This window comes from Halogeometricum limi (assembly GCF_900115785.1).
Taxonomy (GTDB): domain Archaea; phylum Halobacteriota; class Halobacteria; order Halobacteriales; family Haloferacaceae; genus Halogeometricum; species Halogeometricum limi.
The window spans coordinates 113,324-227,698 of record NZ_FOYS01000005.1 but is presented as its reverse complement, the minus strand read 5'-3'; the positions used below and the strand labels follow the sequence as shown (position 1 = coordinate 227,698).

At 64.5% G+C, this 114,375-nt stretch carries 108 protein-coding genes and 1 pseudogene (2 of these 109 only partly in view); 46 read left to right on the top strand and 63 right to left on the bottom strand.

Annotation, left to right across the window (positions count from 1 at the left end; all coding sequences use genetic code 11):
* The 4 genes from BM282_RS15080 to BM282_RS15065 all read right to left on the bottom strand — a co-directional run.
* Window positions 1-629, bottom strand: the 5' portion of a protein-coding gene (locus BM282_RS15080; RefSeq protein WP_089882565.1) for an alpha/beta hydrolase. It extends 43 nt beyond the left edge of the window; only the first 629 of its 672 coding nucleotides appear in the window; it begins with the start codon at window positions 627-629; the stop codon falls past the left edge of the window.
* Complete coding sequence (locus BM282_RS15075; protein WP_089882563.1) at window positions 629-1,567, bottom strand: VOC family protein; 939 nt, start codon at window positions 1,565-1,567, stop codon at window positions 629-631. The genes BM282_RS15080 and BM282_RS15075 overlap by 1 nt, the downstream gene beginning before the upstream one ends.
* Before the next feature lie 259 nt (window positions 1,568-1,826).
* Window positions 1,827-2,657, bottom strand: a complete 831-nt coding sequence (gene tbsP / locus BM282_RS15070; RefSeq protein WP_089882562.1) for a transcriptional regulator TbsP — start codon at window positions 2,655-2,657, stop codon at window positions 1,827-1,829.
* A 262-nt stretch (window positions 2,658-2,919) separates the two neighbouring features.
* Window positions 2,920-3,438 carry a helix-hairpin-helix domain-containing protein gene (locus BM282_RS15065; protein WP_089882560.1) on the bottom strand — a complete coding sequence of 173 codons (519 nt, stop codon included), beginning with the start codon at window positions 3,436-3,438 and terminating at the stop codon, window positions 2,920-2,922.
* Window positions 3,439-3,574: 136 nt separating this feature from the next.
* Between BM282_RS15065 and BM282_RS15060 the strand changes: the two genes are divergently transcribed.
* Together BM282_RS15060 and BM282_RS15055 are read left to right on the top strand one after the other, a co-directional pair.
* Window positions 3,575-3,763: a hypothetical protein gene (locus BM282_RS15060; protein WP_089882558.1), complete on the top strand. Its 189-nt coding sequence runs from the start codon at window positions 3,575-3,577 to the stop codon at window positions 3,761-3,763.
* Complete coding sequence (locus BM282_RS15055; protein ID WP_089882557.1) at window positions 3,760-4,608, top strand: BKACE family enzyme; 849 nt, start codon at window positions 3,760-3,762, stop codon at window positions 4,606-4,608. Before BM282_RS15060 ends, BM282_RS15055 begins: the two co-directional genes overlap by 4 nt.
* 54 nt (window positions 4,609-4,662) lie before the next feature.
* Here BM282_RS15055 and BM282_RS15050 read toward each other — a convergent pair whose 3' ends face one another.
* Window positions 4,663-5,571 carry an AEC family transporter gene (locus BM282_RS15050; protein ID WP_089882555.1) on the bottom strand — a complete coding sequence of 303 codons (909 nt, stop codon included), beginning with the start codon at window positions 5,569-5,571 and terminating at the stop codon, window positions 4,663-4,665.
* A gap of 261 nt (window positions 5,572-5,832) precedes the next feature.
* Here BM282_RS15050 and BM282_RS15045 point away from each other — a divergent pair, with 261 nt between their 5' ends.
* Entirely contained in the window at window positions 5,833-6,351 is a 519-nt protein-coding gene (locus BM282_RS15045) for a metal-dependent hydrolase (protein ID WP_217642714.1), read from the top strand.
* Window positions 6,352-6,419: 68 nt separating this feature from the next.
* Here the strand turns inward: BM282_RS15045 and BM282_RS15040 are convergent, their stop codons facing one another.
* The 4 genes from BM282_RS15040 to BM282_RS15025 form a co-directional block, all read right to left on the bottom strand.
* Entirely contained in the window at window positions 6,420-7,151 is a 732-nt protein-coding gene (locus BM282_RS15040) for a sugar phosphate isomerase/epimerase family protein (protein ID WP_089882551.1), read from the bottom strand.
* Window positions 7,152-7,211: 60 nt separating this feature from the next.
* Window positions 7,212-8,414, bottom strand: coding sequence for an AGE family epimerase/isomerase (locus BM282_RS15035; RefSeq protein ID WP_089882549.1), 1,203 nt, complete (start codon window positions 8,412-8,414; stop codon window positions 7,212-7,214).
* A 168-nt stretch (window positions 8,415-8,582) separates the two neighbouring features.
* Window positions 8,583-9,173: a hypothetical protein gene (locus BM282_RS15030; RefSeq protein WP_089882548.1), complete on the bottom strand. Its 591-nt coding sequence runs from the start codon at window positions 9,171-9,173 to the stop codon at window positions 8,583-8,585.
* Between the two features lies 1 nt (window position 9,174).
* The gene (locus tag BM282_RS15025) at window positions 9,175-9,681 is read right to left on the bottom strand and encodes a hypothetical protein (RefSeq protein WP_089882546.1); all 507 of its coding nucleotides are present in this window, start codon (window positions 9,679-9,681) and stop codon (window positions 9,175-9,177) included.
* 335 nt (window positions 9,682-10,016) lie between these two features.
* On the opposite strand from BM282_RS15025, the gene BM282_RS15020 reads away from it, so the two are divergent.
* Window positions 10,017-12,746 (top strand): PKD domain-containing protein, encoded by a 2,730-nt coding sequence (locus BM282_RS15020; protein WP_089882544.1) that lies wholly within the window; start codon window positions 10,017-10,019, stop codon window positions 12,744-12,746.
* Window positions 12,747-12,829: 83 nt separating this feature from the next.
* A complete protein-coding gene (locus tag BM282_RS15015; RefSeq protein ID WP_089882542.1) occupies window positions 12,830-14,557 on the top strand; it encodes a glycoside hydrolase family 13 protein in 1,728 nt (575 codons plus the stop codon).
* 39 nt (window positions 14,558-14,596) lie between these two features.
* Here the strand turns inward: BM282_RS15015 and BM282_RS15010 are convergent, their stop codons facing one another.
* The 7 genes from BM282_RS15010 to BM282_RS14980 all read right to left on the bottom strand — a co-directional run bounded on the left by BM282_RS15010 (window position 14,597) and on the right by BM282_RS14980 (window position 22,901).
* On the bottom strand, window positions 14,597-15,592 hold the full coding sequence (locus BM282_RS15010) for a ring-cleaving dioxygenase (protein ID WP_089882540.1): 996 nt from the start codon (window positions 15,590-15,592) through the stop codon (window positions 14,597-14,599).
* Between the two features lie 129 nt (window positions 15,593-15,721).
* On the bottom strand, window positions 15,722-16,369 hold the full coding sequence (locus BM282_RS15005; protein ID WP_089882538.1) for a hypothetical protein: 648 nt from the start codon (window positions 16,367-16,369) through the stop codon (window positions 15,722-15,724).
* A gap of 5 nt (window positions 16,370-16,374) precedes the next feature.
* A complete protein-coding gene (locus BM282_RS15000) occupies window positions 16,375-17,244 on the bottom strand; it encodes a carbohydrate ABC transporter permease (RefSeq protein ID WP_089882536.1) in 870 nt (289 codons plus the stop codon).
* A complete protein-coding gene (locus BM282_RS14995) occupies window positions 17,237-18,157 on the bottom strand; it encodes a carbohydrate ABC transporter permease (protein WP_089882534.1) in 921 nt (306 codons plus the stop codon). The genes BM282_RS15000 and BM282_RS14995 overlap by 8 nt, the downstream gene beginning before the upstream one ends.
* Window positions 18,158-18,167: 10 nt before the next feature.
* On the bottom strand, window positions 18,168-19,547 hold the full coding sequence (locus BM282_RS14990) for an extracellular solute-binding protein (protein WP_089882532.1): 1,380 nt from the start codon (window positions 19,545-19,547) through the stop codon (window positions 18,168-18,170).
* 32 nt (window positions 19,548-19,579) lie between these two features.
* On the bottom strand, window positions 19,580-20,731 hold the full coding sequence (locus BM282_RS14985; RefSeq protein WP_089882805.1) for an ABC transporter ATP-binding protein: 1,152 nt from the start codon (window positions 20,729-20,731) through the stop codon (window positions 19,580-19,582).
* 61 nt (window positions 20,732-20,792) lie between these two features.
* Window positions 20,793-22,901 carry a GH32 C-terminal domain-containing protein gene (locus tag BM282_RS14980; protein WP_089882530.1) on the bottom strand — a complete coding sequence of 703 codons (2,109 nt, stop codon included), beginning with the start codon at window positions 22,899-22,901 and terminating at the stop codon, window positions 20,793-20,795.
* A 124-nt stretch (window positions 22,902-23,025) separates the two neighbouring features.
* Here BM282_RS14980 and BM282_RS14975 point away from each other — a divergent pair, with 124 nt between their 5' ends.
* Window positions 23,026-25,245: a TrmB family transcriptional regulator gene (locus BM282_RS14975; RefSeq protein WP_089882528.1), complete on the top strand. Its 2,220-nt coding sequence runs from the start codon at window positions 23,026-23,028 to the stop codon at window positions 25,243-25,245.
* 253 nt (window positions 25,246-25,498) lie between these two features.
* Here BM282_RS14975 and BM282_RS14970 read toward each other — a convergent pair whose 3' ends face one another.
* Complete coding sequence (locus tag BM282_RS14970) at window positions 25,499-26,275, bottom strand: IclR family transcriptional regulator (RefSeq protein WP_089882526.1); 777 nt, start codon at window positions 26,273-26,275, stop codon at window positions 25,499-25,501.
* A gap of 459 nt (window positions 26,276-26,734) precedes the next feature.
* On the opposite strand from BM282_RS14970, the gene BM282_RS14965 reads away from it, so the two are divergent.
* The 3 genes from BM282_RS14965 to BM282_RS14955 all read left to right on the top strand — a co-directional run bounded on the left by BM282_RS14965 (window position 26,735) and on the right by BM282_RS14955 (window position 29,702).
* A complete protein-coding gene (locus BM282_RS14965) occupies window positions 26,735-27,793 on the top strand; it encodes an amidohydrolase family protein (protein ID WP_089882524.1) in 1,059 nt (352 codons plus the stop codon).
* Window positions 27,793-28,563 (top strand): iron-sulfur cluster assembly protein, encoded by a 771-nt coding sequence (locus tag BM282_RS14960; protein ID WP_089882522.1) that lies wholly within the window; start codon window positions 27,793-27,795, stop codon window positions 28,561-28,563. Before BM282_RS14965 ends, BM282_RS14960 begins: the two co-directional genes overlap by 1 nt.
* Window positions 28,564-28,661: 98 nt before the next feature.
* Complete coding sequence (locus tag BM282_RS14955) at window positions 28,662-29,702, top strand: NAD(P)-dependent alcohol dehydrogenase (RefSeq protein ID WP_089882521.1); 1,041 nt, start codon at window positions 28,662-28,664, stop codon at window positions 29,700-29,702.
* 53 nt (window positions 29,703-29,755) lie between these two features.
* Here the strand turns inward: BM282_RS14955 and BM282_RS14950 are convergent, their stop codons facing one another.
* Window positions 29,756-30,085: a hypothetical protein gene (locus BM282_RS14950; RefSeq protein WP_089882519.1), complete on the bottom strand. Its 330-nt coding sequence runs from the start codon at window positions 30,083-30,085 to the stop codon at window positions 29,756-29,758.
* A 468-nt stretch (window positions 30,086-30,553) separates the two neighbouring features.
* On the opposite strand from BM282_RS14950, the gene BM282_RS14945 reads away from it, so the two are divergent.
* Window positions 30,554-32,890: a DUF7827 domain-containing protein gene (locus BM282_RS14945; protein ID WP_089882517.1), complete on the top strand. Its 2,337-nt coding sequence runs from the start codon at window positions 30,554-30,556 to the stop codon at window positions 32,888-32,890.
* Between the two features lie 324 nt (window positions 32,891-33,214).
* On the opposite strand, the pseudogene BM282_RS14940 reads toward BM282_RS14945, so the two are convergent.
* A pseudogene (locus tag BM282_RS14940) lies at window positions 33,215-33,406 on the bottom strand (FAD-dependent oxidoreductase); the annotation flags it as partial.
* A gap of 95 nt (window positions 33,407-33,501) precedes the next feature.
* Between BM282_RS14940 and BM282_RS14935 the strand changes: the two are divergent.
* The gene (locus tag BM282_RS14935; protein ID WP_089882515.1) at window positions 33,502-33,765 is read left to right on the top strand and encodes a hypothetical protein; all 264 of its coding nucleotides are present in this window, start codon (window positions 33,502-33,504) and stop codon (window positions 33,763-33,765) included.
* A 24-nt stretch (window positions 33,766-33,789) separates the two neighbouring features.
* On the opposite strand, the gene BM282_RS14930 is transcribed toward BM282_RS14935, so the two are convergent.
* A complete protein-coding gene (locus tag BM282_RS14930) occupies window positions 33,790-34,260 on the bottom strand; it encodes a nucleoside deaminase (RefSeq protein ID WP_089882513.1) in 471 nt (156 codons plus the stop codon).
* A gap of 243 nt (window positions 34,261-34,503) precedes the next feature.
* Between BM282_RS14930 and BM282_RS18610 the strand changes: the two genes are divergently transcribed.
* Both BM282_RS18610 and BM282_RS14920 read left to right on the top strand, forming a co-directional pair.
* A complete protein-coding gene (locus BM282_RS18610; protein WP_089882511.1) occupies window positions 34,504-35,127 on the top strand; it encodes a hypothetical protein in 624 nt (207 codons plus the stop codon).
* A 143-nt stretch (window positions 35,128-35,270) separates the two neighbouring features.
* Window positions 35,271-35,774, top strand: a complete 504-nt coding sequence (locus BM282_RS14920; RefSeq protein WP_089882509.1) for a hypothetical protein — start codon at window positions 35,271-35,273, stop codon at window positions 35,772-35,774.
* 186 nt (window positions 35,775-35,960) lie between these two features.
* On the opposite strand, the gene BM282_RS14915 is transcribed toward BM282_RS14920, so the two are convergent.
* A complete protein-coding gene (locus BM282_RS14915) occupies window positions 35,961-37,250 on the bottom strand; it encodes a tyrosine-type recombinase/integrase (protein ID WP_089882507.1) in 1,290 nt (429 codons plus the stop codon).
* 344 nt (window positions 37,251-37,594) lie between these two features.
* Between BM282_RS14915 and BM282_RS14910 the strand changes: the two genes are divergently transcribed.
* The 3 genes from BM282_RS14910 to BM282_RS14900 all read left to right on the top strand — a co-directional run bounded on the left by BM282_RS14910 (window position 37,595) and on the right by BM282_RS14900 (window position 41,408).
* Window positions 37,595-38,695: a YihY/virulence factor BrkB family protein gene (locus tag BM282_RS14910; RefSeq protein WP_089882505.1), complete on the top strand. Its 1,101-nt coding sequence runs from the start codon at window positions 37,595-37,597 to the stop codon at window positions 38,693-38,695.
* Window positions 38,696-38,776: 81 nt separating this feature from the next.
* A complete protein-coding gene (locus BM282_RS14905; protein WP_089882503.1) occupies window positions 38,777-40,111 on the top strand; it encodes a cytochrome P450 in 1,335 nt (444 codons plus the stop codon).
* Between the two features lie 175 nt (window positions 40,112-40,286).
* Window positions 40,287-41,408 carry an XdhC family protein gene (locus tag BM282_RS14900; protein ID WP_089882501.1) on the top strand — a complete coding sequence of 374 codons (1,122 nt, stop codon included), beginning with the start codon at window positions 40,287-40,289 and terminating at the stop codon, window positions 41,406-41,408.
* Window positions 41,409-41,929: 521 nt separating this feature from the next.
* Here the strand turns inward: BM282_RS14900 and BM282_RS14895 are convergent.
* From BM282_RS14895 to BM282_RS14865, 7 genes are all read right to left on the bottom strand, one after another.
* Window positions 41,930-43,402, bottom strand: a complete 1,473-nt coding sequence (locus BM282_RS14895) for a CoA-acylating methylmalonate-semialdehyde dehydrogenase (RefSeq protein WP_089882499.1) — start codon at window positions 43,400-43,402, stop codon at window positions 41,930-41,932.
* Between the two features lie 80 nt (window positions 43,403-43,482).
* A complete protein-coding gene (locus BM282_RS14890; RefSeq protein WP_089882497.1) occupies window positions 43,483-44,448 on the bottom strand; it encodes a C-terminal binding protein in 966 nt (321 codons plus the stop codon).
* Between the two features lie 45 nt (window positions 44,449-44,493).
* A complete protein-coding gene (locus BM282_RS14885) occupies window positions 44,494-45,273 on the bottom strand; it encodes an SDR family NAD(P)-dependent oxidoreductase (protein ID WP_089882495.1) in 780 nt (259 codons plus the stop codon).
* A complete protein-coding gene (locus BM282_RS14880; RefSeq protein WP_089882494.1) occupies window positions 45,270-47,717 on the bottom strand; it encodes a xanthine dehydrogenase family protein molybdopterin-binding subunit in 2,448 nt (815 codons plus the stop codon). Before BM282_RS14880 ends, BM282_RS14885 begins: the two co-directional genes overlap by 4 nt.
* The gene (locus tag BM282_RS14875; RefSeq protein WP_089882492.1) at window positions 47,717-48,220 is read right to left on the bottom strand and encodes a (2Fe-2S)-binding protein; all 504 of its coding nucleotides are present in this window, start codon (window positions 48,218-48,220) and stop codon (window positions 47,717-47,719) included. Before BM282_RS14875 ends, BM282_RS14880 begins: the two co-directional genes overlap by 1 nt.
* A gap of 107 nt (window positions 48,221-48,327) precedes the next feature.
* A complete protein-coding gene (gene hisD / locus BM282_RS14870) occupies window positions 48,328-49,620 on the bottom strand; it encodes a histidinol dehydrogenase (protein WP_089882490.1) in 1,293 nt (430 codons plus the stop codon).
* 54 nt (window positions 49,621-49,674) lie between these two features.
* Window positions 49,675-50,376, bottom strand: coding sequence for a cyclase family protein (locus BM282_RS14865; protein WP_089882488.1), 702 nt, complete (start codon window positions 50,374-50,376; stop codon window positions 49,675-49,677).
* Window positions 50,377-50,500: 124 nt separating this feature from the next.
* On the opposite strand from BM282_RS14865, the gene BM282_RS14860 reads away from it, so the two are divergent.
* Window positions 50,501-51,472: an amidohydrolase family protein gene (locus BM282_RS14860; protein ID WP_089882486.1), complete on the top strand. Its 972-nt coding sequence runs from the start codon at window positions 50,501-50,503 to the stop codon at window positions 51,470-51,472.
* 37 nt (window positions 51,473-51,509) lie between these two features.
* On the opposite strand, the gene BM282_RS14855 is transcribed toward BM282_RS14860, so the two are convergent.
* From BM282_RS14855 to BM282_RS14825, 7 genes are all read right to left on the bottom strand, one after another.
* Window positions 51,510-52,007 carry a CoxG family protein gene (locus tag BM282_RS14855; protein WP_245758384.1) on the bottom strand — a complete coding sequence of 166 codons (498 nt, stop codon included), beginning with the start codon at window positions 52,005-52,007 and terminating at the stop codon, window positions 51,510-51,512.
* 22 nt (window positions 52,008-52,029) lie between these two features.
* The gene (locus BM282_RS14850) at window positions 52,030-52,920 is read right to left on the bottom strand and encodes an FAD binding domain-containing protein (RefSeq protein WP_089882482.1); all 891 of its coding nucleotides are present in this window, start codon (window positions 52,918-52,920) and stop codon (window positions 52,030-52,032) included.
* 25 nt (window positions 52,921-52,945) lie between these two features.
* The gene (locus tag BM282_RS14845) at window positions 52,946-53,752 is read right to left on the bottom strand and encodes an ABC transporter permease (RefSeq protein WP_089882480.1); all 807 of its coding nucleotides are present in this window, start codon (window positions 53,750-53,752) and stop codon (window positions 52,946-52,948) included.
* A 2-nt stretch (window positions 53,753-53,754) separates the two neighbouring features.
* Entirely contained in the window at window positions 53,755-54,543 is a 789-nt protein-coding gene (locus BM282_RS14840) for an ABC transporter ATP-binding protein (protein ID WP_089882478.1), read from the bottom strand.
* A 2-nt stretch (window positions 54,544-54,545) separates the two neighbouring features.
* Window positions 54,546-55,349: an ABC transporter permease gene (locus tag BM282_RS14835; protein WP_139229736.1), complete on the bottom strand. Its 804-nt coding sequence runs from the start codon at window positions 55,347-55,349 to the stop codon at window positions 54,546-54,548.
* Between the two features lie 125 nt (window positions 55,350-55,474).
* The gene (locus tag BM282_RS18605; protein WP_175501564.1) at window positions 55,475-56,599 is read right to left on the bottom strand and encodes a hypothetical protein; all 1,125 of its coding nucleotides are present in this window, start codon (window positions 56,597-56,599) and stop codon (window positions 55,475-55,477) included.
* Window positions 56,600-57,357: 758 nt separating this feature from the next.
* Window positions 57,358-58,239, bottom strand: coding sequence for an NAD(P)-dependent oxidoreductase (locus BM282_RS14825; RefSeq protein WP_089882473.1), 882 nt, complete (start codon window positions 58,237-58,239; stop codon window positions 57,358-57,360).
* 388 nt (window positions 58,240-58,627) lie between these two features.
* Between BM282_RS14825 and BM282_RS14820 the strand changes: the two genes are divergently transcribed.
* Complete coding sequence (locus tag BM282_RS14820; protein ID WP_089882472.1) at window positions 58,628-59,392, top strand: IclR family transcriptional regulator; 765 nt, start codon at window positions 58,628-58,630, stop codon at window positions 59,390-59,392.
* Window positions 59,393-59,485: 93 nt separating this feature from the next.
* Here the strand turns inward: BM282_RS14820 and BM282_RS14815 are convergent, their stop codons facing one another.
* From BM282_RS14815 to BM282_RS14805, 3 genes are all read right to left on the bottom strand, one after another.
* Window positions 59,486-59,869: a VOC family protein gene (locus BM282_RS14815; RefSeq protein WP_089882470.1), complete on the bottom strand. Its 384-nt coding sequence runs from the start codon at window positions 59,867-59,869 to the stop codon at window positions 59,486-59,488.
* 64 nt (window positions 59,870-59,933) lie between these two features.
* Window positions 59,934-60,383, bottom strand: a complete 450-nt coding sequence (locus tag BM282_RS14810) for a universal stress protein (RefSeq protein WP_089882468.1) — start codon at window positions 60,381-60,383, stop codon at window positions 59,934-59,936.
* 72 nt (window positions 60,384-60,455) lie between these two features.
* Window positions 60,456-61,445: a hypothetical protein gene (locus BM282_RS14805; protein ID WP_089882466.1), complete on the bottom strand. Its 990-nt coding sequence runs from the start codon at window positions 61,443-61,445 to the stop codon at window positions 60,456-60,458.
* A 438-nt stretch (window positions 61,446-61,883) separates the two neighbouring features.
* Between BM282_RS14805 and BM282_RS14800 the strand changes: the two genes are divergently transcribed.
* From BM282_RS14800 to BM282_RS14785, 4 genes are all read left to right on the top strand, one after another.
* Window positions 61,884-62,615 (top strand): fumarylacetoacetate hydrolase family protein, encoded by a 732-nt coding sequence (locus BM282_RS14800; protein WP_089882464.1) that lies wholly within the window; start codon window positions 61,884-61,886, stop codon window positions 62,613-62,615.
* Between the two features lies 1 nt (window position 62,616).
* A complete protein-coding gene (locus tag BM282_RS14795; protein WP_089882462.1) occupies window positions 62,617-63,396 on the top strand; it encodes an SDR family NAD(P)-dependent oxidoreductase in 780 nt (259 codons plus the stop codon).
* 109 nt (window positions 63,397-63,505) lie between these two features.
* On the top strand, window positions 63,506-64,846 hold the full coding sequence (locus BM282_RS14790) for a M24 family metallopeptidase (RefSeq protein ID WP_089882460.1): 1,341 nt from the start codon (window positions 63,506-63,508) through the stop codon (window positions 64,844-64,846).
* A gap of 118 nt (window positions 64,847-64,964) precedes the next feature.
* A complete protein-coding gene (locus BM282_RS14785) occupies window positions 64,965-65,738 on the top strand; it encodes an SDR family NAD(P)-dependent oxidoreductase (RefSeq protein WP_089882458.1) in 774 nt (257 codons plus the stop codon).
* 36 nt (window positions 65,739-65,774) lie between these two features.
* Here the strand turns inward: BM282_RS14785 and BM282_RS14780 are convergent, their stop codons facing one another.
* Window positions 65,775-66,743, bottom strand: a complete 969-nt coding sequence (locus BM282_RS14780) for an asparaginase (protein ID WP_089882457.1) — start codon at window positions 66,741-66,743, stop codon at window positions 65,775-65,777.
* A gap of 96 nt (window positions 66,744-66,839) precedes the next feature.
* On the opposite strand from BM282_RS14780, the gene BM282_RS14775 reads away from it, so the two are divergent.
* Window positions 66,840-68,186, top strand: a complete 1,347-nt coding sequence (locus BM282_RS14775; protein ID WP_089882455.1) for a dihydroorotase — start codon at window positions 66,840-66,842, stop codon at window positions 68,184-68,186.
* 61 nt (window positions 68,187-68,247) lie between these two features.
* Window positions 68,248-69,522 carry an FAD binding domain-containing protein gene (locus BM282_RS14770; RefSeq protein ID WP_217642713.1) on the top strand — a complete coding sequence of 425 codons (1,275 nt, stop codon included), beginning with the start codon at window positions 68,248-68,250 and terminating at the stop codon, window positions 69,520-69,522.
* Between the two features lie 34 nt (window positions 69,523-69,556).
* Here the strand turns inward: BM282_RS14770 and BM282_RS14765 are convergent, their stop codons facing one another.
* The 3 genes from BM282_RS14765 to BM282_RS14755 form a co-directional block, all read right to left on the bottom strand.
* Window positions 69,557-70,039: a VOC family protein gene (locus BM282_RS14765; protein ID WP_217642712.1), complete on the bottom strand. Its 483-nt coding sequence runs from the start codon at window positions 70,037-70,039 to the stop codon at window positions 69,557-69,559.
* Between the two features lie 61 nt (window positions 70,040-70,100).
* Window positions 70,101-70,766: a nucleotidyltransferase family protein gene (locus tag BM282_RS14760; protein ID WP_089882451.1), complete on the bottom strand. Its 666-nt coding sequence runs from the start codon at window positions 70,764-70,766 to the stop codon at window positions 70,101-70,103.
* On the bottom strand, window positions 70,763-71,125 hold the full coding sequence (locus BM282_RS14755) for a hypothetical protein (RefSeq protein WP_089882449.1): 363 nt from the start codon (window positions 71,123-71,125) through the stop codon (window positions 70,763-70,765). Before BM282_RS14755 ends, BM282_RS14760 begins: the two co-directional genes overlap by 4 nt.
* A gap of 404 nt (window positions 71,126-71,529) precedes the next feature.
* Here BM282_RS14755 and BM282_RS14750 point away from each other — a divergent pair, with 404 nt between their 5' ends.
* Window positions 71,530-72,624 (top strand): DUF4432 family protein, encoded by a 1,095-nt coding sequence (locus tag BM282_RS14750; protein WP_089882447.1) that lies wholly within the window; start codon window positions 71,530-71,532, stop codon window positions 72,622-72,624.
* 93 nt (window positions 72,625-72,717) lie between these two features.
* Window positions 72,718-73,929 carry an aminotransferase class V-fold PLP-dependent enzyme gene (locus tag BM282_RS14745; RefSeq protein ID WP_089882445.1) on the top strand — a complete coding sequence of 404 codons (1,212 nt, stop codon included), beginning with the start codon at window positions 72,718-72,720 and terminating at the stop codon, window positions 73,927-73,929.
* Between the two features lie 71 nt (window positions 73,930-74,000).
* On the opposite strand, the gene BM282_RS14740 is transcribed toward BM282_RS14745, so the two are convergent.
* Complete coding sequence (locus BM282_RS14740; protein ID WP_089882443.1) at window positions 74,001-74,381, bottom strand: Rid family detoxifying hydrolase; 381 nt, start codon at window positions 74,379-74,381, stop codon at window positions 74,001-74,003.
* Window positions 74,382-74,552: 171 nt separating this feature from the next.
* Here BM282_RS14740 and BM282_RS14735 point away from each other — a divergent pair, with 171 nt between their 5' ends.
* From BM282_RS14735 to BM282_RS14725, 3 genes are all read left to right on the top strand, one after another.
* Window positions 74,553-75,308 (top strand): sugar phosphate isomerase/epimerase family protein, encoded by a 756-nt coding sequence (locus BM282_RS14735; RefSeq protein ID WP_089882440.1) that lies wholly within the window; start codon window positions 74,553-74,555, stop codon window positions 75,306-75,308.
* Window positions 75,309-75,398: 90 nt separating this feature from the next.
* Window positions 75,399-76,424 carry a Gfo/Idh/MocA family protein gene (locus BM282_RS14730; protein ID WP_089882438.1) on the top strand — a complete coding sequence of 342 codons (1,026 nt, stop codon included), beginning with the start codon at window positions 75,399-75,401 and terminating at the stop codon, window positions 76,422-76,424.
* Complete coding sequence (locus BM282_RS14725) at window positions 76,421-77,407, top strand: Gfo/Idh/MocA family protein (protein WP_089882437.1); 987 nt, start codon at window positions 76,421-76,423, stop codon at window positions 77,405-77,407. Before BM282_RS14730 ends, BM282_RS14725 begins: the two co-directional genes overlap by 4 nt.
* Window positions 77,408-77,473: 66 nt before the next feature.
* Here BM282_RS14725 and BM282_RS14720 read toward each other — a convergent pair whose 3' ends face one another.
* The 5 genes from BM282_RS14720 to BM282_RS14700 form a co-directional block, all read right to left on the bottom strand.
* Window positions 77,474-78,466 (bottom strand): Gfo/Idh/MocA family protein, encoded by a 993-nt coding sequence (locus BM282_RS14720; protein WP_089882435.1) that lies wholly within the window; start codon window positions 78,464-78,466, stop codon window positions 77,474-77,476.
* Window positions 78,463-79,461, bottom strand: a complete 999-nt coding sequence (locus BM282_RS14715; RefSeq protein ID WP_089882433.1) for a Gfo/Idh/MocA family protein — start codon at window positions 79,459-79,461, stop codon at window positions 78,463-78,465. The genes BM282_RS14720 and BM282_RS14715 overlap by 4 nt, the downstream gene beginning before the upstream one ends.
* 55 nt (window positions 79,462-79,516) lie before the next feature.
* Window positions 79,517-80,797, bottom strand: a complete 1,281-nt coding sequence (locus tag BM282_RS14710; protein ID WP_089882431.1) for a Cdc6/Cdc18 family protein — start codon at window positions 80,795-80,797, stop codon at window positions 79,517-79,519.
* A 239-nt stretch (window positions 80,798-81,036) separates the two neighbouring features.
* Window positions 81,037-81,735: a PIG-L deacetylase family protein gene (locus tag BM282_RS14705; RefSeq protein WP_089882429.1), complete on the bottom strand. Its 699-nt coding sequence runs from the start codon at window positions 81,733-81,735 to the stop codon at window positions 81,037-81,039.
* A gap of 61 nt (window positions 81,736-81,796) precedes the next feature.
* Window positions 81,797-82,600, bottom strand: a complete 804-nt coding sequence (locus BM282_RS14700; protein WP_089882427.1) for a sugar phosphate isomerase/epimerase family protein — start codon at window positions 82,598-82,600, stop codon at window positions 81,797-81,799.
* Window positions 82,601-82,705: 105 nt separating this feature from the next.
* Here BM282_RS14700 and BM282_RS14695 point away from each other — a divergent pair, with 105 nt between their 5' ends.
* The 7 genes from BM282_RS14695 to BM282_RS14665 all read left to right on the top strand — a co-directional run bounded on the left by BM282_RS14695 (window position 82,706) and on the right by BM282_RS14665 (window position 90,065).
* Complete coding sequence (locus BM282_RS14695; RefSeq protein ID WP_089882425.1) at window positions 82,706-83,731, top strand: Gfo/Idh/MocA family protein; 1,026 nt, start codon at window positions 82,706-82,708, stop codon at window positions 83,729-83,731.
* Window positions 83,732-83,829: 98 nt separating this feature from the next.
* Window positions 83,830-84,966 carry an ABC transporter ATP-binding protein gene (locus tag BM282_RS14690; protein ID WP_089882423.1) on the top strand — a complete coding sequence of 379 codons (1,137 nt, stop codon included), beginning with the start codon at window positions 83,830-83,832 and terminating at the stop codon, window positions 84,964-84,966.
* A 181-nt stretch (window positions 84,967-85,147) separates the two neighbouring features.
* Window positions 85,148-86,482, top strand: coding sequence for an extracellular solute-binding protein (locus BM282_RS14685; protein WP_089882421.1), 1,335 nt, complete (start codon window positions 85,148-85,150; stop codon window positions 86,480-86,482).
* A gap of 2 nt (window positions 86,483-86,484) precedes the next feature.
* Window positions 86,485-87,423 (top strand): carbohydrate ABC transporter permease, encoded by a 939-nt coding sequence (locus tag BM282_RS14680; RefSeq protein ID WP_089882419.1) that lies wholly within the window; start codon window positions 86,485-86,487, stop codon window positions 87,421-87,423.
* Entirely contained in the window at window positions 87,404-88,294 is an 891-nt protein-coding gene (locus tag BM282_RS14675; protein WP_089882417.1) for a carbohydrate ABC transporter permease, read from the top strand. Before BM282_RS14680 ends, BM282_RS14675 begins: the two co-directional genes overlap by 20 nt.
* Window positions 88,295-88,522, top strand: coding sequence for a hypothetical protein (locus BM282_RS14670; protein WP_089882415.1), 228 nt, complete (start codon window positions 88,295-88,297; stop codon window positions 88,520-88,522).
* Window positions 88,523-88,634: 112 nt separating this feature from the next.
* A complete protein-coding gene (locus tag BM282_RS14665) occupies window positions 88,635-90,065 on the top strand; it encodes a M81 family metallopeptidase (protein WP_089882413.1) in 1,431 nt (476 codons plus the stop codon).
* A gap of 51 nt (window positions 90,066-90,116) precedes the next feature.
* Here the strand turns inward: BM282_RS14665 and BM282_RS14660 are convergent, their stop codons facing one another.
* The 8 genes from BM282_RS14660 to BM282_RS14625 all read right to left on the bottom strand — a co-directional run bounded on the left by BM282_RS14660 (window position 90,117) and on the right by BM282_RS14625 (window position 99,487).
* On the bottom strand, window positions 90,117-91,259 hold the full coding sequence (locus tag BM282_RS14660; RefSeq protein WP_089882411.1) for a Gfo/Idh/MocA family protein: 1,143 nt from the start codon (window positions 91,257-91,259) through the stop codon (window positions 90,117-90,119).
* A 102-nt stretch (window positions 91,260-91,361) separates the two neighbouring features.
* Window positions 91,362-92,507: an MFS transporter gene (locus BM282_RS14655; protein WP_089882409.1), complete on the bottom strand. Its 1,146-nt coding sequence runs from the start codon at window positions 92,505-92,507 to the stop codon at window positions 91,362-91,364.
* A gap of 106 nt (window positions 92,508-92,613) precedes the next feature.
* Window positions 92,614-93,684 (bottom strand): glucose 1-dehydrogenase, encoded by a 1,071-nt coding sequence (locus BM282_RS14650; RefSeq protein WP_089882407.1) that lies wholly within the window; start codon window positions 93,682-93,684, stop codon window positions 92,614-92,616.
* A gap of 200 nt (window positions 93,685-93,884) precedes the next feature.
* Window positions 93,885-94,451, bottom strand: coding sequence for a YdcF family protein (locus tag BM282_RS14645; protein ID WP_089882404.1), 567 nt, complete (start codon window positions 94,449-94,451; stop codon window positions 93,885-93,887).
* Window positions 94,452-94,964: 513 nt separating this feature from the next.
* Window positions 94,965-95,723, bottom strand: coding sequence for an IclR family transcriptional regulator (locus BM282_RS14640; protein ID WP_089882402.1), 759 nt, complete (start codon window positions 95,721-95,723; stop codon window positions 94,965-94,967).
* A gap of 179 nt (window positions 95,724-95,902) precedes the next feature.
* A complete protein-coding gene (locus BM282_RS14635; protein WP_089882400.1) occupies window positions 95,903-96,871 on the bottom strand; it encodes an alpha-ketoacid dehydrogenase subunit beta in 969 nt (322 codons plus the stop codon).
* Between the two features lie 2 nt (window positions 96,872-96,873).
* A complete protein-coding gene (locus BM282_RS14630; protein ID WP_089882398.1) occupies window positions 96,874-98,031 on the bottom strand; it encodes a thiamine pyrophosphate-dependent dehydrogenase E1 component subunit alpha in 1,158 nt (385 codons plus the stop codon).
* Between the two features lie 76 nt (window positions 98,032-98,107).
* The gene (locus BM282_RS14625; protein ID WP_089882396.1) at window positions 98,108-99,487 is read right to left on the bottom strand and encodes an FAD-binding oxidoreductase; all 1,380 of its coding nucleotides are present in this window, start codon (window positions 99,485-99,487) and stop codon (window positions 98,108-98,110) included.
* Between the two features lie 118 nt (window positions 99,488-99,605).
* Between BM282_RS14625 and BM282_RS14620 the strand changes: the two genes are divergently transcribed.
* The 8 genes from BM282_RS14620 to BM282_RS14585 all read left to right on the top strand — a co-directional run bounded on the left by BM282_RS14620 (window position 99,606) and on the right by BM282_RS14585 (window position 109,599).
* Window positions 99,606-100,919 carry an ABC transporter substrate-binding protein gene (locus BM282_RS14620; protein ID WP_175501562.1) on the top strand — a complete coding sequence of 438 codons (1,314 nt, stop codon included), beginning with the start codon at window positions 99,606-99,608 and terminating at the stop codon, window positions 100,917-100,919.
* A 9-nt stretch (window positions 100,920-100,928) separates the two neighbouring features.
* The gene (locus BM282_RS14615) at window positions 100,929-102,854 is read left to right on the top strand and encodes an ABC transporter permease (protein ID WP_245758383.1); all 1,926 of its coding nucleotides are present in this window, start codon (window positions 100,929-100,931) and stop codon (window positions 102,852-102,854) included.
* Window positions 102,851-103,606, top strand: coding sequence for an ABC transporter ATP-binding protein (locus tag BM282_RS14610; RefSeq protein ID WP_089882801.1), 756 nt, complete (start codon window positions 102,851-102,853; stop codon window positions 103,604-103,606). Before BM282_RS14615 ends, BM282_RS14610 begins: the two co-directional genes overlap by 4 nt.
* Complete coding sequence (locus tag BM282_RS14605; protein WP_089882800.1) at window positions 103,603-104,337, top strand: ABC transporter ATP-binding protein; 735 nt, start codon at window positions 103,603-103,605, stop codon at window positions 104,335-104,337. The genes BM282_RS14610 and BM282_RS14605 overlap by 4 nt, the downstream gene beginning before the upstream one ends.
* Window positions 104,334-104,834, top strand: coding sequence for an LUD domain-containing protein (locus BM282_RS14600; protein WP_089882392.1), 501 nt, complete (start codon window positions 104,334-104,336; stop codon window positions 104,832-104,834). The genes BM282_RS14605 and BM282_RS14600 overlap by 4 nt, the downstream gene beginning before the upstream one ends.
* A 64-nt stretch (window positions 104,835-104,898) precedes the next feature.
* Window positions 104,899-107,148: an LUD domain-containing protein gene (locus tag BM282_RS14595; protein WP_089882390.1), complete on the top strand. Its 2,250-nt coding sequence runs from the start codon at window positions 104,899-104,901 to the stop codon at window positions 107,146-107,148.
* Window positions 107,149-107,835: 687 nt separating this feature from the next.
* Window positions 107,836-108,360, top strand: coding sequence for a gamma carbonic anhydrase family protein (locus tag BM282_RS14590; protein WP_089882387.1), 525 nt, complete (start codon window positions 107,836-107,838; stop codon window positions 108,358-108,360).
* Between the two features lie 84 nt (window positions 108,361-108,444).
* Entirely contained in the window at window positions 108,445-109,599 is a 1,155-nt protein-coding gene (locus BM282_RS14585) for an acyl-CoA dehydrogenase family protein (protein ID WP_089882385.1), read from the top strand.
* Window positions 109,600-109,685: 86 nt separating this feature from the next.
* On the opposite strand, the gene BM282_RS14580 is transcribed toward BM282_RS14585, so the two are convergent.
* The 6 genes from BM282_RS14580 to BM282_RS14560 all read right to left on the bottom strand — a co-directional run bounded on the left by BM282_RS14580 (window position 109,686) and on the right by BM282_RS14560 (window position 113,078).
* Window positions 109,686-110,525 carry an enoyl-CoA hydratase/isomerase family protein gene (locus BM282_RS14580; protein ID WP_089882383.1) on the bottom strand — a complete coding sequence of 280 codons (840 nt, stop codon included), beginning with the start codon at window positions 110,523-110,525 and terminating at the stop codon, window positions 109,686-109,688.
* A gap of 109 nt (window positions 110,526-110,634) precedes the next feature.
* Window positions 110,635-110,799 (bottom strand): PaaD-like zinc ribbon domain-containing protein, encoded by a 165-nt coding sequence (locus BM282_RS18600; RefSeq protein WP_175501560.1) that lies wholly within the window; start codon window positions 110,797-110,799, stop codon window positions 110,635-110,637.
* A 5-nt stretch (window positions 110,800-110,804) separates the two neighbouring features.
* A complete protein-coding gene (locus tag BM282_RS14575) occupies window positions 110,805-111,575 on the bottom strand; it encodes a Phenylacetic acid catabolic protein (protein WP_089882381.1) in 771 nt (256 codons plus the stop codon).
* Complete coding sequence (locus BM282_RS14570) at window positions 111,572-111,784, bottom strand: phenylacetic acid degradation PaaB family protein (protein ID WP_089882380.1); 213 nt, start codon at window positions 111,782-111,784, stop codon at window positions 111,572-111,574. Before BM282_RS14570 ends, BM282_RS14575 begins: the two co-directional genes overlap by 4 nt.
* The gene (locus tag BM282_RS14565; RefSeq protein ID WP_089882378.1) at window positions 111,781-112,158 is read right to left on the bottom strand and encodes a metal-sulfur cluster assembly factor; all 378 of its coding nucleotides are present in this window, start codon (window positions 112,156-112,158) and stop codon (window positions 111,781-111,783) included. Before BM282_RS14565 ends, BM282_RS14570 begins: the two co-directional genes overlap by 4 nt.
* Window positions 112,155-113,078 (bottom strand): Phenylacetic acid catabolic protein, encoded by a 924-nt coding sequence (locus BM282_RS14560; protein ID WP_089882376.1) that lies wholly within the window; start codon window positions 113,076-113,078, stop codon window positions 112,155-112,157. Before BM282_RS14560 ends, BM282_RS14565 begins: the two co-directional genes overlap by 4 nt.
* 123 nt (window positions 113,079-113,201) lie before the next feature.
* Between BM282_RS14560 and BM282_RS14555 the strand changes: the two genes are divergently transcribed.
* Entirely contained in the window at window positions 113,202-113,684 is a 483-nt protein-coding gene (locus BM282_RS14555) for a GNAT family N-acetyltransferase (protein WP_089882374.1), read from the top strand.
* A complete protein-coding gene (locus BM282_RS14550) occupies window positions 113,684-113,968 on the top strand; it encodes a 2Fe-2S iron-sulfur cluster-binding protein (protein ID WP_089882797.1) in 285 nt (94 codons plus the stop codon). The genes BM282_RS14555 and BM282_RS14550 overlap by 1 nt, the downstream gene beginning before the upstream one ends.
* A gap of 313 nt (window positions 113,969-114,281) precedes the next feature.
* On the opposite strand, the gene BM282_RS14545 is transcribed toward BM282_RS14550, so the two are convergent.
* A protein-coding gene (locus BM282_RS14545; protein WP_089882372.1) for an MBL fold metallo-hydrolase crosses the window boundary here: on the bottom strand, window positions 114,282-114,375 show its end. It continues 860 nt past the right edge of the window; 94 of the gene's 954 nt are visible here — the last part of the coding sequence; its start codon lies beyond the right edge, outside the window — the gene reads right to left on this strand; its stop codon occupies window positions 114,282-114,284.

Genomic DNA, 114,375 nt, shown 5'->3' with positions numbered 1-114,375 from the left:
AACTCATCGTCCGTGACTTCGTGACCGGCGCCGTCGGAGACTCGTTCGGTCACGTCGCCACCGAGCGAGCGAAGCACGTCCGCGGTCGCTCTGAGGCGCGCCGGGGGGACTCGCTCGTCGTCCGCGCCACCGCCGACGAACACCGGCGTTCCGTCGAGGCGCCCCGAATACCGCTCGGTGTCTATCGTTGGGCCGAGTAGCGTTCCGCTCAGGACGACGACGGGGCTCGCAGAACCGGTGTGTGCGGCGTACTCGGCGACGACGGAGGCTCCCTGCGAGAACCCGGCGAGGACGACGTGACTTCGACCGACGCCGAACGTCGAGACGACGTGTCTGACCAGACTGTCGAGGACCTCGACGGCCGAAGAGCGGTGCGGTTCGTTTCGGCCGACCGGTTCCGTCGCGGCGTACGGGTACCACCGACTCCGGTCGGCCTGTGGCGCGACGAAGGTGACGCCGTGTCGGTACACCGGGTCGAAGAGATTGACGACGCCCTGTGCCGTCGCGCCGCGTCCGTGGAGACAGACGACGACTGCCGCCGTCGCGCCGCGAGGCGCACCGCTCGTGACCACCGGTCTCCCGGCGTGCGGGCCGGAGGCCGTCGCAGTCGGCGAGTCGCCCGCGACCATCACTCGCTCCGACCGCTCGGAACCTCGACCGGTGGCAGTTGGTCGGTTATCATCTCGCGGTCCTCCTCGGCCCACGGCGGGAGGACGAGCGACGTCCCGAGGCTGTCGGCGTCCTCGTCGACGGCGAGTCCGGGACGCTCCGTCGAGAGTTCGATGAGGATACCGCCGGGTTCGCGGACGTAGATGGCGCGGTAGTAGTGGCGGTCACGGATGCGAGAGACCGTCACGTCGCGTTCGCGGAACAGGTCGTGCCACTCGCGTAGTTCCTCCTCGCTCGCGACGCGGAGAGCGACGTGATGAATCGACCCGACGCCTTCGCGACCGAACCCCTCGCGTCGGTCCAACAGGTCGAAGACGGCGGCGTGGTCGCCCGGCGCACGGTATCTCACGCGGTCACCCTCTTCGTCGACAAGTTCGAGACCCAACGTCTCCAGCACGCTCGCCGTCTGGAACGCGTCCGCCGAGAGCGCGGTGACGCCGTGAACGCCGCGTATCGCGAACTCCGTCGGCACCGGTCCCTCCTGCCACGGTTCGACCGGTGTCGACGCGGCGACGAGTTCGAGCCTCGTCCCCGAGGAGTCCTCGAACCGGAGGAGACGTTCGCCGAACCGTCCGCGGCGTTCGACGTCGACGCCGCGGTCCGTGAGCCGACGTTCCCAGAAGTCGAGGCTGCCTTCGGGGACGGCGAACGCCGCACTCGTCAGTTGCGGCCGCCCCCGACGCCCGGGTGGTTCGTTCGGATACGGAAAGCAGGTGTAGACGGTGCCGAGGTCACCGTCTCTGTTGCCGTAGTAGAAGTGATATCGGAGCACGTCCTCGTGGTTGACGGTCCGCTTCACCAGTTTCAACCCGAGGACGCCGACGTAGAAGTCGAGGTTCTCTTGCGGGTCACCGACCATCGAGGTGACGTGGTGGATTCCCGGCGTATCCGTGAGCATCGTACTCCCTACGTTCGACTCCGAACTGCCTCAAACCCCCTGGTGCAGGTGCACTGTGCCGGTATCTGTACGAGGTCCACTTCTGGAATCAAAACTGAAAAAGACAGTTTTGCTAGCTCGTGAACAGAGGCACCTCACTCGTCGGTAGGCGTCGTGACAGTCGCGAGGCGAGCGAGACGTCGTGCACCTCACCGAACACTCGAACCACCGTCGGCCAGGAAAACAGAACGAACGGAACGGAACGAGTCCGAGACCGGTGTTAGCTACTCGTACTCTGTGCGACACCGGCGAGTTGCTCGACGCTGGCGTCCCGGAGTCGTTCGTCGCCGATGACCAGGCGGAGACGCGGGCGCCCCACGTCGATGGGGACTTTCTCCGTCCCGATGAGGCCCCGCTCTTCGAGTTCGGTCTTCTTCCGCGAGAACGTCGCTTTCGAGGCGAGGCCGATGTCTTCGGCCCATCGGGAGACGTCGTAGAACAGTTCTCGGTTCCGCGCGGCGACGAGGAGACTGATGGTCACCTCGTCCGGGCCGTCGCTGTCGCCGCGTGCGGTCTGAAGGTTCGCCACGAAGTCGACGAAGTCGGTTCGGCAGTCCGGCCCCAGTCGGTCCTCGATACTCGCCTCGATGTGGCTGAACGCGGGCGTGTGAAGTTTGTACGAGTCGCACTCCTCGAAACGGGTCTCGTACGTCGAACGGACGTCCGCCGTGAACTCGTCGTCGTTCGTTCGGAGGCCCGCGAGGAGTCCGTCTGCGCCGACGACTGTCGTGACGGACGATTCGGAGACCATCAGGTTCGGCTTGTGTCCGCTCGCGTCGCCGAGGACGCGCAGCGACAGTGCCCCCTCCTCTAACAGGTCGGCGGTCCGGCTCGCGATGAGGAAGTCCTCCATCACTTCGCGGAGCACGCCTTTCGTCCCGAGTACCCGAAGTTCCGGCTTCTCACCCGAGAACGTACTGAGAGACTCCACTGCCTGCTCGAGAGCGTCGGCAGTGGGATTGACGAGGTAGAGTTCACTTCCTGCCTCTTCGAAGACCCACTGGAAGATTTCCCCTATCTCGTCTGACAGCAGTTCCGCTGGGTTGTGCATGGTTTGTTTCACGTCTGATTTCTACTTAGCTCTGGCGGCTCTACTGCCTGAAATATCTGTTCAACGCTCAGAATACCGCCGTTTAGGAGGTATCTATCGGGTATCGATGCCGTCGCAAACCGGTATATATGTCTCTGAATTGGTACGAAAAACAGACAGTCTCCACCGCGTCTGAGGGTCTGAACGGTTCGAACGCGGCACCCCTGTCCGCTCGGATGACGGCAAGCAAACGAGTCGACTGTCGAAGACGGGCGGGCCGAACTCAGTCCTCCTTCGCTGTCCGCTCTTCGCTCTCACCTTCGTTCTCTCCGTCGTCTTCGTCGCTATCTTCTCCGCTCCCGTCGGCCTTTCCGTCGACTTGTTCACGGGCCCGTTCGACCCACTCTGTCGCCTGCGACTCGTTTGCACCGGTTTCCTCCGCCAGCGTCTCCGCGTCCGCATCGGCCAACTCCGCCACGGACGTGTACCCGCTGGAGCGAAGTCGCTTGGCGTACGTCGTCCCCAGACCGGGGAGTCGCATCAGCGGGTCCTCGAACTCGTCGTTCTCCTCGTCGTCGCCCTCCTCGTCGCTCGCCGCCTCGGCGACGACTCGCTCGGCCGTCTCGGTGGGGAGGACGAACCGCACCTCGTCCTGCGCGACGAAGCCGAACACGCGGTTCTTCGTCAGGTCGTCGGTGAGTAAGAGTCCGCTATCGATGGCTTTGAAGTTCGTACAGCCGATTTCGGTGCCGTCGGTGCAGACGACGGTGAGTCGTGGGGCGGCGCCCTCGGTGTCGGACATGTGGCTCTGTACTACCGGGGGAGCGATGGTGTGTCTTTGGGGCGTCGGGCGGACTGTCCACGCTTCGAGTACGGCGGTATCGTGGCACTGTACCGATGAGAAAGCGGTTAAGGCCGTCGTGTGCGAAGCGTCACCTATGACCTGTCCGCTACTGGTGTACCGGGAACTCCCGAACGTCGATGCTGCCGAACCCCGCGCGTACTGCACCGCGGCCGAAGAGTTCGTCCAGGCGATGCGCGCCGACATCTGCAACGACCGCTACGCGCTCGAACACGGCCGGGACTGCGAGATATACCGCGCACACGCCGACGAGGCGGACGAATGAGCTACGAGGACTTCCTCGCCGACCGGCCGGTGATAGTCACGGCGGCACTGACCGGCGGCGTCCACGGCAAGGAGGCGAACCCGAACGTTCCCGAGACGCCGGACGAGATAGCGAACGCGGCCGCAGAAGCGGAAGCGGCGGGAGCGTCCGTTGTCCACCTCCACGCCCGCGAACCGAACGGCGAGCGCTCGTTCTCGACGGCGCGGTTTCAGGAGATAGCCGACGCAGTCCGCGCGCGAACCGACGACGTGATACTCCAACACTCCACGGGAGGAACGGCCGCCCCGGACGAACTCCGCGCGCAACCGCTTCGGACCGACCCCGCGCCGGAGATGGCGTCGCTCGATATGGGTCCGCTGAACCGGTACGACCGCCTGACGAGCGAGAACACCCGGGGCCTCGTGGACGACCTGTACGATGAGATGGTCGAACGCGGAATCAAACCCGAGTTGGAGGTGTTCAACAACGGCCACCTCAACGAGGTGTACGGCCTCCTCGAACGGCGGGAACTCGACTCGCCGGTCTACACTACGCTCATCTTCGGTCCCGGAACGCTCACCCGCCCGACGCCGCAGAACTTTCTGACCCTCGTCGACGACCTGCCGGAGGACGCGGCGTTCAACACGCTGGGCTTCGGTCGCCACCAACTGCCGTTCGCGACGATGGGGATACTGTTCGGCGGACACGTCCGCGTCGGACTCGAAGACAACGTCTACTACCGGCGCGGACAACTGGCCGAGTCGAACGCGCAGTTGGTCGAGCGAGTCGTCGCCGTGGCGAGGAAACTCGGCAGAGAGGTCGCGAGTCCGTCCCAGGCCCGGGACATGCTCGGCCTCGACGCCTGAGTTCCGAGGGGAGCGCTCCGACGTGCTGTCCAACTAGTTCGGTTCGATTCGATTTCAACCGACGAACTGGAGGACGACGAGTATCGTCCCGACGGATGCGGCCGTCGTCGCGAACACGTTGACCGACGCGAGATTCCCGTCGCCGCCCAGTTCGGTCGCGTAGATGAACGTCGAGACGGCCGTCGGCATCGCCAGCATCAGGACGCCCGCGCGTGTCGTCGAGAGGTCCGCCGAGAGCGCCGAGAACGTCACCAGTGCGACGGCGGGCATCACGAGCATCTTGAGGACGACGACGGACCCGACGGTGGAGACGTCGACGGACGGGCCGCCGAACGAGAGTGACGCGCCGACGGCGAGGAGCGCGACCGGAAGCGCGAGTTGCGCCACCGCGTCGAGTCCCGCAGAGACGCTCGCCGGGACGGTGAGTCCGAGCGCGGAGACGCAGAAGCCGAGGACGAGTGCGGCCATGACGGGGTTGGTGAGAAAGCCGCGGAGTTCTCTCCTGAGGTCCGCGTCGGCGTCGTTGACGAGTGCGAGTATCCCGACGGTCAACGGTATCTGCGTGAGTGCGCCGACGCCGAGGACGAGACTGGCCTTCGCGGTGACGACGCCGCCGAACACCGCGGCCGTGATGGGGAGGCCGAGGAAGCCGAGGTTGCAGTGGTACGACTGCACGACGGCGACGCTCCGAACCGCCGGCGACGACTCGTTTCGGTGGACCGCCCACCCGAGTGCGGCGACGACCAGCAGCACGACCCAGAATCCGACGACCAGACGCGGTTCGAGCACCTCTTCGAGCGACTGCGTGGAGGTAGACCCGAACACGAGTGCTGGGAGGGCGACGTAGAACGCGAACTGCGTCAGATAGTTCGCGCGAGCGTCGTTCAGGACGCCGACGCGGCGCGCACCGAACCCGACGCCCAACACGGCGAGAAGGTAGACGAGGTTCGAGACGACGTTCATACCGTCCCTCGTCTCGCGCCGCATTTCATACTACGTGCTTCGGCAACGAGGCGTCCCGCCGGAGACGGTTCCGTGTCCCGCGAGGGACGTCTCGCGTCCGTTCCGCGCGGCGTTCCTCTCGCATTCGAGACGTCCGTCTCTCGGCCGGTGTGCCTCTCTCTCGCACGATTCAGTGTCGTCTCGTCGTCGCTGCCATCAGCTACATACCGCCGCCGCCTGTGGCCACTGACACAGATGGTAGACGTACTCGGACACCTCGGTATGGCGCTCGTATGGCTCGCTCCGGCGTGGTTCTTCGTCGATTCGAAGAAGGTCGCCGCCACCGCGATTGGAACCGGGTTCTGGTTCGGGATGCTCCCCGACGTGGACCTCGTGCTGCAACGACTGCCGGGAATCCACCACCACGGCGTGTTCCACACCGTCCTCTTCGTCACCCTCCTCGCACTCGTCATCGGACCCATCGTCGGATGGCTCCTGACAAAACTCCTTGGAGACTCGGAGTGGTTCGTCCGCGACAGTAAGCTGGGTGCGAAGATCGGACTCATCGTGGTCTGGGTCGCCGGCATCGCCCACCTGTTCGCGGACATGCTCTCCGCACCGGACGTTTCCACCCGAATCGAACCGCTTTGGCCCCTCGTCGACGGTCCCATCGTCATGATGGACGTGCTCTGGTACAAGTCGTTCTGGGCGACGACGGCGCTCTTCATCCTCGGCGTCGCCGCCAACCTCATCGCGTGGTATCTGGCGGACGGACGGCGCTCGTCGACGGCCACCGCATAACCGCGGCCGTCCGTTCCGTCTCGCTCGGGTCGTTTCGACCGCCCCGTGAGTCGTTCGCCCCCGACGACTCACCAGTACGCGTCGAGCACCGACGCGGCGTGGTCGAGCGTCCCGTACGAGTCGGGCCGTTCTTCCGCCTCGTAGATGAGCCAGTCGAACCCGTGGTCGCGGACGGCGTCGACCGCCGCCTCGATGTCTAAGTCGCCGTCGCCGACTTCGACCACGTCTCCCGACTCGGCGTCGTAGTCTTTGAGGTGGACGAGTCGAACGCGGTCCGCGTGGTCGTGCAGGTACGACAACGGGTCGTAGCCCGCGGCGCCGGCCCATCCGAGGTCGAGTTCCAAGCCGACGTTCTCCGTCTCGGCCAAGAGCGTCGTCAGCGCCGGCCCGTCGTTGAGTTCGACGAACTCCTGGTCGTGGTTGTGGTAGTGAAGCGAGATGTCGTGCTCCGAGAGGTCGTCCGCGACGGCGTCCAGTCGCGCGGCGGCCGCCTCGACCGATTCCACCGATTCGAAGTGCTCGGGGTCCATCCACGGGACGACGACGTCCTCACAACCGAGTCGGCGGTACGCCTCCACGGTCGTCTCGAACTCCTCTTCCAACGCCTCCAACGGGACGTGCGCGCCGGCGATTTCGAGACCCGCCGCGTTCGTCGCGTCGGCGACCGTGTCCGGTTCGACTTCGCCCAGACCCGCCAGTTCGACGCCCTCGAAGTCGGTCTCTCCGACTCGTTCGACGACGGTCGGAAGCGGGTCGTCGACGCCGTGGAGACTGTACAGTTGGAACCCAAACGATGTCATACGTCCGGGTCGGAACTCACCGGCATAAGTGTCGGTGAACGACTAACAGTTGCCCCTTCTCTACAGCGCGTCGAGCGACTCTAACACCTCGTAGCAGGCGTTGACGTGGTGGTAGCCGCTCTTGACTTTCGGCGTCTCGTCGATGGTCGGATGAACCTCGCCGTCCGGCGTGAGTCGTTCGTAGCGAATCCCCAGCGAGTGGTTCGTCGCGTGCGCTTGCAGGTAGCCGTAGATGGTGTCGTACCACTCCCAGTACCGGTCGTCGCCCGTCGTCGTCGCGAGTCGCGCCGCCGCGCCGAGACCCTCTTCGAGCGTCCACGTGTACTTCGCGTCGACGATGGGCGACCCGTCCCGGTCGATGGTGTAGTAGAACCCGCCGCGTTCGTCGTCCCAACCGTCGGTGACGGACGCCTCGAAGAACCGTTCCGCGCGGTCCAGATACCAGTCCGCGCCGTCGTGGTGGTGCAGGCGGACGAGCAGTTTCGCCCACTCCAGCATGTGTCCCGGCTGGTAGCCCCACGGACGGAACAGGTCGGCTTTCCGGTCGCGGTTGTACTCCCAGTCCACCTCCCAGTCGGCGGTGAAGTGCTCGCAGAGCAAGCCGTCCGCCTCGTCGGGTTTGTCGCGGGCGATGGTCTCCGCGACCGTTACCGCTCGGTCGAGATACCGCTCCTCGCCGGTTGCCTCGTAGGCGGCGAGTAACGCCTCCGTCGAGTGCATGTTCGCGTTCTGCCCGCGGTACTCCGGTTCGGCGGGGTCCCACTCGGCGGTCCGGTTGCTCGCGAACGCGCCGTACTCGTCCTCCCAAAAGCGTTCGTCCAAGATGTCGAACGTCTCCTCGATTCGGTGTTCGACGTCGCCGATTCCCGCGCGCGTCGCCGTCGCGTACGCGAGGAGGACGAACGCGTGACCGTACGTCGACCGCGTGTCGTCGGTCACGTCCCGTCCTGCGAACGTCCACGCGTAGCCGTCGCGTTCCTCGTCGTAGGCGACGTTGCGAAGGTACGAGAGGCCGTGTTCGGCGGCGGGTTCGCACCACACGGGACCGTCCATCAGCGACCCGAGACTGAACGCGAAGACGAACCTGGCCGTCGGGACGAGATGCTTCGTCCGCGAGTCGTACACGGCACCGTCTCGGTCGCTTACCTGCGCGATGTAACCGCCGAAGTGCGTGTCTATCGACTGTGCCCGATGGAAGGAGAGCGCACCGAGGGCGTCCTGTCGAAGCCACCCGGGTGACCTGAACGGCGTCTCGTGTGTCATACCGTTGCGTCTCGTGGGCTGTCGAAAAAAGTACCGAGCGAACGCCGTCGACGACGGAGGCGTCTGCCGACTTCGCGACACGGATTCCCGTCCGTCCGGCCCGCTGTTACAGCGTTAGCCGCGTAACGAACGCGTCGGAGAGACGGAATAACGGGCGAACGCCCGTCGTCACGTCCGATATCCCAGTCGACGAAGCACGTCTCTCACCGTCGGGCCGAGCGTCCGGAAGACGACGGACGTGAGGACTGTCTTCGCCGCGCCGACGGCGTGTTCGACGAACAGGCCGACGAGGAAGGCGAACACCGCGACGCCGCGGACGCCGAGTGCGTCCGGTCGGACCGAGAAGAAGGTGGCCGTCGTCAGCAACGAGTAGAGTGCCCACGTCAACGCGAGCGCCAGTGGGACTCTGAGAGCGAGTCTCGCAAGCGCCGCGGTGCGCAGTTCGGGCCGTCCGGTCAGGGTGACGAAGACGTGGGTGAGCGTGCCGACGAGCGTGAACGCGTACACCGGCCACGGAAGCCCCGGCCCCACCGCCGTCACCGACGCGACGCCGCTTCCGACCGGTAGCACATCGGTCACGAACAGCAGCGTGAACACTGCGGACGCCGTGTAGAGCGCGTAGAAACCCACCCGAACCGCGCGAACGCGTTCGAGACCGGCGAGCGGCGAGACTCGCTCGCTCGCCGTGGAGTCCACCGCGGGAGTCGCGACTCGCTCGTCGTCGGACGGTGGCTCGGTTCGACGTACCTCCGTCGGCATATCAGCCTCCGCGGATGCCGTCGTCGTACAGTTGCGACGGGTCACCCGGGTACAGTCTGGCCGAGACGATGCTCAGTGCGGCGAGGGCGTGTTCGACGAACAGGCCGACGAAGAAGGCGACGCCGACGAGCGTCCGCACGCTCGCGGGCGAGTCGGGAACCGGTTGGAGTCCGAGTATCGACGCGGCGAGATAGACGCCGGTGACGAGTAACAACGCCGTCGGGACGCGGAGGCCGAGTCTGACTACTGTCTCGACGTCTACGTCCGTCCGTCGAAGCAACGCCACGAACACGTGTACCAACGCTCCGAGGTAGGCGAACAGGTACAACTGTGCGGGCACGACCAGCGGATGCGCCTCGTAGTACGCCACGTCCCATCCCTCCGTGACGAACGACGGAATCAACAGCCCGGACGCGACGAGTGCGCCGACGAGTGCGCCGACGAGATACAGCGTTACGACTCCGAGTCCGCGGCGCTCACTGTACCACGGCGACGCCTCCGTCGCCATCAGCTTCCCCCTCCGGACGACTGTCGCCGCCTACCCACAGACCCCGAACGATGCGACACGACACGGTCACCGTCACATACTACGACGCGAACAGAAATAATATATGACATACGTCTAACCTCGTGACTGTTTGGTACGATTCGGCCACGAACGCGCCCACAGCGCTCAGTTCGGAGGGCGGGATTCGAAAACTCTCCTGACGTACCGCCAATTGTACCAAATAAGTTATATTTATTCTCCCGGCCGACCTATCGGGAGACGGGGAGAGTGCCGCGTGTCTTCGGACCGGTGGCGAACCGAATCCGTCCGAAGCATTCTGTGACGAAGAGGGACGTATGCAAGAGAGCGAGGGGACACCGACAGAAGGGGGGCGACGGGTTCGGTTCGACGCCGTCGCCGTGACGACAGTGGTTCTGCTACTGGTGGTCTCGACGCTCTCGGTGCCCGTCGGCGCCGACGCGCGGACCGAGATAGATTTCGAGGTGGCGGGGGAGGGACCGGCCGCCGTGTTGAACACGCAGTACGAACGGGTCGGCGTTCGGTTCGGCGACAGCGTCGTCTACCGCGACCGGTTCACCGCCCCCCGAGTCGGAGTCACGCCGTGCCCCTCCGAGGCGTGTGCGACTGCACGGTCGGGAACGCGCGTCGTGCGCCCCCTCGACGAGGACCTGGACGGCACTGCGCGAGTCGTCTTCGAGTTCGCGGAACCACAGGAGGAGGTCGGTCTGTTCGTCGGGTTGCCGCCGGAAGAGACGACGCCGAGAGGCGTCGAACTCCTCGGGTACGACGCGAAGGGCGCTCTGGTCGACCGGGACGTCGTGAGGGTATCTCCACCCACTCGGACCGTCACTCGCGTCGCTCCGTCCGGTGACGCCGCGTCGACGACCACCGAAGACTCGGACGGCCGAACGGCGACGTCGACGGGCGACTCCGCGGTACCGCAGTTCGGCGCTGACGACGTTCGTCTCCGAGACCCGACCACCGTTCCGGTCGTCTTCTCCCCGTCCGAGAGACCGGCCGTGAACGTCTCGGGCGCGGTTGGTCCCCTCCCACCCCTCGCCGACGACGCGGTCACCCCGCGGTTCGAGGTACTCCCGGAACAGGTCGAGGTCACGTACCAGACGGTGTGGACCGACGCGAGTCTCACCGCGCCGGAGAACGCCATCACGCGCGTCGAAATCGCCGTCGTCGAGGAGGGTGCGTACGTCCCGTTCCTCGTCGACGACCTCCGGTTCGGCGCGGACTCGCCGCCCGTCGCGGCCGTCACCGCCGACCCGATTCGAGTCACGGAGGGTGCCCCGGTCACGTTCGACGCGAGAGCGTCGACCGACGACGTGGCCGTCTCGCAGTACCTGTGGGACTTCGAGAACGATGGTTCGTTCGTCGCGGGTTCGAGCGTCGTCTCCCACGTCTTCGACGACCCCGGTCCGCACCGGGTCGCGCTTCGAGTCGTCGACGGGAGCGGGCAGTTCGACGAGGCGGTGGCCGACGTGTCCGTCAACGGCGTGCCGGACGCGTTCGTCGACGCGAATCGAACGGTAGTAACCGCCGGCGATACCGTCGCGTTCGACGGCCGCGAGTCGACGGACGACCGGGGTATCGTTCGCTATCTGTGGACGATTCGGGGCGAGTCGAGTGCCGAGACTGCGGCCGGTCCGCAGACGACCTACACCTTCGACGACCCGGGCCGATACGTCGTCGTCCTCACAGTTTTCGACGCCGACGGCGCCCGTAACGACGCACGACTCGCGTTCGACGTCGCGGAATCTCCGACGGTCCGAGGAGACCAGACCGCTCCGACGTCGGCGGTCGACCCGTCGGACGAGAACGCCGCCCCACCCACCGGCGGACGAGAGACGTCGGAGGAACGCTCAGCCCCCGAGGAACCGGACGAATCGGAGGGACGGCAAGAATCCGAGGAACCGCCGGAACCGGAGGACTCCGAACCGACGACGCCGACGCCGTCTCAGCCTTCGGAGACCGAGCGGTTCGAGGCCGACTTCCGCTGGGAACCGACGACTCCGGTCGTGTCGCGCCTCGTCCAGTTCGACGCGTCCGCGTCCACGATACCGCCGGGTCGGACGCCGACGTACCGATGGACGTTCGAGGACGGGCGGACGGCGAGCGGAGAGGCGGTCGAACGGACGTTCTCCACCGACGACCCCCAGACGGTGACGCTCGAGGTGACACTCGACGGTGAGGAGTCCAGCACCGCGTCGCTCGTCGTCAGACCGACGTTCGGCGAACCGCCCGTCGCCGCGTTCGACCCCTCCGCGGACGAGTCGGTTCCGCTCGGTCGGTCGGTGACGTTCGACGGCGGTGCGTCCCGCGACGCGGACGGAGACGTGGTGTCCTACGTCTGGACGTTCGGTTCGGACGACCGGACGGAAAGCGGTCAGACCGTCTCGCGGACGTTCGAGGAGGGGAGCGAGGCCACCGTGACGCTGACCGTCACCGACGACGTCGGACTGACGAACTCCGTGACGAAGACGTACACCCTCGTCTCGACGCCGGAGACGCTTCCGCCGGTCCCGCCGGAACTACTCGGACTCGCGTTCGTCGGGACGGCGGCGGTTCTCGCGTACGGCGGCGTCGCCGGGGGGTTCTTCTCCCCGCCGGGGTCGCTCTCGTCGCTCGGCGTCGGACGCGGCCGCCGCGTCCCCGAGGGCCGTCACGAGGCGGACGACGACGGTCGCAGACGGGCGTCGCCAACGCTCCGAATCGCCCGTATCGTCCCGTCGGGCGGCGACGTCGCGGGCGAACTCGTCGAACTCCACAACCCGGGTCGGACAGCCGTCTCGTTGGACGGCGTCGTCGTCGAGGGTGCGGACGTCGTCTACGAGTTCGGTGACGACGAACGCATCGAACCCGGGGAACGACTCACGCTCTACACCGGGCCCGGGACCGACGCCGAAGACGGCAGTGTCCGGTACGGGGGACGCCTCGCATCGGCGTTGGACACCGGACTGAGTCGCGTCACGACCCGTCGAGGAGACGAACTTCTCGCCCACCGCACGTATCTCGGGTCGGCGGGTCGGACGCGCCACCTCTTCGGGAGGCGGTAGACGCCCACTCCGCCGGAACTCGCTTTGGGTGTCGATGTGCAACGTTTACCTCGCTCCTGCGTGTCGAACACAGACGACAGCCGATGGCCCGACGAGATTCCGATGTGACGGCGCAGTGTGCGAGTACAGCAATCGACCGCCGGTGGTGGAAGGAGGCGGTCGTCTACCAGGTCTACCCCCGGAGCTTCAACGACTCGAACGGAGACGGGATAGGCGACATCCGCGGGGTCACAGAGAAGGCGGACTACCTCGACGCGTTGGGCGTCGACGTGGTGTGGCTCTGCCCCGTCTACGACTCGCCGAACGACGACAACGGATACGACATCCGCGACTACCGCTCGATTCTGGACGAGTTCGGGACGATGGCCGACTGGGAAGCCCTCCTCTCTACCCTCCACGACAGAGATATCAGACTCATCATGGACCTCGTGGTGAATCACACCTCCGCGGAACACGAGTGGTTCCGGCGTTCGCGCCGACGCGAGGAGGGCTACGAAGATTACTACTACTGGCGCGACGGCAGTCCGGACGAACCGCCGAACAACTGGGACTCCATCTTCGGCGGCCCGGCGTGGACGTACGACGACGAGCGAGAACAGTGGTATCTCCACCTGTTCCACGAGACGCAACCCGACCTGAACTGGCGCACCCCCGCCGTGCGCGAGGACGTCAAAGAGATGGTTCGCTGGTGGTTGGAGAAGGGCATCGACGGCTTCCGCATGGACGCCATCAACTTCCTCTCGAAGACGGAGGGATTGCCCGACGGCGACCCGGAAGCGTTCCTGACCGGAGCGGAACACTACAGTCACGGCCCGCGTATCCACGAGTACCTGCAGGAACTGCACGACGACGTCCTCGCCGACTACGACGCGATGACGGCGGGCGAGATGGGACTGACCACCGTCGAACAGGCCGCGTCGTACCTCGAAGACGGCGGGGGCGGGCTCGACATGGTGTTCCAGTTCAACCACATGGACATCGACGCGGGCGAAGGCGGGTCGTGGACCGGTGAGGGGTGGGGTGAGTGGAGTCTCACCGACCTGAAGGACGTGATGACGCGGTGTCAAAAAGAGCTGGCCGAACCTCACTGGGACGCGGTGTTCCTCGGGAATCACGACAACCCGCGTATCGTCTCGCGGTTCGGTGACGACGAGGACTACCGCGAGGAGAGCGCGAAACTCATCGCGACGTTCCTCCTGACGCTCCGCGGGACGCCGTACATCTACCAAGGCGAGGAGATTGGCATGACGAACGACGTGTTCACCGGCCTCGACGAACTGGACGACCCGATGACTATCGGACACGTCGAAGACGCCCTCGCGAGCGGCGAGATAGATTCGTTCGACGACGTGGCCGACGCGGTCAACTACCGCAGTCGCGACCACGCGCGGACGCCGATGCAGTGGACCGACGGCGAGAACGCGGGATTCACCGACGGCGACCCGTGGTTCCGGACGAACGCGAACGCCGCCGACATCAACGTCGCGGCGGCGCGCGCGGGCGAGGACTCGGTCTGGCACCACTACAGACGCCTCGTCGAACTCCGTCACGATGAAGAGACGCTCGTGTATGGCGACTACGAACTCCTCCTTCCCGAGGACGAACGGGTGTACGCCTACACGCGGACGCTCGGCGACGAGACGATACTGGTCGTCCTCAACTGGTCCGCCGACGAAACGACGTTCGACGCCCAGGGAACGGTCGTAGACACCGCCGACGCGACGATGCTTCTCGGTAACTACGACGACGCACCCGAAGACCCCGCGGGTGCCGAGTTCCGGCCGTACGAAGCGGTCGTCTACCGACTCTGAGCGGAGACGGCCCTCGCAGTGCTTCGGAACCGTCTCGTCTCAGTCGTCCGCGTCGGCGTCGGCCGTCTCCGCTCGCGGAACCGTCACGTCCGTGAGTCCCGCTTCTATCTGCTCTCTCCGCGCTTCGAACTCCCCGGGGAGGACGAGTCGCTCGCCGAGTTCGTCGAGCGGTTCGTCGCTCGTGTACCCGGGGTCGCTCGTGGCGAGTTCGAAGAGGACGCCTCCGAACTCGCGGAAGTAGACGGACCGGAACCAGTGGCGGTCTATCTGTTGGGTCGGGCTCAACCCGGCCTTCCGGACGGCCGTTCGCATCGCTTCTTGGTCCTCGTCGGTCGGCGTCTTGAACGCGACGTGGTGGACCGTACCGTGACCCTGTCGCCCGCCCTCTACGGTCGGAAGCACGTCGACGTACTTACCCACGGGACCGCTGGCGGCGAACCGCGTCCGCTCGTCACCGGGCGTGTCGCCCTGCGCCTGTTCGGTGCCGACTTCTTCGAGGCCCATCGTTCGGAGGAGGTCTTGCGTCGGCGTCGGGTCCGCGAGCCACAAGGTCACAGAATGGAAGCCGCGAATCGCCGCCTCCTCGGGGACGAACTCGGTCCACGGAACCGTGGGGTCGTCCTCGGGAATCTCGACTTCGACTAACTCGACGGGGAGACCGTCGGGGTCCGAGAACGGGAGCACCGTCTCGCCGAACCGCTCGATTCGGTCGTCGTAGTCGACGCCGAACTCGTCGAAGCGGTCCTCCCAGTAGTCGAGGCTCCCCTCCGGGACGCGGAACGCCGTCCGCGACACCTGTCCGGAACCGACTTTCCCCTGCGAGAGGTTCTCCCACGGGAAGAACGTCATACTCGTTCCGGGCGTCCCCTCCGCGTCCGCGAAGAAGAAGTGGTAGGCGCTCGGGTCGTCTTGGTTGATAGAGCGCTTGACGAGGCGAAGTCCGAGCGTCTCGACCCAGAAGTCGAGATTTCGCTGTGGGTCGCCCGCGACGCAGGTCACGTGGTGGATTCCCGGCGTGGGAGTCGGATCGGTCATCGGACTCCCCTACGAACCGGAGTCACTTGAGTTCACGATGACACGAGTGTTACCACCTGTCGACGGCGTCAGTACGGTGGGTGGGGAGTTGGGACCGACCGAGAGTCGGCGTCGTCGTCCCGGCGCGACTCAGTGTGCGACGACCGACGGCGCGGCGGTGCCTCGCTCCCGTCCGTTCACCGCTTCGACGACGCTGATTTGAAGGGAGAACGCGACCCCCGCGAACGTCAGGGCGAAGGCGACGGTCAAGAGCACGGTCACCGCCAGGATGGCGACGGTGAGGAGTCCCATCGCCAGCGCGGCGGTCGGATGGCGGACGAGCCATCGGACGCCGTACCCGAACGCGTCGACGGGGTCGTCCCCGTCCGCCAGTGCGACGTACGTCGGAATCAACGCGAGCGCGACGTACAGCGCGACGTAGCCGGCGACGAGTGCGACGACTTCACCGGCGACGGAGCCCCGTTCGAGCGCGGTGAGACCGTACGCGACGGCGATAGCTCCGAAGACGACGGGAACGCCGCTGAACAGCGCGCTCGCGGCGCCGTTCCGGCGTAGTACCCGACGGACGTGGTCCGCGTCGAGACGGTTTCGGTCGCTCCGCAGGTCCCGTATCGCGACGTAGGCCCCGAGCGTCGCGGGGCCGATGGTCACGAGCGGGAGCGACGCGAGCGCCCAGAGGACGCTCACGAGCGTTAGCCGGAGCCCGTTTCGGTAGACGAATCCCGGCACGGTCGACAGCGCCCGGCGGAACGCCCGTTGGTCCGCTGTGCCGACCATCCGGCTCACCCCGTCCCCGCTTGCATCTGTACGCTGGAGATGAGCTTGTCTTGGAACAGCAGGAAGACGATGAACAGCGGGAGCGACGCGAGCGCCAGCGACGTCATGATGACGTTCGGGGCGAGCGCGTTGACGTCGCGAAGCGTCACGACGCCGATTGGAAGCGTGTACAGCGCGTCGTCGTTCAAGACGATGAGCGGCCACAGGAACTGGTTCCAGCTCCAGATGAACACGAACAGACCGAGCGCGGTCAGGATAGGGGTCGATAGCGGGAGGATGATGCGCGCGTAGATTCGGAGCGACGAGAAGCCGTCGAGTCGCGCGGCCTCCTCTAGCTCCTCCGGGATGTCGCGGAAGAACTGGACGAGCAAGAACACGCCCAGCGGTCCCGCGGCGAACGGGAGGATGATGGCCCAGTAGGAGTTCATCAGACCCAGGTCGTTGATGAGCGTGTACAGCGGGATGATGTTGACGTAGCCGGGAATCATGAAGCTCGCCATGATGACGGCCAAGATGATTCCCTGTCCGGGCCAGTCGAGTCGCGTGATGGAGAACGCGATCATCGAGTCGACCACGAGGACGATGGCGGTGGTGATGCTGGCGACGAGGAACGTGTTGAACGCCCACTGGTAGATGATGGGCTCTTGCAGCAGGTACCGCTGCCACACTGCGAACGTCAACTCCGGCGGAATCCAGTGGAACCCACCCTGCGAGAGCACGCTCATCGGAGTGACCGACAGCTGGAACATCCGCCAGTACGGGACGAAGAACACGATAGCCAGCCCGTACATCACGGCGTAGAGTCCGATACGCCGGAGAACGTCTCTGTCCGTCACGCGATTCAGCACCGACTGGGTGGAGTCTGCGTTACTCATCGTTGGTCCCCACGAGCACGTAGTTCAGCATCGACACGCCAACCAGTATCAATAAGAGCGTGTATCCGACCGCGGCGCCGAATCCGAGTTCACGCGTCTGGAATCCGAGTTCGTAGAGGTAGTACACGAGCGTCTCCGTACTCCCGACCGGTCCGCCCTTCGTCATCAGGTACGGCTGTCCGAACACTTGGAACTGGAAGATAGTCGACGCGATGACGACGAACAACAGCGCGTTCTTCATGTGCGGAAGCGTGACGTCGCGGAACATCCGCCACGGGCCCGCGCCGTCGAGTCGGGCGGCTTCGTACAGTCGCGCCGGGACGTTCTGGCGGGCTGCGAGCAGGACGGCGAAGTAGAACCCCGCCTGCCACCACACCGTCGTGACGACGATGGCGGGCATCGCCCAGAACTTCGAGTTCAACGGCGACCCCTCGAACAACCACCCGAGGTACTGCGTGCCGACCCCGCCCTGTGCGAACATCTGTGCCCAGACGATGCCCACGACGGAGACGGTCAGCACGTACGGACTGAAGTAGACGAACTGGAGGACGCGACTCCCGACCAGTTCCTTGTTCAGTCCGAGCGCGAGGACGAGGCTGATACCGACGATGAGCGGGACGGTCAGCCCCACGAACTCCAGCGTGTTCCAGAGCGCGTTCCAGAACGCCGGGTCCTCCAGTAGTCTCGTGTAGTTCTCCAAGCCGACGAACGTCGACTTCGACGGTTCGAGGAAGTTCCACTCGTGGAGGCTCATGTACAGCCCCTTCAACAGCGGGTACAGCAGGAACACGGAGAACAGCACGAGGTACGGGGCGGCGAACAGCATCCCCACGAGCAGTTCTCGCGTCGACCGGTCGAACAACCGCTCCCAGCGACTCGGCGAACGAGTGCCCGTCGTTTCGACGTTACTCATTTCGTCTCACCTACTGGTTCAGCGCCTGCGAGAGGGCATCGGCGCTGGCGGTCACGCCGGACTGGACGTCGGTGTTCTGGAGGTACATGTCGAGGAACGGCCCCCAGAACCGGTCGCTGTTGATGTGGACCGACGTCTGCGGCTGGTAGCGGACCTGCTTGTTCGTCACCATCTCGTACATCGTCTGTATCGTGCCGTACTTCTGCCAGAGGTCGGTGTTCTTCACCTCGCTCGACGTGGCGACGGACTTCGCGGCCGGGAGGTGGCCACCCGCGGAGGCCCACAGCGTGTTGTTCTGCGTGACGTACTCGGCGAACTCGACGGCCGCCTGCTTCTCCGCGTCCGTGTGGTTGGCGTTCTTCGGGAAGTACAGCGAGTTCGACTCACACCACGCGACGTCTTCGCCGTCGCCGGGGAACATGAACGGCTTCTCGAAGCTGAACGAGAGGTCTTCGGGGAGGTTCCCGTCCTCGTTCTCGAAGTTGTTGACCGACCACGTGCCCGCGATGAACATCCCGAGGTCGCCGCTGATGAAGTCTTGGACCCGCGCGGCGTCGCTCTGGAACTGCGACGTATCCCACCCGTACTCGCCCGTTATCTTGGCCATCATCTCGGCCGTCTGCATCCCGACGTCGTCGTCGTAGGCTACCTCGTAGCTCCCCGGTTCGCCGGTGACGACCTGACCGCCGGCCTGTTCGAGCGCGATGATGTACGCGCGGAACGCGGCCTGTCCCACCTTCCAGTTGATGAACGAGAACGCCCGCGACTCCGTGTCGCTCACGATGGTGTCGCAGGCGCTTGAGAACGCGTCCCAGTCGTCGAAGTTGGGGTCGACACCGGCCGACTCCAAGACGTCGTCGTTGGTGTACAGCGCCTTCCCGTGGATGTCGATGGGGAGCGCGTACGTCGACCCGTCGACCTGCAAGTTGTTCCAGGCGATATCGAAGTACTCGTTTTTCGCCCCGTCGGACAGGTAGTCATCGATGGGGTGCGTGATGGGTTCGAGGTGGCGGCCGTAGGAACCGTAGTAACTGGCGACGTGCGGCGCGTTGCCGGAGTTGACCGCCGTGAACAGTTTGTTGAGGAACTCGGGGAACGGCACGCTCTGTTTGTTCACGTGGATGCCGTTGTCCTGAGAGTTGAACTCCTCGACCAACTGGGTCATCTCCTTGTTCTCCTGCGCCCCGAAGTACATCCAGTAGTCTATCTCGACGTCGCCGCTCGACCCGCCGCCGTCGGTGCCGCTGTCGGTGCTTTGGCCGCCACCGCCGCCGGTGAGTCCGGAACATCCGGCCAGTCCCGCCGCGAGTGCTGTTCCGGTCGCGCTCAGGACGCGGCGACGGTCGACGACGCGATTCGCTCTCTCCGCTGTGTTGTCAGTCTGTGACATGGATTGTAGATTAATCACTATCGTTATTAAACTTACTCTCGAACGGACGCGGTCACCGACGACCCGTCCGTCGTCGCCGTCGCTCCTTCGTCTGCGACGAGGTTCTCGCCCGTCTCGCCGTCGAAGACGTGGAGGTGTTCGGCCGGGAGCGTGAACTCCACGGATTCGCCCCACTCGAAACGCGTGCTCCCGTCGACGCGGACCGTCCACTCGGTGTCGCCGTTCGAGAGGTACAGGTAGTTGTCGCTGCCCTCGTGTTCGAGGACGTCGAGCGTCGCCGTGACGGTTTCTTCGCCTTCGGTGTCGACGCTGACGTGTTCGGGACGGATTCCGAGGACGAGGTTTTCGGCGGTGCGGTTCGCTTCGACGGTGCTGGCCAGTCCGGACGGAATCTCGTAGTCGAAGTCCGCACCCTGCAGTACGCCGTTCTCCAGGCGGACGTCGAAGAAGTTCATCGACGGCGACCCGATGAAGTCGGCGACGAACCGGTTGACCGGTTCGGCGTACACTTCGGCCGGCGTTCCGACCTGCTGAATCGTCCCCTCAGAGAGGATGACGATTCGGTCGGACATCGTCATCGCCTCGCTCTGATCGTGGGTGACGTACACCGACGTCGTGTCCAACTCGTCCTGTATCCGCTGGAGTTCGGTCCGCATGTGGAGGCGGAGTTTCGCGTCGAGATTCGACAGCGGTTCGTCGAACAGGAACACGTCCGGTTGACGGACGATGGCCCGTCCCGTCGCGACACGCTGTTGCTGTCCGCCCGAGAGATTGTTCGGCTTCTTGTCGAGGAGGTCACCGATACCCATCATCTCCGCGGTGCTCTCGACGCGACGCCGTATCTCGTCGGACCCGAGGTCGGTCGTCAACTTGAGCCCGTATGACATGTTCTGCCGGACGCTCATGTGCGGATACAGCGCGTAGTTCTGGAACACCATCGCGACCCCGCGGTTCTGCGGGGCGATGTCGTTCACGACCGTCTCGCCGATTCGTATCTCCCCGTCCGTGATGTCTTCGAGACCCGCTATCATCCGGAGGAGCGTCGACTTACCCGACCCTGAGGGTCCGACGATGGTGAGAAACTCACCGTCTGCGACATCGAGACTCACGTCGTCGACGGCGCGTATCGTCCCGGCGTCGGAGTCGTACTCCTTTCGTACATTGTCTATCGTGATACCACTCATCATCACAACCACTCTCACACAGGTATTTTAGCTTTTCCCAACGAAAGTGGTGAATCCTGATTCAGCTATCGAGGTGCCAGATATCGAGCGTCTCGAAGGACACGTCGGTGTCGGTGGCGTACACCGAGACGCCCGTGCTGTCCGCTCGAGTGGGGTAGATTCGCGTCGCGAGCGCCTGGGCGTCGTTCGCGAACACCTCCAACACCGAGCGGTCGAGATACAGGTGAAGCGAGAGCGTGCCGTCCTCGTCGAGCGTTATCGGCATCGACTGTGCGCCGTCGTTCACGGCGTCGCTCTTCGAGGACTGCGACCGGTCGACGACGACGCTCCGCCGCCGGACGTTGCACCGAACGACCGTTCGTTCTTCGCCGTCGGGCGTCTCGCGGAGGACGACACCGAACTCGCCGGTGTTCGCGGCGTCGACCGTCAGTTTCACTTCCAACGCGTCTCCCTCGACGTCCGAGAGCGTCGTCGAGTCGCCGGGCGAGACCGAAAGCCCCGCGAACGAGTGGTGGTCCGTCCGGAGCGTCTGCAGTTCGTCTGGGAGCGCGTACTGCAGCGTCCCGTCTTCGGTGAGCGAGACGACCCGCGGAAGCGACATCGCACCGGACCACCCGGCGTCCCACTGACTCGCCCCGTCTCGGTCCTCTTTGAGCCACCCGAACATCAGCGTCCGACCGTCGTCGTCGACGAACGACTGCGGCGCGTAGAAGACGCCGTGGTCGAGGAGTCCCTCCGTCTCCGGTTCGAACCGGTGAGTCGACTCGTCGTACTCACCGGCGAAGTAGGCGACCTTCGAGTAGTCGGAGACGTGGAGTATCGCGCCGTCCTCGAAGCGAAGCAGTTCGGGACACTCCCACATCGGACCGGTCGCTCGCCAGTCGCCGGTGAGAAGCGGGTGGCGGTACTCCCACTCCAGGAGGTCCTCCGACTCGAAGAGCAGGGCCGCCCCACCCTCGCCGTCGATACCGGACCCGATTATCTGGTACCACGTCCCGTCTTCTCGCCAGACGCAGTGGTCTCTGAACTCCCGGTCCCAATCGGCGGTCTGCAGGATACCGACGTCGTCCGGGATACTCTGTACGAGGGGGTTCTCGGGCGCCTTCGTCCACTCTCGGAGCGAGTCGTCGTCCGCCCGCGCGAGACACGGCAACTGGTCTTTGCCCGCCCCGCCGGTGTACATGACCGTCGGCGTCCCGTCGTCGTCGACGAAACACCCCGACCAGACGCCCGTCTCGTCGGGGCCTTCCTGGTCGGGAAAGAGCGCGATGGGTTCGTCCGTCCACGACACTAGGTCGTCCGAGACGGCGTGTCCCCAGTGGATGGTATCGTGGAACGGCCCGGCCGGGTTGTACTGGTAGAACAAGTGGTACCGGCCGTCCCACTGGACGAGTCCGTTCGGGTCGTTCAGCCAGTTCGCCGGCGGCGTGAAGTGGTACGCGGGTCGGTGGTTCGGGTCAGCGACCGTCTCGCGAAGTTCCTCGAACTCCGCGCGGCCTTTCGGACGCCCCGCGACGGCGGGAGTCTCTCCCTCGCCCGCGGCGTACGAGGCGCAGTTGTTCGCGAGTCGTTTCTGAACGTCCGTCTCCAAGGCGGCGAGTCCACTTCCGACTCCGACGACACGACCGTCGCCGACTGACCATGAGCAGACCGATGCTTCGCTCGGCCGGTCGCGGCCGTCGACGCGGCGAGACGCGAGTGCGTCCGCGTCGCGGGGATGGACGGAGTCGTAGAGAACCGAGACAGCGTCGTCGGTCGGTGCTCCCTCCGGTCGGAGCGCGTCGATACCGTCGAATATCGGGTGGTCTTCGTACTGCCGACGGACGAGAAACCCCGTCGTCTCCGCCGTCGGCGTCTCGACCACGTCCGGACGGCACGCTTCGATGCCCAGTTCGGCCGCCGCCTCGACCGCGCCGTGCGTCAGCAACAACCCACCTCCGTCCTCGACGAACGCTCGGAGCGACGCACGCGCGTCGTCGAGGTCGGTTCTGGCGGTACCGTCCAACGCGGCCGTTCGGTGCCACCAGACGACGTCGTAGTCTCTGAGGGTCTCCGCGTCTACGTCGGAGAGAGCCAGTTCGTCGCTGTCGGAGTCGCGGTCTCTCTCGGTGCTACTCACGTGCGCGACGTGATGCGGCGTCTCCACCGCGAGACCACCGCAGGAAATCATATTCACAACTATCGTGAGGAAAGTCTACAAACTTATGTGTGTCGGTCGTGTCTACTGTACACATGGCGCGCGCTTTCGGTCCCGTTCAGCAAGTTGCTTATTCTAGGGCGACGAGGTGCGAACAATGACCGCAGAGGACGACGCGAAACTCGCGCTTCTCCGCGAGACTCTCCAAGACAACGTCGACTTCACGACGTACGAAACCGAGGTCTACCTCGCACTCGTCCGAGGGGGAGCCCAGACGATGACGGACATCGCAGAGACGAGTGAGGTCCCCAAACAGCGAGTGTACGACATCGTCGACAGACTCCGTGAACGGGGGTTCGCCGAGGTCATCGACGACTACCCGCAGAAAGCCTACGCGGTCGACCCCGCGGAGGCGTTCTCGTCGATTCGAACTCAGCTTTCACAGGCGGAAGAGTATCTGGAGGAACTGCACGATACCGTCGAAACCGTCGAGAGCGGCGTTGCCCTGTTCAAAAGCGAGAGCACGGTCAAACGCTACATCAGCAACCTCTTGCAGACGGCCGAGCGAGACATCCTGCTTCTCACGCCGGTCGAGCGACTCGGCGTAGTCGTCGACGAACTCGAACGCTGTACCGACCAACAGATACGCGTCGTCGTCTCGAACGTCTCGCCCGAGAGCGACGAGTTCGAGGACGGACTCTCGTCGCTCCCTGACGCCGTCGACGAGGTGCGGTTCGTCTCCACCCGAGAGGACTTCGCGCTCACGACCGACCGCCGCCGGGGACTGTACTGGGTTCAGGAGGGGCACGAACACGCCGACGACGACGGGCAAGGATACTACGTGACCAACCCCAGCCTCGCGCTGGTTCTGGACCGGTTCCTCTCGGAGTCCATCTGGCCGCTGGCGAAACCGCTCGCCGGAGAGACCGAACGCCCGGCGCTCCCGAAAGAGTACATCCGCATCCGAGACTGCTTGGCCGACGTGTCGAGGCTGACCGACGCCCATCCCGTGGACGCCTTCGAGGTGTGGTTCGAGGGGTACGACACGGAGACGGGCGAGAAAGTGACGAAACAGGGAACGCTGACGAGTTACTACTACACCGAGTACGACATCCGAGCCTCGCTTACCGTCGACGTCCAGACGGCCACCGAGAGCATCGACTCGCCCGCGGTGACCGTCGGCGACGCCGGGACGAGAAACGTCGACTACGCCGCGACCAGAATCGAACTCCGACAGAACGGAACGACGCACACGACCCGACTGGACGACGAGACCCGACGGTACCTCGACGCGTGTCGGACCGAGTTGCCCGACCGGTTCGGAGACGGCTCCGTGGTCCTCTGCTTCGACGCGTTCGTCGACCGGATGCGGGAGTTCATCCACCGCGAGGAAGGGGGCGACTACGAACAGATTCGGAAGTTCGACTCGTTCCGCGAGTCGCTCGTGCGGTACGAGGCGAGCGACGCACCGCCGCGCGTGGAGTGGCGCCAGACCCGGACGGAACCCGGCGGACTCGTCGCCCACGCCGGCGGCGTCTTCGACGAACTCGGATACGACGTCACCCTCGTCGGTCGCATGGGCGACCCGGTTCGTCCCGAGTTCACGGAGCGCTTCGCCGACCAGACGATGGTGACGCTCGGAGAGACGTCCAGTACGGACTACGTCTGGTTCGAGGACCGCAAGTTCCTCCTCACCGAACCGAACTTCGAACCGCTCGATTGGGACCGTATCGCCGACCGAGTCGGGACCGAGGCGTTCGCAGACCACGTCGACGGCACCGCGGTCATGACTATCGGGTCGTGGTACTCGACACCCGAACTGGTCGAGATTATCGACGCGCTCAGGACGAACGTGTGGCCCGCGCTCTCGTCGCCGCCCCGTCACGTCCACTTCGTTCCCGGCGAAGTCACGCAACTGTCCCCGGCAGAACTCGAAGCCGGCTGCGAGTCGGTGGCCGCCCTCGACGACGCCGTCCCGGTGACGCTCACGGCCAACCGCAGCCAGACGCGCCGATTCCGAGACGTCTTGCTCGACGAGGACGGAACCGAGACGACACCGACTGTCGAACGCATCCGCGACCGGTTCGGCGTGTCCCGATACGTGATGCACTCACAGCGCGGTGCGACGATGGCGACGAGAGACGAGGTACTCTCTGCGAGGGCGCCTCAGGTCGTGAACCCGCATCAGTTTCGGAACGTCGACGAACACTTCCTCAGCGGGATGTCGCTCGCACTCGCGGAGGGGCTCACGTCCGGACCGGCCCTCGTCCTCGCGAACGCCGTCGCGAGCTTCTTCATGCAACACGAACGACCGCCCACCTCCGAAGAGATACGGTCGTTCGTCGCCGAGTACAGTACGTACTTCACCGAGTCGTAGCCGACGCCTCGGTCACACGTCGTCCCGTCTCGCCGCTTCTCTCGCGGGAATCGTCTCGGGACGGTACCGCGTTCGGAGTCACTAACCGGATTTCGACCCGTCGAACGCTCTAGTACCACTCGATTCGACTTGAGAGCCGCAGACACGAACTATCGATAGCTCGACACGCTATCTGGCAACTGAATACGAATTTTATATGTGTATATTTGTGGAAAATAGATACAGAATCGAAGATACGCATCTAGAACCGAGGTCAGTACTCCTGCAACTCGAGTTCGACGAGGTTCGCCGCGTCGGAGACGACGTGCGGAAGTTCCTCGTTGAAGTAGTCGTCCCGTGCCCGACTCGCCGGGACAGCGACGCTGAGCGCCGCTTCGACGGGGTCAGAGCCGGACGCGTGTGTACTTCGAATCGGGGCCGCGACGCAACAGAGACCGTCGAGTTGTTCTTCTCTGTCGAACGCGACGCCTTCGTCCCGCGCCGTCTCCAGTTCCGCGTCCAACGCGGTGCGGTCGGTTATCGTCTGCGCCGTCGTCGCCGGAAGGCCGTGTCGCTCGACGATTTCGTCGACGCGTTCGGTCGAGAGATTGGCGAGGACGGCTTTCCCGAGGGCGTTGTCGTGGAGGCGCTTTCGGTTTCCGGTCGTATCGAAGTTGACAGCACCCTCGCCTCGGTTGTCGTAGACGTAGTAACCGTAGCCGTGTTCCTCGACCATGAGGATGCAGAGTTCACCCGTCTCTCTCGCGACGCGGTCGACTTTGGGTTTGCCGACCTGGTAGACGCCCATCCGCGAGACCAACTCGTGTCCCATCGTCAGAAAGTTCAGGCTGACTCGGTAGCCGCCGTCCGTTCTGACGACGAATTCGGCGTCTTCCAGCGTCTTCAGGTGGTAGTGGGTCGTGCTCTTCGCCGCATCGAGGCGGTCGGCTACCTCCGTCACCGTCGCGTGACCCGCCTCTCCGAGGAAGGTGAGAATATCGAGTGTCCGCTCCGACGCCCCGATTCGTTTTCCGTCTGTCGCCTTCGTCATTAACCTCATTTCGGACCGGTCCCTAATGAACGTTCACCATGGTAGAACGTAGCGTGAGGTGTGGTTGCACGTCACAGCCTGCCGTTTACGGAGTATCGTTACGCGCATAGAGCTGTAACAGTTGGCGGACGTCAGTTCGATAGTGTCGAACACACTTTCGGCCGGACGACACCGTCCGAAGCGATGAGAGACGAGTGGAAAACGGAGACGCGAGTCGAGCGTTCGCAGTTCGCGGTTCCCCCCGGGAATAGCTTCGCGGGCGGTATCGTGCATCGGATTCGACGCTGTCGAACGAGTGGTCGGGACCCGGTCCGTCGAATCCGCGTACCGTCCTCTCTGAATCTGCGCGCCGCCGACACGTCCCGCGTACGGCCCCACAGGTCGTGGACGAACTCCGCGGCGTCTCTCCCCAGTCCATCCAAAACAATTATTACAGACTGTTCCTGTGTAACAGACGAGATGTATCAGCAAGACGGCGAGGACATCTTCGTCATCGACGGTCACGTCCACCTGTGGGACGCCCGCGAGGAGAACATCACACACGAGGGCGGCGAACAGTTCATCCAGTGTTTCTACGACTACCACACCGGCTTCACGCCCGAAGAGCGAGAGTGGGACCTGGACGAGTATCGACACTACGGGAAAGACCGGATGGCCGAGGACCTCTTCGGCAACGCCGCGGCCGACATGGCCATCTTTCAACCGACCTACCTCACCGACTTCTACGACGAGGGGTTCAACACGATAGAGCAGAACGCGGAGTTGGCCGAAGAGTATCCCGAGCGGTTCGTCCTCAACGGAACGTTCGACCCCAGGGACGGCGAGGAGGGACTGCGGTACCTCGAAGAGCAGAAAGAGAAGTACGACATCGAGGGGGTGAAAGTCTACACGGCCGAGTGGCGCGGCGAGTCGAAGGGATGGCGTCTCGACAGCGACGAGTCGTTCGAGTTCTTAGAGAAGTGCGCGGAACTGGGCATCGACAAGGTGCACGCTCACAAGGGTCCGACCATCCGTCCACTCAACCGCGACGCGTTCGACGTGGCCGACGTGGACGACGCGGCCAGTTCGTTCCCCGACATCGACTTCGTGGTCGAACACGTGGGACTCCCCCGTCTCGACGACTTCTGTTGGATCGCCGCGCAGGAACCGAACGTCTACGGCGGCCTCGCCGTCGCGGCGCCGATGGCGCAGAACCGTCCGCGGAAGTTCGGCGAGATAATGGGCGAACTGCTCTACTGGTTGGGCGAAGACCGCATCATCTTCGGCTCTGACTACGCCCTCTGGAACCCCGACTGGTTGGTCGAAACGGTGATGAACGCCGAACTCACCGACGCGCAGAAGGACGAGTACGGCATCGAACTCACGACCGACGTGATGAAGAAGATCATGGGCGAGAACGTCGCCGAACTGTACGACATCGACATCGAGGCGAAGAAAGAACAGTTCCGGTCCGACTCCGTCACCGAGGAGTTCGGCCTCGGCGACCACTACGGTACCCAAGACGCCACCGCAGACTGATGTCGAGTAGAACACACGAAGACGCCGAGGCGTCTGTTCGCGAGGTGCGCGAGCGATTGGACCGCGTCACCGACCCGGAACTCGACGAATCCATCGTCGAACTCGGCTACGTCGACGACGTTCTCGTCCGCGGGTCGTCGGTGGACGTGACGTTCACGCTCCCGACGGCGTGGTGTTCGCCGGCGTTCGCGTGGATGATGGCCACCGACGCGCGCGACGAAGTCGAATCGCTCGTCACCGTCGAGACGGCGACCATCACCCTCCGCGAACACATGCACGAGGCGGAGATAACCGAGGGTGTGAACGCCCGCGAACCGTTCGAGTCGGTGTTCCCCGACGCGGACGGCGGCGTGGAGAGCATCCGCGCGTCACTGGACGAGAAGGCCCGCGTCGGACGGCAGTTCGACGCGATGAACGAACTCCTCGACGCCGGACTCACCGGAGCGCAGATCTCGAAACTGACCCGGCGAGACCTGTCGCTCGAAGACGGAGGCGTCGTCTTCGTTCGCGACGGTAACGTGGGCGTCACGTTCGACCCGGAACCCCTGGCGGACTATCTGGAGAAAGCCGAGGCGACCGGTCTGGTCGACGCCGACACCGACCACGTCTTCCGAACGCCCGAAGGAGATCCGATAGCCCCCGAACAGTTCGACCTCGTCCACAAACGTTCTCGACTCGCCAACGTCAACATGACCGGTCAGGGGAACATCTGTGACGCCCTCAACGAGGCGCGCTTCGCCGAGGGTCGACCGCCACTGAGCGAGACGTGACTCCGCACTGGAACCACCGCTTTCGGACGAGAAAACCGCGAACGGAGTAGTCCGACCCGCATATTTATAACGATAGATTTGAATTAATTTACTGTAGTATGCTAGCAGCACGCTTGCACGAGTACACGGAAGACATGAGCGAGGCGCTCTCGATAGACAACGTAGAGAGGCCCGAAGTCGACGCCTCGAACGGCGTCGTCGTCGAAGTCGAGGGGGCGGGGTGGTGCCAGACCGACAACCACATCATCGAGGGAATGTGGACCGACTACGTCGAGCAGACGCTCCCGATGACACTCGGCCACGAGAACGCGGGGACCGTCGTCGAAGTCGGCGAAGAAGTCTCGACCGTCGACGTCGGTGACCGCGTCATCTGCCATCCGGTGATGACCTGCGGGACGTGCCGGTCCTGTCGTCTCGGGAACGACATGTACTGTGACGACGTGTCGTTCCCCGGTCTCACCACGGACGGCGGATTCGCCGAGTATCTGAAGACGAACGAACGCGCCGTCATCGAACTGCCCGGCGAAGTTGACCCGGCCGACATCGCTCCGCACGCCGACGCCGGTATCACCGCTTACCACGCCGTCAAGAAGGCGGTCGACGAACTCAACCCCGGCGACACCGCCGTCGTTATCGGCGTCGGCGGCCTCGGTCACATCGGACTACAGTGTCTCGACGCGATGAGTGCGGCGGATATCGTCGCCCTAGACGTGAAAGAGGCGGCCCGCGAACTCGCCTCGGAACTCGGTGCGGCGCACGCTATCGACCCCGCGTCGGAGGACGCGGCGGCGGAGATAGAGTCGCTCACGGGCGGAACGGGTGCCCAGCAGATACTCGACTTCGTCGGTGCCGACCAGACGACGGGACTCGGTCCCGACATCGCCGCGGCGGGCGCGGACCACCACGTCGTCGGCTACGGCGGCCACGTCCACGAACCGTCGCAGACGCTCGTCGACGGCGAGTTCGCCTACCGCGGGACCCTGGTGGGCCGGTACACGGAGTTGCAGGAACTCGTCGCGCTGGTCGACCGCGGCGACGTGGAACTCCGAACGAGTCGCTACGACCTCGAAGACATCAACACCGTGGCCGAACGACTCGAACACGGCGAGATAGAGGGCCGAGCGGTCATCGTTCCCTGAAGATGCCGCTCGCGCGGTCCGACGCTTCTTTCGAGGACGACGCGGGGATGCGGCTATCGCTCGATTTTCGGCCCCGGTTTCCAGGTGTTGCCTTCGAGGACGACCAAGTCGTACCGCTTGAGCACCTGCAGTAGTCCGACGACCGCCTCCGCGTCGTACTCGACTGTCATCTCCTCCGGAAGTCGTTCCGCGACGGAACTTCGCGTCCCCTCGCCCATCCGGTCGAGGGTGTCCAAGAGAAGTTCGACGTCGTGGAGGAAGTCCGCCGCGGGACTCCCCCCTTCGTCGTCGCTCGCGAGTTTCGAGAGCACCTCGTCGTACGGACCCGAGAGCTCCATCGTCACCGAAACGCTGTCTTTCGTTTCGCCGGTTTCGTCTGTCATTAGTGACTACTTTTCGTCGCACACCCGTAAGTATATCTATTGTCGACCGAAACGCAGACATAGAGGGACTTTTCGCTTCTACAACACGCGGTGATGGATGTATACGTCCGTATCGACCGCCTAAACCGGACGAGTCGTACGACGCCTCGAAGAGCCTGCGTCGTGGGCTATAGCAACAGACTCGGGACAGATATCTGCGGTCGTGTTGCAATACAACGCGCGTGCGAGTCACGCGAAAAACACTGTTACGAAGGGTGAATCGACGAGCGGGGAGTTGATATGTATCACGAGAACAATTAAAATTCTATCACTTATCAGCTCCGTACACAAAGCATTTATACGAACAGTCAAGCTTAGCAACCGTACCCCTGCCCAAGGTTCGCAACGTGAGTAGCCCACGTCCACACAGGAAACCAAACTGTGGACTCTCACCGGCCAAAGCTTGTGTTCCCACAATCCACACAAACAATGACACAAACGTCGCAATTCCGCGCAGTCTTCCTCGCGGCGCTGATGGTCCTGTCCGTTTTCGCAGGTTCCGTCGCGTTCACGGGTTCGGCTGCCGCCGACGACCACACCTTCATGTACGAAGGTGGAGCTGTCCACTACGTCGATACGAGTGGCAACTCCGTTATCGAAGTACCGTTCAACACCGAAGTGAACTCCAGCAGCCAGACGGTTGCTAACTTCACCCTGATGGACGATGGCGAGAACGTCTCTGACGAGATCACTGGCTTCTCGACCACCGACGGCACGCTCGTCATCCAGACGACCGACGTCATCAAGTCCAACGACCTCACGCTCGACATCTCGAGCGACGTCCAGAACTCCACGGGCGCGAACATCTCGAACGCGGGCGAGAAGTCCGTCGCGTTCGCACCCGTGACGGTCGAAGCTGGTGACGACCTCGACGCCTACCAGGGCAGCAAGGTCGCCATCGTCACCGAGAACACCTCGACGGACGTCGAGATCGAAGGCGACGCTGACGACAACTCGTTCTTCCGCTCCGGTTCCACGGGCGCGAACAGTACGGTCTACGTCTTCGACACGGCAAGCCGTGACCTCGGTCAGTACAACGTCGTCCTCGACAACAACCAGAGCCGCAACGCGTCCATCACGGTTCGCGACCTCGGCCTCTCCGTTGACGTCGACGACACGACCATCGACACCGACTCGGACGTCGAAGGGACGGTCACTGCGAACGCAGGCGACCGCACGGTCAACGTGAAACTCCTCGACTCCGACGGTGACGAAGTCGAGAACGAGACCGTCGAACTCAGCGGCCAGGCAGAGGCTGACTTCAGCTTCAGCGTCTCGGACGCGGGTAACTACACGGTCGAAGCAACTGACCTGGACTCCGGCGTCGCCGCCGAGTCCTCGTCTGTCGTCGTCTCGAAGGCTGGCGAGGGTAAAGCCAGCTTCCCGAACGACGGCAAAGTCATCAGCGAACAGCGCGGTGACATCGCGAACATCACGGTCAACCTCGAGAACGCAGACGAGGCAACGCTGATGATCGGTTCCGAGGATTCCGGTTTCGTCAGCAACGTGACGGTCGAAGACGGCTCCGGTGACGGGCAGGTCTCGGTCCTGTTCAACACCTACGCCGCAACCGGTGTCAGCGGCAACGCTGACTCGCTCTACGAAGTCGCTGACGACGACGACAGCGTTGAGTCCAGCGACGTCTCCGAGGACGTCTCGACGCTCCTCGACGCAGGCGAATACGACCTCGAAGTGCGCGTCGCAAGCGGTGACGACACGCAGGACGTCGGCACGCTCGTCCTCGAAGAGCGCGAAACCACGAGCCTCAACAGCTGGACGGCAGCAGACGGCTCCGAAATCGAAGACTCGGACGACGTCTACGCGGCGATCAACAACAGCAACATCACGCAGGACGACGAAGTCGCCTTTGGCGACCTCTCCGTCCACCAGCTCGAAGCGTCCGGCCTCGCCGGTGCGCTCGAAGCGACTGACGACGACACGACTGCGGCGTTCTTCGCGCTGAACGGCAGCGCGTACTCGCTGACGGTCGAGCAGACGGAAGCCGGTGCAAACCGCGAACCGTTCATGCTCGCCCTCGGTGAGGACAACACGACGGTCATCGCAGACGCTGAGAACGACACCTACTTCATCGTCTTCGACACGGACGAGGTCAACACCTCGGACCGTGACCTCGAAGCCGGTGACGGCCTCACGGCCAACTTCACGGTCGCGAAGGACGAGGGTAACCTCACAGACGAAGAGCAGTCCGTCGAGAACTCCTTCGAACTCGTCGAAGCCGAGCACACGCTCGACGACGTGACGGTCGCCGCCTCCTCGAACCAGTCGATAGCGGGCGAGACGACGGTCGCACCCGGCACCGAAATCAACCTCCGCGTTCGCTCGGACGGCGACACGCAGCCGAGCTTCCTGAAGACGGCGACCGCGTACGTCACCGAGAACGGGACGTACGAGGCGATGTTCGACTTCAGCGAGCAGTCGGCGAACGACACGTTCACCGTGACGGTCCGTGGTGGCGTCGCTGACTCCATCACCGCAGACGGTACGGTCTCCGCTGCGGACAACGACAGCGAGACCAGCACGGAAGTGAGCGAGACGGTCACGGCTACGGAAGCGCCGACCGACACCGAAATGGCTACGGAAGAGCCGACCGACACCGAAATGGCTACGGAAGAGCCTGAGGAGACGGCAACGGCGACGGAAGCGCCCGCCGAGACCGAGACTGAGACGAGTACGCCCGGCTTCGGTGCAGTCGTCGCTGTGACGGCGCTCCTGGCCGCCGCGCTCCTCGCAGTCCGCCGCGACTAACGCTACGTCTGAACCACCGGCTCACGCCGGCTCTCTCACATCACTTTCTTGCGGCGAACTTCGACCGATAGTCGGAAATCTGGCTCTACTGTAGTGGTTAAAAACCGATATTTTGTCAGGACACTCTCGTAAAGAAAACGTCTAATCGAGCGTTTCAAAAGAGCCTGCGCCCGCTATATTCCCGACGGTGCGACGTTCTGACCTGCCGGAACGCCCCCTGCACGACTTCCGAGAGTGCGGGGTGAACGCGAACGGTTTCGGCGATTGTCTCGGCGTCGGCACCCGCGGCGACGGCCGTACTCACCTCGTTGACCCGCATCGACTCGGCGTTCCGTACCGTCTCGACGACGCTCGCCCGGTGGATGAGCCTCTTCGAGGGTTACAGCCGCGGTTGAGGCAGGTGCCACCGAGTCGGTCTCGTTCGACGAGTGCGACGTCCATCCCGTCGTCCGCGGCGGCCGACGCGACGATGTTGCCCGTGCCGCCGCCGAGGACGACGAGGTCGAATTCGGTCATGTCTCTCGAATTCGAACACGAGACGCAAAATCCCACTCGCCGAACGACCCCCGGACCGCCACAGCGTAGAAGGGCCGTCCCGACGAACGACGAGTATGGCAGACACCATCCGCTGTTGGTTCGTCGAACGCGGCTACAACGACCGCGACCTCATCATCCTCACGTACGCGACGCCCGAAGGCGACCGTATCTTCACGAAGGAACTCGCCGCGCAGGTCATCGACTCGAAGACGGTCACCGCCGCCGAGGACGTCGACCCCGACAACTTAGAGACCGTCGACGACGTCGAGACGCGCGAACGCTACGCACAGGAGGCGAAGCGCGTCGCGAGCGAACACGACCCCGACGACGAACTCTGAGGTGACGGACCGTCCGCAACTAACTCACGCGTCGCGGAACTCGCGGTGGACGTCCAGTCCCTCGGACTCCAGAACGCCGCCGACCACCTCGATGTCCCGGCCGCGACGCTCGAACACCTCCCCGCAGGGGACGCCCTCGTTCCCGCCGAACTCCGCCGCGGCCCGCTCGCCGGAGACGCTGTAGACGACGGCACCGAGGTTCGAGATGGTGATTCCTCCGGAACACATCGGGCAGGGTTCGGTGCTCGTGTACATCACCGCGCGGTCGCGTTCCTCGGCGGTGAGTTCGCGCGCCGCGCGGCGTGCGAGGGTGAGTTCAGGATGGAGAGCGATGTCGTCGTCCGTCCATTCGCGGTTCGTCTCCTCCATCACCACGTCGCCGTCGACGACGAGGAGCGACCCGTACGGCCCGTCGCCTCGCTCCCCCGCCTCTCGGGCGAGCGCTATCGCGCGTTCGACGTGCGCTTCGTGGTCGAGTCCCGCTAAGTCGGGCATCGGGCGACTGTTCGGCCGCCGCGTGCAGGAGTGTTGCGGTCGCCGACGTCGGCGGTTCCCCGCTCTCACTCCGGCGAACGTCTCCGTCCGACTGCATCTTCGGCAGACGAGTCGTATGCACAGTTGATTTTCGTGCGTGACGTAGTGGACTCATGAGCGCGGAAGCCGAGCGAGCGCAGAGAGAGTCGGTGAACGGCGCGCGGAGACGGACGCTCCGCCTCCTCGGAGTCGCGGGCGTTCCGTTTGCGCTCCCCGTCTGGGCGGGAACGGCCGGCGCGAGTACTGAGCGACCTCGGTAGAGCGGTCAGCGACCTCTGGCGCGAACTGCGCGACGCCCTCCGTGCGGTCGAGCGAATCGTCGAACGGACCTCGTTCGACTTAGACGACGTCGAGGACGCGGACGAGTTCATCGAACGCGCCGAGGACCATCTCGACGAGGCGGCCGACTTCGTCTCGGACCTCGAACGGGCGCGGCGTCGAGGCCGAATCGAGAACGTCGACGACGACAGAGACGCCGCCATCGAAGAGTTGCTTCGCGCGCGGAGACTGCTCGAACGCGCAGTCGAGACGCTCGGGTCGAGCGTCGAAGGGAGCGTCGACGTGGAGACTGCCGAAGCGCGACTCGAAGACGCCGACGAGGCGAGCGACGCCGTCGACGACGCGGTGTCCGTGGCCCGCCGCGCGGACTTGGACGACGACGAAGACGACGCCGTCGACGACGTGGACCGCGCGAACGACGACGCGGCACGGCTGATTCGGCTGGCCGAACGTGACCTCGGACGCGACGAACCGGCCGACGCCGAGGACCACCTCCGCGACGCTCTCGAAGCGGCCGAAGTTGCGCGCGACGCACTCCGGAGCGTCTGAACGGGGCGGCGAGCAGATACCGACCGGTAACGAACCGTGCTCTCGGTTGCCATAGGGTGATTCGTTCCCCACGCGTACTAGATATCGGTGTACACGCCGGTTCGTTCGGCGCTCCCGCGTCGGACGCGACGCGGTGACTGCTCATGAGCGTACGAAATCAAGCCAAAGAGCGGGTACGGGACGACGGGACGAGTCCGTTCGAGACGACGTGGCCGTGGCGAGGCGGTGCCGTCGCCGGACTCCTCGCGACTGTCGTGACGGGTATCGTCATCAGCGCGATGCAGTTGTCGACGCTCCAAGTCGCCATCGCGGGGTTGTACGGGCAGTCCGGGAGCCTCGTCGCCGGATGGGTCGCCCATCTCGTCCACGGGACGCTGTTCGGAATGCTGTTCGCACTCCTCCTCTCTGACCCCGGACTCTACCGACTGACCGACTGGTACTGGAAGACCATCCTCGCGGGCGTCGTCTACGGACTCGTCCTCGCCGTCGTCGGTGCGGGGATACTCATGCCCATCTGGTTGGACGTCGTCGGCGGTGCGACACCGCTGTCGATTCCGAACGTGACCGTCCCAATGCTCCTCTGGCACGTTACCTACGGACTCGTCCTCGGCGGCGCGTTCGCGGTGGTGGAGCGTCGGTCGGAGTAGGTGAACCGCGTCAAGTCGGTGGTCGAACTACTGAGACGGTCATCCGAGTGGATAAGTGGTTCTCTCGTCGGGCGAAACGTTAACCCGCCGGTGGCGGTTCCGGCACGGGGAGCAGGAGTCGCCTCCATTTCGTCTCTCTCGGCCGGCTCCCTCTCTTTGTATAGCGAGATATAATATATTAATCAGTCATCCAGCCTCGAACGCCGCTTCGAGACGGTCTCGCATGTGCGTGCGCCGCAGTTCGCGCGCGCGAGACTCGGAGAGGTAGTTGTGGAGGACGACGTCGGCGCTGGAACTCCCCTGTTCGGCCGCGATTTCGTCCAGACTCCCCAAGACGACGTCGAGAGACGACGAGTACGCGTCGTACCAGAACCGACGTCCCAGTTTCGGGGACGTCGACACGCCGTCGATACGCTCCGGGACGCCCGCGCGTTCGCTCAATCGTTCGAATCGTTTCCAGACGGTCCACCGGGAGACGTGGTCTCGGGAGGCGTGTGGCGACGAGAACAGATAGCCCTGCCAGTCGTCGTCGCTCGCCCGGGAGTCGACGTAGGCTTCGAGTTCTTCGCGCCCGTACAGTAACGAGACCTGTCCGGGGCCGTTCTTTCGTTCGTCGAACTCGATGTACGGGACGTCGTCGGTGTCGAGGACGAACTGCGTGATGTCGAGGCGGGCGACTTCGTTCGGCCGGAGCCCCCACGCACAGAGAGCGAGGACCAGCAGTCGTTCTTCGGCGTCCTCGGCGGCCGTGTAGAGCGAGCGAACGTGGTCGGCCGTCAGACAGGGGGTATCGCCCGTCCGTTCGGCGTCCGACCCATTCGACCAGTCGAACTCGTCGTCCAGTCCGTCCGCGGGGTTCACCGTCGCCCACTTCCGGCGAACGAGGTGCGCGTACCAGTTCGACACGGCGAGGTGGATACGACGCTTCGTCTGCCCGCCGTCTAACTCGCGGTGGAGTCTGTCGAACGCGGCCCAACAGGCGTCGACTGCCTCGTGGGCGGGGACGTCACCGCCGCGTGCGACGGGCGCGAGGAGGTCGTCGGTCTCGTTTTCCGCACGGTAGGCCCCTACGTACCGGTTCAGCCGGTATCTGAGGGTATCGAGCGACGACTCGGCGAGACCCTTTCGCTTTCGTCGCGACGTGAGAAACGACGTTAACGCCTCGGCCGTCTGTTCGTCGTCCGTCGCCCACGTCGTCCGGTCGTCTTCGACCGCGAGGCCGACGTCGTCGGTCCAGAACTCCTCGAACGTCCGGTCGTGGTACTCGCGAAGGGCGTACAGGAGCGGTCGAAACCCGTTCGTTCGTAACCACTCGTGTGTCGGCCGTTCGACGTGCGGGTCGTATCCGTCCGCCTCGAAGGCGGGAGCGAGGACGTGCCAGTACGCCTCGACGCACTCCTCGACAGCGAGGAGCGTCCACGAGATATCGTCAGGGGTTCGCCCCGCGAACTCACTCGTACCGGTCGTCTCGGTCATTTTTCACCCTCTCGCCGTCGGAGGAGGCCACTCGCGGTCCGGGGGGTCGTTTCTGAGTCTGGCATATTCGACGTAGCTGCACTATAAATCAGATATATTATAAATTTTGGGTACTAACAGACTCTTTCAGTCTGTGTGAACACCGACGAGAGCCGTTCAGCGTTCGCGAGAACACGTAAATTGTATAACGCTATATTAAATTTGAAGCGAGTAGCACCGCGGCGCACGGGAGAGAAAGCACCGTACAGTCCCTGGGACGCTGAGACTGTACAAGCAGTCGTAGCACGACAACAGACCGCACGACGGCCGTGTCTTTTTCCTCGCCGGTCTCCGATGCCGAAGCTATGGTCGGTCTCTCACGGGTGACGAACACGGGACGGCGAGTCCTCTCGGAAGTCTCCGAGAAGAACGTGACGTTCATGGCTGCGGGGATAGCCTACAACGCGTTCGTCTCGCTCGCTCCGATGCTGTTGCTCCTCCTCTTCGTCGTCTCCGCAGTCGGTGGTGGGCTCGAAGAGCGCGTCGTCACGCTCGCGCAAGACTCGCTTCCGGGACCTATCGCCGGCACCGTCGAAGACGTCTTCCGAGGGAGTTCGACCGCCGCCGGTGCATCGTTCGTCGGTCTCGTCGCGCTGATTTGGGGAACGCTCAAGATATTCCGCGGACTCGACACGGCGTTCTCCGAGATTTACGAGACGGAAGAGCAGAACTCGTTCGTCGACCAACTCGAAGACGGCATCGTCGTGCTGGTAGCACTCGTCGCCGCCGTCGTCGCCACCGTCGGAGTCAGTTCCGTCTTCGCCGCACGCTCCGATGCGATACCGTTCCTCGACTACGTCACGCCCGGAGTCCTCGTCGTCGGCCTCGTCCTCGCGTTCCTCCCGATGTACTACAAGTTCCCCGATACGGACGTCGACTGGCGACACGTGGTGCCCGGCGTCGTCTTCGCTGCCGTCGGGTGGGCCGGACTCCAAGGGCTGTTTCAGGTGTACCTCACCTTCAAAGGCGGCGGGTCAGGGAGTTTCTTCGGCGGCGTCATCCTCGTCGTCACGTGGCTGTACTTCTCGGGAATCGTCCTGCTTCTCGGTGCCGTAATCAACGCCGTGTTGGGGAACTACGCGACTGGCGCCGCCGGTGGCGTCGGCCGAGGGGCGACCAGTACCGAGACCGAACGAGAGGAGTCGATGTCGCGAGACGAGTTCGGACAGTACCTACAACAGGTTCGAGAGCAGGTCGCAGGACGGCACGAGAGACCGTATTCGACCCTCGGAGGCGAGCGAGGGGACCGGTACCCAGCGCCCGACGGGAAAATCGAGGTGACGGAGATAACTGCTCCGACGGCGGACGGGGAGACGTGGACCGTGCAGTTCGAGTGGCAAGCCAACGACACCGGTTCGGGCCGCGGTAGTCGCTCGCGTTCGGACGAGCAGAGACGCGAACGGTAGTCACGGCTCCGTTACGCGTCCTTCGGGAATATCTCCCTCACCGTACACGACACTCATACGTCGGCCGCGCGAACGTCTCTCATGAGTTCCGCTCCCCACCGCGAGGCCGAACGTGGCGGCGGTCAGCAGACGCTCGAACGAGTTCCCCTCGAACTCTCGACGACGGAGTCGTGGCTGGACCCGTTCGACTGGTACGCGGAGATGCGCGAGAACCACCCCGTCAGATACGACGAACGGCGACGCGTCTGGGACGTCTTTCGGTACGCCGACGCCGCGAGAATCCTCTCGGACCCGATGACGTTCTCCTCCGACCCCACGCGGGCGACGGAACTGGACCTTCCGGAACCGGAAGCCCGCGGTCCGCTCTTCGAGACGATGCTGACGAGTGACGGCTCGCGGCACGACAGACTGCGCGGCGTCGTCGAAGAGTCGTTCCGCCCGCGTTCGCTCGTCCCGCGCGCGCCACACATCAGAGACGTCGCGGACGACCTACTGGACGACGTCGTAGACCGGGGGGAGATGGACCTGATAGCGGACTTCGCGTACCCGCTTCCCGTGGTCGTCATCGCTGAACTACTGGGAGTTCCGACCGAGGACCGACCGACGTTCAAGCGATGGTCGGACACGCTCGTCGAGACGCCGGCCGATACGAGCGAAGCGGGACTGGAAGCGTTCGCTCGCGAGCGCAGACGCGTCGACGACGAACTGAGAGCGTACTTCGAGGCGATTCTCGACGACCGACGGACGGACCCGCGAGACGATTTGGTTTCCGACATCGTCCACGCCGAGAGCGACGGCGAGACGCTGAGTCACGAGGAGGCGGTTGGATTCTGTATCCTGCTTCTCGTCGCGGGGAACGTCACGACGACGAACCTCCTCGGAAACGCGGTGCGCTGTCTGACCGCGCACCCCGACGCGATGGCGCGATTGGCCGCGGACCCGACGCTGACGACGACGGCCGTAGAGGAAGTGCTTCGCTACCGGTCTCCGGTCCAAGCACTCGTCCGCGTCGCGACGCGCGACGTCGAACTCGCTGGGGCGGACGTGCATACGGGTGACGCCGTCGTGCCGTGGCTCGGGTCTGCGAACCGCGACCCCGCAGTGTTCGACGCACCCGACGAGTTTCGTATCGACCGGACGCCGAACTCACATCTCGGGTTCGGCCGCGGGACGCACTACTGTCTGGGTGCGCCGTTGGCCCGGTTAGAGGCGCGTATCGCACTGGAGCAACTCTTCGCGAGAGTGACCGACGTCGAACGCGCGTCGACGGAGTTAGACCCCGTTCGGAGCGCGTTCATCTACGGTGTCCGCTCGTTCCCCATCCGGTACCGGGCGCATCCGGAGACGACTCCTCGCCCGCAGGTCGAGACGGTCGACGACGGTGCGACGACCCGCCGCACAGACCGGAACGCGTGAGCCGAGAAGGTTCCGTAGGTACCGACCGAAACCGGTGTGAATCCGTGTGAGAACGCGTTCCCCCGCGTCCGTCGGCTCGGGTCCGTGACCGGGACAACGTCGTATGGGACGTCGAATCTACACCATCGAAACATAAGTATAGCTGGCGCGTGTGAGACGTGATAGAGTCGCAGCCATGACATCGAAAGACTGGGCCGTCCCCGAGACGGAGGTGCTGGACGGCGTCCGAGAGGCGATAGATGGAGCGTCCGAGAGCGTCCTCGTGACGGTCGTTCGCGTCGAAGGGAGCGCGTACCGTCGCCCGGGGGCCAAGATGCTCTTCACCGGCGACGAGAGCGTCGGGCACGTGACCGCGGGTTGTCTGGAGTCGGAGTTCGAGCGAGTCGCGAGCGAGGTCCGAACGTCCGGGAAACCGCGAGTCGAGCGCTACGACCTCTCGGCCGACGGCGACGACGTGTGGGGGTTAGGTATCGGATGCAACGGCGTCGTCGACTTGCTCTTCGAGTTCGTCGACGAGTCGCACAGACCGTTGGTGGACGCGTACGAGTCCGGCGACGACGTCGGCGTCGTCACCGTCCTCGACGCGGCGGACGAGTCGGCGGTCGGGGCCAGAGCGTACTACCACCCGGAACGCGAGGAGTTCGAAACAGACGATTCCTACCCGTCCGAGACGCTCCGTCCGCTTCGCGACGCCGTCGTCGAGTCGACGAGACACGGCCAGTCGGAGACGTTCGAACTCGGGGAAGCGACGGTGTTCGTCGACGGCGTTAGCGCTCCGCCGAACCTCGTCGTCGTCGGGTCGGGACACGACGTAGACCCCGTCGTCGAACTCGGAGCGAAAGCGGGATTTCGCGTCAGCGTCGTCGCATACCGGGGCGCATCGTCGATAACCGACCGGCTCCCCGAGAGCGTGACAGTCCACACGACGTCACCGGGAGCGGTCCGAGAGGCGGTGGACTTCGACCGCGAGACGTACGTGGTCGTCGCCTCACACAACTTCGTCGACGACCGACTGACCGTCGAGACGCTCGTCGGAACTCCCGTCCCGTACGTCGGCGTGATGGGGCCGAAGAAGCGGTACGAGCAGATGCTCGACGCACTCGAAGACGAAGGTGTTCGCTTAGAGCCGTCCGAGAGAGAGCGTCTGTACACGCCCGTCGGACTGAACCTCGGCGGTGGCTCTCCGTACCAGATAGCGCTGAGTATCGTCTCGGAAGTGCTCGCGGTTCGGAACGGAAGAGAACCCGGCCACCTCGCGGAACGCGCCGAACCGATCCACGACCGAGTCGAACTCTGACCCGAACCGCAGTTGTCCTTCTCGAGCCGTTTCAGTGGTTCTCCGTTCGGACCGAAGCGGGAAGTAGAAGGGATCAGTCGTGTCCCCGCAGTTCGCGTGCGAGGCACGAGTCTGGACGTTCGAGAGGAGTCGGACCACCGGCGGGTCGGCACGGACCCGAAGACCACACCGGTCAGCGCGAACCGAACGGCACTCGGGTGATAGCACCGGTCGGAGCGGTCGTTCGACCGACGTGTCGATAGTCCGAAGGCGTGCACGGAACGGGGTCCGTCTGGCTGTGTGGCACGGTTCGAAGAACCCCGCTGTCGTTTCCGTACTCTCGAACTGGCTGGTGGACTACTTCCCGAGAGTCTCTACGAAAGAATGGTAGTTAATATCTGTCATAGTGGCAACGTACGCGCGTCCCTTCGTGGCTACGGGTCTCTTCGCTGAACCGGGCGGAAGGCGTCGCTCGACGACGGCCGAATAAAAGCGGAAAACAGACACGAGGGCGTGAGTTGCGGTGTGTTCCGGCGAACGGGTCAGGGCCACCGTTCGACGTAGATGGTCTTGTCGGTGTAGAAGTGAATCGCGTCTTCACCCTGCGCGTGCAGGTCGCCGAAGAACGAGTCCTTCCGGCCACCGAAGTGGAAGAACGCCATCGGTGCGACGGTGCCGACGTTGACGCCGACGTTCCCGGCGTCGACTTCCATCCGGAACTGGCGGGCCTCGCCCCCTCGTTCGGTGAACACGCTGGCGGCGTTCCCGAACCGCGTCGCGTTCACCGTCTCTATCGCCTCGTCGAAGTCCGACGCTCGCGCGAGACCGACGACCGGACCGAATATCTCCTCTTGGGCGACGACCATCTCTGAGGTGACGTCACCGAACACCGTCGGACCGAGGAAGTTGCCGTCCTCGCGGCCGTCAACCGTGTCCTCGCGGCCGTCTCGCAGGAGCGTCGCACCCTCTTCGATGCCCGTTTCGACGAACTCTCGGACGTTCTGCTCGTGTTCTGCGGTGATCAGCGCGCCGATGTCGGTATCGTCTTCGAGGCCGTCACCGAGGACCGCACGTTCGGCCTGTTCGACGATCAGATCGGCGAACTCGTCGTACACGTCCTCGTGGACGACGACGACGTCGAGCGCCAGACATCGTTCGCCCGCGCAGGCGCACGCCGCGGAGAACACCTTTTCGGCGGCGAACTCCAGGTCGGCGGAGTCGGAGACGGCGACGTAGTTCTTCGCACCGCCCTGCGCCTGAACCCGCTTGCCGTTCTTCGCGGCCGTCTCGTAGATGATGCGTGCGACCGGCGTGCTCCCGACGAACGAGACGCCGGCGATTCCCTCGTGTTCGAGGAGTGCCCCGACCGTCTCTTTCCCCCCGTTGACCAGGTTCACCACACCGTCTGGGAAGCCCGCCTCGTCGGCGAGTTCGACGATGTACTGGGCCGTGAGCGGCACTTTCTCGCTCGGCTTGAGGATGAACGTGTTGCCCGTCGCGACGGCGTACGGGAGGAACCACAGCGGAATCATCGCGGGGAAGTTGAACGGTGTAATCGCCGTGAACACCCCGAGCGGCTTCCTGACCGCCGTCTCGTCGATACCCGGTGCGGCGTTCGGGAGATGGCCTGCTTGCATCATCGACGGGATGCCGCACGCGACCTCCACGTTCTCGATGCCGCGCCGAATCTCGCCGCTGGCCTCCTTGTACGTCTTCCCGTGTTCGGTGACGAGGAGACGGGTGAGTTCGTCTTGATGCTCTTCGAGCAACGCCTTCAGTCGGAACAGGGGTTGAATGCGTTCTTCGACCGGGAGCGACCCCCAACTCTCGAACGCTCGCTGGGCCGTCGAAACGGCGTCGTCGACGGCTTCCGGGGTCGAAAAGGCGACGTGAGAGAGTTGCTCTCCCGTCGCGGGGTTGTACACCGGTTGTCCGTCGTCGCTCTCGATGTCTGTCCACTCGCCGCCGACGTAGTTACGGACTGGACCGTCCGTGGAGACTGCTGTCTGCTTCATACGTGCTGATATGTGCAATATCAGCACACCGCATTATAGCTGTTCCGTCTGTGGTAACTCGCTTGTCAGGTGAATTGAATTTACTCGGCGAGTTCTCGATTGACGAGGTAGGTGGGAACCTCGCCTTCGAGCGCGTCTCGAACGTTCGTCGCCGCCTTCTCGCGGAGTTCGACGACGCTTTCGACCGAGTTCCACGCCGCGTGCGGCGTGAGAATTACCCGCGGGTCCCGTCGGAGCGGGTGGTCGTCGGCGGGCGGTTCGTCCACCAATACGTCGAGTCCCGCGCCCGCGATTTCGCCGGCGTCGAGGGCGTCGACCAGCGCCGCTTCGTCGACGATGCCGCCGCGGGCGGTGTTGAGAACGTACCCGGACGAGTTCATCGCAGCGAGTTCCCTCTCGCCGACGAGTCCGCGCGTCTCCTCGGTCAGCGGAACGTGAACCGAGGCGGCGTCGGCGTCGGTGAACAGCGTCTGAAGGTCGGGCGCGGGTTCGACCCCGGCCTCCCGAATCTCCTCGTCGGACAGATACGGGTCGTGCGCGCGGACGTCCATCCCGAACGCCTGTACCTTCTCCGCGACGGCGCGCGCGATGGCCCCGAAGCCGACGAGGGCGAACGTTCGCCCGTCGAGTCGGTGCATTGGTCTGCCGGCCATCACGTCCCACTCACCGTTCTCGACCTGTTCGTGGTAGGTGACCACCTTTCGCTGGAGGCCGAGCAGGAGCGCCAACGTGTGGTCCGACACCTCCGCGATGCAGTAGTCGGGAACGTTCGTCACGTAGATGCCGCGCTCGGTTGCCGCGTCGATGTCGACGTTGTCCACGCCGATGCCGGTTCGAGAGATGACGCGACAGGAGAGTTCGTCGATGACGTCCGCGTCTATCTGTTCGTACATCACTAAGACGCCGTCGGCGTCGCGGAGCAGTTCCGTCAACGGTTCGTCGCTCGCCTCGCCGTCGACGAGTTCGACGTCTATCGGGTCGAGGATTTCGCGTTCTATCGACAGGTTATCGAACGTGTGGTCTGTGAACACGACTCTACGTGTCATGGTTGCCGTTCGACGGGAGGGTTGTTAAACGTCACCCCGGCGGCGTCAGCGGTACAGACCCGCGGTGAACGAGACGCCGCCGTCGACGACGAGTTCCGCGCCCGTCACGTACGATGCCATCTCGGAGGCGAAGAATAGACAGGCGTGCGCGATGTCGACCGCCTCCCCCAAGTCGCCGAGGGGGATGCGGTCGAGGTCGTAGATGTCGTCGCCCTGTTCGTCGACGAGGTTCCTGATGCGGTCGATACCGACGAGTCCCGGCACGACCCAGTTGACGGTGACGCCGTCGCGAGCCAACTCCGCGGCGAACCCGCGCGAGACGGACTCGATACCGGCGTTCGTCCCCGAGTAGAGCGTCATCCGTGGGACGCCGAGACGGCCAGTGAGGCTAGATACGTTGATGATGCGGCCCGAGGTCCGCGAGGACTCCCGATACGCATCCGCCCACGCCTGCGAGAGGAGGAACGTCGCGCGGAGGTTCGTCTCCAACATGGTGTCCACCTCGTCGACGCTCATCTCCGAGAGCGGTCCGGCGAGGTTCGCGGCCGCGTTGTTCACGAGTATCGACGGCGTCCCCAGTCGGTCTGTCGCGTCCGCGACCAACTCTTCGATAGCGTCCGCGTCGCGGAGGTCCGTTGGGAGTGCCACGCCGCGTCTCCCGTGTGACTCGATTCGTTCGACCGTCTTGGCCAGTTCGCTCTCGGTCCGCGCGGCGACGGCGACGTCCGCGCCCGCCTCGGCGAACGTGTCCGCGACGACGGCACCGATTCCGCGTCCGCCGCCCGTCACGAGGGCCGTCTCACCAGAGAGGTCGAGAGGAATCATTCGACCTCGTCCCGAAGCTTCGCTCGGAGTCGGTCCGGCGTCACGGGGACGGTGTCGACGGTCACTCCCAGCGGTTCCAACGCGGCGTTTATCGACGTGGGAATGACCGCAGACGCCGAGATGGTACCGCCCTCGCCCGCCCCTTTCGCACCCGTCACAGTGAACGGCGACGGCGTCTCGCGGTGTTCGACCACCATCTCGGGGACGTTCGTGATGGACGGAAGGAGGTAGTCGAACATCGTGACCGCGAGCGGTTGTCCCGAGTCGTCGTAGGCGAACTCTTCGAGCAGTGCGCCCCCGATGCCGTGAGCGATAGCCCCCTCGACTTGGCCTTGGACGATGTCCGGGTTCAGTACGGTCCCGCAGTCGTGCAGCGAGTAGTACCGGAGGATGTCCACGTGACCGGTGTTGACGTCCACCTCGACGATGGGCGCGTCGGCGCAGTACGCCGTTCCGGGGTACGTAGGGAGCTTATCGACCAGTGCATCGTCGAACTCCGGAAGGTCGAACGCGGGGTTCTCGTAGCCGTACGTCGCCGTGTGTCCGTCGTCGTCGACGAATTCCGCGAGGTCGGCGAGCGACAGCGAGTCGCCGCCGCCATCTCGCGTGACGGCTCCGTCGGCGTACGTCACGTCCGCCGGGTCACAGCCCCAATGGGTGGCCGCGGCCCCCTCGAAAACGGTGGCCAGTTCGTCGGCGAGTCCGACGCTCGCCCCGGAGAGCATGATTCCCATCCGGGACGCCGCCGCGCCGAAGTCTTTCGGGGCCTCGGCGCTGTTCAGGTAGTCCACGTCGATGTCGGCCGGCGAGATACCCAGTCCGTCGGCCATCAGTTGAATCACGACCGTCTGGTGGCCCTGTCCGGCGGAACTGGTCGCCAAGTGGACGGTGACCGTACCGTCCGGGCGAAGGTCCGCGGCGAGGTGTTCGGGGAAACTCGCCACGTCCTCGCGCGTGTTCGCCTCGATTTCGTCGTCGCTCATCTCGAAGCGACTCGCGTAGTCGATGACTCCCGCGGACGGTTCGAGCGTCACCGCGGGGCGCGTGCCGCGGTACTTCCCTTCTTCGCGCTTCGCTTCGACCACGTCGGGGTCCAACAGCCCTCCTTCACAACGCTCTCGTTCGTCGACGAGTTCCTCGATTCGAGCGAGTGCGGCCGGATAGTCGCCGGAGTCGTAGATGTTCTTCGAGGGGAGTTCGTACGGCATCTCGTCGGGTCGGACGAGGTTCTGCCGTCGGAGTTCGGTGGGGTCGACGCCGAGTTCGCGAGCGGCTTTCTCGAGCGTCATCTCGAGGGCGAACGTGTGCTGTTGCACGCCGAACCCGCGGTAGGCGGTCTGCGGCACCTTGTTCGTCAAGTAGAGTTCGTACTCGTAGCGGACGGTGTCGATGTGGTACGACGTCGAGAGGACGGACAGCGGCTTCACCGCCTGTGGAAGCGGATAGCGGGGGAACGCGCCCAGGTCGTCCATGAACGAGACGTCGTAGCCGCGTATCGTCCCGTCGTCGTCGACGGCGAGACGGACGCTGTACTCGCGTTCGCAGGAGTGTGAGTCGCCGGCCTGTAAGTACTCGATACGGTCCTCGACGTACTTGACCGGGCGCTCCAACTGGTGGCTCGCCATGGCCGCGAGCGCGCAGTATCGCGCGCCGGCGGCGATTTTCGTCCCGAAACTCCCACCGATGTTCTCCGGAACGTGGAGGCGGACCTTCTCGGCGGGGTAGCCGAGCGACTCGTAGACGAGTTCGCCGTTGAACGTGTACAGTTGCAGATTACAGTGGACGTCGAACGAGTCGGTGTCGGAGTCGTAGTCGGCGACGGCACCGGCCGTCTCCATCGGAACGCCGGAGATTCGCCCCCACGAGTACTCGCCTTCGACGACGTTGTCGGCGTCCTCGAACGCGCCCTCGACGTCGCCGAAGACGAACTCGTCGCGGTCGGCGAGATTCGTCCCGGTCTCTTCGTGGAGAAGCACCTCGTCGTCGGACGCCGCGTACACGTCGGTGACCGGGTCGAGCACGTCGTAACTCACGTCGACCAGGTCCGCGACGTCCTCGGCGACGTAGCGGTCGGCGGCGACGACCATCGCGACGGGTTCGCCCGCGAATCTGACGCGGTCGTGTGCCAACGCCCACTCCTTGAATCCCAGTCGTCCCGGCGTCTGCTGGTAGTGCTCTTCGATGTCCGCCGCCGTGAGGACGAGTTCGCAGTCCGGATGCGACTCGGCCGCCGACGTGTCTACCTCCTCGATAGCCGCGTGCGCGTGCGGCGCGCGGACGAGTGCCGCGTGGAGACAGCCTGGCAGGTCGATATCGTGGATGTAGTCGACGCGGCCGGTGAGGATGTCGAAGTCCTCGACCCGGCGCATCGACGTCCCGGTGTACCGTTTTCCCTCGTCGTCGGCGTCGGGAACCTCGGACGACTTCGGCGCGCTCTCGGACATCAGTCCCCTCCCTCCATCGCGTCCGCTGCGCGGTAGACGGCGTCGTAGATGGGGCTGTAGCCGGTACAGCGGCAGATGTTCCCGCAGAGGCCCGCTTCGATCTCCTCGTCGTCCGGGTCGGGGTGCTCCGCTAAGAGCGCCTTCGTGGACATGACGAACCCGCTGGTGCAGAACCCACACTGAAGCGCGTTCTCCTCGTGGAACGCTTCCTGGATGGGGTGGAGTTCGCTCCCGTCGGAGAGTCCTTCGACGGTCTCGACCGTCGAGTCGGTCACCTGGACGGCGTAGGTGAGACAGGATTTCACCGGCTCACCGTCGACTAAGACCGTGCACGCGCCGCAGACGCCGTGTTCACAGCCGACTCTGACGCCGGTGAGGTTACACTCCTCTCTGAGGTAGTCCGAGAGTTTGGTTCGTGGCTCGATGGTCGACGTCACGGCGTCGCCGTTCACCGTCAACTGTACGTCTCGCTGTGGTCGCTCGGATGTCGTATGTTCGGTCATCGTGTGATGTGTTTCGTCAGTGGGTTGTGGGTGGCCGTCACGGCCGGTCGGTGTATAGTTCGGTATCGGATTCGTCGGATTCGTCGTCTGGTCTCTGTCTCTGCCGGTCACTCATCGGCGACACTCGTCTCGGTCGTCTTCGAGCGCCTGAGTGCGGACAGTCGATGCCCGTGCGTCCCCTCTATCTCGCAGATGGTGGCCGCCCACGGGGCGAGTTCGGCCGCGCCGTCGGCCGTGAGTCGTTGGTGGGTCGGCGTCTTGAGATACGTCCCGACCCAGATACCGCTGTTGTAGCGCGCGATGCGGAGCGTCGGAAGGCAGTGGTTCGTGCCGACCGTCTTGTCGCCGAAGACGACCGGTGCGTGGTGGCCGATGAACAGCGACCCGTAGTTTCGCAAGTCATCTACCAACTCGTCCGCGTCGTCCATCATCAGTTGGAGATGCTCCATCGCGTAGTCGTTCGCCGCGTCGACGGCCGCCTCTCTGTCTTCGACGACGAGTACTTCGCCGTTCTCGTTCCACGACTCCCGAGCCGTCTCTTCGGTCTGCAAGTGCGGGAGTTGGCTCTCCAGTTCCTCGACGACCGCCTCGGCGTGGTCGCGGTCCAGAGAGATGAGAACGGCGCGAGCGTTCGTGTCGTGTTCGGCCTGTGCGAGAAGGTCCGCGGCGACGACTTCCACGTCGGCAGTCTCGTCGGCGACGACGAGCACCTCGCTCGGTCCGGCGAGGAAGTCGATTCCCACGTGGCCGAACACCTGCCGCTTCGCTTCGGTCGTGAAGACGTTCCCCGGCCCGGTGACGATGTCGACGGCGGGGACGCTCTCCGTTCCGTACGCCATCGCCGCGACGGCCTGTGCACCGCCGATGCAGTATATCTCGTCGACGCCCGCCTCGGACATCGCGTACAACTGCGCCGGTTCGACCGTCCCGTCCGCCTGCGGCGGCGCGCAGGCGATGATTCGTTCGACGCCCGCGACGGCGGCGGGAACGATGGTCATCGCCGGCGTCGCGACGAGTGGATGCCGGCCACCCGGGATGTAGACGCCCGCGGTCTCGATAGGAATGACACGCTGACCCAGCGTGACACCCGGTTTGAACTCCGCTTCGAATCCGTTTATGTTGTCCAGCTGTCGTGAGTGGAACTCACGCACGTTCTGGATGGTGTAGTCGATGGCCTCTCTGTGTTCGTCGGTGAGTTTCTCACCCGCGGCGTCTATCTCTGCTTGGTCGACTCGCAAGTCGTCGCGTTCGACGCCGTCGAACTTGGCGGTGAGTTCGTTGACTGCGCTGTCGCCGTCTTCTCTCACCGAAGAGACGATGTCCTGGACGGTGTCGACGACTTCCGGTTCGATGACGAGTGACGTGGCACTGGCTTCTTTGAGATAGCGTTGCTTACCCATGTCGGGAGAAGGTTAGGCTATATGTGTAATAAATCCTCGTGCTAACGAGTCACACTATTCGACGATAGCGACGGGTCGTATCGGTGACCCGGTTCCGTCGCGAATCGCGAGGGGGAAGGCGACGAGCGTGAAGTCGACGCCGACGACGGCGTCGATGTTTCGGAGGTTCTCCATGTGTGGTAAGTCGTGTTCCATACAGACGGTGTGGCACGGGTACGTCAGGTCGCTCGGGATGTCCGGACTCGGCTGGTCGACGCCGAAACTCACGACGCCGCGGTCGACAAGCCACTCCGTCGCCTCCGCGTCGAGTCCGGGGTAGTTCGAGACGTACTGTTTGCTCGGGTGGAACTCGTCGTAGTGGCCGGTTCTGAGGAGGACGGCGTCGCCCTCCTCGACGGTGACGTCCGCCTCGTCGCAGGCCGACCTCACGTCGTCGGCGGTGATGTACTCGCCTGGCCCGCGATGGGAGACGTCGATTGCCTTCCCGGGCGTGTAGAACTGTTCTAAGGGCAGTTCCGCCGTCGTCGCACCGTCTTCGCGGTAGTGTGCGGGCGCGTCGACGTGCGTCGGGCCGTGGTCGCAGAGGAGGAGTCCGCGCGTCTCGAACGAGAACGGCGGTTCTCGGCCGAGTTCCTCTTCGAACATGTGTTTCGTGTCCTCGTGTGCGGTGTCCGTCCACATCACCGTCTTCTGGTGCGTGTGGTAAACGGGCTGGTCGTGGTATATCTCCTGTGAGAGGTCGACGAGTGTTACCATACGTCGTGTGTGACGAGAGACGGTCCCTTAACTGTGTACCTCGGTTGGTTCCCCTGCGGCGGCCGCGTCGACTGTCCACAATCACCACAACACATAAGCGATGGAGTTCCGATTGTGAGACCGAATGCCTTACACAGCCAGAGCGGACCGTGAGTTCCCGATAATCGACTTCGGCGCACACCTCGTTACCGACGTTCCCGAGTTCATGGAACCGTTGGACGACCGAATCGGTCCGGTGCACACCGACCCCGAGGCGACGATAGACCGCTACAAGAACGCCGGAATCGACCGACTGGTTCTCTCGCAGCCACCGTTCATGGGGTCCACGGACGTCGAGCGAACGCGGAACGCGAACGACGACCTGATGGACATCGTCGAGGGCGACGACGACCTGTACGGCCTCGCCGCGCTTCCCGTCGGTGCAAGCGGCGGCGAGGCGGCCGACGAACTGGAGCGCTGTCTGGACCGCGGCTACAACGGCGGCGCGCTGGAGACGATGTCGAACGGGACGAAACTCACCGACGAGGAGGTCAGACCGGTTCTCGAAGTCGCAGACCGCGAGGGCGCGCCGTTGCTCGTCCACCCGAAGATAGACGTCTCGCTGCACCCCGAGGTGGACGTTCTCGACGACAAGTACCGGCTGAACGCCGTGTTCGGCCGTGAGGCGGCACTCTCACAGAGCATCCTCGAAGTCGTCCACATGGGAATCCTCGACGACTACCCGGACCTGAACCTCGTCTTCCACCACCTCGGTGGCAACATCGCGAGCATGATGGGCCGCGTCCACCTCCACCACATCCTCGGACGATGGCCGGGACAAGAACACATCGAGTCGTTCGACGACTTCAAGCAGAAGCTCGAATCGCGCGTCTTCGTCGACACGTCCGGATTCTACGGCTACCACGCGCCCATCCGAACGACGCTCGAAGAGTTCCCCAGTTCGCAGGTGCTGTTCGGGACGGACGCGCCGTACGAAGCTCGCGACGCCGACGAGTTGAGCCGCTTCGCGACGACGGTGCTGGACGTCGCCTCGGACACCGACTCGGAGGCGGTGCTCAGCGGGAACGCACTGCGTCTGCTCGCGAACGTCGACTGATCGAACAGGAGAAGACTGGACGGCGAACGTCGTCGTCTCAGACCGTTTCTGAGGCCTCTGCCGCTTCGAGTCGCGACTCCGCCGGAGCGCCGGACTGAATCTCGTCTTCGAGGTCGTCGAAGAACGACCCGACGAGTCGTTGCGTCACGCTCCCGAGTGCGCGCTGACCGAGACTAGCGAGCAGCCCCGACACTTCCGCGGACGCCGTCCACTCGGCGACCGACGTGCCGTCTTCGGCCTCGCGCAGTTGCATCTCGGCCGTCGTCTCGAACGCGTTCCGCGACGCGTCGCCGTCGGCCGCCATCCGCAGGAGTGCGGGGTACTGCGACTCGGTGATGACGATATCCACGTCGAACGTCGGGCGGACGCTCCCGACGCCGACGGAGAGCGTCGCCTCCAGTTCCGAGGACGACTTCGCCGTCATCGACTTACACCCCGGCGCACAGCGCGCGAGGACGTCCGGGTCGGTGAAGTACGCCCAGGCCGTCTCTCTGTTCGCGTCCAGTTCCGCCGTACCGCTGAATTCCATTGTCATAGTGGTTCTCTGTTTGTCTCTGTTAGGTCTCTATCGCTCGTTCGTGTGCGTTCGTCAGGGCGATGCGCGTGTACTCGGCCGCCACCTCGGTCTTGAACTCCGTGTCCGCGTGGAGTTCGCCCGCCGGGTCGGCGGCCGCCTCCGCGACGTCGGCCGCCTCGGCAACCGTCTCGTCCGTGAGCGGTTCGCCTTCGACCGCCTCGCTCACGCCGCCGACGAGAAGCGGCACGTCCGCCGCGTTCGCGAGGGCGACGCGGGCGTGCTCGACAACCGGCTCGCTCGCGTCCGGGTCGTCGACGCGAACGACGGCCGCCGCACTCACCGTCGGGAACGTCTGCGCGGCGCGCTTGAGTTCCTCGAACGCCATCCCCGTTCGGTCCGTCGGAAACGGGTCGCGGGAGACGGTGACCGACTCGATGAGTTCGTCCTCCCGGAGGTCCGTGAACATGTACGCCACGAAGAACTCTTCGGCGGAGACGTCTCGGGCGTCGTCCCGCGAGCGAAGGTGGAGCGTCCCGTCGAGAGCGACGAGTGCCGCGGGGTAGTTCCCCGCGGGGTCGGCTTCGGCCAGACTTCCCCCCAGCGTGCCGCGCGACCGAACGCTCGGGCCCGCAATCTGTCTGGCCGCGTCCGGGAGCATCGGAATCGTCTCTTTCAACGCGGCTGACCGTTCGAGGTCACGGTGCGTCGTCATCGCGCCGACGCGGGCAACGTCGTCCGCGACGTCGATACCGCGCAGTTCGTCGACGCCACCGAGGTCGATCAGATGCTCCGGCGTCGCGAGTCGGTTCGCCATGACGATGCCGAGCGACTGGTTTCCGGCGACGAGTTCCGCCTCCGGATACGACTCGAAGAGGTCGAACACGTCGTCGAGGTCGGCGGGCGTGTGATAGTCGAATGCTGCTGGTTTCATGATGTGTAGATGCGGGGTAGTTCACTCAGCCGAGTAGGGCGAAGTCTGCGTCACGGCGGTACTCGAAGACGCGCCGTTCGAGCGGCTTCACGAATCCGTACTCGACGATGAGGATGACGATGATGAACAGGATGGCCCACGCCCACGCCGTCTCGAACTGGTAGAGTTGGTACGTCTGCATCAGCTTGTAGCCGACACCGCTCGACGCGGCGAAGATTTCGGCGATGGTGACGATCTTCCACGAGATTGCCAGTCCGAATCGGAACCCGCTAAACAGGAACGGGGCGGCGCTCGGGATGATGAGACGGGCGAGCATCCGGGGACGGGTGATGTCGAACGCCTTCGACATGTCCACCAGGTCGTTCTCGATGCTCTCGACGCCCTTCCAGACGTTGATGGCGATGTAGGGGAACGTTGTCAGCACCGTCGCACCCACGGGGCCCATCAGCGTGAACCCGAAGATGAGCGTCGTCACGGCCGCCCACGCGATGGCCGGTATCGAGAGGCCGATGACGACGTACGGCGTGAAGAAGCGCCGACTGTAGTTGTTGACGCCCATCAGGACACCGATGGCCGTCCCGAGTATCATCGACCCGACGAAGCCCCAGAGCGTCCGCCAGAGCGTCGCGCCGAGGTGGCGCCAGGCGACGCCGCTCTCGACCAGTCCCCACGCCAGTCCGAGCGTCTCCAGTGGGAACGGCATCAGGTTGTTCGGGAACACCGCCGCCAGCAGCATCCACGCAGCCAGACCGACGAGAATGCCGAAGATACGAGCGGTCAGACTCGACGGAAGTCGAATACCGCGAATCGCTGTTTTATCGGAAGTGGCCATCGTCAGTCCTCGATGCTGTGGAACAGCCGGATTGCTTTTTGACGGAACTCCAAGAACTCGTTCGAGTCGAGTTCTCTGGGACGGTCCAACGGGTTCTCCAAGTCACCGTAGATGCGGCCCTTACCGAGCATCAAGATGCGGTCGGAGAGCTGAATCGCCTCCGTCATGTCGTGCGTGACGAAGAACACCGTTTTGTCCAGCTTCTGCCAGACGCGGACGAGTTCCTCACGAAGTCCCTCGGCCGTAATCTCGTCGAGGTTGCTGAACGGTTCGTCCATGAGGAGGACCCCCGGGTCGATGCTGAGTGCCCGTGCGATTCCGACGCGCTGTTGTTGGCCGCCGGAAAGCTGTGTCGGGTACTTGTTGTAGTGGTTCTTCAGACCGACCAAGTCGAGGTATCGCTTCGCGTGGCTGTCTTCGTAGTCGGGGTTGTTCTCGTGGACGTACTCGATGTTCTGGACGCAGGTGTTCCACGGGAGGAGTCGCGGCGACTGGAACACGTGGCCGAGGTTGACGTCTTCGCTCCCGTCCCGGTTCCGGAACACGACTCTCCCTTCGGTGGGTTCGAGCACGTTGCTGACGATGTTCAGCATCGTCGACTTCCCGCTACCGGACTTCCCGAGGAGACAGACGAACGTGCCAGGTTCGATATCGAGGTCGATACCCGAGAACACCTCCTCCGTTCCCTCTTTCGTGTCGAACGTTTTCCCGAGGTTCTCGAGGTGAATCGAGGCCGCACTCTGTGAATCGATGCTCTCTGCGCTGACGGATTCTGATTGTTTCGTACTCATGTTTACGCGCCTCCCATAATGCCGATTTCCGTGCTCTGGCGCCAGGCGAACACACGTTTCTCTATCTGCTGCAGGATGCCGTACTCCACGAAGAGGATTACCATCGTGAACAACACCGTCCACGTCAGTACCCCCGTGATGGAGAGTTTGTGCATCTGGAACTCGATCATGTAGCCGATACCGCTCGACGCCGCCACCAGTTCCGCGAGCGTCGTTATCTTCCAGCAGATGGCGAACGAGTAGCGCGCACCGGCGAACCACTCTGGTAGCACTGACTGGAAGATGACGCGCCGAATGGCGCGATTTCTGGAGACGTCGAACGCGCTGGACATCTCCATCAGTTCGTAGTTGACGTTCTTCACGCCCTCGTAGACGTTCTGGGTGAGGAACGGGAACGCGATGGCCGCCGCGGCCACCATCGGCGTCACGTCGCTCAGACCGAACCACATCGCCGCGAAGATGGCGGCGAACAACGACGGCAGTGCGAGTCCGATGGTGATGTAGTCTTGGAGCGCGTTCTCCCAGAAGTCGGACATCCCCATCACCACGCCGAGTACCGTCCCGATGATGGTCGTGAGGACGAACCCGTAAATCACGCGGCGCATCGTGTCTGCCATGTGCACCACCCAGTCACCACTCAACAGCAGTTCGACCAAGGAGGCGAACACGAGCGTCGGCGAGGAGATGGTGTCGGTGAGGGCCAGCCCGTGCGCAAGGAGCGCCCAAAAGACGAGAAGCGCCACGGTGGATTCGAGGAAGATAACCTTCCCGTTCGTGTACATCACCCGCGGCACGAAGTCAGTCACACCGGCTGCAGTCTTCGTACTCACGGGCCTACTCTCCTGTCGTGTGTGTCGTTGTCTTTCATACTGATTCGTAGTAGCCGTCTCCCTTCTGATTTATATAAATTGTGCACGTTTGTTGATATCAATCAGAGTTCGTCGACCTGAGTGTAGGTGATTCTGTCCTGCCAGCCGTCGGGGACGAACCCGATGTCGTTAGCCTGCTGGATGGCGGTTTTGTCTGCCTCGATGAAGCTGTCCGTGAGGCTGGGGTCTTCGAACATCATGGGCGTCTGAAGGTTGTATTCGAGGTTAATGCCCCAGTCAACGATGTACTCCGCCTCTTCTGCGGTGTTCACACCGAGTTGTTCGATGTGCGCTTCTTCGGTCATGATACCCTTGGGGTCGTCGAAGAGCCACGCCACGCCCTCTTTGAGTGCGGACTGCATCGCCGCCGCGGCGTCGCCGTGCTGTTCGACGAACTCCTGCGTCGTGATGAGCGAGTTCAGTTGCGGAACGCCGAGACCGTTCTCTTTGGCGACGTCCGTGCCCCAGAACAGTTCCGTAATCTCGTCCTTGCCGCCGGCGAGGAACTTCGCGCCGCCGTGCTCGGGTGAGGTGGACCCTGCAGCTAACTTACCATCGTTGATGAGTTGTGGAATCGCGATGTAGTCGGCCGTCGTGACGCGGAAGTCGCCGCCCTCCTGCGAGAACTCGTAGCCGAACACTTCTTGCAACGCGATGGTGTCCGAGGGGACGTGGCCACCGTTCCACGCACCGATACCGACGAGTGCGTCGTCTTCGACTATCGCATCGATGGACGCCTGCACGCTGCCCGTCTCGTCGGGGTCGTAGTCACCACCGGTGTCGACCATCCATCCCATGTACTGCGGGGAGATGCGGCCGATAACCGAGAGGTCCATCTCACGTTCGGTCGCGAGTAGTGCCGCTTCCAGCGAACTCATCGTCGAGAAGTCGGGGCCACCCGACGCGAACAGCGCCGAGTCCTCCCAACTCGTCTGGACGTTGGCGGTGTACCCCACCTCGGACATCGCGTCCGAGAGGATGTCCGTATCCTTGTGGATGTGGTCCATGATTATCCCGAGGAAGCCGTCGGGTGCGAGCGTGATGTTGACCTCGCTCTGTTCGCTTCCGCTACCGCCCCCTCCACCGTTGCCGCTGCCGCCACTGTTCGAGCCTCCAAGACATCCCGCGAATGTGGTTGCGCTTGCGATACCGGCTGCTTTCAGGAACGTCCGCCTACTTCGTGCCATACTGTCACAAACACCGCCGCATCATAAACAAATAAACGTTTTGTATGATTCTCTTATAGTTCTTCAGAAGACAGGTTCGGGAACCGCGCGCGTAGACAGTAACGCACAATCGCGAAGTATCGTCCGGTAACACCGAACAATTTGAGAAAGCGCGTACACACGTTCAGAGCAGTGTTTTCGGGCGTATAGTCGAGAGAGCGTATCGGTCGACGAGTTGAACAGGCGTACGAGAGCGTAAAACGGCTATTTCGAGCAGATGCTCGTCAAGCAGTTCGTTCGCACATACCGAAACAATGCTACCACGCCACACGATTTTCACCGTCCCCGATATCTGCTCGAAATCCCCGTTAAACGTCGAATTCGCGCATCTGAGGCTGGTCAGGACGGTCGTACGGTACGCTTGGAGCAGTCCGCGAGAAACGGAGACACCGGACACGCGTCGCGACGCGATGCGTCGATTCGCGAGAAATCGGAGAAATCGGCCGGGAGCAGGGTACGACGGCCTCGATTCCGTACGTGCTCGCGGCGTCCCGTCGATAAAACAGCAGTTCGAAATCAGATAAATTTCCACATCCATTACGAATTTAGAACTGTAATGTACATCTCCGTCGCGCCGAGAAAAAGGGAGACGCGTTTCGGCGATAGCGAACGCGAACGTCTCGGTTTAGTCCAGCGTAATCAAGGCTCTGGCCGAAGAAGAGGCGAGACGAGAGTTCGCCGGGCGGCGGGTACGCGGAGACGGACTACGCCGCGGGCGGTCAGACCTCAACGTCGAGGTCCGTGAGAGCGTCGACCAACGCGGCGTAGTCCGTCTCCGGCCCGGCGACTCTCGCCCCGAGGACGTACTGTTCGACCACCGTAGACGCGAGAGGCGTCGCGACTCCCGTCTCGGTCTTCATATCGAGACAGTACCGAAGGTCCTTGAGCACTCCTTCGAACGTGAATCCGGGGGTGAAGTCCCTCTCGAACAGTTTCGGTGCCTTCGTCTCGACGATGGCCGCCTGTGCGACTCCGCTTTGGGTCACGTCGAAGAAGAGTTCGGGGTCGATACCGAGTCGTGACACGACGGCGAACATCTCTGCGGCGATGGCGAAGTTCCCGTACGTCATCACGTTGTTCGCGAGTTTGAGCCGCTTGCCCTGCCCCGGTCGACCGACGTGTTCGACGCGGTCACCGAGAGTAGCGAGGAGGTCGTCGACTCGGTCGAACGCCGCCGCGGTGCTTCCGACGACGATAGTGAGCGTCGCCGCCGCCGCCTCGACTGGTGTCCCGATGACGGGTGCGTCGACGAACTCGACGTCCCGGTCGGCGAGCGCCTCGTCGATAGCTTCTATCGCCTCGGGTACGACGGTACTCGTCTCCATCAGGACCGAACCCTCCCGGGCGGCGAAGACGAGTCCATCGTCGCCGAGGTAGGTCTCTTCGACCGCTTCGGTGTGAGGGAGGCTGGTCAAGACGACGTCCGACTGTGCGGCGACGTCCGACGCCGACGTCGCACCCGTCGCACCTCGTTGCACGAGGGCGTCGACCCGTTCTTCGTCGAGGTCGAAGACGGTGAGTTCGTAGCCAGCGTCCAAGAGGTTCGTCCCCATCCGCGACCCCATACGTCCAGCACCGACGATACCGACACGTGGTAACATCGCTCTGGTGTCGGTGGGGCGAGTACAAAAATCTACGACCCGAACTGCTCGTCCGGCGACGCCGAACGCTGGGTCGGCATCTCGGGGTCCCGATACCGGACTCCGAATCGGGCGGACCACCGCACGAGTTCGACCCCGTCTCTCCAGCGAGAATCGGGCGTCTGCGCACCGATGGGAGGCGTCGAGTTCGTTCGCGCCGAGGAGCGTTCGGCGGGAGACCGATACGATTCTGAGTGAGTCTCGGACAGTAGCGTGAGTCCAAAACTGACCACAGAGAGACAGAGACGAGCGTTCGTGACGGTAGTCGGTTATACCGCACAAATTTTAATTGCGCGAGCACTCTAAATTATCAGAGAACTTTATTATAGTTCGTAGACGACTCCGTAGTATGGCTGCACAAGGCGCAATCGGGCGGGTGAAGACGACCGCGACGGTGTTCGAGATAGTCGAAGCGCTCGACGAACTGGGAGATGCGAGCCTGACGGAACTCGCAGACCACCTCGGACTCGCGAAGAGTACGGCGTACGACCACCTGACGACGATGGTCGAACACGAGTACGTCGTGAAAGACGAGAAGCGATACCGACTCGGTCTCCGCTTCCTGAAATGTGGTGTCAACACGAAGCGGAACCTCCAAGTCTCACAACTGGCGCAACCGGTTCTCAATCAACTGGCGGAGCAGACGAACGAGATCGCGTGGCTCCTCGTCGAAGAGTACGGGCAGGGAGTGTACGTCAACAAGGCGAAAGGCATGTTCGCCGTCCAGGCGTACGGAAAGATGGGCACCCGCGTCCACCTTCACAACATCGCGGCGGGGAAGGCGATACTGGCGCACCTCCCGGAACACCGGGTCAGAGAGATTATCGAGCAGCACGGCCTCCCGGCACAGACCGAGAACACGATAACCGACCCCGAGGAACTGTTCGAACACCTCGCTGAGATTCGAGAGCGGGGTGTCGCGTTCCAGGACTGCGAGTCGATGGAGAACTTCCGCGCCGTCGCGAGTCCGGTCGTCGCGGACGGTCGTCTCCACGGGTCGCTCGTCGTCTCCGCGCCGAAGAATCGAATGCGGGCGGAGAAGTTCCGCGAGGAAGTGCCGGACCTCGTCGCGGGCGCGGCGAACGCGCTGGAACTCGAACTGTTGTCGCAGTGAGTTGGGTACTCGCTCCCGGAAAGCGGTTCTCCCGTCCTCCCCGTCGCGTCGTCTGCAGTCGTCGTTACCCCTCGTCCACGTCCGAGCCTGTGTTCACTCCAGCGTCTGCTCCAGTTCGAGCACGTATCCGTCGGGAATCTCGACGAACGCGATTCGCTTGTCGCTCACGCTGTCGTTGACCGTCTTCGGTCCCTTCACCACGCTGCAGTCCGTCTCGGACTGGAGTCGTTCGACCAGTCCGTCGGTGTCGTCGACGGCCAACGAGAGGTGGTCGATGCCGGAGGGTTCCACGTCGTAGTCGCCGTCGGGGTCGTACTTCAGTTGGATAGACGCACCGCCGTCGCCGGCGACGTAGAAGTTCGTCACGCCGTCGCCGCCGACGAAGTCTTTCACGTGGTCCAGACCGAGGTGGTCGATGAAGAACTTGCTCGTCTCGTCGAGGTCGGAGACCCATATCGCTGTGTGTACTACTCGCATAGTCACGTGAACCATGTAGAGAGAGTTATTTAACCGTTGCTCCCAGCGAGTATCGGGCGGTGTGTCACTCGTCGGCCTTGACGAAGACGACCGGACAGTCCGCCTGCAGGAGAGCCCGTTGGGCGGTGCTTCCGAAGAAGACTTTCCCCGCGGGAGAGCGCTCACGGCCACCGACGACGAGGAAGTCGGCATCCAGTTCGTCGACGGCGTCGACGAGGACGTCGTGGGATTCGCCGAACGCACCGTAGTATTCGAGGGCTATCCCCTCCGCTTCGAGCGGTTCCATCAGCCGCTTTACCGCCGTGTTGTGCGGAACCGCCGTGTTCAGTAGTTCCGGTTCCGCGGGGTCGATGTTCAGCATCTCACCGATACGGTCCGCGTCGTCCTCGTCGTAGGCGTGCGCGAGGACGACGGTATCTTCCGGGTCTCGGGCGAGTTTCGTTACGGCGCTCGATATCGCATCGACACGTTGCTCGTCGGACTGGCCGACACCGACAACTATCGTCTGTGCCATGGGACAACCGCGTCCCCGAGGTTGTTAAGTGTATAGGTCGGACCGACCCGTCTCGAACGGGTTCGGGCGGACTCAGAGTATCTCGTAATCGAGTCGGTTCTCCCAGTCGTCGTCGACCAAACCGGCGTCGGCCACCGTTCGCATGAACTGCTTGTCTTTCTCGATGTACGCTTCGTCCAGTCCGGCCTCGGGGTAGACGTTCGACTGTGTCGTCTCCGTGACACCCTCTTTCAGGAGGACGCCCCACTCGACTGCGTACTTCGCGGCCGCTTTCTCCTGTGCGCCGAGGAGCGAGATGTTCTCCTCGTTCTTCGTCGAGATGGCGACGGCGTTGCGGAAGTACTCACTCAGACCCTGTTTCCACGCCGAGAGGTAGCTTTCGACGAACTCAGAGCGCTCGTCGAGGAAGTCGCGCCTGACGATGAGGTTGATGAGCGGCGGAACGCCGTATCCCAACTCCTGCATCTGCGGAACCGGCCAGTAGAGACCCTTCACTTCCGGCGGGTCCGTCATCATGTACCGGGCTCCGCCGTGCATCACGCTGGCCGAAACCATGTCCACCTTCCCGTCCGCGAGGAGGCGCGGGAGTGCAGTGTAGTCGGCGGAGACGACTTTGAAGTCGCCGTCTTCGGAGAAGTCGTAGCCGTAGTTGTCGGCGATTATCTGGTGCACCGGGATGTCGCCACCCGCCCACGACCCGATGCCGACCGTTCGGTTCTCTCCGACGACTCGGTCCAGCGTCTGTTGGATGCCGCCGGAGTTCTCGGGGTCCAGGTCACTACCTGCGCGGACCATCATCCCCATAAACATCGTCGCGACTTTGCCGACGACGACGAGGTCCATCTCCTTCTCCGTCGCCATCCGGGCCGCCTCCAGCGTGCTGAAGTGACCGACTACCGACTTTCCGGCGGCGAACAACGGCGCGTCGTCCCACGTTCCCTGAAGCGTCAGTTCGGTGTCTATCTCCGCCATCTTCTCGTCGATTATTCCCTGATTCTTCATCTCGTTTATCACCACCGCCCAGTAACCGATCGGTGGGTACGCGGCGGTGAGTTCCGTCACATCCGCACTCGATGCCGTGCCTGTGCGAGAACTACCCCCGTCGTCCGGCCGGTCCGTGGCAGTTTGGTCGCCCGCCGGTCCTTCGGTGTCGCCGAGGCACCCCGCGAGTACGGCGACGCTACCTGCGATTCCCGCTCGTCTGAGAAACGTCCGTCTGCTACGCATGGTTCTTGCTAGCAAGCGTCATGTGATTGGTTAAGTGTTGTGGTGAATCTCTCGGTAGATGGTCTATAGCTCCCGAAATTGGGTGTTTCGGTGATACCGAACGCGTCATGCGAGCGCACAACGGGACGAGGCTCGACGAGGAGACGCCGAGCGGTGTCACCGACTCGTGCCGGGGTGTCCGTCAGAGCCGAACGGTTTCTGCGCCGAGGCGGGTTCGAGACACCAACGTTCAGAGGGAGAAAACGTTATCACGTAACACACATACTCGACTGTATGCGACGCGTACGATTCCGAAATCCAGCGGGGAGTATACAGACGGGCGAGTGGAACGACGAGGGAATTCACTTCGGCGGACGGACCTACGACCCCGAGTCGGTGGACGTTCTCCCACCGACAGAACCCTCGAAGATAGTCTGCATCGGCCTCAACTACGTCGACCACGCGCACGAGGTGGACATGGAGATACCCGACCGGCCGATGATGTTCCTGAAACCGCCGAACGCGCTCGCGGGGCACGGAGATACAATCACGCTCCCGCGGGGCAAAGAGCGGGTGGACTACGAAGCGGAGTTGGGCGTCGTCATCGGTGAACAGTGCAAGAACGTCGCCGAAGCGGACGCGATGGACGTGGTCGGGGGATACACGTGCGTCAACGACATCTCGAACCGCGACGACCAAGAGGTAGAACAGAACTGGGTTCGTGGAAAGGCGTTCGACAACTCCGCACCCATCGGTCCGGTGGTCGTCCCGCCGGAAGACGTGGCCGACGACGCGCGCGTCCGCCTCCGCCTGAACGGCGAAGAGAAGCAGAACTCGTCGCTATCGGAGTTCATCTTCTCGGTTCCCGAACTCGTCGCCGAGGTGAGTCGGTATCTGACGCTCGAACGCGGCGACGTCATCATCACGGGGACGCCGCCGGGCGTCGGACCGCTCACGGACGGGGACACCGTCGAAGTCGACATCGAGGGAATCGGCACGCTCAGAAACGAAGTTCGGGGGGAGTGAGATGGCGACAGACCTGTCGGGAGAGACGGTCCTCGTCACCGGTGCGGGTCGCGGAATCGGCGCGGGGCTGGCGACGGCGTTCGGCCGCGCGGGGGCGGACGTCGCCGTGGCCGCGAGAACGGAGTCGGAGATAACCCGCGTCGCAGACGAAATCGAGTCGGAACACGGCGTCCGGGCGGTTTCCGTCGAGACCGACTTACGGGACGTCGACGCCATCGACGACATGTTCGAGACGGTCGAATCGGAGTTGGGGACGGTCAGCGTCCTCGTCAACAACGCGGGCGCGAACGTCGCGGGGCCGCCGTTGGAGATGGACGTCGAAGCCGTGGACACGATGCTCGATGTGAACGTCCGCGCCGTGTTCGTCACCTCCCAGCGGTTCGGACGGGCGTTCCGCGAGTCGTCGCTCGACACCGGGCGGATCATCAACGTCGCGAGCGTCATCCCCGACTTGGGCGTCCCCGCGATGACGGTGTACGGCGGGACGAAGGGTGCGGTTCGTGCGCTCACGAAGGGGTTCGCCGCGGAACTCGCCGACGACGGCGTCACCGTCAACTCCGTCTCGCCGGGACTCGTCAGAATCGACCGGACCGAACGGGTGATGGAAGAACACGGCGACGACCTGTTCGACTTCGACCGACTCCCGGTCGGCCGGGTCGGAGAGGTCGACGACGTGTCCGAAGCCTGTCTGTACTTGGCGTCTGAAGGAGCCGCGTACGTCACGGGGACGGACCTCCTCGTCGACGGGGGCGTCGAATTCACCGCCGGACTGTACAAGTAACAGTCCGGACCGGAGACCGGTCGCGGGACCCGGCCGCGACTATCTCACGACCCGGAGCGGTGTGGGTAAATGCTAAATACTGACACGCAGAGATAAGTAACGGAAGACGATGACAGAAAGAGACGAGCAGACGCCGCTTCGGAACCACGAGTTCATCTCGGAACCGCACGAGTACAATCCCCGCCGCCTCTTCAGCAAGTCCGGGACGGACTACTGGGGACAGGTAAACTACGACCGACTCCGGGGTGACCGACTCGCGAAGGCGCGAAAGCACATGGAGGAGGCGGGACTGGGTTCGATGTTGCTCTTCGCGGGAGAGAACATCCGGTACGTGACGGGTGCCTACCAGGGCAACTGGAAGTACAACATCTTCATCCGCTACGCCGTCCTGCCGAAGGGCGGCGACCCAGTGCTGTTCGAGACGGTGGGGTCAGACCTCATCCGCTCGGAGATGGACCTCCCGTGGATAGACGACGTCCGTCCGGCGATGACGTGGCGGTGGGCGGAGGGCGCCGAGGGGATGATGGCCGAGAAGATGGCAAAGAGCGTCAAAGAGGTGCTCGACGAGAACGGCGTCGCGGACGAACCCGTCGGTGTCGACGCGTACGACCAGACGGCGTTCGACGCGTTGAGCGCGGCGGGACTGACGCTGGAGAACGCGTGGCCCGCGATGAGTAGCGCCCGGGTGCGGAAGACGCCGGACGAACTCGAACTGCTGAAGATGTCCGCGGCGTACGGCGACGGCGCGATGTGGCGAGCGATGAACGAGTGGACGAAGCCCGGAATTCCGGAGAAAGAGATAACGGCGAAGGTGAACGAGTACCTGTACCGAAACGGGTTCGACAGCGTCTACGACATCATCGTCGCCAGCGGCGGGCGGACGAACCCGTACGGCCGGTGGGCGACGGATAAGATTCTCCGGCAGGGCGACCTTGTCATCTGTGACATCAACGCCGTCGGCCCCGGCGGCTACTTCATCGACTACGTCCGGACGTGGAAGGTGGACGCCGACCCGACGGAGAAGGAGATAGAGTTGTACGAACAGTGTTACGACCAACTCTACCGCGCCATCGACAAACTCCGACCAGGCAACACGACGAAGGACGTCGCCGAGGAGTTCCGCGAGTACGACGACGACGAGTACGGGTCCGTCAGCATCCAACAGGCCGCCCACTCTATTGGAATCTCGCTGTACGAGGGGATGTGGATGTCGCGGGCGTACTCGCTCGACTACCCCGCGGAGATAGAGGAGGGGATGTACTTCGCCATCGAGACGTTCGCCGGACACGAGGGACTCGACCAGACTGTCCGACTCGAAGAGAACGTCATGGTGACGGACGAAGGGCCAGTCATCACGACGCTCTGTGAACATCCCGACTACTTCACGGACCACTTCGACCACCGAGACTATCCCTTCCTCGAGGACGCGCCGGGACACGGACCGGCGTGAGCGACTGAGAACGAAGGGGAAACAGTAGAGGCATCATCAGCGACGGCGGGCATATCGTCGCTGGACCGCGCTGGTCTCGCGACGCAAACGTTATCCACCCGGTCAGAGAAGCGAAAGTATGTTAGACGGAACCACGGCGTTCGTCACCGGAGCGAGTCAGGGAATCGGGAGAGAGATAGCGGTGACGCTCGCGCGCGAGGGAGCGAACGTCGCGCTCGCCGCACGGAGCGACGGCATCGAGGAGACGGCAGCGCAGATTGACGACCCTGAGCGGGTGCTGACCGTCCGCTGTGACGTGACCGACGAAGGCTCCGTCGAAGACGCCGTCGGAGCGACCGTCGACCGCTTCGGCGGCGTCGACTGCGTCGTGAACAACGCCGGTATCGCGGGCCCGACGAAACCCATCGAGGAAGTCGAACGCGAGGAGTGGGACCGGACGATGGCGGTGAACGTCACGGGAATGTACCTCGTCGCAAAGCACACCGCACCGCACCTCCGCGAGAGCGACCGAGGGCGGATGGTCAACGTCTCGTCTATCAGCGGAAAGCGTCCGCTAGAGAGCCGAACCCCGTACACCGCCTCGAAGATGGCCGTCATCGGCCTCACGCGAACACTCGCCTTCGAACTCGGTGACGACGGGGTGACGGTCAACGCCGTCTGTCCGGGGGCGACGCGCGGACCGCGCATCGACGACATCATCGAGCGACAGGCCGACCAACTGGGCGTCGACTACGAGACGGCGAAGGCCGAGGTGTTCACCGACGACACGGCTCTCGGCCGGTTGGTCGACGCGAGCGACGTCGCGGAGATGGTCGCCTACCTCGCGAGCGACGCCGCACGCCACGTGACCGCACAGGACGTCAACGTCGACGGCGGAACGGTCTGGTACTGACGCGGTGTCGAGCGTGAGGAAGTCGACTGAGTCGACTCACGGGCGCTCGAACGCCTCGTCGAACGCGTCGGCGGCGTGCGCGACGATGGTCCGTACGCGCGTCTTCTGGAGGTTCTGGTCGGAGTAGTAGCAGCCGAGTTCCCGGAGCGTCGCTTCGCTCCCTCTGAAGCCGTACGTCTCGCGAGCGAGTCGTCCCTCCGGGCACCGCGTCGTCGCCACGATGGGGACGTCCCCGTCGCGGAGCGATTCGAGCGCGGGGATGATTCCCGGCGGAACGTGCCCGGCACCCGTCGCCGCGAGGCAGAAGGCGGCGCTGTCGGCGGCGGCGCGAATCACGGCGTCAGTCATGTCCGCCGTGGCGAACGCCGCGACGACGTCGTTCGTCAGTCGGTCCGGGTCCACGTCGAACGTCGGCGTCGGTTCCGCCGGGTGGTGTCGCCAGACGACGCGGTCCTCGTCTATCGTCGCCAACGGACCGAACTCCGGCGACCGGAACGTATCGACGTTCGAGGAGTGCATCTTCGTCACGTCGGCGGGCGCGTGGAGTCGGTCGTCGAACACGACGGCGGTGTTCTGTGAAGTCTCTCGAAACCGTTCGTCACTCGCGGCGCGAACGCTCGCGAGGAGGTTCGCCGGGCCGTCCGCGCCCGCGAGCGAGGGGTTCCGCATCGCGCCCGTGAACACGACCGGCGTGTCGCCGCCGTAACAGCAGTCGACGAAGTACGCGGACTCCTCTAAGATGTCCGTCCCCTGCGTGACGACGACGCCGCTCACCTCGTCGTCCTCGTCGTACGACCGCACCACCTCGGCGAGTTCGTGCATCTGTTCGACAGTGAAGTACGGACTCGGAACGTTCGAGAAGTCGTGCGTTCGAACGTCGGCGACCGAGTTGAGGCCCGGTACGGCGGCGACGAGTGCATCTCCGGTCAACTCGGGTTCGGCGTCTCCGCCCTCACTCTCTGTCGATGCGATGGTACCTCCGGTCGAAACGACGACGACTGTCATACCCCCGCTACTCCCAACGCGGCGTTAAGTGTTACCCGGAATCTGCGACCCGAGAGAGCGCATGAGTAAAGTACACCCGCGTCGTCGTGCGAACGTATGACGTACGACCTGGTGGTTCGTGGCGGCACAGTCGTGACTGCGACCGACTCCTTCGAGGCGACGGTAGCCGTCTCCGACGGGCGGTTCGCGGGTATCCTCGACGCAGACGCACCGGTGGAAGCCGACGAAGTGGTCGACGCGACGGGGTTACACGTGCTCCCCGGCGGTGTGGACCCGCACGTGCACATGATGGACCCCGGAGACACCGACCGAGAGGACTTCCCGACCGGGACGGGTGCGGCCGCCGCGGGCGGTATCACGACGGTGGGCGAACACCACCGGACGGACCCGACGGTGCTGAGTGCGGACGTCCTCGAACAGAAGCGCGACTACCTCACGGACCGGGCGCGCGTGGATTTCGGTCTCCTCGCGGGCGGGCATCCCGACAACGTCGACGACATAGCCGAACTGGAGGAGGTCGGAACGCTCGCGTACAAGAGTTTCACCTGCGAGGTCCACGGCGTCCCGGCCCTCCAGAGCGCCGACATGCACCGACTGTACAGCGAAATCACTCGCGTCGGCGGAATCAGCATGGTGCACCCCGAGGACGAACTCATCGTGAACGCGAACCGAGAGCGAATCGAGGCGGAGGGTCGAACCGACGGGAGCGTGATTCCCGAGTGGCGGTCGAAACTGGCCGAACAGGTCGCCGTCTCGACGACGCTCCGCGTCGCGAAGGAGACGGGGACGCCACTCTGGTTCGCACATCTGAGCCATCCGGAAGTCGTCCGCCAGACGACGCGAGCGAAGGAAGACGGCGTCCGCGTCTACGCCGAAACCTGTCCGCACTACTTCTACCTGACTCGAGAGGACGTCGAGTCGGACGCGCCGTATACGATGTTCACCCCGCCCGCGCGCGAGGAGTCCGACCGCGAGGAGATGTGGACGCTCCTCGCGGACGGCCACATTGACATGGTGAACGCGGACCACGCGCCGTCGACCCGAGAGCAGAAGGCCGCGGGCGAGGACGACGTGTTCGAGGCCCCGTTCGGTATCCCGGGCGTCGAGACGGTTCTTCCCCTCCTGTTGAACGGGGTGAGTGAGGGCCGCGTCTCGCTCGAACGCGTGGTGGACGTGTTCGCGACGGGACCGGCGAAGATTACGGACCTCTACCCTCGGAAGGGGGCGATTCGCGTCGGAAGCGACGCCGACTTCACGCTCGTCGACCTCGACCGAACCTGGACCATCCGGGACGAAGACATCGTCGCGAAGTGCGGGTGGACGCCGTTCGACGGCCTCGAAATCACCGGGCGCGTCGAGTCGACGTACGTCCGCGGGTCACCGGTCTACGAGGAGAGGCGCGTCGTCGGCGAACCCGGATACGGCGAGTTCGTCGCGCGGTGAGTACCGCCCACCGGGGCGGGCGACCGTAGGCATTTATACTACCGGCGCGGCACTCTGCGGTATGGCGACGCGAGTGTACGACTACCCCGGTGAACCGAAGGTGGATTACGACGACCACGTCTACTACGGTGCGGACGTCATGCGAGACTCCTATCGACTCCCACCACTGCACGGGGGCGACGACGAACGTGTCGGTGCCGACGACCGACTCGATATCCTCGTCTCCGGGGGGTCGATGGGAGGACTGTTCACCGCGTTAGCGCTCTATCAGGCGGGCCACGACGTGCACGTCTTCGAACGAACCGCTCGGGGGAAGATGAAAGACAGAGGGGCGGGTATCATCGCCCATCCGGAGATGCTGGCGTACCTCGAACGCGAGGGAGTCTCCCCGCAAGAACAGGTGTCCATCACGACCGACCGGAGTCAGTATCTCGACAGCGACGGGGCGGTGGTCTACGAACTCGACAGCGAGATACTCACCACCTCGTGGGACACGGTGTATCGGAGTCTGCGCGACGCCCTCCCCGACTGGCGCTACCACATGGGAAAACGCGTCGTCGACGTGACGCAGGACTCCTCGGGCGTGGACCTGACTTTCGAGGACGGCGATACCGCCGCCGGTGACCTCCTCGTCGTCGCCGAAGGCTATCGGTCGACGACGAGAGACCAGTACCTCCCCGACACGGCGCCGGAGTACGCCGGCTACGTCGCGTGGCGGGGCGTCGTCGACGAGTCGGAACTCACGGCCGCACAGGCCGACCTCTCCGAGCAGTTCGGAGACATCTACTCGTTCTACCACGCCGAGGACTTCCAGATACTCACCTATCCCGTTCCCGGACCGAACGGCGAGGTCGAACCCGGACGGCGGCGCATCAACTGGGTGTGGTACTACAACGTCGAACCGGACGAGTTGAACGAGGTGTTGACCGACCGGTCCGGAGAGCGTCGTCGGTTCTCGCTCCCGCCCGGGTCGATGCGCGAGTCCGTCAGAGCGCACCAGGTCGCCGTCGCCGAGGCGCGCCTCCCGCCGCAGTTCGCCCGACTCGTCGCCGCCACCGAACGACCGTTCGTCCAGAACATCTACGACCTCTCGGTTCCGCAACTCGTGTTCGACCGCGTCTGTCTCCTCGGCGACGCCGCGTTCTTCATCCGGCCGCACATGGCCGCCGGAACCGCTCACGCCGCCGCAGACGCACTCGCCCTCGGCGAGGCACTCTCGGACTACGACTCTCTGGAGAGCGCGCTCTCCGGGTGGGAGGAGTCACAGCTCGAACTGGGGCACGAGATGGTCGAGAAAGCGAAGCGTCGCGGAGAGATATACACCGGGCGACGCTGAGTCTCCGACGACGGGCGCGCGCCGCCCGGACCGGTCACTCGCGGAGGTTCAACGTGGCGCGGGCGGCCTCGCCGCTCTGCGAGGTGAGTTCCGACCGATTGGTAATCTGCTCGCGCAGGTCGTCGTCCAGCGTGGTCACGTCGGGATGGTCGACTTCGACGAGGTTCCCGGCGGGGTCGTTGATGTACAACTGGACGACGCCGTCCGGCAGTTCGAAGAGCGCCCCCGGGGCCGAGTCGTCCCAGTTCGCGAAACAGTCCGTTTCGACCGCGTACCGGTACACGGCCTCGAAGTCCGGCACAGTGATGCCGAAGTGGTGGTACGAGGGCGCGTCGACCTCGCGTTCGAACAGATGCAGTTGCGCGTCGCCGCACTGCATCCACTGGACGGGTACCTCGAAGTTCGGCGTCGGAACGGGTTCCATATCGAACAAGTCGCGGTAGAACGCGACGGAGTCGTCTAAGTCGCGGGCGAGCACGCTCACGTGGTTGATGGTGGCTGTCATCGTCGCTGTCACGTCGGTAGTATCGGGAGAGGGCTTCAAATATGTTCGTGCCTCGGTACCGAGTGTCGAGAGTCTACCCATCGTTCGACCGGCCGTCCCTGCGTCCGTCGGTGTATCGGCGAAGGTCCGACCGGGTGTCGACGTCCCGCAGAATCCCCGCGTCGTCGACGTCGACAAGTCGGACGTCTCGACCGTTCTGGAGGAGGTCCCGGCCGCCTCGGTCACCGTCGAGACGCGACAACGCCCCGAACCAGCGAGCGCCGAACAGCACCGGATTTCCCCTACACCCCCGATAACACGGCGCGACGATACGCTCGTCCCCCTCACGAAACGCTTCGACGAGTCGGTCGACGGTCGGCGCACGGAGGAGTGGCATGTCGCCCAAGAGAAACACGACAGCGTCCCAGTTTCGGTCCTGCGCGAACGCGATTCCCCGCCGCACCGAACGGCTCTGTCCCTGAACGTAGGCGTCGTTGTGCAGAACCGTAACCTCGGGACGCGCGACGACCGCACGCACCGACTCGGCCTCGTGTCCGACCACGACGGCGGTGGCGTCCACCGTCGAGGCGCGCGCCGTTCGGACGACGTGGTCGACGACCGGTCTGCCGTCGAACGGTTCGAGGAGTTTGTTACCTGCCTCGAACCGAGAGCCGAGGCCCGCCGCGAGGACGACGCCGCCGACAGTCGGGTGCGTCTCTCCGTCGGTTGGAGCGGCCCCGTTGCCGTCCGACTCGGTCACTCTATCAGCCCCGCTCTCTGGGAGACGAGAATCAGGAGCGCGAAGAGCAGATACCCACCGACGACGATGTCAGCGTCTCGCGCCGCAGTCAACAACAAGTACCCGCCACAGGACCCGACCAGTGCGATACCGGCGGTCCGAAACGAGCCACAGGTCCGAAACCGGTCTACCGTCCCCACGACGTAGAGCGCGATGGTCGCGACGATGAACACCCCGTCCATCGCCGTCACCGACGGATCGCGCGTCGCGGCGAACACCAAGAGACCGGTCATCGCCACCGTCACGAGAGCGGTCGGAACGTTGACGCCGCGTACGCTCCAGAGTTGTAGCTGCCGTTCGAACTGCGAACTACGGCCCATGTTCCGTGTGAGACAGACACATACAAAAGTGCTTCTCCGAGAGGGGAACACCGCGCACCACAATGGGACAGATTCGGCCACGAAGTGGCACCAAATTGTATTATTACTTCCGTCGAAGGGTTATTATTAGATTTTTGACACACTATTTTCCTCTATTCTTAATGTGGTATTTTCGATAAACCGACTTCATTTCCAATCAATCATCTATATCGACACACAAAACCGAGACATGATAGTTCATGATGCACTTGGGGCGATTTACACGCATAACATAATGTTAAATACTTAGATTTTGGAGTGCGGGAATCGACCGAAACCTCGACACGAAGAGACCGCGGACGCTCACCGACTATCGGGAGCCGAAGACCCCAAGGTTGTTATCGCCTGTCGTGTAGAACGGACGTATGCGCCCAGACTGGAACAGTAGCGTCCGCGTCTCGACGGACTTCGCGTACCGCGGACTCGACGCCGTCCTCTTGGAGAACACCCACCTCCGGGTCGTGCTCCTCCCGGAGAAAGGCGGAGACATCGTCTCGCTCCGCGACAAGCGTACCGACGTCGACGTCCTGTGGCACACCCCGCACAACTGGCACCCGCCCGAAGACCGGTACCTCCCGGCGGAGGCGAACTCGACGTGGAACGACCACTACCCCGGCGGGTGGCAGACGAACCTCCCGAACGCCGGCGGCGGTCACGACATCGCCGGGAGCGCGTACGGACTCCACGGCGAGAGCGCGCTCCTCCCGTGGGACGCCTCGGTCGTCCGCGCCGACGACGACGCCGTGACCGTTCGACTGACCGTCGAACTCGTCAGATATCCGTTCGAGGTGGAGCGCGAACTCACGCTCCGCGCCGGCGAGTCGCGCCTCCGAATCGAGGAGTCAGTCACGAACCTCGGCGGCGTCGAACTCGACTACGTCTGGCAGCAGCACGTCGCACTCGGCGAACCGTTGCTCGCGCCGGGCGCACGGTTGGACGTCCCCGCCGAGCGTGGTGTGGTCGAGGAGTACGGGGACGCCTACCCGAACCGCCGTCTCCGGAGCGGTGCCGAGTTCGACTGGCCCGCCGCCCCCGGCGACGACGGCGGAGAGGTCGATTTGGCAACCGACATCCCCGACCGAGACGCCGAGATTCACGACCTCGCGTACGCGTTGGACCTCGAAGACGGCTGGTACGCGCTGACCAACCCGGACCTCGACTTGGGGTTCGCGCTCCGGTTCCCGACGGACCCGTTCGAGTCGCTGTGGTACTGGCAGCCGTTCGGCGGGTACGCGGAGTCACCGTTCTGGAACAGGACGTACAACGTCGGTCTCGAACCGACCACGGCGTACCCCGGCGACACGCCCGGCCAACGCGAGACGGAGACGGTGAAGACGCTCGAACCCGGCGAGACGGTCGACGCGACGTTCGTGGCGGCGACGTACGGCGGTCTCTCGGCCGTCGGCGACGTAACGCCCGACGGCGACGTCCGCGGCACCGAGACGAACGGCGGGCGCTGACCCTCGACCCGACGGACGTACCGACGACTCTCAGTCGAGTGAACGTCCCGATGTTTCATAACCGGCGGGCACGCAGACGATAGCAGACAGAACATGGAAGACGAAACGACCGTCTACGAAGAGCTCGGCGTCCCGCGCGTCGTCAACGCGGCGGGAACGAAGACGCGAATCGGCGGGAGCCTCATCCGACCCGAAGCGGTCGAGGCGATGAGTCGCGCCGCGGAGGCGTTCGCCCGACTGTCGGACCTCCAAGTTCGAGCGGGCGAACTCATCTCTGAGGTGACCGGAGCGGAGGCGGGCTACGTCGGTAGCGGGGCGGCGGCCTGCATGACGCTCGCCGCGGCGGCCGCCATCGCCGGCGACGACCTGGGGACGATGGCGCGGCTTCCGGACACGGACGGAGTCCCGAACGAGATAGTGATGCCGCGGACGCACCGCAACGGCTACGACCACGCGTTCCGGGCGGCGGGAGCGGAAATCGTCGACGTCGGCAACAACGACAACTACCTCGGGACGGGGTCGAACAGCACGGAACCGTGGGAACTGGCCGACGCCATCACGGACGACACCGTCGCCGTCGGCTACATGCAGAAGGTGTTCAGTACGCCGCCGCTGGAGGACGTCGTCGACGTCGCACACGAACACGACGTCCCGGTCATCGTCGACGCCGCCGCGGAAGTGCCGCCCCGAGAGAACCTCTCCGCGTTCGTCGAGGCGGGCGCGGACATGGTCGTCTTCAGCGGTGGCAAGGCCATCCGCGGGCCGCAGACCACCGGCATCCTCGCGGGAAAACGAGAGTACGTCCGCTCTGCCGCCCTCCAACACCTCGACATGCACGTCGCCGAGTCCGTCTGGGAACCGCCGACGGAACTGTTCGACAAAGACGCTCTCGACGGCGTCCCCCGACAGGGAATCGGGCGACCGCTGAAAGTAGGCAAAGAGGAACTCGTCGGCCTCATCGCCGCGTTGGAGGCGTTCCTCGAAGAGGACCAGACCGAACTGGACGCCGAGTGGGAGGCGCGACTCGCCATCGTCGAAGAGGGGTTAGCCGACATTCCGGGCGTGACGACGAGGCGCGAACCGGGCGGGAAACTCATGGTCGCACCCGAAACGTACGTCGACGTCGACCCCGAGGCCGCCGCCGTCGACGCCGTCGAACTCGTCGGGTCGCTCAGGACGGAGACCCCGCGAATCTTCGTCGGGTCCGACGACCTCTCGGACGGTGGGTTCACGGTCAATCCGATGTGTCTCACCGACGACGAGGCGGCGTACGTCGCAGAACGGATTCGGGAGGCGACGACGTAGACGACGATGGCACCGCCATAGACGACGGTGCCGCCGCGGTCACCGACTTTCCGCACCGCGAACCACCGAACTCAGGATTCGACCGACGCGATTACCTCTATCTCGACGCCGATATCGATTGGGAGGGCCGCGACTTCGACCGCACTGCGCGCGGGGTACGGGTCGCTCACGTACGTCTGGTACACCTCGTTGACGGCGTCGTAGTCCGACATGTCGGTGACGAACACGGTCGTCTTCACGACGCTGTCGAGCGAACTTCCGCCCGCTTCGAGGACCGCCGCGACGTTCTCCAGCGTTCGAGCGGTCTGTTCACCGATGTCGTCGCTGACCACGTCGCCCGTGTCCGGGTCGACGGGACCCTGCCCGGAGACGAAGATTCGTCCGTCGTCGACGATTCCCTGTGAGAAGGGGCCGATACTCGCTGGTGCCGCGTCTGTCTGTATCTCTTTCATCCGTCGTCGATAACCACGACGGCGGGGTGCTTAGTGGTTTCTCCGACGGAATCGAGGAGACTGACCGTCGCGTCGAGACGGTCCGGGGACACCGACCGTCGCGGCGAAAACGGTGCCTCGGTGAGAAACGTCGGAACGGCTATGTGAGTGGCTCACGACGTCCGTCCCGAGATGGTTCGACCAGCGATTCAGCTCTACACGCTCCGCGAACTCGACGGCACGCTGACCGAGACGCTCCGCCGCGTCGCAGACACCGCGTACGAAGGCGTCGAGTTCGCCGGTCTGGCGGGGAACTCGGCCGCGTCCGTCGCGGACACCCTCTCGGAGACGGGACTCGAAGCCGTCGGTGCACACGTCCCGCTCGACGCGCTACGAGACGACTACGAGTCCGTCGTCGACGCCTACGGAGAACTCGGCTGTGAGCGCATCGTCGTCCCGACGTACGGCGACGCGGCGTTCGCATCCGAGACGGGCGTCGACGAGGCGGCCGCCGAGCTCTCCGCGCTCGCCGCCCGTCTGACAGACGACGGCTTCGAGACGCACTACCACAACCACGCCTACGAGTTCGCCGAGCGAGACGGCGAGTTCGACACGGCGTACGACGCGTTCGCAGCCGACACCGACGGCCGTCTCGACCTGGAGTTCGACGTCGGACTCGCGCGCCACGGCGGCGTCGACCCGACGACGTATCTCGACCGGTACGCCGACCGAATCTCGCTCGTCCACCTCACCGACACCGTCCCCGGCGACGACGAGTCGCTTCACGTCGAGTTAGGCGAGGGCGTCGTCGACGTCGACGCCTGCGCTCGCGCGGCCGCAGACGCCGACGTCTCGTGGCTGATACACGAGAACGGACTGACGACGGACCCGGCGACGACGCTGACGGAGAGTGCGGCGCGGGTTCGAGAACTCGTCGGCGCGGTGTGAACGACCCGGCCGGAACGCGCGACGAAATCGCCACACGTCGCGCAGTCGGCGGGCACAACGTTTATCAGAGACAATGTGGTACGCAGGCTCATGCGAAGAATCGTCGCGGTCGGAAGCGGGCCGGCGGTGCGAGGCCACACCGAACGGTACGCCCGCTTCGACGACGCGGTTCTCGTCGGAGTCGTCGGCGGCGACCCGACGGCCGAGGGCGACGATTCGACTGCCGAGGGCGGAGGCGTCGAAGACGACGGCGACAGAGACGGCGACGGCGACGTGGAACGGTACGAATCGGTCGCGCAGGCACTCGAATCGGCGGCCATCGACGGCGTCGACGTCTGTGGACCGGGCGCGGCCCACGGCGACGCCGTCGACGCCGCGTTGGACGCGGACGTTCCGGTTCGCTGTGACCCGCCGTTCGCCCTCGACGAGACGCGTCTCGACCGACTCGTCTCGCGGGCCGCAGCGAGCGACGGGTGGCTACTGACGGCGTCGCCACACCGACACTCTCGGCTGTACGGCCACCTTCGATCGGCCGTCGAAGCGGGTGACATCGGGTCGGTCGGCGTCGCTCGAATCAAACGAACCGCACCGTTCGAGCCCGTCGGGTGGAACTGTTCGTACGCCGGCGTCGCCGCCGCCCCGACGCCCATCGATGCCCTGTGTTCGGTGCTCGCGCACGACGCCGACGTGCTGGAGTGGACGTTCGGCACCGTCGGTCGGGTGTTCGCGCGGGCGCAGACCGATGCGCGAACCGACCATGCACACGCGGTTCTCTCGTTTCGAGACGGCGGGCGTGCGACGGTCGAAGCGACGTGGAGCGGTGCGTGCACGCCGGAACCGCGCCTCGAAGTCGAGTACAGCGGTGACCACGGCCGCCTCGACTTCGACGAACACGACGCGTCGACGGCACTCAGAAACGGGGGAGGCGCGAAACGCGTCGACCCGCCGGAGGACGACTGTCGCGGCCGACTCCTGCGAGCGTTCGTCGAACGACTCGGCGAGGAACCGAGTTCGGTTCCGGGAGTCCACCCGGAGCACCCGTCCCGCGTCGCCGCCGCCGTCCGCCGGTCCGTCGACGAGGGGCGACCGGTCGCTCTCGCGGAGGAGTCGCTGTGACCGTCGACGTCGGCGTCTGTTCGACCGCTCACGTCAACGCAGAGGTGTACGCAGCGCTCCTGTCGAAACTTCCGGAGGTGAACCTCGTCGGCGTCTCGGGCGAGACGGGCGCGCGCGTCCGCAAGCAGGCGAACAGCGTCGGAACGGAGGCGATGTCGCATCGCCAACTGATGCGCGCCGCCGACGGCGTCGTGGTGTGCTCTCCGACCGCCAGACACGAGGAACTGATGACGCTCGCACTCGACCATCGCGTCGCCGTGCTCTGCGAGAAACCGCTCGGAACGTCGCTCCAGACGGCGAAGGCGATTCGAGACCGGTGGGAGAACCGCGGCGTCGCCGCCGGCATGGCGATGCCGATACGGTACAGTCGTCCGATGCGACGCCTCAAAGAACGGTACGAGGACGGGACGGTCGGCGAGTTGGTGGCCGTCTCTGGCGTCAACCGCGGTCGGATGCCCGGCGGGTGGTTCGTCGACCCCGACCTGTCCGGCGGCGGGGCCGTCTCGGACCACACCGACCACATCGTCGACGTGGTCAGGTGGATAACCGGCGAGGAGGTCACCGAAGTGTACGCGGAGACGGCGACGCGGTTCTACGACATCGATGTCGAAGACGTGAACCTCCTCTCGATGACGCTCTCGAACGGGGCGTCGTTCGTCCTCGACGGGTCGTGGAGCACTCCGCAGAAGAACCCGTTCTGGGGGGACGCCAGCGTCGAACTCGTCGGGACGACGGAGACGGTGTCGGGCGACTGTTTCGGGCACCAGTTCGACCGGGTACGCGACACGGGCCGCGGACGACACACCGAATCCATCTACTGGGGTGCCGACCCGAACAACGCGCTGTTGCGGGACTTCGTCGCCGCGATTCGCGGCGACTCAACCGTGGAGACGTCGCTCGACGACGGGGTGCGAACCGCCGCCGTCATCGCCGCGGCGTACGAGTCCGTCGACCGGGGAGAACCCGTGACCGTCACGTACTAGCGCGTTCGTCTGGTCGTTCGGTTCGGCCGAAACGCGACCGTTCGGTTCGCGGGCGGGGTCGCTCTGCTACCGATGCTCGACGGCGACGGCCTCGGTTCGCTCGGCCGATTCGTACGCCGCTTCGACGACGGCGACGTCGTTGACGGCGTCGGCGACGGTCTTCATCGGCGGGCGGTCCTCGCGCACGGCGTCGACGAAGTCGCGGACGAGACCCTCGTCGGGGTTCGACCCCCAGTAGACCGACTGGATGGCCGGGTCGGCGTCGTCGCTGGTCTGCTTTAGTTTCTGCCCGAAGCAGTCGACGGAGACGACGCCCTCGCTGCCGACGAGTCGGAGGGTCGCGTCGCCCCAGAAGTCCCACTCGTCGGGCTTGCTCCAGGAGCCATCGAGGACGAACTCGGTGCCGTCGGTGAGCGTCATCGAGAGGAAGTTCACGTCTTCGACGCCGATGTCGTGGAACTTCGTTCCGGTCTCGGCGTACACCTCGTCGACGTCCTCGCCGGTCAGCCATCGAACGACGTCGACGATGTGCACCGAATGGTCCATCACTGCGCCGCCGCCGGACGCCTCCTCGTCGACGAACCACCCGCCTGGCATCTGCCCGCGATTCGTCCCGCTGAGAAAGCGGAGGTCACCGAGCAGACCGTCCTCCATCGCCGTCTTCGCGTTCCGAACCGGTTGACTGAACCGAAGCGGCATCGCGACGCCCGCGTTCACGCCCGCCTCCCGGCAGGTGTCGGCTATCGCTCTGGCCTCGGCAACGGTGGGTGCCAGCGGTTTCTCACAGAGGATATCGACGCCGGCGTCGGCCGCGCGTTCGACCCACGCGAGGTGGTCTGCGTTCGTCGAACAGACGACGACGCCGTCGACGTCGGCGAACAGGTCGTCGGGGTCGCGGTAGTCGACGCCGTAGTCGTCCGCCGCCGCCCGCGCGTCCGCGACGCGGTCACCGACTTCGGTGACGCCGACCAACTCGGCGTCCGGGAGGTCCGAGAGCGAGTCGGCGTAGGAGTGAGCGTGGTGGTGCGCGGTCGAACAGAGACCGATTCTGACGGTCACGTCCCCACCTCCGCGGGCGAGACGGGTTCGCCGCGTTCGCTGGAGGCTATCGCGGCGAGCGCGATTCTGACCGCCGCGCGGGCGTCGTCCGGGGTGATGTCCGGGTCGCGACCCGTCTCGACGCAGTCGACGAAATGTTCGAGTTCCTGCGTGTACGGACTCTTCGCGAGCGGACTCGACGGAGCGTTCGCCCCCTCCGCGCCGCCGGAGACGCGGACGGCGTTCTCGTCGCGAGCGTCGAACTCCAAGAGGCCGCCGTCGCCGGCGAGTTCGTAACTGGTGACGAACGGCGACCCGTCGGGGTAGCCCCACGACGCTTCGACGTGTCCCGTCGTCCCGTCCTCGAAGCGCAGCAACACCGAGGAGTGCTGGTTCAGGTGGCCGTCGTCCCACTCGGCCGTCCGAGCGAACACCCGGTTCACCTCGCCGACGACCCAGCGGAGGTAGTCGAAGTCGTGGATAGCCATGTCGAGGAGGACGCCGCCGCTCTGGTCTTTGTCTCCGAACCAGGAGTTGGTGCCGTACCGCGGCGGGGCCGAGAGCCGTTCGGTGTGGAGCGTCCCCAGCGTGCCGATTTCGCCGGCGTCGATGCGGCGCTTGGCCTCGACGTACTCGGGGAAGTATCGGAGGACGTGCCCGGTCATGAACGTGATACCGGCGTCTTCGACGGCGTCGACGATGGCGTCGGCGTCCGCCACGGTTCGAGCGAGCGGTTTCTCGCAGAACGCGTCGAGGCCGCGTTCCGCCGCCGCCTCGACGAGCGACCGGTGCGTCGGCGTCGGCGTGCAGACGTCGACCATCGTGACGTCCGCGTCGTCCATCATCTCTTCTGCGTCGCCGTACACGTCCGCATCCGGTGTGTGTTCCGCCGCGAACGCCTCTCTATCGTCTGAGAGCGAGGCGACGGCGACCACCTCCGCGTCGGCGATTTCCTGATAACTGGTAGCATGAGTCGTGGCCATGAAGCCACTCCCCACTAGTCCAACTCGTTGCATCAGTGCTATCGTGCGGAACTCGCGATAATAAAACTTCTGCAGGGTGAGACGTGGGTCAGATGTTCGACCACGTCGTCGTGGTACCGCCGGACGCGAAGCCGACACCGGCGAACCGGCCGCTCTGGTCGAACGCCGACCGGACGAGCGACGGGTCCTCTAACAGTCGGTGCTGGAGGTAGCTTCCGCGGGCGCGTCCGCCCCCCGTACGCGTTATCTCCAGCACTTCGAGGAACTCCCACTCCCGCAACAGGTCGTGGACGCGGCGCTTCGAGAGCGTCTCTAGCCCGGTCTCCGCGCAGATGTCTTCGTAGGCGGCGTACACCTCGGGCGTCTTGAACGTCCGCGTCTTCTCGACGAGTGCGAGCGACGTGACGGCGAGGAGAGTGGCCTTCTGTTGAACCGTGCCTCCGGCGATGAGTTCTCGCATCCGGTCGCGTTCGGCGACGTTCTTAGCGTCCAGCACGTGGTCGGCGGTCAACTGGTCGCTCCCGTCACTCGCCGCGAGTTCGCCCGCGTGTCGGAGGAGGTTGATGGCCTTCCGGGCGTCGCCGTGTTCCTCGGCGGCCAGACACGCGCACTTCGAGACCACGTCTTCGCCGACGACGTCGTCGTCGAACGCCGACAGGCGACTCCGAATTATCTCGCGGAGCGCTTCGCGGTCGTACGGGGTGAACACGATTTCGCGCTCTTGGAGGCTACTCTTGACGCGTTCTTCGAGTCGGTTCCGATACTTTATCTTGTTACTGATACCGACGACTCCGACCGAGCACCGGTCGAGTTTGCCCGCCTCGGCGGCCCGCGACAACTGCATGAGATACTCGGTGTCGTCCAAGCAGTCGATCTCGTCGAGGACGACGAGTGCGACGTCGAAGCGCGCGTCGAGAACCTCCCAGAGCAGACCGTAGTACCGCGAGCGACCGAGTCCCGTCTCGGGGACGACGACGCCCGTCTCCTCGGCGTCGTTCAACCCTCGAACCGTCGCCCGCACCGCCCGCGTCTCGGTGTCGTCCTGCGAGCAGTCGACGATGACGCGCCCGACGTCGACGCCGTTCTCCGCCGCCGCCTCCACGATACGCGTCGTCGCGTACCGCGCGCAGAGCGACTTTCCCGTGCCCGTCTTGCCGTACAGGAAGGCGTTGCTCGGCGCGCCGCCCGTGAGTGCGGGGTTGAGTGCCGTCGCCAGGCGGCGTATCTCTTCGTTCCGGGCGACGATGTGGTCAGGGGCGGGCACGTGGCCGACGTCGAGGAGGCTCTTGTCGGCGAACACACCCTGCTGCATGCTGAACGCGTCCCCGAGGACGCTCGCGTTCTCGACCGGGGCGTTACGCCGTGTCATGTTGTGACGATACCCGACAACCGTGATAAATTCACCGTGGTCCCGCCGGCGACGACAGTCCCGTTCCCGAACGTGTCTCTACCCCCACCCCTCGTTTCACCTGTATGGCATTACAGATTTACGGTTGTAATGGAATGGGAAGCGTTCACTAGCAACCGAGTAACACAGGAGAGCGACACGTCGGTCTCACGGGTGGGTCGCGTCGGTCCGAGCGTCGAAAGAAGAACCGTCCGGTCGGGTCAGGCGAGGTAGTCGTCGGCGCTCTGGTGGAGGGGAACGAACCCTTCGGCGTACTCGACACCTCTCGTCCGGCCGAGAACGCGCGACTCGGCGCGGATACCCTCGATGAGGCCGTCGAACTCCGCGTCGATACCGCCGTGTTCTTCGAGCCACTCGACCTGTGACTCGTGTTCGAGGATGGCTTCCTCTTTCGTCGAGTGGAACTCTGTCACGTCGATGTACGTCTCCGGTTCGAACGACGACGTCGGTTTCCCGAAGTAGTAGACGTTCTGCGGTTCCCACGGTTCCGCGTCCGTCTCCAGGAGGGGGAGCGAACACATGTAGTACGCGTCCGTCACCAGTCGGGACGTGGTTCGGTGGTCTGGGTGCATGTCGTCGCTGTAGTGGGTGAGTACCACGTCCGGACGCAGTTCCCGGAGCGTCTCGACGAGTGTGAGTCTGTTCTCCAGCGAGTAGGTGACGCGGCCGTCCTGAAAGTCGAGGAACGTCGCTTCGGCCCCGAGCGTCTCCGCGGCCGCCATCGCCTCGTCTTCGCGGGTCGCCGCGACTTCGGCTTCCGTCGTGTCGAACCCGCCGTACTCGCCGCGCGTCATGTACACTATCGTGACGTCGTCTCCCCTGTCGGCGTGCTTCGCGAGGGTGCCGCCGCAGAAGATGTCTGCGTCGTCGGGATGTGCGACTACTGCTGTGAGATGCATACACACGACAGTCTGGCAAGCCAGTAATAAGCGTTGTGCCGCTTCGGGTCGGGAGTCCGCGCTACGAGAAGAGGTGGTCGAGGTCGGACGCGACCCGCGGCGGCATCCGTTCGGGGGCCGTTCGGTAGGGGGGCACCTCCGCGGTCACCCAGTCGTCGTATCCGACGGCCGCGAGTGCCTCCGCGACGGCGGCCCAGTCGACGTCTCCCTCCAACGGGTACGTGAACGCGTCGATGGTGTCGACGTCGGTCCGGTAGTCCTTGACGTGGACTCGTTCGATGCGGTCGCCGAGGATTCGAATCCACTGCTCGGGGTGGCCGAATCGACGCACGTTGCCGACGTCGAAGTACGCCCCGACGGGGCCGGAGTCTCTCGCCTCGTCGACGAACCGGGCGAACTCCAGCGGCGAGAGCAGGAAGTCGTTCCAGACGTTCTCGACGCAGACGGTGACGTCGGCGTCCGCGCCGGCGGCCGCGAGCCGTTTCACCGAGTCGAGAGCGCGGTCGTACGCCTCGTCGTACCGCGTCTCCTCGTCGACGACGGCGGGGACGACGAGCACTGCCCCGGCGTCGAGTCGCTCCGCGACGGTTATCATCCGCTCTCCGGCCTCGATTCCCGCCGCTCGCGTCGCTTCGTCCGCGCTGGACAGCGAGCGCTCCCAGTGGAGGGTCGTCGACACCGCGGGGACGTCGAGTCCGAGTTCGTCCAGTCGGTCGGCGAACGCTCCGAGCGTCTCGTCGTCCCACAGCGGTCCGTCCGCCGTCAGATTCGGTTCGATACCGTCGTACCCGGCTTCCGCGAGGAGTTCGGCGTTCGATACGAGGTCGTCTCTGGGGAACCCCATCTCGTTGAGTGCGAACCGCATACGTACGGCTTGCCCCCCGCACCGAGTTATAGCTTCGCGTGGCGACCAGCCTGCGGAAAACGACGGGAGATACGTTTAACAGCCTCCGAACGGGTGTGTACTGACGTGACACTCGCTGTCGGATTCATCGGTGCGGGAGGCATCGCTTCGGTCCACTTAGCGACGCTCGACGAGGCGTCCGAAGACGGTCTGCGGGACCGAGACGGAGGGCGACTCGACGTCGAGTTGGTCGGCGTCGCGGACGTCGACGAGTCGCGGGCGCGGGAGGCGGCCGAACCGCGCGGTGCCGCGGCCTACACCGACGGCGTCGACCTCCTCGAATCGGAGTCGCTGGACGCCGTCGTCGTCGCCGTCCCGCCGTTCGCGCACGGCGAGTACGAACGAGTCGCGGCCGAACGCGACGTCGCCCTCTTCGTGGAGAAACCGCTCGGTCTGGACGCCGACGCCGTCCGCGAGACGGCGCAAGTCGTCGAAGACGCCGGGGTCCTCACACACGTCGGGTACGTCTGTCGGTACGCGCAGATAACCGAGCGTGCACGGGAACTGCTGGACGGTCGAACGATGGGTCACGTCGACAGCACGTATTGGGTGCCGCTTCCCGACACGCCGTGGTGGCGCGAACGGGCGCGCTCGGGCGGGCAACTCGTCGAACAGTCCACGCACGTCTACGACCTCCATCGGTACCTCCTCGGTGACGCGACGGCGGCGATAGGAAGCGGGACGGACCGCAGACTCGTCGACGCCGTCGACTTTCAGGACACGACGTCGGTGACGCTCGAACACGATTCGGGGGCCGTCTCGCACGTCTCGTCGTCGTGCGCCTCCCCGGAATCGCGGTTCCGGGTGCGAATCAACGCCGAAGACGCCTTCCTCGAACTCGACTACTTCGAGCACACGCTGACCGGAACCGTCGACGGCGAAACGGTGGCGTTCGAGGGCGACGGGGGCTGGTATCGGCGGGAGTTCGAGGCGTTCCTCCGTGCGGCCGCGGCGGAAAACGCGCGGGAAGCGGGAAGTGGAGACGCAGACGACGGCGTGCGCTCCGACTTCGGCGACGCGCTGAAGACGCTCGAACTGACGCTCGACGCACGCAGAGCCGCCGAGTCCGGCGGCCGCGTCTCCTCGCGGTGACGCGTCTTCGCGGGGCGTCGCGGCCGACGGTCGACGCCGACCCGGTCGTCCTGTAGATTTATTACAGTCTGTCCCAATTCGGCACGTAGTGAGTTTCCATGGGTAAGCTAGACATCCGCAACCTCCGGAAGGTGTTCGCGGACGGCGACCAGTCCATCGTCGCGGTCGACGACCTGGACATCGACATCAACGACGGCGAGTTCCTCATCTTCGTCGGCCCGTCCGGATGCGGGAAGTCGACGACGCTGCGTTGTATCGCCGGGTTGGAGACGGTCACCAGCGGCGAGATTCTCCTGAACGGCGACGACATCACGCACCAACCGCCGACGGAGCGAGACATCGCGATGGTGTTTCAGAACTACGCGCTCTACCCGCACATGACCGCCCGGAAGAACATCGGCTTCGGACTGGAGATGTCGACGGACATGTCCGGCGACGAGATAGACCGGCGGGTGTCGAAGGTGGCGGAGATGATGGGCATCGGCGACCTGTTGGAGAAGAAACCCGGCGAACTCTCCGGCGGCCAACAGCAACGCGTCGCCCTCGGGAGAGCAATCGTCCGCGAACCGGAGGTGTTCCTGATGGACGAACCGCTGTCGAACCTCGACGCGAAACTCCGGACGACGATGCGGACCGAACTCCAGAACCTCCAACAGGACCTCGGAATCACCACCATCTACGTCACCCACGACCAGACGGAGGCGATGACGATGGGCGACCGTATCGTCATCCTCGACGGCGGCGAACTCCAACAGATCGGAACGCCGTTGGAGTGTTACTACGAACCGAACAACCGCTTCGTCGCGGGGTTCATCGGGTCGCCCTCGATGAACTTCTTCGACGTGGAGTACAGCGACGGAACCCTCGTTCACGACAGTTTCGAGTGTGACCTCTCCGAGGAGACGAGAGAGCAACTCGCCGGACACGAGGGAGCGTTGACGCTCGGCGTCCGGCCCGAGAGTTTCGACGTGAGAGGCGAACGGGGACCCGAGACCATCGCCGCACCCGTCACGGTCACCGAACCGATGGGCGAAACGACGTACGTATACGTCGACATCGGCGACCAGCAGTACACGGTGACGCTCACCGGAGAGCGAGTCGCCGAGACGGGGACGACGCTCGAACTGGCGATTCCCGAGGAGAAGATGCACCTGTTCGACGCGAAGACGGGCGAAGCGGTGAAGTCGCGGAGCGTCTCGAACGCGACGAACGTGAGCGTCGACGTCCGCGCCTGACCGCTCTGCGCCCGAAACCGTCTGCGACTGTCGACGTCGCGCCCGACGACGAGGCGTGCGGACGTCCCATCCCGCCGAACCGGCGGCCACCCACCCTCATCACTGACGAGACTGGAGTCGTGGTGTGGTACCACCTGCCAAAGATTTATGACGAACGCCCGTTTTTCTCCGACGAGGCAGTATGAGCAACAGAAATGTCACTCGACGGAAGCTCATCGCGCTGGCGGGCGCTGCTGGCGCGGCGGGGCTGGCTGGATGTTCGAGCGGTGGAACCAACGGCGGAACCGACGGCGGCGAGTCCGGCGGCGGGTCGGGCACAGGGACCGACTCGGGCGGCGACAGCGGTTCCGACGGAGGCGGAAGTGCCTCTACGGCAACGCTGTGGGCGTGGAACGACCCCGGACTCTCGCCGATACGAGACGAGCAAGCGAGCGAACTCGCACAACAGAGCGACGCGATTTCGGACGTCAGCTGGGAGTACTACCCCTTCGAGAACTACCTCGCGAAGGCGACGACGGCGATTCCGGCCGGGAACGCGCCGGACAGTCTGGCGCTGTCGGTGCTGTGGGTGCCGCGCTTCGCGGACAAAGGCGTCGCGCTCAACCTCGAAGAGCACGGCTTCGACCCGGACGACTACGTCTCCGCCGCGCGGAGCAACGCCAGCTACGACGACACGCTGTGGGCCGTGCCGTGGTACGCCGACTGCCGCCTCGTCGCCATCAACACGAAGATGTTCGAGGAGGCTGGACTGGAGGTTCCGGACCCGACGTACCGACCGAGTTGGGAGGAGTTCGGGTCGTGGGTCGACACCCTCGCGAAAGAGCACGGAACGGGCTACTCGATGTCCGCGGGCGAAGGGTTCGACTGCTTCGCGCTCTCGAACGGCAGCGGCTACCTCAACGAGGACGGGACGGAGGCCATCATCAATAACGACGCCGCTCTCGAAGCGGCGAACTTCCTCCAACCGAAAGTCGTCGAAGAGGAGAGCATCATCGCGCGCAACCCCGGCGGAACGGCGGCCATCGAGGACCTGCTCGCCGGGGAGTCGGCGATGTGTTTCGCCGGGTCGTGGCACTACCCGCGTCTGCGCGACAGCGGCCTCGACTGGCAGTACATGCCGTACCCGGGCGGACCGCAGATAGAGAAGAGCCACACGTGGAGCGCCGGCGTCTTCTACTCGATTCCGAAACGCGGCGGTGCGAACCAAGACATCGGGCTGGAGTGGCTGAACTACATCAACTCGATGGAGGTGCAGAAGAACGTCACGAAGTCGATGGGCGGGTTCCCCGGCCGGAAAGACGCCTACGAGACGGACGCGTTCCAGTCGTTCATCGAGAACAACCCGAAACTGAAGCCGGTCGCACAGGAGATGGAGAACACCATCTCGTTCCCGAGTCACCCCGAGGTGACGAAGATGTGGAACACGGTCCACACGCAGGCGCAGTCGATGTGGCAGGGTGAAGAACCGGAGAAGGCGCTCGACAAGGCGGCGAAGGAGATCAACGCACTCCTCTGACGATGGCAGAATCACACGGCCTCCAGCGCGTTCGACGTCGCTTCAGCGGCTACCTCTCCACGGAGCACGTCGAATCGACCGACACCGACCTCTCGTGGTACGCCATCATCCTCCCGAAGGTGGTGTTGTTCGCGGCGATACTCCTCGTCCCGTTCATCGGTGCGTTCTACATCAGCCTCCACGAGTGGGCTCCACTGGCGCAGACGCACCCGTTCGTCGGCCTCGACAACTACGTGCGACTGTTCCAAGACCCGGTGTTCTGGAACGCGATAATCAACACCGCCGGCTACAGTCTCGCCCTCCTCGTGTTCGACGTTCCCATCGCGTTGGGGTTGGCGTTACTGTTGAACATGAACCTCCGAGGGACGAAGTTCTACTCGGGAGCCATCTTCCTCCCCGTCGTGACCTCGTGGGTCATCGTCTCGCTCATCTGGTCGTGGCTGTACAACCCCGAGTACGGGCTGTTGAACGCGATACTGGGCGCGGTCGGTCTGCCCCAACTGTCGTGGCTCCAGAGTTCGAGTACGGCGCTGGCGTCCATCGCGCTCATGAGCATCTGGAAGCACATCGGGTTCAACATGGTTATCTTCCTCGCGGGGTTGAAAGGCATCCCGGACGACTACTACGAAGCCGCCATCGTCGACGGCGCGAACCGCTGGCAGCGGTTCCGATACATCACGCTACCGCTGTTGAAGCCGACGACGTTCTTCGTGTTCATCGTGACGCTCATCTTCTCGTTCCGCGTCTACACGCAGGTGTACGTGATGACGCAGGGCGGACCCGTTCGGTCGACGTACACCATCGTCTACTACTTCTGGCAGACGGGGTTCCAGGAGTTCGAGATGGGGTACGCGAGCGCCATCGCCGTCGTCCTGTTCCTCATCGTCTTCGGACTGAGCATCCTCCAGCAGCGAACGTGGGGTGACGACGTTGAGTACTGACGAACTCGACTTCGGCGACGGCGGACCCGAGGTGCAACACGAGGGGTCGTGGTACGATACGGTCGCGAAAGCCGTCGCACACCTCGTGTTACTGTTCTTCAGTGCGGTGATGACGATTCCGTTCGTCTGGGCGTTCCTCACCTCGCTGAAGCCCGAGAACAAGATATTCACCACCATCAGACAGATCATCCCGGCGGACCCGACGTTCGCGAACTACGTCAACGTCTGGATGCAGAACCCGCTGGACCGATGGATACTCAACAGTCTCGTGCTCGCAGTCGGCGTGGTGTTCTTCACGCTACTGTTGGACACGCTCGCGGGGTACGCGCTCGCGAAGGGCGACTTCAAGGGGAAGTCGCTCGTCTACACGCTCGTCATCGGGACGCTCGTCATCCCGCCGCAGGTGGTGCTCGTTCCCCTCTACTTGGAGATGAACGCGCTGAACTGGTCGAACACGTACTGGGCCATCATGGTCCTCTACATCGCGAACCCGTTCGGGACGTTCATGATGCGGCAGTTCTTCCTCGGCATCCCCGACTCGCTCATCGAGGCGGCCCGGATGGACGGCTGTAGCACGTTCCAGATATACACGCGCGTGATGTTGCCGCTGGCGAAACCGGCGCTCTCGTCGCTCGGCGTGTTCACGTTCATCTTCGTCTGGGGGGCGTTCCTCTGGCCGTTGGTCATCCTCAACGACTCCTCGATGTACCCGCTACAGGTGGGAATCGGACTGCTCACCGGGCGATACAGCTCCCAGTGGGGGCAACTGCTCGCCGCAGTCGTCATCGCCGCACTCCCCGTCATCGCGGCGTACCTGCTCGCACAGCGAACGTTCATGGAAGGCATCGCGCTCACCGGGGGGAAAGGATAGATGGCTCCGTGGTTGCTCCCGTTGGCCGGCAAACTCGGCTACGCCGGGAAGAACGAGCCCGTCGTGGGCGGTGCGCTCGTCTTCTTCGTCGCCGCCGCCGGCGTCCTCTATCTCTCGTTCGTCCGCGACGAGATGGACGCCGGGCCGGTGATGAAGATAGGTGGCCTCCTCCTCCTCGGGATGGCGCTGCTCGCGTTCTTCTGGCCGATGCGGCCGTGGCCGCACTGACCGGGCGACGGCTTCCTATCGGCCGAGTCGTGCGCCGTTTTGTCTCCCGCGAACCGAACGAGAACCGTCCGATGGGGAACGATTGATACCTCCTCGCCGCGTGCGAACGGGCATGAAAGTAGCAGTGGCGACGATGAGCCACGAGACGAACACGTTCGCGGACGGAACGACGGATTTCGAGACGTTCGCCACGGCCGTCGGCGCGGACCTCTCGGAGCGAGAAGACGTCGGGCGGTCGCTCGACGGCATCGTCGAGACGCTCGACGCGGCGGGCGTCGAGATACTCCCGACGGTCGGAGCCAGCGCGCTCCCCGCACCGACCGTCGAACCCGAGGCGTACGAGTGGGTCGAAGAGACGCTCCTCGACCGACTCGACGGAGAAGCCGTCGACGGCGTCTGTCTCGACCTCCACGGGTCGATGTTCGTCAAGGGAAACCCCGACCCGGAGGGCGTCCTCCTCGAAGCGGTGAGAGACGCCGTCGGCCCCGACGTCCCGATAACCGCGGCGCTCGACATGCACGCGACGATAACCGAGCGGATGGTCGCGCATCTCGACGGCGTCGCGGGGTACCGCACCGCGCCGCACACCGACGTCGCGGCGACCGGCGAGAGAGCGGCGACGCTCCTCCTCGACGCACTCGGCGGAGACGTCGAACTCACCCTCGGGTGGCGGCCGATACCGATACTCCTCGCCGGAGAGCGGTCGGAGACCGAAGCCGAACCGATGCGGACGCTCGTCGCGTCGCTCCGCGAAGCAGACCGGAGAGACGGCATCCTAGACGCGAACTACTTCCTCGGCTTCCCGTGGGCCGACTCGCCCCACGCGGGGTGTCACGCACTCGTCACGGGAGACGCGTCGGCGGAGTCGGTCGTCGAATCGACGGCGACGGAGTTGGCCGAACGGTTCTGGCGACGGCGTCGGTCGTTCGCGTTCACCACCGAAGCGTTCGAGTCCGGTGCCGCGTTGGACGAAGCGGCGTCGACGGACGCGCGACCCGTCGTCGTCGCCGACACCGGCGACATTCCGGGTGCGGGCGCGAGCGAGGACACGACGAACCTCCTCGCGGCGGTACTGGACAGGGCCGACCTCGAGACGCCTCTCGTCGCCGTCGTCGCCGACGCCGACAGCTACGAAGCGTGTCGTGAGGCGGGCGAAGATACGTCCGTCTCGCTGTCGCTCGGGCGGTCGTATCCGGGTGGGACGCCGCTCAACGTCGACGGGACAACGCGCGCGTTCTGCGACACCGGGGACGCGCGAACCACGCTCGTCTCTCTGGACGGTGCGGACGTGGTCGTCAGCGACCGGCGAACGAACGTCCACCGCGACCCGTCGTTCTTCGGGAGACTCGGCGTCGACCCGAGAGAACGCGCGCTCGTCCTGCTGAAGAGCGGGTACCTGAGTCCGGCGTGGAAAGACGTCGCCGGCCGACGACTGTTCGCGCTGACGCCCGGAGAGACCGACCAGCGACTGTCGGAACTCCCGTACGAACGGGTGCCGCGGCCGCTGTATCCGCTCGACGAAGACGCGACGTGGAGCCCGTGAGCGCGGGGTGACGAAACGGGGTAAGAACAGTCCGAGCGGAAGCGTCCGCCGTCAGGGGTCGAGCGCCGTCGACGTCGAGCGCTCTCGAATCTCGTCGGCCGTGACCTCCCGACCGAGTTCGTCCGAGAGGTAGATACCCTCCATGACGAGCATCGACTCCAGCGCTATCTCGGCTGTGGGAATCGTCTCGGTCTCGCCTCGAATCCCCCGAAGCCACTGGTAGAGGTCGTTGTCCCAGAGTTCGCGCTCGCCGTCGTAGAAGCGGCGTTCGCGCCGGGCGAACTCGTCGACGTCGACGTCGGCCGCGAGGTCGGTGTCCGCCATCGTCGTGCGGAACTCGAACGGGTCGAGTCGGACGCCGCCGGTCGCGCCGACGAGTTCGCTCGACTCCGACGCGTCGGCGAACATCCCCCACGCCGCCTCGACGGTGAGGACCCGTCCGCCGTCGAGTCGGGCGAACCCGAAGCCGACGTCTTCCATCCCGTCTCGTTCCGCGAGTCGCGTCTCGTACCGGTCGAGGTTGTCGCCGACGTGCGCTTCGGTGAACAGTTCGTCCGTCCCGTCGAACGTCGACCCGCTCACCCGTTCGACGTCGGGACGCCCGAAGAGGTAGAGCAGTTGGCCGATGGGGTACGTCCCGAGGTCGTAGACCGGACCGCCACCGGCCGTCTCCTTCCGCTGGAACGAGGCGGTTCCGTAGCCGTTGATGTAGGGGCGGCCGCGGACCCGTCTGTACGCCGCGTGGCCGTACTGCAGGGTGCCGAGGCGGCCGTCGTCGACGAGGCGTTTCGCCACCCGGGTCTCCTTCGCGTAGAGGTAGACGTTCTGAACGGCGAGGTGTCGGTCGTTGCGTTCGGCCGCCTCGTACATCCGCTCGGCGTCGGCGTAACTGCCGGCCATCGGTTTCTCGCAGTAGACGTGTTTGCCCGCGTCGAGAGCGTCGACGGCGATGGGGGCGTGGAGGTTGTTGTGGACGCAGACGTCGACGACGTCGACGGCGTCGTCGTCGAGGACGTCGCGGTAGTCGGCGTACGTCTCCGGCACCGAGTACCGGTCTGCGAGTTCGGTCGCTCGCTCCTCGTCCACGTCGACGACGGCGACGACGTTCGCGCGGTCCGTCTTCCGATACACCGACTCGATGTGCGTCGCACCGCGGTTTCCGGCGCCGACGACGGCTATCGAGAGTGGGTTCATATGTGTCACTCGACAGATACACGCTCGACGGTGTCTATCGTTGGGGAACCAGCAAGACGAACGGAACGGCAAGTCGGGGGCGGTGCCTCTTCAGGCGGCGAGTCACCCGTCGGCCGGGAACGAGTCGCCGGTTCCGAGCGACCCGTCGAGGAGGCCGCTCACCGCGACGACGGCGAGTCCGACGACAGTCGCGTACGCGTACATCGACTGGACGCCCACGAGGTCGACGAGACGGCCGGACGCGAGTTCGCCGAGCGCCGACCCGGCGGCGAGTCCGAAGCCCGTGAGGAACGTCTGTGCTGTCGATTCGAGCGACGCCGGAGCCAACTCGTGCGCGAGGTTGACCGCCGCGAGCATGAACGCGGCGTAGCCGACGCCGAGCAGTACCTGCATGGCGACGACCAGCGTCGGCGTCGGCGACGTGGCGTAGAAGCCGAAAGTGAGAGCGTGACACCCCGCGCCGACGACGAGCAGTCGACGATACGTCGTCGCGAAGCGGACGGCGGAGAGAAAGACGACAGCCTCGCCCGCCGTCTTGGCGGCGACGGAGAGGCCGGTTATCGCGTCGGTGCCACCGATGCTCCTGACGTACACCGAGAGGTACGCGCTCCCGGCCGGGAGTATCGCGCCCATGAGGAACGCGGCGACGAGCAAGGCGGCGAAGTTCCGATTCGTCACGAGCGACGCCGCACGGAGGCCGACGCTCTCCGTGGGCGGCCGACTCCGGACGGGGACGCGAAAGAGGATGACCGCGAGTGCGGCCATGCCGACGGCGAAGGCGTAGAAGACGACGGCCGACCCGACGCGGGAACTCACGAGGCCGACGCCGAGGGCGGCGACGCCGAACGCGAGACTCCCGTACGCGCGGACGCTCCCGTACGAGAGTCCCGTCGAGAGTACCATCGAGTTCGCGACGGGACGTATCGGCGCTCGAAACACGGCGAACGCGACGGTCACCGCCGCGAGGAGGGGAAACGCCGATGCGACGCGAGGGTAGAGCAACCCCAACACGCCCGACATGGCGACGCCCACGAGCAGGATTCGACGGCGGGCACCGAACCGGTCGCTCAGCAAGCCCCACCCCGGAAGCGCGAAAATACCGGCGACACGGAGTAAGAACCCCACGGTACCCATCTCGACGCCGCTCAGACCGACGCTCTCGAAGTGGGCGTTCCTGAACACGACGAACCCGCTCCAAGACGCGAAGTAGAGGAAGTAGAACGCTCTAAAGTAGCGGCGTTCACGCATGGCGTCGTGAGTCGTTCATCGAACGGGATAGTCACTCGCCTCTCGGCGATTCTCGTGGGGTGTTCGCACGGCGCTCGTCGGGACAGACGGACGGACGAACGCGGCCTCAGGGCGCATCGAACTCGACGACGGTCTTGATGACGTCGTCACCGGTCTCGAACGCGCCTTCGACGTTCTCGGGCGCGTACACATCCGTGACGAAGGCGTCGAAGAACCAGTCCGGAAACGCCCCGAGTCGGTCTTTCGCCGCCTCGTACTGTCTCGCGTTCGAGTTGACGCTCCCGAACAGCGCCTTGTTCTCCAAGACGAGTTCGCGGTGGAGTCGGCCGCCGTCGACTTCGAACTCCCAGTCGTTCGGGATGCCGAGCAACGCGCCGACGCCGTTCGGTGCGAGGGCGTCCACCGTCTCGAAAGCGTGTTTCGCGTAGCCCGTCGCCTCGTACACGAAGTCCATCGGTTCGTACGCGTCCGCGACGGAATCGACCGCCGTCTCGCGGGAGTCGACGTACGTGCCGCCGAGTCGTTCGATGACGTCAACGGTCGGGTCGGGTCTGTCGCGACGGCCGAGACAGTAGGTGCGCTCGAACGGCGACGACTCCGTCTCCAGCATCGCGAGCGTGAGCAGTCCGAGCGGTCCGTTACCGAGGACGAGTGCGCTCTCGGGGTCCCACTCGAACGCCGAACGGGCGGCGAAAGCGTGCTCGAACGCCTTTTCGGAGTTCGACACCGGTTCGACGAGAAAGCCGTGCTCCGCGAACGAGTCCGGAACGGGGACGAGAAAGTCGGGGTGGCTGGTGAAGAACTCCGACATGTAGCCGTGCGCGCCGACGATGCCGCGTTCGACGTACTGCCCGTCCGGAGCCATGTCGGGTTCGCTACGCTCGAAGTACCGGTTCGACTCGCCGGCCGGACGACGAACCGTCGGGACGACCAGTTGGCCCGCGTCGAGGTCCGTCCCGTTCGCGTCTTCGACGACGGCGACGGCTTCGTGTCCCAGAATCTGGTAGTCGTCGCCCGGCGGGTAGCCGCCGTGGTTGCCGCGTACCACTTCGTGGTCCGTGCCGTCGATACCGACGCGAAGCGTCCGCAACAGTACCTCGCCGGCGTCGGGTTCAGGGTCGGGCACGTCGAGGAGCGTCGGCCGCGACGCGCCCCGTTCGACGACGACGGCCTTCATCTCGAACGTCCTCCGAGCAGACCGTCGCGCGACGTCTCACCGGTCCGTCGACTACTCGTGTTGCCACTGCGTACCATGGCTCACGATTACTGACACCGGATATTAAACGCTCCGCCGAGGATGCGCCGCGGCCGTCTGGCGGACGGAGTCAGACCCGAGTCGAGAGACGGCGAGAGAAGAACCGAGACACGAGAGGCGACTCAGACGGAGACGGTCTCGACGGCCTCGGGGAACTCGTAACAGTCGTGGTCGGTGTGGAGGCGGTGCTGAATCGCCTCGATATCGCCGGGTGTGATGGACTCGAAGAACGACTCCGTCTGCGCCAACTTGCTTCGCGTGCCGTGCGAGTCGACGGGGGTGTCCGTCTCGACTGCGTACGTCGTGTCCACCGCCACACCCCGCCCGAAGCACTGCTCGAACGCGTACTGCGAACGCCGGGCGTGGAAGTCGTCGGTGACGACGGCGACGTCGCGCACGTCGAGGCCGACGTCGTCGACGAGGACCCGGGTGAAGTAGGCGTTTCCGATGGTGTCGTACGCGGAGGGGTCGAGGAGGATTCGGTCGGGGTCGACGCCACGCCGAACGGCGTAGTCACCCATCACACCGCACTCGGTCCGTTCCACTTCCGGATTCGTCTGCGCGCCGGTGAAGACGAGGTGCGACGCGTCGGTCACGTCGAACGCCTTCATCCCCATCTCGACGCGCCTCCTGAGTCGGTCGTGGATGTGGTTCGATTCGAGACGGTGGCCGAGCACGACGACGATCATACACCTTCCACAGAGGCCAAACATATAGAGTTTCGGTACATTCTTAAAACAAATTAATTCTCAGAAAAGAGTTGAAAGAAGTACAATAAATATTGTAGTTCCGGAATCGCGAGAGCATCGAGTTGCTTAGGCAAAGAACGGAATATTTCGGAGCGAAGTAGCCTCGGAACAGCCACGAGAAACCGAGATTACGAGAGAACGTCGTGAAAAATTCAGTTATACTCGAGGAACGTTCAGTCAGGGAATCTCTCGAACCCACGTCGACGGTGGGCTGGTTCGTAATGGCGAGAAAAGACGTTTCTGCGACGTCGACGGCCGCATCGATGAGTCACGCGAGACGAGAAAGAGCGCTACTAGCGGTGAGATAGGGCGTACTCAATATATCTAATTGTACGTGAAATCTGGAGTGGATGTGTGTTTCGAGACTGTATTACAGCTATAGAGGTGTAACAGTATCACGGCCGGAGCGGAGGTGAGCCATATCGACCAGGTGTTCGGCAGGAGTAAACGACGTCACGAGAAGACGAACTTCAGTTGAACGACGTTCACCGCCTCTCGGAGGGCATCGACGAGTTCGCGTTCTCTGTCCGAGTCGGTGAACTGGCGGGCAGGCCCGGAGACGCTCACCGAACCGAGCGGGTTCCCGTCGACGAGGACGGGCGACGAGAGACAGCGGAGTCCCTCCACCGCCTCTTGTTCGTCGAACGAGACGCCGGTCTGTCGGATGGTCTCTAACTCGTCGTCGAGTGCCTCGCGTGTCGTGATGGTGTGTTCCGTGAGCGAGGGGAGACCGTGTTCGTCGACGATGTCGTCCACTCGTTCGACGGGGAGATGTGCCAAGATGGCTTTCCCCGTCGCCGTCGCGTGCATCGGCCACCGTTCACCCGGTGACATGTAGATGTCCGTCGACCCGGTTGCGTCCGCGGCGTGGAGACACGTCCCTCTTCCTGCCTCCTCGACGACGAGGTTGGTTCGCTCCCCGGTCTCGGTCGCCAGTTCGTCGACGACCGGTTTCCCCCGACCGTACAGGTCGAAGCTCTGCTGGACGGTCGAGCCGAGACGGAGAAATCGACAGCTGAGACTGTAGCTACCGTCGGACTTCACCAAGTAACCGTTCGCGTGGAGCGTGTTGAGATGGGTGTAGACGGTGCTCTTAGAGAGCGACAGTTCTCGTGCCACCTCCGAGGCCCCGGCCCCGCCGAGGCGTTCGAGTGCTTGGACGATGGCCAGTGTGCGTTCCACCGCGCCGATCGTCTTGGGTTCGCTTGCCATAGGGGGACATCCCAGTGACACCAATTATCTCTTTCGACCCTGGTGAACGGAGAGTTACCATCGTCGGACGGACGCGTCGAATGGGCGGACTCGACCCGAACGAGACGAGAAACCGACTGGTCCGTCACGGTCGCAGACTCGACACCGTCGTGGACTCGACGCGACAGCCGAGTCCCGTGTCAGAAGTCGACCGTCTCTTCGATGGCCGCGGCGATTCGCGGCGGGTGCGGGATGTAGTAGTCCTCCATCGCGAGGAGTGGGACGGGCACGTCGAACCCGGTGACGCGTTCGACGGGCGCTTCGAGGTACAGCAGTGCCTCGTCGTTGATGGTCGCGACGAGTTCGCTCGCGAAGCCGCCGGTCTTCGGTGCCTCGTGGACGACGACGCAGCGACCGGTCTTTTTCACCGACTCGACGACCGTCCGTCGGTCCAGCGGTGAGATGGTCCGGAGGTCGATAACCTCGCAGTCGACGCCGTCCAGTTCGTCCACCGCCTCCAGCGTCTTGTGCATCATCGCCCCCCACGAGACGACGGTCACGTCCTCGCCCTCGCGACGCACCGCGGCCTCTCCGAGCGGTTCCGTGTACGTCCCCTCGGGCACCTCCTCGCGGAACGACCGGTAGACGTGCTTCGGTTCCATGAACAGCACGGGGTCCGGGTCGCGGATGGCGGAGAGGAGAAGCCCCTTCGCGTCGTGCGGCGTCGAGGGAATCACGACTTTCAGCCCGGGGACGTGACTGTACGCCGCTTCGAGGCTCTCGGAGTGGTGTTCTAAGGCCCGGACACCGGCCCCGTACGGCATCCGAACCGTCATCGGTGCCGTCAACTCGCCGCGAGTGCGCCAGCGGATTCGGCTCGCGTTCGTGACCAGTTGGTCGAACGCGGGGGGCAGAAAGCCCGAGAACTGAATCTCGGCGACCGGCCGGTAGCCGTACGTCGCGAGACCGACCGCCGCGCCGACGATGGCAATCTCCGAGAGCGGCGTGTCGCGAACGCGTTCCTCGCCGAACGCCTCCTGGAGACCGTCCGTCGCGCGGAACACGCCGCCGGACTGTCCAACGTCCTCACCGAACACCAGCGTCCGGTCGTCGTTCGCTAACTCCTCGTGCAGTGCGTCGTTGATGGCTTCGATGATGGTCGCGTTCATGGTCATCCCTTCGGTCGCTGTTCGATGTAGTCGTACATCTCCGGGTGGTCTGCGAGGAACTGCTCGTACTCGCGGCGTTGTCGGCGCAGTTCCGGCGGCGTCTCCTCGTGGAGGTACTCAAACATCGCCTCCACGCCGCGCCGTTCGAACGCGTCCGCCGCGTCGACGGCGTCGGAGAACTGGTCGTCAACCTCCGCGCGAACGGCGTCTTCGTCCACCTCCTCGAGATAGCCGGCCTCCGCGAGGAAGTTCCGGTAGCGTTCGAGTGGGTCGCGTCGCGCCCACTCCTCGACTTCGTCGTCGTCGCGGTAGCGCGTCGGGTCGTCGCTCGTCGTGTGGGCGGCCCGACGGTAGGTGACCGCTTCGACGAGTACCGGACGTCCCTCGAGTGCCCGGCGACGCGCCTCGGTGACGGCGTTGTAGACGGCGAGCACGTCGTTACCGTCGACGCGAATCCCGTCGACGCCGTAGGCGAGGGCCTTCTGCGCGACGGTGTCGGCCGCCGTCTGTTTCTCGAAGGGCAACGAGATGGCGTACTGGTTGTTCTGGCAGAAGAAGACGCACGGCGACTCCATCACGCCGGCGAAGTTGAGTCCCTCGTGGAACGCGCCCGTGGATGTCGCGCCGTCGCCGAGGTTGGCGAACGCGACTCGCTCCGCGTCGTCCAGTTTCATCCCCCACCCCATCCCGGCGACGAGGGGGATGTGCGACCCGATGGAGATGGCGAGACCGAAAACGTTCGCGCCCTCCATCCGCGAGGCGTCCTCCACGCCGCGCCAGTAGAGGAGCAAGTCGCGCATCGAGAGGCCGTGCATCAGCAACGCGCCCGCTTCGCGACCGTACGGGAATATCCAGTCGTCGTCCGCGAGGGCGAATCCGCTGCCGATGATAGCCGCCTCCTGTCCCTGTCCGGAGGCGTACGTGCCGAGTCGCCCGCGTCGCTGGAGTTTGGTCGCTCTGTCGTCGAACGTCCGCTGGAGGAGCATCCAGCGGTAGACGTCTCGGAACGTGTCGGCGTCGAAGTCGGGGAGTCGGTCGATGTCTGGTGAGCCGTCGGGTCCGAGGACCCGATACGTGTCGATGGACACGTCCTCCTGTCGAATCCCCCGAACCCCCGCGTCGGGCGACCTGGGAGGTGATGGTCTCGTCTCGTCGGTCATGCTTCGTTGTGTGGTAACCCAACACAGACATAAAGCTTGGTACTGACGGCGTCGTCTCGCGCGCGTTAGAACGGGTTCAGTCGAACATCTTACCGGGGTTGAGGATGCCTTCGGGGTCGAGCGTCGCCTTCAGCGACCGCATCGTCTCGATGACTGCAGGTTCGAACTCGCGGCGGAGGTACTCGCGTTTCCCGACGCCGACGCCGTGTTCGCCGGTACACGTGCCGCCGGCGTCGAGCGCTCGCTGGACGATTCGTCCGGACGCCTCGCTGACTCGCTCGCGTTCGTCCTCGTCGTCGAGGTTCGCGAGGATGGCGTAGTGGAGGTTGCCGTCGCCGGCGTGGCCGAACGCCGGGATGGGCAGGTCGAACGACGCCGACACCTCGCCGACGAAGCGGACCATCTCCGCGTACGCGCCGATGGGGACGGTCACGTCGCCGACGACTTCCAACTCGCGGTCCGGGTCGTACTCCAAGAGCGCTTGGCCTATCTCGCGGCGCGCCCGCCACAGTCGCTCTCGTTCGGCTTCTTCGACCGCGGTGTCGACCCGGACGGGGTCGTGGTTCCGGAGCACATCGACGAGTGCGTCCATCTCCCTGTCGACGCCGCGGCCGTGGAGTTCGAAGAACACCATCGGTTCCGACGGGAGTCCCGAGTCGGTGTAGGAGTTGGCTATCTCGGCGGTGAGCGAGTCCACGAGTTCCACCGTCGCCGCGTCGATACCCGCGCGGATGGCGTCGGTGATAGCCGCGGTGGCGTCGTCCAGCGAGTCGAAGATGGCTCGTCCCGCGAGCGTCCTCGCGGGTTCGACCGCGAGTTCCAGCGTCACGCGCGTGACGACTCCCAGCGTCCCCTCGCTCCCGACGAACAGGTCGACGAGGTTGTAGCCGGCGGAACTCTTCTTCGCCTTGCTACCGACTTCGAGAACGGTTCCGTCCGCGCGGACGACTTCCAGTTCCAACACCCACTCGCGGAGTTCGCCGTACTTCACGGCGCGAATCCCGCTGGCGTCGTTGGCGACCATCCCGCCGACCGTCGAGAAGGCGGCGGACTGAGGGAACGCCGGGAAGCACAGTCCCTCCGTCGCGACGTGGGCTTCGAGGTCACCGCCGACGACGCCGGGTTCGACGTCCACTTGCAGGTCGTCGGGGCGGAAGGCGAGAATCTCGTCGAGTCGCTCCATCGAGAGCGAGATACCGCCTTCGACGGGGACGGCGTTCCCCTCCGTACTCGACCCGGCGGCGTACGGGGTCACCGGGACGCCGCGGTCGTTCGCGGCGGCGAGAACGGTGGAGACGTCGGCCGTCGACGCCGGGTAGACGACGGCGTCGGGTCGACTCGCGTCCGCGGCGTGCGTCCCGTAGTCGGTGGCGAATCGGTCGCGGTCCGCTCGCTCGAACGAAATCTGGTCGGGAGAGAGCGAGAGGTCCGCGAGGAAGCCGCAGTCGTGTGGCATGCGAACGGATTCCACAGCACCCGATAAAGTTCTGTCGTCGGTCGAAGCCGGCGACGTACCGGGTATCTACACGAACGTTTGCACAAATTATTTAGTGTTCGATATGGTGTGGTCACACATGGCAGACAACGATAGTCCGGCGTACGCGAGTGACCGACGGACGCTTCTGCGAACGATTGGGGCGGCGGGTGCCGTCGGACTGGCGGGGTGCGCGGGTGACGACGCGAGTTCCGGCGGAACCACCGAGACGAGCGGAGAGTCGTCCGGAGAAACCTCGACGTCGGGCGGAACGACCGGAAGTTCGAGCAGCGAGACGGTGAAAGTCGGCTGGCTCTATCCGTCGACGGGGCCGTACGGTGGTCTCGCAACCTATCAAGAGCAGGGCGCGAAACTCGCCATCAAGCGCATCAACGAGAACGGCGGCATCGACGGGACGCAGATAGAGGGCTTCCACGAGGACACGCAGGCCGACCCGCAGACCGGCACGCAGAAGGCTCGAAAGCTCGTCCAACAGGACGGGGTGGACGCGCTGTTCGGCTGTATCTCCTCGTCCGTCGGGTCCGCCGTCGCGGGCTACGCCGCCGAGGAGAACGTCCCGTTCTATCCGGACGTCGCCGCCGACGGGTTGACGATGGAGAACTGTCAGCGAACGACGTTCCGCTACGAGACGCGGGCGAGTCAGACCGCCGCGGCGGGTGCGCCGTGGGCCGTCGACAACTTCGGCACGAAAGTGTGGATACACAACGCCGACTATCTGTGGGGCAACAGCGTCGCTTCCGCGTGGGAGAAGACGGCGAAGGACCACAACAGCAGCGTCGAAGTCGTCGGTAGCACCACAAGCGAACTCGGCGCGACGGACTTCTCGTCGTACATCAGTCAGATAATGTCCTCGGACGCCGAGTGGGTGGTCACCGGACTCAACGGCGGCGACGCCGTCAACTTCCTGAAGCAGTCGAACAGCTACGGGCTGAAGTCCGAGAAGACGCTCGTCAGCCCGGTGAACTCCTTCCAGTTCATCCGTAAGGCCGCCGGGGAGGCCGCACAGAACACCTACTCGGCGATTCGGTACTACGAGGGCTTCGAGAGCGACGCCAACAGCGAGTTCGTGCAGGCGTTCACCGACGAGTACGCTTCCGCGCCCGACAACTTCTCGCACGTCTCGTGGGTGTACATGTACCTGTACAAACGCGCCGCGGAGAAGGCGGGCAGTTTCGCGACGGACGACATCGTAGAGGCACAGACTGCGGTGAGTTTAGACGGACCGATGGGAACGACGAGTTACCGCGAGTGCGACCACCAGGCCGCACGTCCCTACAGCATGGGCGAGATCGTCGCTCCCGGCGACTACGACTGGCCGGACATCGAGGTGATGACGACTATCGAGGCGGACGAGGCGACGGTGCCCTGCAGTTCCGTCTCCTGTCAGCTCTGAGGAGTCGAGATGGACGTCAACCTCCTCGTACTCCAACTGCTCAACGGCCTCGCGCTGGGAGTGCTCTACCTCCTCATCGCGTCCGGTCTCTCCGTCATCTTCGGGATGACAGACATCATCAACTTCGCGCACGGCGCACTGTACATGCTGGGTGCGTACGTCGGTCTCTCCGTCATCGACGCGACGGGAAGCTTCTGGCTGGCGTTGCTGCTGGCCCCCTTGAGCATCGGCGTCGTCGGTGTCTTCTTAGAGCGGACGACGCTCCACCGCATCTACGACCGCGACCCGCTCTACCACATCATCCTCACGTTCGGGCTGACGCTGATGCTCTCGGACGCGGTGGAGTTCATCTGGGGCAAGAGCCCACAGCAGTTCCCCGGTCCCGACGCCATCACCGGCGCGGTGGCGCTCGGGCCGATATTCTACCCGAAGTACAAACTGTTCCTCATCGTCGCCGGTATCGCCGTCGCCGGTGGCGTGTGGCTCCTCTTCGAGAAGACGAACTTCGGACTCATCGTCCGCGGCGGCGCGCAGAGTCGCCAGACCGTCCGCATCATGGGTATCAACATCTCGAACTATTTCACGCTCGTGTTCGGGTTGGCCGCGGTGCTGGCGGGCGTCGCGGGCGTCCTCGCCGGACCGTTCCTCAACGTCACGCCGACGATGGGCGACCAGATAATCATCACCGCGTTCATCGTCGTCGTCGTCGGCGGCCTCGGGAGCTTTCGCGGCTCGGTCGTCGCCGCCCTCCTCATCGGCCTCGTCCAGTCGCTCGGCACCGTGTTCGTCCCGCAACTGACCGGTTTTCTGGTCTACCTGCTCATGATTCTCGTCCTCCTCGTCCGGCCGCAGGGCCTCCTCGGCGAGTACGAGGTCAGGAGCGACTCAACGAAGGTGACGTTCAGCGAGATAATCGAGCCCGTCTCGATAACCGACAAGCGCGCGCTCGGCTTGCTCGGCGTCTTGGCGCTCGTCCCGTTGGGGATGGGGTCGCTCTACTCGCCGTACTTCGTCGGTCTGCTGTCGCTCATGTTCATCTGGGCGCTCCTCGCGCTCAGTCTCGACATGGTGATGGGCTACATGGGTCTGCTCTCGTTCGGCCACGCGGCCTTCTTCGGCATCGGCGCGTACGCGACGGGGCTGTTCACGATGCACGTGTTCAACTCGTTCGTCGCCGCCGCCGCCGTCGCCATCGTCGTCGCGGCGGGCGTCGCGTGGATAATCGGTGCGCTCTCGATCCGGCTGACCGGTGTCTACTTCGCGATGATAACGCTCGCGTTCGCGCAGATGTTCCATCAACTCGCGCTGACGTGGAACGACGTGACCGGCGGGAGCGACGGCCTCACGGGGATGCCGACGGTGGACCTGTTCGGCGCGGGACTCGTCAGCCTCGGCGACACGGCGACGTTCTACTACTTCGCGCTCTTCGTCACCGTCGCCGCGTACGTCGTGACGGTGAAACTGCTCGACTCGCCGTTCGGGCGCGTGGTGACGGCCATCCGCGAGAGCGAGCGTCGCGTCTCGTTCCTCGGCTACGACACGAACGTCTACAAGCGCCGCGCGTTCGCCCTCTCGGGAGCCATCGGCGGCCTCGCGGGCGCGCTGTTGGCGACGTACCAGACGTTCGTCTCCGCGGGAACGCTTCACTGGGTCGTCTCCGGCGACGTGGTCATCGCGATGATGTTCGGCGGCATCGGAACCCTGTTCGGCCCGATGTTCGGTGCCGGACTGTTCATCGGCCTGCAGGAGATACTCTCCTCGTACACGGACCAGTGGCGGTTCGTCCTCGGACTGCTCCTCGTGCTGACCGTGATGGTCGCCCCGCGCGGCCTCATCACGGTGTACAGTTCCGTCCGCGACGCGGTTCGGCTCCGGATGGGCTCCGGCGGCGGCCCGCAGCGAGACGCCGCGACCGACGGTGGTGAGAACCGATGAGCACGATACTGGAGACGGAGAATCTGACGAAACGGTTCGGGAGTCTCACCGCGAACGGCGACGTGAACCTCACGGTGGAGTCGGGGACGACTCACTCCGTTATCGGGCCGAACGGGGCCGGGAAATCCACGCTGTTCAACCTCATCACCGGACTGCTCGAACCCACGTCGGGGTCGATTCGGTTCAACGGCGAGGACATCACCGGCGAGTCGCCGCACGAAGTCGCTCGCCGTGGACTGGCGCGCTCGTTCCAGATAACGGACGTGTTCGACGGGCTGACCGCCTTCGAGAACGTCCGCGTCGCCGCGCAGTTCGCGGACGACCGCCGGTCGAGTATGTGGCGGTCGGCGGACAGTCTCACGGACGCGGGCGGCCGCGCGACCGAGATACTGGAAGACGTCGGGTTGGCGGACCGAAGCCACCAGCGCGCGGCCGAGTTCGCCTACGGCGACCGCCGAAAGTTAGAAATCGGAATCACGATGGCGACCGAACCGGACCTGCTCATGCTCGACGAACCGACGGCGGGGATGGGCAGAGAAGACACCATCAGCACCGTCCAACTCGTCCAGCGTCTCGCCGACGAACGCGGCTTCACGCTGATGCTCATCGAACACGACATCGAGATAGTCATGAGTATTTCCGACACGATAACGGTGCTCCAACGAGGCGAAGTCATCGCCGAGGGCACGCCGGACGAGGTGCGGGCGGACGAAGAAGTGCAACGCGCTTATCTCGGGGGGGCCCAGCTATGAGCGACCCGCTCCTCTCCGTCGACGGAATCGACGCGGCGTACGGCCAGAGCCAGATACTCAGAGACCTCTCGCTGTCGGTCGAACGCGGCGAGGTGGTCTCGCTGGTCGGCCGCAACGGCGCGGGAAAGACGACGACCCTCCGCGCGATTCTGGGCATTCTCACCCCGTCGGCCGGGACGGTCACGTTCGACGGAGACGATGTCACCCACCGTCCCGACTACGAGACGGTGGCCCGCGGGATACAGTACGTTCCCGAGGACAGGCAGGTGTTTCCAGACCTGAGCGTCGACGAGAACCTCCGGCTGGGCGAGTTGAAGAGCAAGGGCGCGGGGACGCTCACGATGGAGGAGGTGTTCGAACGGTTCCCGCGACTCCGAGAACGGCGCGCGAACAAGGGGTCACAGCTCAGCGGTGGCGAACAGCAGATGCTCGTCATCGCCCGTGCACTCGTGGGGAAGACGGACTTGCTGATGCTCGACGAACCGACGGAGGGACTCGCCCCCCAGATAGTCGAGGACGTGATAGAGATAATCGAGAGCATCAACGACGAGGGCGTGACGGTACTCCTCGTCGAACAGAACGTTCAGGCCGCGATGTCCGTCGCGGACCGCCACTACGTCATCAACAAGGGACAGAACGTGTTCGAGGGGACGACCGACGAGATTCGGGCGGCCGACGACGTTCTGGAGGAACATCTCGGCGTCGGCGGCGAGTCGGAGCTCTCGCTATGAGTCTCGACGCGTTCGAACGGGCGGCGACCGGTCGCCACGCGACGGTCGAGCGGACCACCGTCGACGACTTCGGCGAGACACTCGCCGCACACCTCGACGGCCCGACGGTGGGGACCCCGCTCCCGTTCGAGGGCGTCTCGCTCGAACCCCACCCGGTCACCCTCCGGCCGACGCCCGCGGAGCTCGACGCGGCGACGGTCGGTGTTACGCCCGTCGGCCCCGCCGTCGCGGAGTACGGGAGCGTCGTGCTGGCCTCCGACAACTGGGGAGCGGAGCAGGTGAGTATCTACCCCGAGACGCACGTCGGCGTCCTCGCCGCCAGCGACGTCGTACCGACGCTCGAAGACGCGGTCGAGCGTATCGCGGGTGCGGTCGGTGACGGTCTCACCAGCGCCGTCCTCACCACGGGACCGAGCGCGACGGCCGACATGGGCGCGCCCGTGTACGGCGCGCACGGTCCCGCGAACCTCCACGTACTCGTCCTCGAAGACCGATGAACGACACCAGCCACCGGTCCGTGGCCGTTCCGGTCGGTGCCCGGACCGCACGGAGGGGGGCGACGTGAGCCGACCCGAACGGTCGAAGCGGGAGCGAGCGGCACGCATCCGCGAACTGCTCTCGACGGACGGGCGACACGTCGCCGAGAACGTCGAACCGTTCAACGAGGGCCGGTATCGACGCTACGCCGAGATGGCCGACACCGAGTCCTATCGCACAGCGGCCCGTCGCATCAAGGAGGACGCTATCGAACGCCTCCCCGAGTTGGTCGAAGAGGTGACCGTGACGGTCGAAGGCAACGGCGGCACCGTCTACCTCGCTGACGACGCCGACGACGCGCGCCGCTACGTGCGCGAGGTGGCCGCGGCGAACGACGTGCGCTCGGCCGTGAAGGGAAAGTCGATGACGACGGAGGAGATAGCGCTGAACGAGGAACTGGAGAGCGCCGGAGTGGCCGTCCACGAGACGGACCTCGCGGAGTTCGTCCTGCAACTCGCCGACGAGGAGGCGAGCCACATCGCCACGCCCGCCGTCCACAAGTCTCGCGAGGAGATAGCCGCCCTGTTCGACAGCGTCTACGACCTCGACGAACCGTTGGAGACGCCCGAAGAACTCACGCGATTCGCGAGCGACGTCCTGCTCGAACGGGTGAAAGAGGCTGACCTCGGAATCACCGGCGCGAACTTCGTCACCGCGGACACCGGCACTATCGCTCTCGTCACCAACGAGGGGAACGCCCGGAAGTCCGCGGTCACGCCACCGACCACCGTCGCCGTCGCCGGTATCGAGAAAATCGTCCCCTCGCTGGCCGACCTGCCGCCGTTCTTGAACCTCATCGGACCCTCGGGGTCCGGGCAGGACATCACCGCATACGTTTCGTTCTTCACGCCGCCCGTAGCGTCGCCCGCCATCGACTTCGACAGTCCGGACACGCCGGGGTTCGGCGACGCCGACGAACGGGAGTTCCACCTCGTTCTCGTGGACAACGGACGGATGCAGATGCGCGAGGACGACCAGTTGAGAGAGACGCTGTACTGCGTCCGGTGCGGTGCCTGCGCGAACTCGTGCGCGAACTTCCAACAGGTGGGCGGCCACGCCTTCGGCGGCGAGACGTACTCCGGCGGCATCGCAACGGGATGGGAGGCCGGCGTCCACGGGACGGACGCCGCCGGGGAGTTCAACGACCTCTGTACCGGGTGTACGCGCTGTGTGAACGCCTGTCCGGTGAAGATAGACATCCCGTGGATAAACACCGTCGTCCGCGACAGACTCAACCGGGGGGCGTCACCGGGGTCGTTCGACTCCATCGTGGAGGGGCTGACACCCGACGAAGAGCCTCCCGGACTGGACGCCGGGAAACGCCTGTTCGGAAACGTCGAGACGCTCGCTCGGTGGGGGAGTCGGACGGCACCGCTCTCGAACGCCGTCGCCGGGTCCGCTATCGGTCGACGCGTCCTCGAACGGGTCGCAGGCGTGGACAGTCGCCGCGAACTCCCGACGTTCGCCGGGACGACGTTCCGCGAGTGGTTCGACGCGCGCGACGGAGACGGACCCGACGACCCGACTCGCACGGCCGTCCTCTATCCCGACGTGTACACGAATCACGTACAGGTCGAACGCGGGAAGGCGGCCGTCCGCGTCCTCGAATCGCTCGGCGTCGACGTCGTCGTCCCCACGGTTCGGTCGAGCGGACGCGCCCCCTTCTCGCAGGGGATGGTCCGAACGGCGGAGAAACACGCAGAGGCCGTGACCGAGGCCCTGAACCCCGAGATAGACGGCGGTCGCGACGTCGTCGTCGTCGAACCGAGCGACCTCGCGATGTTCAGAGACGACTACCGACATCTGCTTGACGAGGAGACGCGGACCACCCTCGCAGAACACAGCTACGACCTGTTCGAGTACGTCTACGGACTGTTGGAGAACGGGGCGGACGCGACCGACCTCTCTGACGCGGCGAAACGGCGCGACGGCGAGACGAAACTCGCCTACCACAGTCACTGCCAGCAGCGAACGCTCGGCGTGGAGACGTACACCGAAGCCGTCCTCGAACGACTGGGGTACGACGTGGTCTCTTCGGAGGTGGAGTGCTGCGGGATGGCCGGAAGCTTCGGTTACAAACTGGAGTACTACGACCTGAGCGTAGCCGTCGGCGAACGCCTCCGGGCGCAGTTTACGACCCCGGAGACAGCCGACCGTCGCGTCGTCGCCAGCGGAACCTCCTGCGTCGAGCAACTCGACTCGCTGTTGGCGCGCCGAGCCGAACATCCGATTCGCGTCGTCGACCCCGCCGACACCGAGTCGAGAGATCGGTGAGCGGTAGTTCGGGAGTTTTACACACAATATTAATTGTATATCGTGATGGGAGAATCGTCCTCCAACCCTCGTGAAATCTGCCGGACACGTACCCGCACGCGTTCGCAGTTCAGCACGTCGGTGAGGTCAACGTGCGACGTCCCTGAACCCCCAGAAGGCGACAGTGCCGCATCTCCCGAGAGATAAACGATAGAAGATGCAGGCATCGCGAGTCTACTTGTGAACTCATTGTACTCGGTGTATTCGAGGCAGTGTTCGCACTCATCTGTACCGGGGGCTTCCGAACGCGACGAGCGATGCGCTACCGCCCGAGACTGCCTCAAGCCGAAGTATTCGAAGGGCGGATGGGTTTGTCAAATATAGCAAAGACAGTTTTGATAGTTTTGATAGTTTTCCGACAACCTGTCAAAACCCGCACGAGGAGCGGAGAATCGAGTCGGCAGGGAGCGACCGACGCTCGGGTCGAGAGCGTAGAACGGGATACGGTCGCCGGTCAGAGACCCGTGCGGCGTGACAGAGTTGTGAGAGCGCGGTCGGATCTAACCTGAATCCGACGCCGAAAGTGTCCGAATGATTTTGTTCACTCGGGAGACGAAAACACCGTACCCGAACCCGCCGCGACACCGTCAGTTCGTCCGCCACGACTTCGACCGATGGGACTTTGTGGCTCACCGTCGCACGGGCAGTATGATTCGCAGATTCGAAGAGACGTCACCGGCCGTCGCGGAGTCAGCGTTCGTCTCCGAGATGGCGTACCTCGTCGGCGACGTGACCGTCGGTCCGGAGGCGAGCATCTGGCCGTTCGTCTGCGTCCGCGGCGACTTCGGGCCGTCGAGTATCGGCGAACAGACGAACGTACAGGACTTCACGATGCTCCACGAGGCGGACGTCGGACCGCGCGTCACCGTCGGTCACCACGTCACCATCGACGGCGCGAGCGTCGGCGCGGACTCGCTGGTCGGTATCGGGAGTACCGTCCTCCCCGGCGCGTCCGTCGGGTCCGACTGTATCGTCGGCGCGGGTGCCGTCGTGACGCCCGACCAAGAGATTCCCGACGGACACGTCGCCTTCGGCATCCCCGCCGAGACACAACCCATCAGCGACGACCACCGCGAGTACGTCCGCTGGAACTGCGAGGAGTATCTCGACATGACCGCCCGGTACAGAGCACAGGGCGGATTCGAGCGGTTCCCCGACGAGTTCGAGGGGTGACGCCCGCGTTCGAGGGCGTCTCCCCGGCAATCAGCCCCGAACGATACGTACGTTTATGGGGGCGCACGCCGACTCGGCGTTCGTATGCACCTCATCGAGAACGCTCTCTCGGAGAGCCACCGGACCGTCCGCGAGCGAGCGGACGAGTTCGTCGAAGACGTCGTCGAACCGCGCGCGGACGAAATCGAAGCGTCGGACGAGTTCCCGCGCGACGTGGTCGAAGAAGCGGGCGAGCGCGGACTGCTCGGCCTCCTCTTGCCGGAAGAGTACGGCGACCTCACGACCGACTTCGTGGGCTACTGTCTGGCCGTCGAACGCGTCGCGGAAGCAAGCGGTGCCGTCGCGGAGACGATTCAGGGGCACACGTTCGCCGCCCTCCCCATCGCTCGGTTCGGCACCGACGAGCAACGCGAACGGTTCCTCGAACCGATGGCGAGCGGTGACGCCGTCGGCGCGATGCTCCTCACCGAACCCGGTGCGGGGAGTTCGCCGTCCGAGTTACAGACCGTCGCCGAGGCGACGGACGACGGCTACCGAATCTCCGGCGAGAAGGCGTTCGGGACGAACGCGGGCGTCGCCGACGTCCACCTCGTCGTCGCTCGCAAACGACCGCAACCCGACGACTCACACGGCGTGAGCGTCTTCCTCGTCCCCGGCGTCGACGACGCCGACGGGTTCAGCTTCGACCGCGTGGAGTACATGGGGATGCGTGGACACGTCACCGGCGACTCGACGTTCGACGAGGTGGCGATTCCCGCGGACAACCTCCTCGGCAGCGTCGGGCAGGGCTTCCGCATCGCGATGGGCACCATCGACATGGCTCGGACGGGAATCGGCGCCATCGGGACCGGTATCGCGCGCGGGGCGTTCGACGCCGCCGTCGACTACGCGGGCGACAGAGAGCAGGGCGGGAAGGCCATCGGCGAGTATCAGGCCGTACAGGTCCTCGTCGCGGACATGTATCAACAGCTCTCGGGCGCGCGGCACGCCGTCTACTCCGCCGCACACGCCATCGCGGACGACGCCGCGGAGACGCGTCTGTCCAGTAGCGCCAAACTCGCGGGGAGCGAGACGGCGGAGTTCGTCACGCGCAACGCGATGCAGGTGTACGGCGGGAAGGGCTACCGGACGGACCTTCCGCTCGAACGCTACTACCGCGACGCGCGCATCCTAAGCCTCATCGGCGGTACCTCCGAGATTCAGCGGACGACCATCGCCCGCGAGACGCTGGACCTCTGAACGGACGCGCCGCTCTCATTCTCGCCACGTCCGCCGGAAAAGGTCGCGTCCGAAAACGCTTCGTCCTCGAATGTGTCGAATCCGCTTCAGTCGTCGTCGCTGGTGATGGCGTCTTCGCCGAGTTCGGCCTCGATGAAGTTGGGTTCGCGCTTTTCGAGGAACGCAGAGATACCCTCTTTCGCGCCCGGGGTGTCGAACAGTTGGTTCTGCAGTTCGCGTTCGTGCGCGAGTGCGTCGTACAGCGACATCTCCATCCCCTCGTTGACGGCGACTTTGATGTGACCGACGGCCTGGTTCGGGAGGCTCGCGACGTGTTTTGCGAACTCGATTGCTTCCTCTTCGGCGGTGCCGGGTTCGACGAGTTCGTCGACGATGCCGGCTTCCTGTGCTTCACTCGGGGTGAGACGCTCGTCTTTGAGCATCATCTTGAGCGCCTTCGAGATGCCGACGTAGCGGGGGAGCAGTTGCGTGCCCGCCTCGCCGGGGATGAGACCGAGGTTGATCTCGGGGACGCCCATGTTGTAGTTGTCGTCGTCGCCCGCGTAGCGGATGTCCGTCGCGAGAGCGAACTCGAGGCCGCCGCCCATGCAGTGGCCGTCGATTGCGGACACGAAGATCGTGTCGGTCGAGCGCATCTTCAGAATGGATTCCTTGCTCGTCTGACTCGCGTAGCCGATGTGCTCGGGGCTCTCGTCTTGGAGCGCCTGGATGTCGTAGCCGGACGAGAAGAACTTGTCACTCGTACTGCTGAGGACGGCACAGCGAACCGTGTCGTCGAACCGGATGGTCTCGACCATCTTCTGGAACTCGAAGACCATGTCGGCGTTGTGGGCGTTCGCCGGCGGTTTGTTCAGTCGAACGATACCGACGTGGCCGTCCATCTCTGTCTCGAAATTCTCGAGGTCGAGTTCTGCGAAAGTCTCCATGCAACTGCTACATACATAGGGCAGTATAAATAATTACCGACAGCCCAAACCGCGATAAACGAGCAGTGCAGCCGCTAACGCCGCGGTATTCGTCTCTCCAGTCTGTGGGCTATCTGCCCGTGTCGGCCACGTCGCCGTCGTACTTGATGCGCTCGAAGACCGTGTGGCAGTCGTTGCAGTAGTACTGACTCTTCGAGACTTCCGACCCGAACTGCGAGTGCCGTTCGGTCTCGGTCGACCCGCAGAACGGACACTCTGGGTGCTCGGCGGACATGAGTCTCAGTCCATCCGGAACTCGGCGTTCTGGACGCCGCTGAGCGATTCGACGTCGGCGTCGGAGATGGACCCCTCGTCGGTCCGCCGACGCGACTCGTTCCACTCGTCGAGCGACGGCGCGTCCCAGTCCACGTCGAGTGCGTCGACGTCGACGTCGGTGCCCGCGAATATCTCCTCGTAGCGCGCGCGGAACGCGGTGCGGAGTGCGGCCGCCGAGCGGTCGGTGAACCCCGATTCGAGGAGTGGGTCCGCGTCGTCGTCGTAGGCGGCCGGCCCGAGGAACGCGAGTATCGCCGGCAGCGTCGACTCGAGTGCGGCGACGACGGCGTCCGTCTGTTCGTCGCCGAGCGTCTCCAGTCGACCGTCGAGGAACTCAAGGTGGAAGAACTCGTCCTGCCCGATTCGAGTGCCGAGTCCCTCGAAGTCGTCGTGGACGATGGCGTCGATGAGGTACCACGCGGCGCGTTCGGTCAGCCCCATGGTGACGACGAACTCCACCCACGACTCGGGGTTGTCGTCGACGGACGCGGCGTTCGCGAACTCCGTCGCCGAGCGGTCACCCTCCAGCCAGTCGTTCTCGCGGCCCTGTTGGCCGAGCAGTCGGAACAACTGGCGGACGTGACCGAGTTCGTCCTGTGCGGCGCTGGCGCCCGCGATGTCGTCTTCGAGCACCGGCCCCGAGAGCATCCACTGGGCGTATCGCTGCGACAACACGAGTTTCGTGTCCGCGACCGACTGCACGTAGTCGACCGCTTCGGCGGACCACTCGCTCATGCCGTATCACCCGGTGAGTCGGGCATCCGGCCGACGTTCGTCGCGTCGAGGACGTTGTCGCGGCGGACGACGACGAGTCGGTCCCAGTCCTCCTCGTCGAACGTTCGGTAGGCGTACACCTTCGCGAGACGGTCGTTCTCCGCGTCGACGTTGCCGACGTTGATGAGTTCGTCTCCGGCGTTGATTCTGGCGAACACCTCGTACTTCATAGTGCGATACCGGACTCACGAAGCTTCTCTCGAACCTCCGCTGTCAACATGCTCTTCTCCCAGAGCGGGCTCCAGACCACGTCGACCTCTACGTCGCGGACGCCGGACATCGTGCGCAGGCAGGCGCGGATGTCGTCGAGTATCATGTCGTACGCGGGGCAACCCATGCACGGGAACGTCATCTCCACGAGGACGTCCGCGCCGTCGGGCGTCTGCTCGACGTGGACGTCGTATATCATCGCCATCTCGACGAGGCTCACCGGGATGTGCGGGTCCGGAATCTCGTCGAGGTTCGCCCAGATATCCTCCTCGAAGGCGGTGGCGTCGTCGCCGGGGCCGAAGCCCGCGGCGTTCTGTTGGTGTTGCACGCTCATGCGGAGACGGGGTCCATCTGCCCCGACTGGAGGAGTTCGACGTACTTCTCGTTGGCCGGGCCGCGCGCCCGCCAGCGGTCGATGACGTCGTCCCACGAGGTGTTCTCCTCGAAGTACCACGTCTTCGTCTCGGCGTCGAAGTGCGCGGGGAGGTCGTACTCCACGACGTACTCGTCTCGCTCCTCGTCGTAGTGTGCGGGCACGTCGATGCCGAGTTCGTTGCAGACGGGGACGGCGCTGTCCATCCACTTCTGGCGGAGCTCGTCGTTCGAGAGGCCCTTGATGGCGTACGCGAGTTGGTCGTCGTGCTTCTTCTTGTCGTCGGGGAGTCCGAACCACTCCAAGGCGATGGGGAACATCCAGTCGACGGCGTCCTGGACCTTCTGTTTCGTCTTGTCGTTCTTGTTCGCGAGTCTGCGCATCCACGTCTCGCCGTGGCGCAGGTGGAACTGCTCTTCTTTGCCGACTTTGGTCAGCGCGCGCTTCCACGGCGCGTACGACGTGTTCTCGTGGATGTCCGACAGCAGGGCGATGCCCGCGCGGTCCCACAGGCCGTGCGCGGTCACCAGTTCGGCGAAGTTCTCCAACGGCTGGTCGAACCCGTACGTGTTGCGGAACTCGTGCGGTTCGCGGCCGTGGATGAGGTACTCGCGGTCGTACCCCAGGTCTTCGAGCAGGCGGTAGGCGATGTGGCCGTGGCCGAGTTCGTCCTGGATGACGCTGATACAGGACGCACGCGCGTTCACGCTCGGCGCGTTCATCGACGGCTCGTAGTACGCCGGTGCGCTCATCAGTTCGGTGTCACCGGACACGAGGAGCGTCTGCGTCAGGGCCTTCTTGTAGCCCTCGGTCATCTGCTCCTCGGACTCGATCATCTTCCCGTCTTGTAGCTGCTGCTTTAGTTGCTTTTCAGTCGGCATGCTCGTACACGAAGATTCGGTCGACTACTATTAATTGTTTGCATTGTGTGACCCCTCACCACACCCGAACGACCCCCCGACTCTCCGATACACCTTTTTCCTCGGGGGTCCGCAACAGTTGACATGGACATCGAAATACGGCGAGCGACCACCGACGACGGACCGGCCTTACTCGACCTGTGGCACGGATTCACAGAGCACCTCTCGCAGTACGACGAACGGTACCAGCACAAGGAGGACGCCGACGACCGGTGGCTCCAGTACTTCGAGAATCAACTGGTCGACTCGAAGTACGGTGCGGTGTTCGTCGCGGAGGCCGACGACGACATCGTCGGCGTCATCGAGGCGCGGTTGACGGGCGACCACCCCATCTTCCGCCTCTCGGACCACGGCTACATCAACGGCCACTACGTGGTCGAAGAACACCGCGACGAGGGCGTCGGCGACAGATTGGTCGAGGCCGCTGTCGACTGGTTCGGCGAGTCCGACCGGGACATCACGTTCTGCCGCGTCGACGTCATCGAGGGCGACGACCACGCGCAAGCGGCCTACGAACGGATGGGCTTCTCTCCGGTCGAGCACGTCTACGAGCGCCAGGTGGAATGATGACTGAAACGTACGAGGTCGAATTCGTGAACGAAGGACGCACCATCCAGGTGTCCGCGGACCAGCCGATACTCGAAGCGGCGGAAGAGGCCGGACTGGACCTGCCGTACCAGTGCCGGATGGGCGTCTGCGGCGTCTGCAGTGCGATTCGCGTCACCGAAGGAGAGGTCGAACAGACCGAGGGGATGTTCCTCTCCGGAAGCGAGAAAGACGAAGGGTACGTCCTCACCTGCGTCGCGCGTGCGCGTTCGGACCTCAAACTCGAATCGAACGCGGGCCCGTAACCGACCCCCTCCTTCTCAGTTTCGCTCGACGCGACGAGCGAGCGCTTCGCCGTCATTTGTTTACAACTCTGTTTACAAAATCTGGAACGTCTCGCCACCGATTCGCCGAGGCGACGACGCCACCGCGAGTGGTCCTCGGTGAGGGCGACATTCGCGTCCTCACAGACGCGATAGAGAAAGCGTTACAGTTGTAGTATCGTATCGAAATTGAAGTCACGGTGAACGTTGTACACAGAGTTGTAAACAAGACAAAGAGCGTCCGAGAGCGTCACCGAGCCCGTTCGTCGACAGAAGAGCGTTCGGGAGAAACGGGTTACTCGAACTGTTCGGCGAGCGTCGCCGTCGAAGGGACGTCGCGAACGGCGTACCGGTCGGGGTCCGTCTCGATGCGTTCGGCGAACGACGCG

Coding starts and splice junctions, on each gene's coding strand:
- BM282_RS14935 (WP_089882515.1), top strand. CDS start 33,502: ATGGCAGACACCATCCGCTGTTGGTTCGTCGAACGCGGCTACAACGAC.
- BM282_RS14820 (WP_089882472.1), top strand. CDS start 58,628: ATGGCTGCACAAGGCGCAATCGGGCGGGTGAAGACGACCGCGACGGTG.
- BM282_RS15000 (WP_089882536.1), bottom strand. CDS start 17,244: ATGAGTAACGCAGACTCCACCCAGTCGGTGCTGAATCGCGTGACGGAC.
- BM282_RS15025 (WP_089882546.1), bottom strand. CDS start 9,681: ATGGCGACGGAGGCGTCGCCGTGGTACAGTGAGCGCCGCGGACTCGGA.
- BM282_RS14670 (WP_089882415.1), top strand. CDS start 88,295: ATGGCTCCGTGGTTGCTCCCGTTGGCCGGCAAACTCGGCTACGCCGGG.
- BM282_RS14650 (WP_089882407.1), bottom strand. CDS start 93,684: ATGAAGGCCGTCGTCGTCGAACGGGGCGCGTCGCGGCCGACGCTCCTC.
- BM282_RS14625 (WP_089882396.1), bottom strand. CDS start 99,487: ATGCCACACGACTGCGGCTTCCTCGCGGACCTCTCGCTCTCTCCCGAC.
- BM282_RS14855 (WP_245758384.1), bottom strand. CDS start 52,007: ATGACAATGGAATTCAGCGGTACGGCGGAACTGGACGCGAACAGAGAG.
- BM282_RS14975 (WP_089882528.1), top strand. CDS start 23,026: ATGACCGCAGAGGACGACGCGAAACTCGCGCTTCTCCGCGAGACTCTC.
- BM282_RS14700 (WP_089882427.1), bottom strand. CDS start 82,600: ATGCGGTTCGCACTCAACGAGATGGGGTTCCCCAGAGACGACCTCGTA.
- BM282_RS14945 (WP_089882517.1), top strand. CDS start 30,554: ATGACACAAACGTCGCAATTCCGCGCAGTCTTCCTCGCGGCGCTGATG.
- BM282_RS14640 (WP_089882402.1), bottom strand. CDS start 95,723: ATGGCAAGCGAACCCAAGACGATCGGCGCGGTGGAACGCACACTGGCC.
- BM282_RS14905 (WP_089882503.1), top strand. CDS start 38,777: ATGAGTTCCGCTCCCCACCGCGAGGCCGAACGTGGCGGCGGTCAGCAG.
- BM282_RS14555 (WP_089882374.1), top strand. CDS start 113,202: ATGGACATCGAAATACGGCGAGCGACCACCGACGACGGACCGGCCTTA.
- BM282_RS14920 (WP_089882509.1), top strand. CDS start 35,271: ATGAGCGTACGAAATCAAGCCAAAGAGCGGGTACGGGACGACGGGACG.
- BM282_RS14685 (WP_089882421.1), top strand. CDS start 85,148: ATGAGCAACAGAAATGTCACTCGACGGAAGCTCATCGCGCTGGCGGGC.
- BM282_RS14825 (WP_089882473.1), bottom strand. CDS start 58,239: ATGTTACCACGTGTCGGTATCGTCGGTGCTGGACGTATGGGGTCGCGG.
- BM282_RS14705 (WP_089882429.1), bottom strand. CDS start 81,735: ATGCATCTCACAGCAGTAGTCGCACATCCCGACGACGCAGACATCTTC.
- BM282_RS14960 (WP_089882522.1), top strand. CDS start 27,793: ATGTCGAGTAGAACACACGAAGACGCCGAGGCGTCTGTTCGCGAGGTG.
- BM282_RS14930 (WP_089882513.1), bottom strand. CDS start 34,260: ATGCCCGACTTAGCGGGACTCGACCACGAAGCGCACGTCGAACGCGCG.
- BM282_RS14875 (WP_089882492.1), bottom strand. CDS start 48,220: ATGACCGAACATACGACATCCGAGCGACCACAGCGAGACGTACAGTTG.
- BM282_RS14970 (WP_089882526.1), bottom strand. CDS start 26,275: ATGACGAAGGCGACAGACGGAAAACGAATCGGGGCGTCGGAGCGGACA.
- BM282_RS14750 (WP_089882447.1), top strand. CDS start 71,530: ATGCGCCCAGACTGGAACAGTAGCGTCCGCGTCTCGACGGACTTCGCG.
- BM282_RS14770 (WP_217642713.1), top strand. CDS start 68,248: ATGGCGACGCGAGTGTACGACTACCCCGGTGAACCGAAGGTGGATTAC.
- BM282_RS15075 (WP_089882563.1), bottom strand. CDS start 1,567: ATGCTCACGGATACGCCGGGAATCCACCACGTCACCTCGATGGTCGGT.
- BM282_RS15040 (WP_089882551.1), bottom strand. CDS start 7,151: ATGACATCGTTTGGGTTCCAACTGTACAGTCTCCACGGCGTCGACGAC.
- BM282_RS14950 (WP_089882519.1), bottom strand. CDS start 30,085: ATGACAGACGAAACCGGCGAAACGAAAGACAGCGTTTCGGTGACGATG.
- BM282_RS14785 (WP_089882458.1), top strand. CDS start 64,965: ATGTTAGACGGAACCACGGCGTTCGTCACCGGAGCGAGTCAGGGAATC.
- BM282_RS14590 (WP_089882387.1), top strand. CDS start 107,836: ATGATTCGCAGATTCGAAGAGACGTCACCGGCCGTCGCGGAGTCAGCG.
- BM282_RS14965 (WP_089882524.1), top strand. CDS start 26,735: ATGTATCAGCAAGACGGCGAGGACATCTTCGTCATCGACGGTCACGTC.
- BM282_RS15055 (WP_089882557.1), top strand. CDS start 3,760: ATGAGCTACGAGGACTTCCTCGCCGACCGGCCGGTGATAGTCACGGCG.
- BM282_RS14635 (WP_089882400.1), bottom strand. CDS start 96,871: ATGAACGCGACCATCATCGAAGCCATCAACGACGCACTGCACGAGGAG.
- BM282_RS14900 (WP_089882501.1), top strand. CDS start 40,287: ATGACATCGAAAGACTGGGCCGTCCCCGAGACGGAGGTGCTGGACGGC.
- BM282_RS14980 (WP_089882530.1), bottom strand. CDS start 22,901: ATGATTTCCTGCGGTGGTCTCGCGGTGGAGACGCCGCATCACGTCGCG.
- BM282_RS14740 (WP_089882443.1), bottom strand. CDS start 74,381: ATGAAAGAGATACAGACAGACGCGGCACCAGCGAGTATCGGCCCCTTC.
- BM282_RS15020 (WP_089882544.1), top strand. CDS start 10,017: ATGCAAGAGAGCGAGGGGACACCGACAGAAGGGGGGCGACGGGTTCGG.
- BM282_RS14890 (WP_089882497.1), bottom strand. CDS start 44,448: ATGACACGTAGAGTCGTGTTCACAGACCACACGTTCGATAACCTGTCG.
- BM282_RS14990 (WP_089882532.1), bottom strand. CDS start 19,547: ATGTCACAGACTGACAACACAGCGGAGAGAGCGAATCGCGTCGTCGAC.
- BM282_RS14810 (WP_089882468.1), bottom strand. CDS start 60,383: ATGGCACAGACGATAGTTGTCGGTGTCGGCCAGTCCGACGAGCAACGT.
- hisD (WP_089882490.1), bottom strand. CDS start 49,620: ATGGGTAAGCAACGCTATCTCAAAGAAGCCAGTGCCACGTCACTCGTC.
- BM282_RS14815 (WP_089882470.1), bottom strand. CDS start 59,869: ATGCGAGTAGTACACACAGCGATATGGGTCTCCGACCTCGACGAGACG.
- BM282_RS14880 (WP_089882494.1), bottom strand. CDS start 47,717: ATGTCCGAGAGCGCGCCGAAGTCGTCCGAGGTTCCCGACGCCGACGAC.
- BM282_RS15015 (WP_089882542.1), top strand. CDS start 12,830: ATGGCCCGACGAGATTCCGATGTGACGGCGCAGTGTGCGAGTACAGCA.
- BM282_RS14915 (WP_089882507.1), bottom strand. CDS start 37,250: ATGACCGAGACGACCGGTACGAGTGAGTTCGCGGGGCGAACCCCTGAC.
- BM282_RS14620 (WP_175501562.1), top strand. CDS start 99,606: ATGGCAGACAACGATAGTCCGGCGTACGCGAGTGACCGACGGACGCTT.
- BM282_RS14860 (WP_089882486.1), top strand. CDS start 50,501: ATGCCTTACACAGCCAGAGCGGACCGTGAGTTCCCGATAATCGACTTC.
- BM282_RS14710 (WP_089882431.1), bottom strand. CDS start 80,797: ATGACACGGCGTAACGCCCCGGTCGAGAACGCGAGCGTCCTCGGGGAC.
- BM282_RS15030 (WP_089882548.1), bottom strand. CDS start 9,173: ATGCCGACGGAGGTACGTCGAACCGAGCCACCGTCCGACGACGAGCGA.
- BM282_RS14645 (WP_089882404.1), bottom strand. CDS start 94,451: ATGATCGTCGTCGTGCTCGGCCACCGTCTCGAATCGAACCACATCCAC.
- BM282_RS15065 (WP_089882560.1), bottom strand. CDS start 3,438: ATGTCCGACACCGAGGGCGCCGCCCCACGACTCACCGTCGTCTGCACC.
- BM282_RS14655 (WP_089882409.1), bottom strand. CDS start 92,507: ATGCGTGAACGCCGCTACTTTAGAGCGTTCTACTTCCTCTACTTCGCG.
- BM282_RS14730 (WP_089882438.1), top strand. CDS start 75,399: ATGCGAAGAATCGTCGCGGTCGGAAGCGGGCCGGCGGTGCGAGGCCAC.
- BM282_RS14715 (WP_089882433.1), bottom strand. CDS start 79,461: ATGCAACGAGTTGGACTAGTGGGGAGTGGCTTCATGGCCACGACTCAT.
- BM282_RS15060 (WP_089882558.1), top strand. CDS start 3,575: ATGACCTGTCCGCTACTGGTGTACCGGGAACTCCCGAACGTCGATGCT.
- BM282_RS14850 (WP_089882482.1), bottom strand. CDS start 52,920: ATGAAACCAGCAGCATTCGACTATCACACGCCCGCCGACCTCGACGAC.
- BM282_RS14845 (WP_089882480.1), bottom strand. CDS start 53,752: ATGGCCACTTCCGATAAAACAGCGATTCGCGGTATTCGACTTCCGTCG.
- BM282_RS14565 (WP_089882378.1), bottom strand. CDS start 112,158: ATGAGCGTGCAACACCAACAGAACGCCGCGGGCTTCGGCCCCGGCGAC.
- BM282_RS14665 (WP_089882413.1), top strand. CDS start 88,635: ATGAAAGTAGCAGTGGCGACGATGAGCCACGAGACGAACACGTTCGCG.
- BM282_RS14660 (WP_089882411.1), bottom strand. CDS start 91,259: ATGAACCCACTCTCGATAGCCGTCGTCGGCGCCGGAAACCGCGGTGCG.
- BM282_RS14895 (WP_089882499.1), bottom strand. CDS start 43,402: ATGAAGCAGACAGCAGTCTCCACGGACGGTCCAGTCCGTAACTACGTC.
- BM282_RS14840 (WP_089882478.1), bottom strand. CDS start 54,543: ATGAGTACGAAACAATCAGAATCCGTCAGCGCAGAGAGCATCGATTCA.
- BM282_RS14690 (WP_089882423.1), top strand. CDS start 83,830: ATGGGTAAGCTAGACATCCGCAACCTCCGGAAGGTGTTCGCGGACGGC.
- BM282_RS18605 (WP_175501564.1), bottom strand. CDS start 56,599: ATGGCACGAAGTAGGCGGACGTTCCTGAAAGCAGCCGGTATCGCAAGC.
- BM282_RS14775 (WP_089882455.1), top strand. CDS start 66,840: ATGACGTACGACCTGGTGGTTCGTGGCGGCACAGTCGTGACTGCGACC.
- BM282_RS15005 (WP_089882538.1), bottom strand. CDS start 16,369: ATGGTCGGCACAGCGGACCAACGGGCGTTCCGCCGGGCGCTGTCGACC.
- BM282_RS14885 (WP_089882495.1), bottom strand. CDS start 45,273: ATGATTCCTCTCGACCTCTCTGGTGAGACGGCCCTCGTGACGGGCGGC.
- BM282_RS15035 (WP_089882549.1), bottom strand. CDS start 8,414: ATGACACACGAGACGCCGTTCAGGTCACCCGGGTGGCTTCGACAGGAC.
- BM282_RS14800 (WP_089882464.1), top strand. CDS start 61,884: ATGCGACGCGTACGATTCCGAAATCCAGCGGGGAGTATACAGACGGGC.
- BM282_RS15050 (WP_089882555.1), bottom strand. CDS start 5,571: ATGAACGTCGTCTCGAACCTCGTCTACCTTCTCGCCGTGTTGGGCGTC.
- BM282_RS14865 (WP_089882488.1), bottom strand. CDS start 50,376: ATGGTAACACTCGTCGACCTCTCACAGGAGATATACCACGACCAGCCC.
- BM282_RS14985 (WP_089882805.1), bottom strand. CDS start 20,731: ATGAGTGGTATCACGATAGACAATGTACGAAAGGAGTACGACTCCGAC.
- BM282_RS14910 (WP_089882505.1), top strand. CDS start 37,595: ATGGTCGGTCTCTCACGGGTGACGAACACGGGACGGCGAGTCCTCTCG.
- BM282_RS14560 (WP_089882376.1), bottom strand. CDS start 113,078: ATGCCGACTGAAAAGCAACTAAAGCAGCAGCTACAAGACGGGAAGATG.
- BM282_RS14795 (WP_089882462.1), top strand. CDS start 62,617: ATGGCGACAGACCTGTCGGGAGAGACGGTCCTCGTCACCGGTGCGGGT.
- BM282_RS15045 (WP_217642714.1), top strand. CDS start 5,833: ATGGCGCTCGTATGGCTCGCTCCGGCGTGGTTCTTCGTCGATTCGAAG.
- BM282_RS14630 (WP_089882398.1), bottom strand. CDS start 98,031: ATGACCGACGAGACGAGACCATCACCTCCCAGGTCGCCCGACGCGGGG.
- BM282_RS14580 (WP_089882383.1), bottom strand. CDS start 110,525: ATGGAGACTTTCGCAGAACTCGACCTCGAGAATTTCGAGACAGAGATG.
- BM282_RS14585 (WP_089882385.1), top strand. CDS start 108,445: ATGCACCTCATCGAGAACGCTCTCTCGGAGAGCCACCGGACCGTCCGC.
- BM282_RS14600 (WP_089882392.1), top strand. CDS start 104,334: ATGAGTCTCGACGCGTTCGAACGGGCGGCGACCGGTCGCCACGCGACG.
- BM282_RS14955 (WP_089882521.1), top strand. CDS start 28,662: ATGCTAGCAGCACGCTTGCACGAGTACACGGAAGACATGAGCGAGGCG.
- BM282_RS18600 (WP_175501560.1), bottom strand. CDS start 110,799: ATGTCCGCCGAGCACCCAGAGTGTCCGTTCTGCGGGTCGACCGAGACC.
- BM282_RS14755 (WP_089882449.1), bottom strand. CDS start 71,125: ATGGGCCGTAGTTCGCAGTTCGAACGGCAGCTACAACTCTGGAGCGTA.
- BM282_RS14745 (WP_089882445.1), top strand. CDS start 72,718: ATGGAAGACGAAACGACCGTCTACGAAGAGCTCGGCGTCCCGCGCGTC.
- BM282_RS14680 (WP_089882419.1), top strand. CDS start 86,485: ATGGCAGAATCACACGGCCTCCAGCGCGTTCGACGTCGCTTCAGCGGC.
- tbsP (WP_089882562.1), bottom strand. CDS start 2,657: ATGCACAACCCAGCGGAACTGCTGTCAGACGAGATAGGGGAAATCTTC.
- BM282_RS14735 (WP_089882440.1), top strand. CDS start 74,553: ATGGTTCGACCAGCGATTCAGCTCTACACGCTCCGCGAACTCGACGGC.
- BM282_RS14995 (WP_089882534.1), bottom strand. CDS start 18,157: ATGAGTAACGTCGAAACGACGGGCACTCGTTCGCCGAGTCGCTGGGAG.
- BM282_RS14550 (WP_089882797.1), top strand. CDS start 113,684: ATGACTGAAACGTACGAGGTCGAATTCGTGAACGAAGGACGCACCATC.
- BM282_RS14790 (WP_089882460.1), top strand. CDS start 63,506: ATGACAGAAAGAGACGAGCAGACGCCGCTTCGGAACCACGAGTTCATC.
- BM282_RS14615 (WP_245758383.1), top strand. CDS start 100,929: ATGGACGTCAACCTCCTCGTACTCCAACTGCTCAACGGCCTCGCGCTG.
- BM282_RS14610 (WP_089882801.1), top strand. CDS start 102,851: ATGAGCACGATACTGGAGACGGAGAATCTGACGAAACGGTTCGGGAGT.
- BM282_RS14780 (WP_089882457.1), bottom strand. CDS start 66,743: ATGACAGTCGTCGTCGTTTCGACCGGAGGTACCATCGCATCGACAGAG.
- BM282_RS14605 (WP_089882800.1), top strand. CDS start 103,603: ATGAGCGACCCGCTCCTCTCCGTCGACGGAATCGACGCGGCGTACGGC.
- BM282_RS14570 (WP_089882380.1), bottom strand. CDS start 111,784: ATGAAGTACGAGGTGTTCGCCAGAATCAACGCCGGAGACGAACTCATC.
- BM282_RS15010 (WP_089882540.1), bottom strand. CDS start 15,592: ATGACCGATCCGACTCCCACGCCGGGAATCCACCACGTGACCTGCGTC.
- BM282_RS14575 (WP_089882381.1), bottom strand. CDS start 111,575: ATGAGCGAGTGGTCCGCCGAAGCGGTCGACTACGTGCAGTCGGTCGCG.